Origin of the sequence: Halarcobacter ebronensis (genome assembly GCF_013201825.1) — a bacterium.
Taxonomy (GTDB): Bacteria; Campylobacterota; Campylobacteria; order Campylobacterales; family Arcobacteraceae; genus Halarcobacter; species Halarcobacter ebronensis.
The window spans coordinates 288,357-403,699 of the sequence record NZ_CP053836.1 but is presented as its reverse complement, the minus strand read 5'-3'; the positions used below and the strand labels follow the sequence as shown (position 1 = coordinate 403,699).

Below are 115,343 nucleotides of genomic sequence, written 5' to 3'. Positions count from 1 at the left end.
GTACTTCTATATTTATCAAACAGTTCTGCAACCTTTTTAGTGTTGTACTCTTTTTGTTTATAAAACTCTTCAAGTATACTATGAACTATACTTCCAAGTTCATACCCTTTTGGTTTTAAAGAGATATCATGCTCTTTTATTTTTAATATATGATTTAGATAATATTTTCTCTTGCACTCTAAGAACTCTTTTAATGAGCTTGCACTCCAAGTAATTTTTGACAAATCAATATCTAATATAATCTCTTTATCAAAGTGAGTTAGGCTTTTATTTTTATATAAAATATGTTTATAGTTATTGTCAAAAACTTTACTCTCAATACTATTTTTAAAAAGATCATTTGCAAATCTACTTATTTGTTCATTATCATTTTTTACATAGGAGATTATTATTGTTTTAGTACTGTCAACAACTCTTTTGTAATAATATTTTTGTAAATTTTCCCTATCAAAAGAGGTTGGTAATTTTGCACTGTTTTTTACCCTTGTTGATAAAAACTTATCTTTTTTACTTCTCTTTGGTATCAGACTCTCATTAAAATCACATATTATAATAGCATCAAACTCTAATCTTCTACTCTCTAAAAGACCCATTACTGTTATTTTTCCTGAGTTTATATCATCTAAAGTAAGTTGTGATACTTTCTGATAAAAAATTTTATATGCGTCTTTTAACCGTATTTTTTCACCAAAAGAAAAGATAATCTTATATAGTTTATAGACTAACTCTTTAAACTTTTCTAGAAGCTCTTTATTACTCTCCTTTGTAATAAAATAACCAATCATATCTTCAAAAAGATGTTCACTTATTGCATTGTTCCAATTTTTTTTAAATAAATTATCTATAAATGTTATATCACACTCAATAAACTCAAGATTCTTTATATTTTTTATTTCATCTTCATTCATATAGGCATATATTCCATCAATAATTCTAAAAAGATTACTAGTATAGATATCTAAGCCCATAGCGTAATTAAAATAGCCCTCATTGTCAAAAATCTTTATTGTTGATGCAAATGATTCATTTGGAAGTATTAAAGCTATTTTAGAAGGTTCTACGCCATTATTAACCAAATCAACAATTGATTTCTTTATAAATGCAATTTGGTTTATTTGTGAGCTAAAACCTTTAATATTAATAGTTTTGGTATTTTGTTCTATTTTCTCTTTTTCAATAACTTTTCTATTTGAAAAATCAATTTTGTATCTATAACCTACTTCTAACTCAATCCCTATATTTATAAACTTTTCAATTGATTTTTCATTATATTCATAATAATAAAACTCAATTATTAGTTTTGATAGTTTTGATATCTCTTTTATTAGTTCAAATTCAAAATTTGTAAAATAACCTTCAAAATATAATTCTATTGTTTCATATCTTTTTATAAAATCTATATTTATTGAGTAGAATTTAGAAAAGTTAACCCTATCAACAAAACTCTTTTCATCTAAGATTTTTAAGTAGTTAGCTTGTATCTCTTTTAATATATTTAAATGTTCACTATAAAAATCGTAAGTATCAACAGACTCAATAGAATTTATATCAACATTTTCACTTGCTAACTCAATAAAAAATCTATATATATAATCACTTTGTTTAATAAAATGGTTAAAAGATGAGTTTATTCCCAATGCAGCTAAATTAACATTTTTTACTGCCTCTTTTAAATAAAGAACTCTTTCATCCTCATCCAAATATTTTCTATTATTAAAAAGTAGTGATTTTTTAAAAAACTCATCAATTGTAATTATGGAAGGGAGAAGAGTATTAAACTCTTTTTTAGAGTTTACATACTCCCTTATAGATCTAGAAGTTGGAAAAACTAAAAGTTTTTTTCTAGATTGCATTTGATTTTATATAAAAATAACCTATATTTTGGTCAATTAAGAATTTACCTGTAATATTCCAATTTCCTTTGTATGGTAGTGGAAAATTAGCTATATACTCACCTTTATCAAAAGAGAACTCTTTTGAAGTCAAATTAATAATATGACTATCATTTGTAGGTACAGTTATTTGAAGTTGAATATCAAGGTTTTTTATAACTTCACCATTATTTTTATCTAATGCAACTACTTTTATAATATTTTGTGTTGTTCTAAATATATCTTTATGATTTGATTTCTCTTCAATAGCTCTTTGCGCTAAAAACATATCTTTAAAATCTAATCCAAACTCTTTATTATTTATATATATTTTAAAATCATATTTTTTTTCAAAATCAATATTTGATGAAACCATCTTATTATAGTCTCTGTCAACATCATGATAAGTACTTAAAAAACTTTCATCTTTATGTACAGGAACCTTTAATGCAGAGTGAATGGTCCATACAATCATTGAGAAAACAAATGAAAATATCCCAATGAAAAATAGAGGCCAATAATTTCTTTTCATAATTTAAACATCCTATTTTTTTCTTTTAAGTATTGCAAAAGTGTATAATAGAATTCCTACTATAACCAATGTATACATAAATACTTTCCAGATAGTTCCTGCAACTTTTCCAGAACTTCCAATACTGCTTTCTAGTTTAATATTTTTTGATTCAGCAATGATATCTGCAATTGCAGCATAACCATTTAGCATTGATGCACTAGCTTTTGCAAATAGTGAATTTTTATCTTTTGAAGCAAGTAATGGTACAACATAGTCGTTTAAAACTTCATTTTTATTTAGCACAGTTTCTAACTGTGAAGACATAATTAAATTTACATGAGTATCTTCTACATACATTGTTAGAAGAACATATGGTTTTGCTAAACCATTTGTAATATTTGATTCGTACTCTTTTATATATTTAATTTTATCTTTTGTTGATATATTTTCATCAAGACCTAAAGATTTTTTTGCATATATATAGATATTTACACCAAGTTTATTTTGAGATTCTAAACCAATTTGTTCAATTTTTTCAACTGCCCTTTGGTCAATTAATCCATCATCACTTAAAACGAATTTGCTTGCATAGATATTTGTAGATAAAAAAAGTAGCAGTGAAATCACTGCTACTTTGAAGGAATTAGAGTTTTTCATTAACCAACAAATACTCTTGTAGAATCAATAAAACCTAAATAAACAGAAACCACTGCCATAACTCCCATTAAAAGCCAAATAATTTTATCCATCATTTACTCCTTATTTACCAACGAGGTCGTAGTATTTATGGTTATCAGGACTATTAGCTTTTAAAGCATTAAGGTCTTGATTAATTTTATAGAAGTTTTGTGCTTCTTTTTGTTGTACAATAATTGCATTAAAACCTAAAACAACCAAAATTGTTAAAAGTAAAACAACTGCAATTAACATTCCTGTGATACCATGAACAAGAGAAAACAATCCTCTTTCATTATCATTCATTTGTGAATTATCAGCCATCTTACTCTCCTATACTTCTAATATAAGTAGCCAATGCTTTCTCTTGTGTAGGGTTTAATCTACCTTTGAAATTAGGCATTGTACCAATATGTCCTTTTTTACCATTTGTTAATACAGCCATTACTAAAGTATCATCATACTCAGCAATATTTGGACCAACAAATGCGATACCTTTACCGTCTGCTCCGTGACATCCAGCACAAACTCCAAATGCAGCAGGTTGTTCACCCTTGAAACCACCAGCAACATAAGAAGAAACTGCATCAATATCAGCTTGTTCAGTTAACATCATTGGAGGCATTCCACCTGGGAAAGCAGTTTGAAGGTTATTTGAACCATTTTTAATAGTATACTCTACAGATTCTTTAGAAATTCTGTGAGTTAAGTTTTGTGCTTTACCATTGATACCTTCAGCATCAACACCGTGACAAGGAGCACATTGTACTAAAAATACTGATTGACCCATTGATACTAAAGTATCTTCAGATGGGTTTTCCCATTTTGAAGCAAATTTTGCATTATAATCATTTACTTCTTCATTCCATTGACCAATTTGTGAGAATCCATTTGTTGGATAACCAACTGTCCAGTACCATAATAACCAAACCATTGTTCCAACGAATGCTAATCCCCAACCAGTAGGAATAGGGTTTTTATATTCACCTATACCATCCCATTTTTCATTAGCTAATTCACCACTAGCTGTATCATTTTTAATTTGATTTACATATTTAAGTGCAACAAATACTGTAATAGTAATAATTGCTACAGCACCTAACATAGTTAAACTATTAATATAATCATCGCTATCAAAAGCATCACCTGCTACGAAGTAAGTTCCTGCCATTAAAGCGATAATAAGAATAATTCCACCTATAACCATAGACTTCATCTTATTTCTCCTTCTCTTTATTCTCTTTTTTTTCTTTTCTATCTTCGAGAGGATCAATAGAAGCTCCATCATCAAGTACTAATTTTGAGTACTTTTCGAAATCTCTCTCACCCTTTTTATCTCTTTTATAGATAGAATATGCATAAGAGTAAAATATGATGAATACAGCCAAGACTAGAAAAAACTTCGCATAGCCTTGAAATGTAAGTATTGCTTCTTGATCCATTTTAACCTCTATTTTAAAGAATTTAAATATGCAATTAATGCAACAATTTGAGGAACTTGACCGTTAGCCACGGCATCTTTTACAGCTTGATTTTTCATATCAGCAGCAATCGCTTTTGCTTCTTCTTTAGCTTTTGCAATAGCTGTCTCATAATCACCTAACTCAACATCAACTTTACCATCACCATCTAAATCAATATCATATGGTGTATTAAATACTGTTTTAACAGTAAATGCTTCCGCATATGCAGTATCTAAATCTGCCATATTTGTAAACATATGTGGGTAAGCTGGCATAATTGAACCTGGAACAACTGATGCAGGCTCTAACATATGGTTTTCATGCCAGTCTGTAGTTCTGTAGTTACCAACTCTCATTAAGTCTGGACCAGTTCTTTTTGATCCCCATAAGAATGGTCTATCATAAGCATACTCACCAGATAAAGAATACATACCATATCTGTCAGTTTCAGACTTAAATGGTCTAATTAACTGAGAGTGGCAAGCATTACAAGAATCTTTAATATAAACATGTCTACCTGCTAACTCTAATAGAGAGTATGGTTTTGTACCAACAGTAGGTCTTGATTGTTTTGCAAAATCAGGAATTACTTCCACAATACCTGCAAATGCAACGAAAATAAATAACAGTACCGAAAAGAAAAACGGTCTTTGTTCAAACCAATGAAACATAATAAACCTCCTTCTTATGCTGCTACTGGCGAAGCATTTACTGGCTCTTTATCAAGCACTCTACCTGCAGTTGCAGTTTTGTACATATTGTATGCAAACATAAAGAATCCAATTAGGTATAATAACCCACCAACAGCTCTAATTGTATAATATGGATGTAATACAGTTACAGTATCAATGAAAGAGTAAACTAATGAACCATATTCATCATATGCTCTCCACATCATACCTTGTGTAATACCTGCAATCCACATTGATGTAAAATATAAAACAATACCAGTTGTTTGTAACCAGAATTGAGTGTCTAGTAATGATTTAGAGTAAATTTCTCTACCATACATTCTTGGTGCCATATGGAAAAGTGCAGCCATAATCATGAATACAACCCATCCTAATACACCATCATGTACGTGACCTGGAATCCAATCTGTAAAGTGCGCAATTGCATTAACAGATTTAATAGATTGAATTGGTCCTTCAATTGTTGATAACATATAGAAAGTTGAAGCTAATACCATAAATTTAATAAGTGTATTAGTTTGTAACTGTTGCCACTCACCTTTCATTGTTAAAAGCATATTAATTGCAGAACCCCAAGATGGAAGAATAAGTACAACTGACATTACAGAACCCATAGTTTGCATCCAGTCTGGAACAGTAGAGTAAACTAAGTGGTGTCCACCTGCCCATAGATATACAAACATTAATCCCCAGAATGCTAAGATTGATAACTTATAAGAGTATACATTTTGTCCAGACTCTTTTGGTAAGAAATAATAAATCATAGCAATAATTGGTGTAGTAAATACGAATGCAACTGCATTGTGCCCATACCACCATTGAACTAATGCATCATTTGACCCTGCATACATTGATACAGAGTGAATCCATGAACCATATCCAGATACTAACATTGTTGGAACTTCTAAACTATTGAATAGGTGTAACATTGCAACAGCTATGAAACATGCAATATAATACCAAATAGAGATATAAAGTGTTCTTTCTCTTCTAATCCCAATAAGTCCGAAAATTCCAATACCCCATAGTACCCAGAAAACAACAATAAGAATATCTAAAGGCCATTCTAATTCAGCATACTCTTTTGAAGTTGTAATCCCAGCAAATAGCGTTACAACAGCTAAAAGAATAGTAATAAAATAAACTATAAAATGTAGTTTACCTATTGCTAAAAGAAATGGAGACTCTTTTAGAGATACTTTTAATACCCTTTGACCTACATAATACCATGTAGCAAAAATACCACTTAGAGTAAAACCAAACGCAACACCATTAGTGTGTAATGGTCTTAGTCTACTGAAAGTACCATACTCCCCAGCTAAATGATTTAACTCAGGAAATGCTAGTTGAAACGCTAAGACTACACCTAACGTTAAACCAATGATACCAAACAGAATTGTTGCAAATGTGAATAGCTTTGCAATTGAGTAATCATACTCGATTCTAGCACCGTCTTGCATCAATCTCCTCCTACTAATTTTTTTACAAGTCACTTTACTGTCACTTATCGAACTAATCATATCGAAGGAAAACTTAAAATTAACAAAAAATTAACACTTTTTTTAATCAATCTAATAAATATTTTTTTTTAAGTTTAGATTAATTAATTGTGATTGTTTGAAGATATCTATAACTCTTAATATTATCTATTTTAGTGGTTTTTTAGTGCCTGCTGTGCATCCCTCTGCATAGTTTTTTGCTTCAAATCTTCCCTTTTGTCATGCAATTTCTTACCACGAGCTGTTGCAATTTGCATTTTTATCATATTTTTTGAATTAAAATATAATTTTAATGGCACTAATGTTATTCCATCTTTTGTTACCTTTGAATAAAGTTTGTCTATCTCTTTTCTATGTAATAAAAGTTTTCTAGCTCTTCTTTCATCTGGTCTATAAGTTGAATGAGTTGTGCTTAGATGAGTTATATGCATATTTAAGACAAATACTTCATTTTTAATAATTCTCACATGGGTATCTTTTAGATTTACCCTACCTTCTCTAGCAGCTTTTACTTCACTTCCTTCAAGTACAACACCCACTTCTAATGTATCTAAAATCTCATAATCATGAAATGCTTTTCTATTTTTAAAAACTAAGTTTTTTTTAATCTCTTTTTTACTCATCTATTACCTTAAAAAAAGAACTTCCACTTCCACTAAAAAACCAATCTTTTTTATTGTATTCATTCAATTCTGGATAAGAATCAAGTGAAGATTCAAAGAGGTCATTTGCTTCATATATATTGTAGTTTAACAAAATATCTTTTGATTTCATATTTAATAACTTCTCTTTTAATTTATTATCAAGCTCTTTATAATGATTTTTTCTAAAAGATGTAAATATTTTTCCAGTATTACACTCTATTTTAGGTGTAATTACTTCAAAGTCTAAAGGTTCTTCATCAAATTTTTCAACAATCTCTCCAATACCCGTTACATTTGCACTATTGTACTCATATATAAAAAAAGGTACATCTGCACCAATTTGAACACCTATTTTTGCCAGTTCATCTTTTGAAAGATTTAAAGAACAAACTTCATTTACCATTAACATAAATATTGCAGCATTTGAACTTCCACCTCCAAGTCCTGCAAACTCTGGAATAGTTTTATCTACAATTACACAATGTTTTTTAAAATATTCTTCAACTTCAGATGAAAGTTCTTTTAGTTTCAAATAAGCTTTATATATTGTATTTTTTTTAGTTTCACATCCAAAATTCCCAACAAGTGTAAAGTCACTGAAAATTCCTTCGTCAAAACTTATTATGTCATATAATGAAGGTACAATGGCAAACCTAGAGACTATCTCATGATAATCTCCTCTTTTGCCTGCAATTTTTAAAAAGATGTTAACTTTTGCAAAAGATCTTCTAACCACTTACTTGAACCTTATTTAATAGATATTTAACTTCATCATTTTGAATTTGGATTATACTAAAAAAATCATCAAATTTTATAAGATACTCCCCATTTTCTTGAAACTTAAAATATCCCTTTTGTATCTTTTTGCCATTTTCAAAATAGCTTTTGTCTCCCATATAGATATTCTCTTTTAAATCTAGATAATCTAAAGGATTTAGCTCTTTTTCATCTTCAAATTTAAATGCACCCTCATTTAATCTATTTAAAAAACTTAGTGTACCTTTTACCTCTAATTTTTCCAATAAAATCTGAGCTAAACTTCTTATATATGAGCCTTCACTTACAGTTGCTTCAAAGGTTACAAAAGGGTGTTTATATGAGATAAATTTAGTATCTATAACTTGCATTGTTGAGAGTTTCATATCAACTTCTTGACCACTTCTTGCCAAGTCATATGCTCTTTTCCCATCAATTTTTTTTGCTGAAAATTTTGGAGGATAGTATTTATGTTCTCCTACTAAGTTTTGAATCTCTTTATTTAAAATTTCAATATTTATTCTTTTTTCTTCTTTTATTTCAATAATATTCTCAATATCTAAAGATTCAGAAGTTGCACCTAACCAAACAACTGCTCTATAAGTTTTGGGTGTTTTTTTAAGATATTGGAAAAGCTTAGAATATTGTCCAAAAGCAACAATTAAACAGCCGCAAGCAAAGGGATCTAAAGTTCCACTAAACCCAGCTTTTTTATTTCTATATTTTCTTTTTATCTCATTTAAATATGAGTTTGAACTTTTAAATATTGGTTTATTTACTACAATTAATTTATTTAATTGAGTATTATCGTATAATCTTTTTTGCATAAATTATTTAGATTTTTTCAACAAATGATGAAAGAATATCCCTTCTTTGCCCACCAAAGTTTATGGTTAGTTTAAAATCTTTGCCAGCCTTTTCTGCTTTTTGAACTCGTCCCATACCAAAGATTTTGTGTTGAACTAAATCCCCTTTTTTATATGAAGATTGTTTTTCTATTGTAAGGCTTCCTTTTATAAGGCCTGATTCACTTAAAAATCTACTCTTTAATAAAGTAGCTCTTTTACCTTTGTAAAATCTAGAATGAACAAATGAGAGAGTTAAAGTATCCATAGCTCTTGTTAGGGCAACATATCCCAATCTTCTCTCCTCTTCTATGTCACTTCCATCACCAATTATAGGGAAAAATCCTTCTTCAAGTCCAATTACAAATAGATGTTTATACTCTAAACCTTTTGAAGAGTGAATACTCATCATTGATACAGCTTGATCTGTTAACTCGCTTTGTTCAGACTCTAAAGCAATTTCATTTAAAAAATCTTCTAAATTTAAGTGTGGATTTTGAATAAAAAAATCTCTAATATATCCATAAAACTCATCAATATTCCCTTGTCTATCAAAACCATCAGGAACATTATCAAAAGAGGCTCTATAATCAAAAGTCTCTTCAAATGAGTCAAGAAATCTCATCTTTGATTCCTCTAACATATCTCTTAAATCCATAATAGAAGCTATAAAAACTTTTAAAGTTCTTGAGTTTTTCTTTCCAACAATGGTTGATAACTCCTCAGGAGAATACTCTTCTAAAATATTAAAAATAGGTTTTTTTGTCTCATTTGATAAATCATCTAGTTTATCGAGTGTTGTTTTTCCTATCCCTCTTTTTGGTTTGTTAGCCACTCTTTTTAGTGAAAAATTATCAGTAGAATTTGTTAAAAGTCTAAAGTATGCAATTAAATCTTTAATCTCTGCTCTTTCATAGAACTTCATTCCACCAATAAGTCTATAGTTTATTCCAGCTCTATTAAACCCCTCTTCCAAAGATCTTGAAAGTGCATTTACCCTAAATAAAATTGCAATATTTCTTGCAGATTCACCCCTTGCTACAAGTTTAGTTATATCATCAATTATTTTTCTTGTCTCTTCATTTTCGTCACTTGATTCATAAACTTTTACACTCTCACCCTTTTCTCTGGTTCCAATAAGCTTTTTACCAAGTCTGTCTCTATTGTGTTCTATTAATTGATTAGCGTGTTCTAAGATTGTATCAGTAGATCTATAGTTCTCTTCTAACTTAACAATTTTTGTATCTTTAAAATTATCTGCAAAATTTAGAATATTTTTAATTGTTGCACCTCTCCAACCATAAATAGATTGGTCATCATCACCAACAACACAAAGGTTGTTGTGTGTAGTACAAAGTTTTCTTAGTAGTTTATATTGTAATTCATTTGTATCTTGATACTCATCTACCATTATAAACTGATATCTTTGGCTGGTTTGCTTGGCTAACTCCTCATTTTTTTCCAAAATAAGATAAGGAAGAAGTAATAAATCATCAAAGTCAACTAGATTGTTTTTTAAAAGGTAAGCTTCATATTTTTCATAAATATCAGCAATTTGTTGGTAAAGTTTAAGTTGTGCTGCTATTTTTGCTTCACTTGGAGTTAATAATGTATTCTTATATTTTGAGATCTCTGAAACCAATAATGATGTCGTTATTTCTTTATCAATTGTTTTTAAAATTCTTTTTTTATCGTCATTATCAATAATAATAAATGAGTTCTTTCTATTTAATTCACTCATATGAAATTTTAAAAAAAGTAATCCAAATTTGTGAAAAGTACAAAGAAGTGGTGGAGTGTTTACAGAAGAAGAATCTATCATAGCATAAGCTCTTTCTCTCATCTCAGTTGCCGCTTTATTAGTAAAAGTCAGCGTTAAAATAGAGCTTGGATCAATTCCAATAGAGATTAAATATGCAAGTCTAGTAGTAATTGTTTTAGTTTTACCAGACCCAGCTCCTGCTAAAATTAATAAAGAGCCATCGATATGTTGAGCAGCTATTTTCTGCGATTCATTAAGTGAATTTAAAAAATTTTCCGACATTTCTTCTCCATTTATATATAAATTATATCATATTTTCTATAAATTAACTCTTCTTTAATATTTTTATCTATAAACAAATGTTATTATTATCATTACAAATTATAAAAGGTATTCAAGAATGTTAACAGATTTTGCAAAATTAGAGACTTTCTTAACAGTAGTTAGAGAAAAATCTTTTTCTAAAGCTTCAGCTAAATTAGGTATTTCACAACCTGCTGTAACTCAACAGATGAAATTTATTGAAGACTATCTTGATGTACAAGTTGTTGATAGAAAGAAAAATGGTATTAGGTTAACCAAAGAAGGACAGATGCTTTATGCAATTGCACAAAAAATTGAACGATGTGTAAACAACGCAGAAAAAGAACTTCTTAAAATAATGAATAAGGATGTAACTTTTGTATTTGGTGCATCGTTTATTATTGGTAACTATATCCTTCCAAGATTTTTAAATAACTTGAAAGAGAACATCAACAATGATGTTTCAATTAATGTTTCAGTTTCACATAAAGCTATTGAAGACTTATTAGATAAGAAAATTGATATGGCGCTTGTTGAAAACTATATTCCTGATGATGAGATTATCTACAGAGAATGGATGGATGATGAGATTGTAATCTTCTCTAACCAAGAGTTACCTGCAAAAGCAAAAGCTGCTGATCTTGTATCTTATAAATGGGTATGTAGAAATCCTGATTCACATACAAGATTAATTTTTAAAGAATCACTTGAGAAAGCAAACTATCCAGATTGTGATACATTTGATGTAACAAGTGAAGTAACAAGTGCAACAACAATTGTGCAAACTGTTTTACACTCAGATAAAAATGATAGACCAACTGTTTCAATTGTATCAAGAAATGCAATTGAGTCTTTACTTAAAGCTGGTGCTTTATATGAGTCAAGAATTGGTAATCATAAAATGTCTAGAAAACTATATATTGCTTATAGAAAAGATAGAAAACACGACGCATTTATTGAAAATGTAGTTGATTATTTATTAAAAATTAAATAGTACTAAGAGAAAAACTCTTAGTATTTTAATCCCTCTTTTAATAAAGCTTCCCTAATATTTTTTATTTGTTGATGTTTATTTTTGCACCATGAAGGTGAAAGAAGTGTACTATTATCAATTCCAGCAGTCACTCTTTGAACTGATATATTATCGGGTAACATTTTTATAGACTTTACAACTGTATCTATATATAACTCTTCTGATATTGGAGTAAATAATCCTTTTTTAAACTCTTTTGTAAGAAGAGTATTTTTAACCACATACAGAGGGTGAAACTTTATTGAATCAACTTTTAATTCAATAGTTTTTTTCAAAGTCTCCAACATCATCTCTTGAGTCTCATCAGGAAGTCCATAAATTAAATGACCACACACTTTCAAATCTCTTTGTTTAGTCTTTTTAATCCACTTAAGCATATTTGCAGAGTCGTCACCTCTATTTATCTTTTCCAAAGTCTCATCATAAAAAGATTGTATTCCATACTCCACCCAAATCTCTTTATCTTTTGATAACTCTTCTAAAAAATCAAGTATCTCATCGGTCATACAATCAGTTCTTGTACCAATAGATAATCCAATAACATTCTCAAAACTTAGAGCTTTTGTGTATAAAGCTTTTAGCGTTTCCAAAGGAGCATAAGTGTTTGTAAAAGATTGAAAATATACAATAAATTTTTTTGTCCCAAACTTGTTTTCAAGTCTACTTTTTGTTGCATTAAACTGTAGTTCAAGTTGTGCTAATTGTCTTTCTAAAAATGGATTTTTTTCTACTCTTGGATTAAGTTTAAAAGCAGGTTTTCTCTCTTGTAAATTTGGAGAAAAAGAGTCATTTTCACAAAAACTACATCCTCCACGCGCTACTGTTCCATCAATATTTGGACAAGTAAAACCTGAGATAGAGATAGGTACTTTGTAAATCTTTTCTTTAAACTTTTTTTTGAAGTACCTACCAATAGTAAGTACTTCTTTTGCTCTGTTTTTTGTCGAAGTTTTTTTATTTTGTAACGAAATAGTCACCATCAAAACTTTCTAGGGCATAATGTCTGTCATTTCCTATAGAGTTAACCAAATCCTCTATTGATAGATACTCTAAAGTGTCCGCTTCAATATACTCACAAATTTCTTCTTTTGTCATTCTATGAGAGATTAACTCCTCTTTTGACGGAGTATCTATTCCATAAAAACAAGGATATTTTATCTCTGGACTTGCTACTCTAAAGTGAACCTCTTTTGCTCCTGCTTCTTTAAGCATTCTAACAATTCTTTTTGAAGTGGTACCCCTTACAATAGAGTCATCAATTACAAGAAGAGATTTCCCTTCGATAAGTGATCTCATAGGAGAGAGTTTCATTTTAACTTTCATATTTCTCATCTCTTGAGTTGGTTCAATAAAAGTTCGTCCCACATAATGATTTCTAATAATCCCATATTTAAAAGGTATTTTACTCTCAGAAGCATATCCAAGAGCTGCTGGAACACCAGAGTCTGGAACAGGAATCACCATATCAACATGAATTCCATTTCCTTTATCATTTTTTGCCAGTGTTTTCCCCATATTTTCTCTTGTATTATATACATTTTTACCATCTATTTCAGAGTCAGGTCTTGCAAAATATACATACTCAAATGCACAAGGTCTAAATTCAGGTTCAAATAGTTGAATTGATTCTGGTTCATCACTCTTTTTAGAGAATATTAACATCTCACCTGGTCTAATATCTCTAATAAACTTCGCATCTACAAGCTCAAATGCACAAGTTTCACTTGCAACTATGTATCCCCCAGATTTTAATTTACCTAAAGATAGTGGTCTAATTCCATATCTATCTCTAATAACAAATTGTTTATTTCTTGATTGAATAATAAAGCAGTAAGCACCTATAGTCTTTTGCAGTGCCTCTTCAATTCTATCTCTTAATCTATCTTTTGAATTCTTTGCTATTAGATGGATAAGATTCTCTGTGTCCATTCCTGTTTGGAAAATTGCACCGTTATCTATAAGCTCTCTTCTTACTTCATCTTTATTTATTAAGTTTCCGTTATGAACTATCGAAATTTCACCTAACTTATACTTTGCAAAAACTGGCTGGGCATCTAAAATAGAGTCTCCACCTGCTGTAGAGTATCTATTATGACCTATTGCCATATCACCTTTTAAATATTTTAATGCTTCATCGGTAAAAACCTCTGAAACCAATCCTCTATCTTTTTTTGTATAGATTTTTCCATCACATGAAGAAGATATACCTGTAGCTTCTTGTCCCCTATGTTGCATAGAGAAAAGAGCCAAAGAGGCTAATCTTGCTGCATTTTCATTACCATAAATACCAACTATTGCACACATTTATAAAACCTTTACCTTATTATTAAAGACCCAAACAGTCATTAATTGAGTATAATCCTGGCTCTTGGTTAACAAGCCATTTTGAAGCTTTTATAGCTCCTTTAGAGAATGTATTTCTTGATGTTGCTGTATGATTTAATTCAATAAATTCACCATCATTATAAAGACCAACTGTATGTCTTCCAACAATATCACCACCTCTTAAACTCATTACACCAATTTCATCTTTAGTTCTTGCACCAATTTCACCGTCTCTTCCAGAAACTCTCACTGCATCAAGATCTAAATCTCTTGCTTTTGCAGCATTTTCTGCTAAAGTTAGTGCTGTTCCAGATGGAGAGTCAACTTTATATCTATGGTGTTGTTCAACAATCTCACAATCAAACTCTCTTAAGGCTTTACTTGCAAGTGCAACTAATTTATTTAGTACTGCAACTCCCAAGCTCATATTTGTAGCATATAAAATAGGTACTATTTTAGAAGCTTCAATAAGCAAATTTTGTTGATGCTTATTAAATCCTGTTGTAGCAATTACCAATGGCTTTCCACCATTTTCAATTACCTCTTCTAGTAGGCTTTGTGTAGCAGTAGGGGCAGAAAAGTCAATTACAACATCACAAGAATTAAGTAACTCTTTCATACTATTTGTTACAACTGTACCCTCTGGCACACTTTTTGTAAGTTTATCAAATACATGACAAGCTGAAAGTTTAGCCTCTTGATCCAAAGCTAAATCATCAATTAAAAGTGTACCAACTCTACCTGTACTTCCTACAATACCTACATTTACCATCTAATTTTACCTTTTATCCTAAATATTCAATTATGTTTACTGCTGCTGTCGCACCATCACCTGCTGCACAAACAACTTGTTTTGCAGCTTCAATTCTAACATCACCTGCTGCATAAAGGCCAGGAACAGAAGTTCTCATTCTTAAGTCAACAATAACTTCACCTTGGTCATTTACATCACAAAGGAATGTACCATCATCTTGTTTTAATGGTTCATTTAATACATCTCTACCTACAAAAACAAAAACACCAGGTACTGCTAAATCTCTAATTTCCCCTCTGTCTCTATTTTTTACTTTTAATCCTGTAACACCTGATGCATCACCATAAACTTCTTCAACCATTACATTTGTTACTTCTTCAATATTTTCACAAGCTTTCATATGTTCAATTGTACTTGGAGCTGCTCTATATGTATCTCTTCTATGTACTAAATATACTTTTGAACAAATTTTTGAAAGATAAACAGCCTCTTCTAAAGCAGAGTCTCCACCACCAATTAGTGCTACTTCTTTACCTTTATAAAAAAATCCATCACAAGTTGCACAAGTAGAAATTCCTCTACCAAAAAACTCTTTCTCACCTTTAAATCCAGCACGTCTAGGAACTGAACCAGTTGCTAATAGAACCGATTTTGCTTCTTGAGTTTTCCCATCTGCAGTTGTTACAGTAAAAACATCACCACTTTTTGTAACTTTAGAAACTTGATTCATCTCATGTTTTAAACCAAATCTTTGGCACTGCTCTGGCCAACTTTGCATTAAATCCATACCTGATACAATTGCACCTTGTCCTGGATAGTTCTCTATCTCTGAACTACCTGTGATTTGTCCACCTGTCATACCCATCTCGAACATAGTTACGTTTTTTAAACCACCTCTTGTTGCATATAACCCAGCAGTAAGCCCAGCTGGACCTCCACCAATAATAGCTAAATCTAACATTGAATACATCCTTTTCTGTTTATACCAAATAAAAACATAATCCATAAAACCCTATTATGCACTTATTTAATATAAGGGCATAATAATACTAAAATAATATTAAGTATTTGGTTAATCAATTATGGAAAATATTTTTCCTTTAGTAATTTTTATCGTATTAAACTACATTTCTTCTAAAGATTAACTTTGATTAAATTTTATTGATATTTTATTAACTTACTTTAAGGTATTATATAGACTTTTAAATAAAGGCTTTATAATGGAACTACTAGATAATTTTATATCTTCAGCTTCTAGTTTTGTATGGGGTGTTCCTATGCTTATACTATTAGTTGGAACGGGATTATATTTAACAATAAGATTAAAAGGTATGCAGTTTTGGGCATTAGGTCATGCTGTAAAACTAATATTCAAAGATGAAAAAAGTGCAAAAGGTGATATATCACATTTTCAAGCTCTTATGACAGCACTTGCAGCAACAGTTGGAATAGGTAATATTGTTGGTGTAGCTACTGCTATCACATTTGGTGGACCTGGTGCAGTATTTTGGATGTGGGTTACAGGGCTTGTTGGTATGGCCACAAAATATTCTGAAGCAATTTTAGCTGTTAAATATAGAGAAAAAGGTAAACATGGGTATAAAGGTGGACCTATGTATTACTTGGCAAATGGATTAAAAATGCACAAATTAGCTTTTGCCTTTGCACTATTTACAGTTATTGCATCTTTTGGAATTGGTAATATGACTCAATCAAATGCAGTCGCAAATGCACTATATTCACAATTTGACATACCAACTTGGGTTACAGGTATAGTTTTACTTACAATTACATCTTTTGTTGTTATTGGTGGTATTAAATCAATTGGGAAAACAACATCTTTTTTAATCCCATTTATGATTATTATATATCTTCTTACTTCTTTTGCAATAATTGTTACTAACTTTGACAAAGTTGGTAATGCATTCTATTTGATTTTTTATCATGCTTTTAATCCAATTGCAGCGGGTGGTGGTTTTGCAGGAGCAGCAGTTGCAGCAGCAATTAGATATGGTATTGCAAGGGGTGTATTTTCAAATGAATCAGGTCTTGGTTCTGCTCCTATTGCAGCAGCAGCAGCCAAAACCGATGACCCTGTAAAACAAGCTTTAGTTTCTATGACTCAAACATTTATTGACACATTACTTGTATGTACAATGACAGCAGTTATTATTCTTATGGCTCCAATTTGGACTACTGGTGGTAATGCTGGAGAATTAACATTAAAAAGTTTTCACTTCTTTTTAGGTGATTTTGGTTCAATTATTATAGTAATAGCAACAATATTATTTGGATATTCAACAATTCTTGGTTGGTCTTATTATGGAGAGAGAGCCTTCGAATATATTTTCGGTTCAAAATCAATAAAACTTTACAGAATTATTTTTGTTAGTTTTATTGTTGTTGGAGCAATGACTGAACTTAAACTTGTATGGAATTTTTCAGACCTAGCTAATGGTTTAATGGCAATTCCTAACTTAATAGCTCTCCTTCTACTTTCTAAAGTTATAACTGAAGAAACTAACAGATACTTCAAAAAATAGTACAAGCTTCTGCTTGTACTAGAAATAAATTAAAATTTAAAAATTTTTTTTAATGCCATATTAAAGACATATTCTCCCTATATACTTCCCAAATAATAATTCTAACGAAGGAGAATAGATGGAAGAAATTATTGAAGCCTATACAGGGGTTACCTCTGAAGGGAAGAAGAGTAGAACACCAGCAACATTAGATAAAGCATTAACTGCTTCAGGTGTACTACTTGCGATTTTTATGATGGCACATATGTTTTTTGTATCAACAATATTATTTGGTGAAAAAACAATGTACACAGTAACAAAAATGTTTGAATTGGATTTCATTTTTGATGGAGGCTTACCTATTATAGTAAGCGTATTTGTTGCAATAGTAACTATAATCTTTATAGTTCATGCAATTTTAGGTGTTAGAAAGTTTCCAACTTCATATAAAGCTTATTTAAAAATAAGAGAACACTCTAAAATGATGAAACATTCAGATACATCAATGTGGATGTTTCAATGGATTAGTGGTTTTATAATGATGTTCATAGCTATGATTCACCTTTATATTATGTTTACTCAACCTGAAAATATTGGGCCATATGCAAGTTCACACAGAGTAGTAAGTGAGAATATGTGGCTTTTATATATGGTTCTTCTTATCTGTGTTGAATTACATGGGTCAATTGGGCTATACAGAGCTGCAATGAAATGGGGATGGTTTGATGGTAAGAATCCTAAAGAGACTAGACAAAAAATGATTAAAGCAAAAAAATTTGTAAGTATCTTCTTTTTAGCTTTAGGAGTTGCGACATTACTTACATACGTTAAAATTGGTGTTGAAAGAGCTGATCATCTTCCAATGAAATATAATCCAAATAATTCAATAGAAATAACAAAGTAAAGGTGTAACTATGAAAATTAAATATTGTGATGCATTAGTTATTGGTGGAGGATTAGCAGGATTAAGAGCTGCTGTTGCTGCTGCACAAAAAGGTTTAAGTACAACAGTTTTAAGCCTTGTTCCAGTTAAGAGATCTCATAGTGCTGCTGCACAAGGTGGGATGCAAGCTTCTTTAGGTAATGCAAAGATGAGTGAAGGTGACAACGAAGATGTACACTTTACAGATACAGTAAAAGGTTCAGACTGGGGATGTGACCAAGAGGTTGCAAGAATGTTTGTTACAACTGCACCAAAAGCGATTAGAGAGTTAGCGTCATGGGGTGTGCCTTGGACAAGAATTAAAAGAGGTAATCATGAAGCGGTTATCAATACAAAAAGAACAACAATCTTTGAAGATAATGATAAACATGGACTTATCAATTCAAGAGACTTTGGTGGTACAAAAAAATGGAGAACCTGTTATACCTCAGATGCAACAGGACATACAATGTTATTTGCAGTTGCAAATGAGTCATTAAGATTAAATGTAAATATAGAAGATAGAAAAGAGGCAATTGCATTAATTCACCATGAGAATAGATGTTATGGAGCTATTGTAAGAGATTTAATCACAGGAGAGATAGCTGCATATGTTTCAAAAGGGACATTAATTGCAACAGGTGGTTATGGAAGAATCTATGAAATCACTACAAATGCAGTAATTTGTGAAGGTATTGGTACAGCTATTGCTTTAGAGACAGGTATTGCAAAACTTGGAAATATGGAAGCTGTACAATTTCACCCTACTCCACTTTTCCCATCAGGAATCTTATTAACAGAAGGTTGTAGAGGAGATGGTGGAGTTCTAAGGGATAAAGATGGTCATAGATTTATGCCAGATTATGAACCAGAGAAAAAAGACCTTGCAAGTAGAGATGTTGTTTCAAGAAGAATGATGGAACATATGAGAAAAGGGAAAGGTGTAGAGTCACCATATGGAACTCACCTTTGGTTAGATATCTCTATTTTAGGTAGAGAACATATTGAGAAAAACCTAAGAGATGTACAAGAGATTTGTGAATACTTTGCAGGGATTGACCCAGCAGATGAAGGTAGAAAAGGTTGGGCACCAGTTCACCCAATGCAACACTACTCAATGGGTGGAATTAGAACAAAACCAACAGGGGAATCTCCAACATTAAAAGGTTTATTTAGTGCAGGTGAAGCAGCTTGTTGGGATATGCATGGATTCAATAGACTTGGTGGTAACTCAGTATCTGAGACAGTTGTTGCAGGTATGATTGTTGGTAACTACTTTGCAGATTTCTGTATCGAAAATCAAATTGATATTAAAACAGAAATTATAGAAAAATTTGTATTTGAGAAAGAGGCTTATATGAAAGAGCTTGTTTCAAAAGATACAGGTGAAGATGTATTTAGAATTAAAAACAGAATGAAAAGAATTATGCAAGAGTATGTTGGTATTTTTAGAGATGGTGAAGGTTTAGAAAAAGCTGTTTCTGAGTTAGAACAATTGTATGTTAAATCAAAAAATGTAGCAGTTAAAAATAAACAACTTAGTGCGAATCCTGAATTAGAAGAGGCATATAGAGTTCCAATGATGTTAAAAGTAGCACTTTGTGTTGCTAAAGGGGCATTAGATAGAACTGAATCAAGGGGAGCTCATACAAGGGAAGATTATCCAAAAAGAGATGATGCAAATTGGTTAAAAAGAACTCTTACTTCTTGGAAAGAGGGAGATTTAATGCCAACTGTTGAGTATGAACCATTAGATATTATGAAAATGGAGATCCCTCCAGGGTTTAGAGGTTATGGAGCAAAAGGTAACCTAATAGAGAATCCTCAAAGTGCGATAAGACAACAAGAGGTTGATGAGATTAGAGAAAAAATGGAATCAGAAGGTAAAGATAGATATGAGATTCAAGAAGCATTAATGCCGTTTGAATTACAAAGTGAATATAAAAGAGTAAATATAAGATTAGGGGATAAATGATGGCTAGAGAATTAACAATAAAAGTACTTAGATACGACCCACAACAAAAAAGTAATGGTTCAGTAAAGGCCTATTTCCAAGAGTATAAAATTAAAGAAGCAGATAGTATGACAATCTATCTTGCTCTTACACAAATTAGAGAAACGCTAGATGCAGGTCTTAGCTTTGACTTTGTTTGTAGAGCAGGAATTTGTGGTAGTTGTGCTATGATGATTAATGGTAGACCAAAGTTAGCTTGTAGAACACTAACAAAAGATTTGCCAAATGAGATTATTTTACTACCTCTTCCTACATTTAACCTTATTAAAGATTTATCTGTAAACACTGGTGTTTGGATGGATGCTATGAGTAAGAGAGTTGAATCTTGGATCCATTCATCAAAAGAGATTGATATTGCAAATATAGAGGAGCCTGTTGAGCCTGAAGTTGCGGATGCGGTATTTGAACTTGATAGATGTATTGAGTGTGGATGTTGTGTTGCTGGATGTGGTACTAAACTTATTAAAGAGGATTTCGTTGGTGCGGTTGGACTTAATAGAGTTGCTAGATTTGAGTGTGATCCACATGATGAAAGAACGATTGATGATTATTATGAGTTAGTTGGTGATGACAATGGTATATTTGGTTGTATGACACTATTAGGTTGTGAAGATACTTGTCCTAAACACTTACCTTTACAAAACAAAATAGCTTATATGAGAAGAAAACTTGCTACTGTGCAAGGTTCGTAAGGAGAAAAAAATGGGAAAAATTACACAAAACGATATAAAACAGAGTATAGCAGATGCAGTACAATATATTTCGTACTACCACCCAGAGGATTTTGTAAAAGGGATGGTAGAAGCATATGAGAAAGAGAAGAGTGAAGCTGCAAAAAATGCAATAGGACAAATATTAATAAACTCAAAAATGTGTGCAATGGGACATAGACCATTGTGTCAAGATACAGGGAGTGTAAATGTATTTGTAAAAATAGGAACAAAAGCCGAGCTTGATATAACAAATGAATTAGAAGATATTATAAATGCAGGTGTAGCTCAAGGATATACACATCCAGATAATACCTTAAGATACTCAATAGTAAGTGATCCAGCAGGTGAAAGAAAAAATACAAAAAATAATACACCAGCAGTAATTCACTATAGTATTGATAACTCAGATAAAATAGAGTTTACAGTAGCAGCAAAAGGTGGAGGAAGTGAAAATAAATCTAAATTTGCTGTGTTAAATCCATCTGACTCTATTTATGATTGGGTTATGGAAAATGTAAGAAATATGGGAGCAGGATGGTGTCCTCCAGGAATCTTAGGAATTGGTATTGGTGGTAATCCAGAAAAAGCAATGCTTATGGCAAAAGAGTCTTTGATGGGTCATGTTGATATTCATGAACTAAAAGAGAGAGGTGCACAAAATGCTTTAGAAGAGTTAAGACTTAAACTATATGAAGATATTAATAAAATAGGTATTGGAGCACAAGGACTTGGTGGTATTACAACTGTATTAGATGTTAAAATTTTAGATTACCCATGTCATGCAGCATCATTGCCAGTTGCAATGATTCCAAACTGTGCTGCAACAAGACATATCCACTTTGAATTAGATGGGAATGGAGCAGCTAAATTTAATAAACCAGATTTAGATTTGTGGCCAGATATTGAACTACCTATGGATACAATTAAAAGAGTAAATATAGAGGATTTAACAAAAGAGAAACTTCAAGAGTTTAAATCAGGTGATACTCTGTTATTAAGTGGAAAAATCTTAACTGCAAGAGATGCAGCCCATAAAAAAATAGTTGAATATAAAAATGCTAATAAACCATTGCCAAATGGGGTTGAACTAAAAGATAGATTTATCTATTATGTTGGACCAGTTGATCCAGTAAGAGATGAAAAAGTTGGACCAGCGGGACCAACAACATCTACAAGAATGGATAAATTTACAAAAGATATGATGGAGATTGGTATTATGGGTATGATTGGTAAGGCTGAGAGAAAGCAACCAACAATTGATTTAATCAAAGAGTATAAATCAATGTACCTAATTGCAACTGGTGGAGCAGCATATTTAATTTCACAATCAATCAAAGATGCAAAAGTATTAGCATTTGAAGAGCTTGGTATGGAAGCTATTTACGAGTTTGACGTAAAAGACATGCCTGTTACTGTTGCTGTTGACACTGAGGGTAATTCTATTCACACTACTGGTCCAGCTAAATGGAGAACTATCTAAAATAATTAGTCTTAAGGGGATTCCCCTTAGGATTAAAAACAGTCTCTATTCTAAATATATCTTTATATTTAAAAATTAATTAAAAAAATTCAAAAAAATCACATTAAAGTCATTTTCCTCATATATACTTCCCAAATAATAATTCTAACGAAGGAGAATAGATGGAAGAAATTATTGAAGCCTATACAGGGGTTACCTCTGAAGGGAAGAAGAGTAGAACACCAGCAACATTAGATAAAGCATTAACTGCTTCAGGTGTACTACTTGCGATTTTTATGATGGCACATATGTTTTTTGTATCAACAATATTATTTGGTGAAAAAACAATGTACACAGTAACAAAAATGTTTGAATTGGATTTCATTTTTGATGGAGGCTTACCTATTATAGTAAGCGTATTTGTTGCAATAGTAACTATAATCTTTATAGTTCATGCAATTTTAGGTGTTAGAAAGTTTCCAACTTCATATAAAGCTTATTTAAAAATAAGAGAACACTCTAAAATGATGAAACATTCAGATACATCAATGTGGATGTTTCAATGGATTAGTGGTTTTATAATGATGTTCATAGCTATGATTCACCTTTATATTATGTTTACTCAACCTGAAAATATTGGGCCATATGCAAGTTCACACAGAGTAGTAAGTGAGAATATGTGGCTTTTATATATGGTTCTTCTTATCTGTGTTGAATTACATGGGTCAATTGGGCTATACAGAGCTGCAATGAAATGGGGATGGTTTGATGGTAAGAATCCTAAAGAGACTAGACAAAAAATGATTAAAGCAAAAAAATTTGTAAGTATCTTCTTTTTAGCTTTAGGAGTTGCGACATTACTTACATACGTTAAAATTGGTGTTGAAAGAGCTGATCATCTTCCAATGAAATATAATCCAAATAATTCAATAGAAATAACAAAGTAAAGGTGTAACTATGAAAATTAAATATTGTGATGCATTAGTTATTGGTGGAGGATTAGCAGGATTAAGAGCTGCTGTTGCTGCTGCACAAAAAGGTTTAAGTACAACAGTTTTAAGCCTTGTTCCAGTTAAGAGATCTCATAGTGCTGCTGCACAAGGTGGGATGCAAGCTTCTTTAGGTAATGCAAAGATGAGTGAAGGTGACAACGAAGATGTACACTTTACAGATACAGTAAAAGGTTCAGACTGGGGATGTGACCAAGAGGTTGCAAGAATGTTTGTTACAACTGCACCAAAAGCGATTAGAGAGTTAGCGTCATGGGGTGTGCCTTGGACAAGAATTAAAAGAGGTAATCACGAAGCAGTTATCAATACAAAAAGAACAACAATCTTTGAAGATAATGATAAACATGGACTTATCAATTCAAGAGACTTTGGTGGTACAAAAAAATGGAGAACCTGTTATACCTCAGATGCGACAGGACATACAATGTTATTTGCAGTTGCAAATGAGTCATTAAGATTAAATGTAAATATTGAAGATAGAAAAGAGGCAATTGCATTAATTCACCATGAGAATAGATGTTATGGAGCTATTGTAAGAGATTTAATCACAGGAGAGATAGCTGCATATGTTTCAAAAGGGACATTAATTGCAACAGGTGGTTATGGAAGAATCTATGAAATCACTACAAATGCAGTTATTTGTGAAGGTATTGGTACAGCTATTGCTTTAGAGACAGGTATTGCAAAACTTGGAAATATGGAAGCTGTACAATTTCACCCTACTCCACTTTTCCCATCAGGAATCTTATTAACAGAAGGTTGTAGAGGAGATGGTGGAGTTCTAAGGGATAAAGATGGTCATAGATTTATGCCAGATTATGAACCAGAGAAAAAAGACCTTGCAAGTAGAGATGTTGTTTCAAGAAGAATGATGGAACATATGAGAAAAGGGAAAGGTGTAGAGTCACCATATGGAACTCACCTTTGGTTAGATATCTCTATTTTAGGTAGAGAACATATTGAGAAAAACCTTAGAGATGTACAAGAGATTTGTGAATACTTTGCAGGGATTGACCCAGCAGATGAAGGTAGAAAAGGTTGGGCACCAGTTCACCCAATGCAACACTACTCAATGGGTGGAATTAGAACAAAACCAACAGGGGAATCTCCAACTTTAAAAGGTTTATTTAGTGCAGGTGAAGCAGCTTGTTGGGATATGCATGGATTCAATAGACTTGGTGGTAACTCAGTATCTGAGACAGTTGTTGCAGGTATGATTGTTGGTAACTACTTTGCAGATTTCTGTATCGAAAATCAAATTGATATTAAAACAGAAATTATAGAAAAATTTGTATTTGAGAAAGAGGCTTATATGAAAGAGCTTGTTTCAAAAGATACAGGTGAAGATGTATTTAGAATTAAAAACAGAATGAAAAGAATTATGCAAGAGTATGTTGGTATCTTTAGAGATGGTGAAGGTTTAGAAAAAGCTGTTTCTGAGTTAGAACAATTGTATGTTAAATCAAAAAATGTAGCAGTTAAAAATAAACAACTTAGTGCGAATCCTGAATTAGAAGAGGCATATAGAGTTCCAATGATGTTAAAAGTAGCACTTTGTGTTGCTAAAGGGGCATTAGATAGAACCGAATCAAGGGGAGCTCATACAAGGGAAGATTATCCAAAAAGAGATGATGCAAATTGGTTAAAAAGAACTCTTACTTCTTGGAAAGAGGGAGATTTAATGCCAACTGTTGAGTATGAACCATTAGATATTATGAAAATGGAGATTCCTCCAGGGTTTAGAGGTTATGGAGCAAAAGGTAACCTAATAGAGAATCCTCAAAGTGCGATAAGACAACAAGAGGTTGATGAGATTAGAGAAAAAATGGAATCAGAAGGTAAAGATAGATATGAGATTCAAGAAGCATTAATGCCGTTTGAATTGCAAAGTGAATATAAAAGAGTAAATATAAGATTAGGGGATAAATGATGGCTAGAGAATTAACAATAAAAGTACTTAGATACGACCCACAACAAAAAAGTAATGGTTCAGTAAAGGCCTATTTCCAAGAGTATAAAATTAAAGAAGCAGATAGTATGACAATCTATCTTGCTCTTACACAAATTAGAGAAACGCTAGATGCAGGTCTTAGCTTTGACTTTGTTTGTAGAGCAGGAATTTGTGGTAGTTGTGCTATGATGATTAATGGTAGACCAAAGTTAGCTTGTAGAACACTAACAAAAGATTTGCCAAATGAGATTATTTTACTACCTCTTCCTACATTTAACCTTATTAAAGATTTATCTGTAAACACTGGTGTTTGGATGGATGCTATGAGTAAGAGAGTTGAATCTTGGATCCATTCATCAAAAGAGATTGATATTGCAAATATAGAGGAGCCTGTTGAGCCTGAAGTTGCGGATGCGGTATTTGAACTTGATAGATGTATTGAGTGTGGATGTTGTGTTGCTGGATGTGGTACTAAACTTATTAAAGAGGATTTCGTTGGTGCGGTTGGACTTAATAGAGTTGCTAGATTTGAGTGTGATCCACATGATGAAAGAACGATTGATGATTATTATGAGTTAGTTGGTGATGACAATGGTATATTTGGTTGTATGACACTATTAGGTTGTGAAGATACTTGTCCTAAACATTTACCTTTACAAAACAAAATAGCTTATATGAGAAGAAAACTTGCTACTGTTAAAGGTTCGTAAGAAAATATGTGAATGAAACTTAAATGAAAAAAGTTTTAATTTTATTCAAATCTAATTAGAAAAGGAGATTAAAAAAAGAAAAAAGAAAAACACAATTAGCTTCTTATAATAAATTTAACTATCCCCAAAAAAGCCTTAGAATTTTAATCTAAGGCTTTTTTTTATTCTAAAAATCAAAAATTTTTCAAAAAACTGAATATTTATTCATATAAAGTATTAATTTATAAAAAACATCACTTTTAGTTCATTTTAGAGGATTAAAATTCTTTTAATAAAAAATAAATCTTAGTTTAAATATTTAAGATTCATTTAAATAAACTAAAAAAGGATATAAAATGACTGTAAGAATGGAACACGACTTAATTGGAGACAGAGAGATTCCAAATGAAGTCTATTATGGTGTGCAAACATTAAGAGCGAAAGAAAACTTTAATATCACAGGAGTAACACTTTCTCAGTTTCCTACATTTATTACTTCAATTGCTAAAGTAAAAAAAGCTTGTGCATTGGCAAACAATGAATTAGGTTTATTAGAAGAAAACAAAAAAAATGCAATCTGCGAAGCTTGTGATGAGATTATTGCTGGAGCTTTACATGATCAATTTATTGTTGATATGATTCAAGGTGGAGCTGGAACTTCTATTAATATGAATGCAAATGAAGTTATTGCTAATAGAAGCTTAGAGATTTTAGGTCACAATAAAGGTGAGTATGCTTTCTTACATCCAAACAATGATGTAAATAAATCTCAATCAACAAATGATGCATATCCAACTGCATTTAGAGTTGCTTTATATGAAAAACTATACGAATTAGCTTCTTCAATGACAATTCTTAAAAACTCTTTCAGTAAAAAATCTGATGAGTTTAAAGATATTATCAAAATGGGAAGAACTCAACTTCAAGATGCAGTTCCAATGACATTAGGGCAAGAGTTTCACTCATTTGCAACAATGATTGAAGAAGATATTCAAAGATTATTTGAGTGTCAACAACTTGTAAGAGAGATGAACTTAGGGGCAACTGCAATTGGTACAGGTATTAACTCTCACCCAGAATATGCTCGTTTAGTTGAACAAAAATTACAAGATGTAACAGGAAGACCATTTAAAACTGCAAAAGATTTAGTTGAAGCTACACAAGATACTGGAGCTTATGTTCAAATTTCAGGAGTTTTAAAAAGAATCGCTACAAAAATCTCAAAAATTTGTAATGACTTAAGACTTTTAAGTAGTGGTCCTAGAGCAGGATTAAATGAGATTAATCTTCCTGCAATGCAACCAGGTTCATCAATTATGCCAGGTAAAGTTAATCCAGTTATTCCAGAAGTTGTAAATCAAGTTGCTTTCCAAGTAATTGGAACAGATGTAACTATTACTATTGCTAGTGAAGGTGGTCAACTACAACTTAATGTATTTGAACCAGTAATTGCTTACAACTTATTTAATTCAATCAATATGATGAAAAATGCATTTGAAACACTTGCAGAAAAATGTATTTGTGGAATTACTGCAAATGAAGAACATTGTAAAAATTTAGTTGTTAATTCAATTGGATTAGTAACTGCGCTTAACCCACATATTGGTTATGAAAATTCAACTTCTGTGGCAAAAGAGGCATTAGATAGTGGACAATCAGTTTATGACATTGTTCTAAAAAGAGGTCTTTTAACACAAGAAGAACTTGAAGACATTATTAAACCAGAGAATATGATTAAACCAAGATTAATCAAATAACTCTTAATAAAAAACCAAATAAAAGGAGAAGAAGATGTTAGGTTTAGAAATAATCGTTGTATTAGGCGCAATCTTTTTAGGTGCTCGTATGGGTGGTATTGGAATCGGTTATGCGGGAGGGCTAGGAGTATTAATCCTATGCCTCTTCTTCGGACTAACCCCAGGTAGTATTCCAATTGATGTTATTCTAATCATTATGTCAGTTATTGCTGCAATTGCTGCAATGCAAGTTGCTGGTGGTTTGGATTATATGGTTAAAATTGCAGAGAATATTTTAAGAAAAAACCCAAAACATATTACATATTTAGCTCCAACAGTTACATATTTTATGACAATTTTGGCAGGGACTGGACACACTGCTTACTCAACACTTCCTGTTATTGCAGAAGTTGCAAAAGAGCAAGGTATTAGACCTTCAAGACCTTTAGGTATTGCAGTTGTTGCATCACAAATCGCAATTACTGCTTCACCAATCTCTGCAGCTCTTGTTTTCTTAAGTGGTATTTTAGAACCTCTAGGTGTTGGTTATATTGATATCTTAGCAATTTGTATTCCAACTACTTATGCTGCTTGTATGATTACTGCTTTTGTTAGTAACTTTTTAGGTAAAGAGTTAAAAGATGATCCTGTTTATCAAGATAGACTTGAAAAAGGTCTTGTTAAATTAAGAGGTGAAAACAAAGTTGAAATCAAAAAAGGCGCTAAATTATCTGTTGCTATTTTTGTAGTTACTATTCTTTCAGTTGTTACTTATGCAACTTTAATTAGTAAAAAAGTAGGAATTATCGTTGATCCTTCTCTTCCTAGAAATGAAGCAATCATGGTATTTATGTTAGCTTGTGCAACTCTTATTGCTATTTTTTGTAAAGTTGATACAGGAAAAATCATTAGTGCTTCTACTTTTAAATCTGGTATGAGTGCTTGTATTTGTGTACTTGGTGTTGCTTGGTTAGGTACAACTTTTGTTAGTGCTCACTTAAATGAAATCAAAGATTTAGCAAGTACTTTATTAAATCAATATCCATGGATGTTAGCTGTTGCACTATTCTTTGCAAGTATGCTTTTATATTCTCAAGGAGCAACTACAAAAGCTCTTATGCCTGCAGCTCTTGCTTTAGGTGTAGATCCTGTAACAGCGATTGCTTCATTTGCAGCTGTAAGTGCACTATTTGTACTACCAACATACCCTACTTTATTGGCGGCTGTTGAGATGGATGATACAGGTTCAACAAGAATTGGTAAACTTGTATTTAATCACCCATTTATGATTCCAGGTGTTTTAGCTATTACATTAAGTGTAATTTTTGGATTTATTTTAGGTGGAATGATTTTATAAAACTTGAATCTGTAGGAAGAAGATATTTTAAAGGTATCTTCTTCTATTAACAAAATCTATAAAAAGGAAAAAACGATGAAAAATATTTTAGGCAAAATTACAATGTTAACATTAGTAGGTGCTTCATTTTTGATGGCAAAACCAAATATTACAATTCTTGCAACTGGAGGAACAATTGCAGGATCAGGTGAATCTTCTGTAAAAAGTGCATATTCAGCTGGTGCTGTAACTGTTGATAAATTATTAGCTGCCGTTCCTGATATTAATAAAATGGCAACAATCAAAGGTGAACAAATTTCAAATATTGGTTCACAAGAGATGACAAATGAAGTTTGGCTAAAACTTGCAAAAAGAGTAAATGAATTACTAAAAAAAGATTCTGTAGATGGTGTTGTTATTACTCATGGTACTGATACAATGGAAGCTACTGCGTACTTTTTAAACTTAACTGTAAAATCAAAAAAACCAATTGTTTTCGTTGGTGCAATGAGATCAGGTTCTTCTATGAGTGCTGATGGGCCTCTAAATCTATATAATGCTGTAAGTGTTGCTATTTCTGATGCAAGTAAAAACAAAGGTGTTGTAGTTGTAATGAATGATGAGATCCATGCAGCAAGAGAAGTTACTAAAACTAACACTTCTTCTGTAAACGCTTTTGCTTCTGTTAATACTGGAAAAATAGGAACTGTTTATTATGGAGATGTACATTACTATATGCAACCACTTAGAAAAAATACTATAGATAGTGAATTTGATATTGAAAAAATTGATAGTTTACCAAGAGTTGATATTCTTTATGGACATGCAAATGATAGTGCTGTATTAGTAGAAGCAGCAGTTAAAGCTGGTGCACAAGGTATAGTTCATGCTGGTATGGGAAATGGAAATCTGTTCCCTAGAACACAAGAAGCTCTTTCAATTGCTAGCAAAGATGGAATTATTGTAGCAAGAACTTCAAGAGTAGGAACAGGAAGAACAAATCTTCATGGTGAAGTTGATGATGAAGCAAATGGTTTCATTGTAACTGACAATTTAAATGCACAAAAAGCAAGAGTTCTATTGATGTTAGGATTAACAAAAACTCATAATAGAGCAAAACTTCAAGAGATGTTTTTTAAATATTAATTAATAAAAGGGAGATTTACTTCTCTCTTTTATATATTTAGATAAAATACAAAATTTTATCGAAGGGATATATAATGAAGAAAAAATTTTTCCTACTTTTTACCTTTTTACTATTAACAAATATCTCACTATTTGCTAAAAATCCAAATATTCTTATTATAAACTCCTACCACAGAGGTTTTGAATGGAGTGACAAAATCATAAATGGAATGGAAAAAGTCTTTTATGGTACAAAAATAAATGCTAATGTTTTATATATGGATTCAAAACGAATCGCCTCAACAAAATATTATAAAGAATTAAAAGAACTATATCTAGTTCAATTAGAAAAATCAAAATATGATTTAGTAGTTGCTATTGACAAATTTGCTTATGAATTTGTATTACAAAATTATAAAGAACTATTTACCACTGAACCTGTATATTTTATTGGAATTGAACAATATTCCAAACAAGAGGTTCAAAAATATAATTTAGAAGATAAAGTTTCAGGTCTGCTTGAAAGAAGAGCTATAGAAGAGATGACAACTTATATTTACAAAATGATACCTAAATTAGAAAAACTATATATAATAAATGATGGAAGTAAAAATGGGGATGACAGTGATCCTTTTATAACAAATGCCATAGAAAATTTGCATAAAGATATTAAAATAGAATATATAAGAGAATCAACGATAGATGATCTTACAAAAAAATTTTCAGTTTATAAAAAAAATGAAGCTATATTTTTTATCAGATTTTACAATGACAAATATGGTGAGCTATACAAAAATAGTGAGATTGCAACTATGATAGATAATTGTAAAATACCTGTTTTTTCAACAGATACTCTTTTTATAAACAAAGGTTCTGTGGGAGGAAAATTAGTAGATATTAATAGCTTAGGTAAAAGTGCAGGAGATGATATTTTAAATATCTTAAATAAAAAACTAAAAACTCCTTTTACAAGAATCCACGAAGATTATGATTTTATATTTGACTATAATAAATGTAAAGAGTTTGGAATCAAACCAGAACTATTAAAAGTAAAATTCACTTATATAAATGCTCCAAAATCATTTTTTGAAAAATATAGAAAATTTATTGATACTGTTTTTGTTGTATCTCCTTTTCTTGTTTTGTTGATTTTGGGACTAATACACAATCTTTTTTTAAGAATACAAAAATCAAAAATATCTCAACAAAGAATTCAATTGGATAAAATTCTATTAAATGCTATTGATAGTCCTATTGTATGGCAAGACAATTACGGAAATATTGTTGAATATAATACAAAATTTAAAGAGTTTATGGGCTTTCTATCAAAATGTAAAAAAACAACTTTTTCTGAATGTATGCAATATTACAAAAACATACCTATAAAACAAACTTTAGAGCCTTTTTTTGATGAAAGTTTGGGAGAGAATCAACTAGTTATAAAAGATAATAAAGGGAAAGAGAGAAGTTATTTAATAAACCAAGAAAACTATGTGGAAGATATTTATCAAACACGTGGAACAGTTACAGTATTAACAGATATTACAAAAGAGAAACAAGCAATTAAAGAGAGAGCTAAAAACCAAGAGTTTATAATTCAACAGAGTAAATTAGCCGAGATTGGTGAAATTTTCTCTTCAATTGCCCATCAATGGAAATCTCCTTTAGTAGAAATTGCAACAATTGCCCAAGAGCAGTTATACAATAAAGAGGGAGAAATAGATGAAGTTAATAGTAAATATGTAAATGATATTATGTTTCAAGTAAAATACATGACTGAAACAATTAACAGTTTTCAAAAATTTATTATGCCATCAACCAAAAAATCAATCTTTGATATTAGTGAATCTGTACATGAGATGCTCGAAATAATTAGACACAATATGAAATATAATTATATTACTGTAAAAGTAGAAGTAAAACCTAATACAAATCTGATGATTTTAGGTTATAAAAATGAATTAATGCAAACTCTACTTAACATAGTAAATAATGCGAAAGATGCTATTATAAAACTAAAAAGTAAAGAAGATTCAAGAAAAGGAGTAATCAATATAAATATAGAAAATATAGATAACTTAGTTCAAATTGAGATTCAAGATAATGGTGGAGGAATACCTCAAAAACATATAAATAAAGTTTTTAATCCATATTTTACTACTAAAAAAAATGGACATGGAATTGGACTTTATATGGCAAAAGTAATTATTGAAGATAAAATGGGTGGAAAAATAAAAGCCTCAAATGCAAATGATGGTGCAATACTTACTATACAATTGGAGACATACAATGAAAATACTAGTTTTAGAGGATAATGAAAGATTATGTAAACTAATAGAAAATGCTTTGGGAAAACATGGATATATAGTTGATTGTATCTATGATGGAGAAGAAGCATTAGATAAGATATCAAATGGCTATGGATGTTTTATTTTAGATATAAATGTTCCAAATTTAGATGGAATTTCGGTGTTAGAATCAATAAAAATGTTTCATAAAGATACTCCAACAATAATCATTAGTTCAAACCATGATTTAGAGAAAATCCAAAAATCTTATGAAACAGGTTGTGACGATTATCTCAAAAAACCTTTTTTTATGTATGAACTTATCCAAAAAGTTCAAAAACTTTGTAGTACAGAATCTTATCTTTTAGATTTAGGAAATGGGTTTATTTTTAATTATCAAAAAAGATATTTAATGAAAGATAATGAAGAGGTGACATTGGCAAAAAAAGAGATTTTACTCCTTGAATTATTGGCAAAAGATATTCAAAGAACTTTTAGTTTTGAAGAGATTGAAGAGTATGTTTGGGAGGGAGAACCCTCATCTTTGATAAATATTAGAGCACTAATTAAAAGAATAAGAAAAAAAATACCTGAAGAGGCAATTAAGATTGTTAAAGGGGTAGGATACTCAATGAATGCAAAAAATATTAAAAAAGAACTTTAAATAATTTTTGTACTTTTGTTTAAGGAATATCCCATTCCTTTGACAATTGTTATTCCATTTTTAGGAAGTTTCTTCCTTAAACGTTTTATCATTGTACGTATATTTATAAGGTTTGTCTCTTCGCCTTCCCAAACATACTCTTCAATCTCCTCATAAGTTGCCAAATGATGTAAATCTTTTACAAAAAGTTCTAAAAAAAGAATCTCTTTTTTAGTAAGTTCTATCTCTTTATCATCCTTATATAAAAAGTGATTTTGCAGATCATACTTATAAACTTCATCAAATTGTAAATATCTTCCTTGAATACTACATAATTTTTTTACTTTTTGGATAAGTTCAAAAATATAAAAAGGTTTTTTGAGATAATCGTCACAACCTGTTTCATAAGATTTTTGTATTTTCTCTAAATCATGATTAGAACTAACAATTATTACAGGTGTCTGGGAATGATTCATCCTAATATATTCTAAAATAGTAATACCATCCAAATTTGGAACATTTATATCTAAAATAAAACATCCATAACCATTCCCTAATGCTTCCAAAGCCTTATCACCATCATTAAAACACTCTACTTTATATCCCTCTGAAACTAAAGCTTGTTTCATCACATTTGATAATCTGTCGTTGTCTTCAAGAATTAAAATTTTCATATTCTTTGTCCTAATTTTATAGTAAATATTGCGCCATCTTCCACATTCCTAACAAATATCTGCCCATCCATTTTATCTTCGATAATTACTTTAGTCATATAAAGACCTATTCCATGCCCATCCTCTTTAGTTGTAAAATAAGGTTCAAAAATTTTATACGGATTCTCATTTTTTATTCCACCTGCATTATCTTTGATAGTTATAATTAACAAATTATTTTGATTAAAAATTTTAATCTCTATTCTTCTGTTTTTGTAGTCTTTACTAAGTAATGCATCTTTTGCATTATTAAGTATATTTAAAACTGATTGCATAAACTCATTTTTGTATCCATATACATTAAGATTTGTATTCTCTTTTATCTCAAGGTCTATTTTTATATTATTATACTTCATATTATGACGAACAATATGAAGCATCGATTTTATTGCATCTTCAATATTAAAACTGATTTTTTTATTTGAAGGCATTATAAATTTTTGAAAATCATTAATTGTATCAGTCATATATGTTACTTGATTCATAATATCTTTTACAAAGCTATCATCCTCTTTTATCTCTTTACAACTTTTTGTATAAAAAAGTTCTTGTGCAATTGCAGTTATCTCAACAAGTGGTGATTTCCATTGATGGGCAATTGAAGAGAAAATTTCTCCAATCTCTGCTAATTTACTCTGTTGAATAACAAACTGTCTATTTTTTTGTTGTTCTAAAATAATCTCTTTTTCTTTTGTTATATCAGTAAAAATTGTAACAAAACCTTCTGAATTACTCTTTTTATCTTTGAATTTTTCTTGTTTTAAAAGATATATTCTAGTTTTAGCATTATCATCCATATACTTAAACTCATAATTTTCATTTACATCTTTTCTATAATTTTCTAAAATTTCAATTATCTTTCTAACACTATCTAACTCTTTAAAATCTTCAAGTTTCTTTCCATATAAAGTTTTACCCTCCACTTTTAATAATTTACAAAAATTGTTATTTGCTTCTACAATTATACCTGTTGAATCTTCCCAAAAAATTGGACTATCTATTGCATTTAAAAGAGTCTCATCAAACTCTATTCTCTTTCTTAAATCTTTTTCAATTCTTTTTCTCATATATATATTATGAACAAGTCCCAAAATAAGAAAAACTAAAAAAGGTGAAATTGTAAAAACAAAGTTGATAAATCCTCTATGTTTATCATAAAAAGTTACCCTTTTATTAACTAAGGTATAAGGAACTTTTAAAGCATCTACAGGAAGGGTAAACTCGCTTAATTTTGTGGAATCAAAAACATACTGCAAATCATCTGAAACAACAATTTTATGTGGTTCTCCTTCTAAAATATCAAGGGCCATTTTTCCAGACTTTTCACCAAATTTAAAGAGATCTATAATTTTTCCTCCAGTTGCACCCTTTTTTATAAAAATTGAGTCTGTTACAAAAATTGGTATTTTTGCATTTTTAATAAAATTTGAAATTGCTTGATTTTTATTTAATTCTCCATTACTATTTTTATAAAATCTTATAAACAATGCTGCAGTTGTTTCATCCCTTTTGGAGAATCTTTTTATTAGGTTTTCTAAATTATCCTCTTTTAAATAACTTAATTCAAAACTCCCGTTAAAGCTCTGAATTAACTCATCTATTAAAGGTTCTGTATGAAGAGCATTTAAACTTTTGTCATTGATTATATAAAGTTTTTTCATGCTAGGAAAAATTGTACGAATAATATCTACATTTCCTTGTAAATCTCTTCTTTCAAGAAGTGCCGAAACTCTGTTTTCTACACCAAATCTTTTTGCTTTTTCATATGAAAAATTCTCTATTCCTACAGCCAAAATGGGTTTATTATTAAAAAAATCTTTATAGATATCCAACACAAAATCATAGGCAAATCTATCAATAGCCATTACCAAATCATATTTTCTATTTTTTAGCTGAACTCTATATAGTTTTTTCAAACTATCATAATACTCTTGGGAAGTAACTCTTTTAGAATCCATATATAAAGTGTTTATGTCTATATCTGTCTTAGGATAAAGAACTTTTTCTATCCCTGCTATTATTTTATCACTAAATTCATAACCTTTATGATATGAATTTATAATCAGTATAGAACTGTTTGCAAACAAAAAAGATTGAAAAATTAAAAATAAAAACAACTTCTTCATAAAAGTTATTATAATTGAGTTTATATTAAAAAAGTGGCATCTTCTAAAAGGTACCACTTTTTATATCTCTATAATTTATAGAAGGAAGAACCCAAGTACAACTAGTGCACCTAGGAAGATAGCTCCAAATACTGCACCTAACATCCACCAAGTTGCTTGTGAGATGTAGCCTGCACCATACCATATCGGAGATGGTCCTGTTGCATATGGAGTGATAATCCCCATAAGCCCTAAAGAACCTACTAATAATATTGCCATTGGTTGAATCATATCAGGTGGCAATAGATTTGCTGCAATTCCTAAGAACAGTGGAAGTAATGCAACAACATGTGCTGTAACACTTGCAAATAGATAGTGGAACAAGAAGAATAGTATCAATAACACTATACCAATTGTAACTGGATCTAATCCTGTAAGCCAGCTAGAAATTAATCCTGATGCCCATTTTAAATATCCAACTTTTTTAAGACCATCAGCCATAGCAACTAAAGTAGCAAACCAAATAAGTACATTAAATGCACCTTTATTTGTGATTACATCATCCCAAGAGATAACATTTGTAAGAACGAGCAAACATAATACAACAATCGCTGCAACCGTACTATCAATTCCTATTTGTTTACCAAAAATCCACATAACTAAAGCTAAGATTCCAAGAGATAACATCAAAATCTCTTTAGTTGTGATTTTACCCATTTTTTCTAGCTCTTCTGATGCCCAAATTGGAGCTTCTGGAGAGTATTTTTGTTCAGGTGGATAGATAATATATGCTAAATAAGGAACCAATAAGAATAGAGGAACCATAATAGCTGCTAATGAGGTAAACCAAGTACCCCATTCAATTGCAACTGAAACGTTTTTCTCAACCAAAGATACTGCAAGTAAATTTGGTGCAAGTGCAGTTAAGAACATTGAACTTGTAACACAAGTTGCTGCAACTGCTACCCAAGAGATATATGAACCTATTTTTCTTGGTTCATTATCTGGTAATGAATTAAACATTTGAGGAATGTTAATAGCAATTGGGAAAATTGTACCCGCACTTCTTGCTGTATTTGAAGGCATAAATGGAGCTAAAATACCATCTACAAATGCCACAGCATAACCAAGTCCAAGTGTTGTTTTACCTAGTTTTTTAACCAAAAGTAGCGCTATACGTTTACCAAGCCCAGATTTTTTATACCCAAGAGCAAACATAAATGCTGCAAAAATCAACCAGATAACTCCATTTGAAAAACCACTAAGAGCCCAACTTCTAGCTGCTTTTGCACTATCTCCTACAAGACCAAACGCAGCACAAAAAGCAACCCCAATCATACCTATTAATGCAGGTGGGATAGGCTCCAAAATTAAACCAACGATAACTCCTAAAAACACTGCAAAGAAGTAGTGTGCATTTACTGCTAATCCTTCAGGTGTTGGAAGAAGTGCTACAAAAACTGCAACCAGAATTGGAATTGCCATTTTTACATTATTGCTCATAACTTATCCTTTTAATTAAATTCTTATAGTGAAATCTTATTTCATCTATGTGGCATTAGTGTGGCATTTTAAAAAAACATTTTTTTTTCAAAAAAAAAGGAACAAAGTCTAAACTTCGTTCCTCTCAAAAATTATTCTCTATATTTAATATTACAACAAAGAGTTGATTTTATCGACAAATGCTTGCTTTGATGCAGCCCCAACCATTTGATCAACTATTTCACCATCTTTCATAAAAATAATAGTTGGAATAGATCTAATTCCATATTTTACAGCTAAATCTTGTTGTTCATCAGTATTTACTTTACAAACATTAGCTTTACCTTCAAACTCACCAGCTAATTCTTCAATTACGGGAGCAATCATCCTACAAGGTCCGCACCATGGAGCCCAGAAATCTACTAATGATACACCAGAACCAGTTACTTGATCAAAGTTTTCAGGAGTTAAATCTATATATTTACCCATCTTTATTTCCTTTTTTTTTAAATGTACGTACACAAAATTATACTGTTTAAACCTTAAATCAAGTTGTATCTTTATATACCCTAATCTAGCATAAATAAAATTTTAGTTAGAATATTGCCAAATTTAATATGGGTAGTTTATATGGATATTAGAAAAGAGTATTTAGAGTTTTTTAAGAGTAAAGGACATGAGGTAATCTCATCAATGCCACTTGTTCCTGATGATCCAACTTTAATGTTTACAAATGCAGGAATGGTTCAATTTAAAGATATTTTTACAGGAGCTGTTCCTAGACCAGTTAATCCAAGGGCAACATCTTGTCAATTGTGTGTTAGAGCAGGAGGGAAACATAACGATTTAGAAAATGTTGGGTACACTGCACGTCACCACACTCTATTTGAGATGTTAGGAAACTTCTCTTTTGGAGATTATTTCAAAGAGGATGCAATTGCATATGCTTGGGAGTTTGTAACAGTGAATCTTGCACTTCCAATTGAAAAACTTTGGGTTACAGTTCATGATAGCGATGATGAAGCCTTTGAGATTTGGTCTAAACATATTGATCCTTCAAGAATAATGAGATTTGGAGACAAAGACAATTTCTGGTCTATGGGAGATACAGGTGCATGTGGACCATGTTCAGAGATTTTCTACGACCAAGGAGAAGAACACTTCAATGGTCCTGAAGATAAAATGGGTGGAGATGGTGATAGATTTCTAGAGATTTGGAACTTAGTATTTATGCAGTATGAAAGAAGCAGTGATGGAACTTTAACTGCTCTTCCAAAACCTTCAATTGATACAGGTATGGGACTAGAAAGAGTTATGGCAATCAAAGAGGGAGTTTTTAATAACTTCGATTCATCTAATTTTCAACCTATAATCAAAAAACTTGAAGAGTTAGCAGAAAAAGAAGCAACTTCTGAAACTATAGGTTCATATAGAGTAATTGCAGACCACTTAAGAGCAAACTCATTTATGCTATCTCAAGGTATTCTTTTTGGAAATGAAGGAAGACCTTATGTAAATAGAAGAATTATGAGGAGAGCTGTAAGACATGGTTATTTACTTGGATTTAGAGAACCATTTATGGCAAAACTATATGATACACTTTGTGATATTATGGGGTCTCATTATAGTGAATTAGTTGAACAAAAAAGTTATGTAAAAGAGCAGTTGACTTTAGAAGAAGAGAGATTTTTCAAAACAATTGATTCGGGAATGACTCTATTTAATGAAGAGCTTAAAAATACTAAAGATCTATTCTCAGGAGAGATTGCATTTAAACTATATGATGAAAAAGGTTTCCCTTTAGACTTAACAGAAGATATGTTAAGAGACAGAGATATAAAAGTTGATGTTGAAAAATTTGAAGAGTTAATGTCTTTACAAAAAGCTAAAGCAAAAGCTGCTTGGAAAGGTAGTGGAGATAGTGCAACGGAAGGTGATTTTAAAACATTAATAGAGAAATATGGTATTAATGAATTTGTAGGTTACAATACTACAACATTTGAGAGTAAAATTGTTGCCCTTTTAGATGAGAGTTTTAATGAAGTTCAAGCTCTTGAAAAAGGACAAAGTGGTTGGGTAATGCTTGACAAAACTCCTTTTTATGCTACAAGTGGTGGACAAACAGGTGATATTGGTGCTTTAGAAGATGAAGGACATATTGCTATAGTTAAAGATACTCAAAAATTTCATGGATTAAACCTATCAAAAATTAAAGTTGAAAAATCTAATCTAAAAGTTGGTGAAGCTGTTTCTGCTGTTGTTGTAAATAGATGGGAAGTTGCAAAACACCATAGTGCAACACACCTACTTCAAAGTGCACTTAAAATGGTACTTGGGGATACAGTTTCACAAGCTGGTTCTTTAAATGATTCAAATAGATTAAGATTTGACTTTACATACCCAAAAGCTATGACAAATGAAGAGATTGAAGAGGTTGAAGACTTAGTAAACTCTATGATTATAAGAGGTCTACCTGGAAGTGTAGAAGAGTTACCTATTGAAGAGGCTAAGAAAAAAGGTGCCATAGCTATGTTTGGAGAGAAATATGGAGATATGGTAAGAGTTGTTGGCTTTGGAGGAATCTCTGTTGAATTTTGTGGAGGAACACACGTAAGAAATACTCAAGATATTGGTTCTTTTTATATAACAAAAGAGTCAGGAGTTAGTGCTGGAGTTAGAAGAATAGAGGCAGTTTGTGGACTTGCTGCTATTAAATATACAAAAGAGTATATTACAAAAGTAAATGAACTACAAAATGAGCTTAAAAACAGTGATATTATTCTTGGAGTTAAAAAACTAAAAGATCAAATAAAAGAGCTTAAAAGAGAGCTTGAAGAGGCACAAAACTCTATATCTGCACCAATTACTGAAGAGATGATTGGAGATATAAAAGTTGTAGTTGACATTGTGAACAATGGCGATATTAAAAAAATAGTTGATGACTATAAAAACGGAAATGACAAAGTTGCAATAATGCTTATTCAAGCAAAAGGTGACAAAGTTATGCTTGTAGCTGGTTCTAAAAATTGTAGTGTTAAAGCTGGTGATTGGATCAAAGCTATTGCTCCAATTGTTGGTGGAGGTGGTGGTGGAAGACCAGACTTCGCACAAGCGGGTGGTAAAGATGTTTCAAAAATTGAGGAAGCAAAAAAAGCTGCTTTAGAGTTTGCAAAGGAAAATCTATAAAATGGAAAACCTATTTCATAACTTTTCATCAATTATTGTTTTTCTTCATGTATTTAGTGCTGTAATTTGGGTAGGAGGAATGATTGCAATTAGATTTGCAGTACACTACTCAATGCAAGAGATTGAAGAACCTAAAGTAAAAATTGGAAGAACCTTAGAAAATCTTAGAAGATTTTTTAATATGGTAATTCCTTCTATAGTTCTTCTTCTTTTAACTGCAATTATAATGATAATAGCACTTGGATTTAAAGGAACACCTTTATACTCTTTTGTAATTGCAAAAGAGGCTATTTGGACAGTTATGACTTTGGTTTTTATTATAATATTTAGAAAAAGAAAAAATGCACAAGCTGCTTTTGATGAGGGAAATATAACTTTAGCAAAAGATAACCTTGTAATAATTGCAAAATATTTTATTCCTCTAAATATAGTTTTAGGTCTTGTGGCAATCTACTTTGGTATTACCCTAAGAGGAATGTAAACCTTGAAATAAGAGCTTTGTTTAAAACAAACTCTTATTTTATTTTCTTTATTAAAAATTTTTATCTTAAGAGATTTTAAGTTACAATAAATTTTCTTAAAACTTCAATTTATCGGGTATTTTAGTGAAAAATTACATTTCTAATTTTTTATTTTTTCTATTGTTATTATTGATTCAAGGTTGCTCTTTTAATAGTGGTAATATAACCACAGCACCAAAAACTACTCCAAGTGCAAATTTAGATTACAATAAAATATATGATAATTTAATTACCCAATACAAAGATTGGAAAGGTGTTAAGTATAAATATGGAGGCTACTCTAAAAAAGGAATAGACTGCTCTGCTTTTGTACAAAGAACCTTTAAAGAAAAACTTAATTTAAATCTTCCTAGAACAACAGCTTTACAGCTTGAAGTTGGAGAAGAGATAAATACAAATAGTTTAATAACTGGAGATTTAATTTTCTTTTCGACTGGATTTAAAACAAATCATGTGGGAATCTATTTAAAAGATGGAAAATTTATGCATGTCTCAACTAAAAAAGGGGTAATAATCTCGCGAATTAATAACCCATACTACTCAAAACATATAAAAGAGATACGAAGAGTTCTATACTAAAGGAAATATTTGAAATTAAAAAAATTTATACTACTAATATCTATTATTACTCTATTTTCAGGATGTATCTCAAATAAATCAAATGAGATTGCAGAAACATTAAGTAATCATAAGACAACACAGCAAACATTAACTGATACTGAGTATATTCAAGAGTCATTAATGTCATTTTACAATGAATGGAAAAATGTAAAATATAAGTTTGGTGGAGCAACAAAAAAAGGTATTGACTGCTCTGCTTTTGCCCAAAGATTATTTAAAGAGAAGTTTAATTTAGATATTCCAAGAACAACAACAAATCAAGTTAAAATTGGTGAAAAAATTGATAAATCAGAGCTTGAAGAGGGAGATTTAATCTTCTTTAAAACAAGTAAAATAGATAGACATGTTGGAATATATGTTGGAGATGGAAGATTTATGCACGCTTCAATAAAAGGTGTAAAACTTACAAGTCTTGATAAACCTTTTTATATAAAAACTTACTGGACTTCTAGAAGAGTAATCTTCTAAAATCCACCATATAATGCCAAAACAACAGGTATATATATAACTGAAATCAGTGTTGATAAAAGAACAGTAAAAGAGGCTTTTTCAGGTTTTGCTTTTAATAAAATTGCCAAAGTCACTGTATTTCCAGCTAGTGGAATAATAGAGAATAAAAATAGCACTTTATAAATATCTTCATTTAAAAAGTTTATAAAATTTTTATCTATAAAAATTATTGCCAAAACAACTCCAGGCCAAAAAATAAATTTGTAGAAGTATGCAATTTTTATATATTTTTTATCAAAATCCTCATGGATATTAAAACCCTTCATTCCCATTCCAAGCATCATCATTCCTAAAAGTCCATATGCCCACTTAAAATTCTCAAAATATGGAACAATAACTTCAGGTGTTCTAAATCCCAAAATATTAAATATAATTCCTGCAATAAAAGAGTAAAGTACTGGAAGTTTTATAACTTTCATAATTGATTGTCTTGCAGTAAAACTCCCTTTTGCTGTTACAAAAAAACCTGTACTATTTTCATATAAAATAGAAGCTAAAGTTCCAAAAATAAAGATATTTGCTACACTTGGTTCAAGCAAAATCATAGCCAAAGGGATACCAAAGTATCCGCTATTTCCTGTACCACAAGTAAAGGCTAAAGTATTTACACTTGCATCTTTCCATTGATTTTTGTATTTATACAAAATATAAAAAGCAATCAAACTTCCAAAAATATAAATAAACATTGGTAAAAAGACAAGTTGGAGATTTATTTCAATTGATAAAACAGCAAAAAATATTACCACTGGTCCTAAAATATAGATTAGTAAAAAGGCAATCTGCTCTCTTTTTACTTTGAAATATTTTGTTAAGATAAATCCCACAAAAATTGTAAGATACAAAGGGAAAATTTTTCCAAGTAAAATAAATAAAACATTCAAATTATATTCCTAAATATTTGGCTAAAAGAAAAAGGATTATAACACAAAAAATATACATCTTAAAGGCGTAAGGAAGGTTTGTTTTAAATATCTCTTTTGCATTTAAATCATATCTTGCTTGCATTGTAAGATTAACTCCACTAAAGGGAGAAGTTGATACTGAAGTTGACCAAGACATTAAAAATGTTGCAGCTAATAGGGTATGATTTAGATCCATTGTCCAGTTACCTACTATTGCAATTGAGATAATTGGATGTATTCCAATAAATGAAACTAAAATAAAAACTAATAGCATTATTGATGCAGCAAAAGCATCAAAATTTTTAAAAGGAAAATCAATATTATATCCCATTAATAAACTACTAACACTAACCCCAAACATCCCTGCAACTAGAAACAGTGCAATCTCATTTTTCATTTTAGGAAGTTCTGTAGTTACATGGGAATTTAGATTTTTTATAGCATTTTTTATTCCAACTTTAAAGGGTAAAATTAGACTTGTTAAAAGTATTGAAAACATAGAAATTAAAAGAATTACCTTTAGATTTGGATAGTAATGATTGGTAACTAAAACTAAAATAGCCAATAAAAATGGTAAAAGAAGCGTATCAAACTGCATTGGATAACCTCTAAACTCACTAAAATCACAATCTTTTAACTCTCTTAAGGTTATAAAAAAAGCAGTTACTGCTAAAACTATTCCTATTACTAGAATTTTAGAAGTCATTAGGTTTGGTGCATAGGTTATTGCTGCAGCAAAAGCAACAAAAAAAGGCGACCAATAGGCATCTGTTGAAAAGGCTCTAGTTAAAAGAATAATTTGTAGTTTTGATAAAGAAGCTCTTTTATATAGTTTATCTGCAACTAAAATAAGAGAAGAGAGATTAATAACAGAACCAAAAAGATGAACTCCCCAATAGGTTTTAATAAAAGAGTTTTTTCCTGTGGGAAGCTCTTTTATATTCTCATTTTTGGGTGTTGCAATAAGTCTTAAAAAACCTACACCTATTAAAAGAGTAAGAAGATATTGATTTACTAAAATTGCCCTCGCAAAATCTATTTGAAAATTTTTTATCATACAAAAAAGAAATATTGCAAATGAAAGACCAAGTAATAAAATCAAAAGTTTTATATTTGATACTTTTCTAAATAAAAGGATTAGTGCTAACCAAGCAAAAATACCTGAAAAGATAAAAAGCTCATTTAAAAAAAAGTAACTAAAAATAGTAATTAAAAAAGAGGCAAAAATCAAAATGCCAGATAATAGTGATAAATTCATTTGGTAATTATACATAAATTTAGTTCATTTTTTCTCTTGCTTTGATAAAATAATTTAAGATATAAAAAAAGGAAAAGCTTGATAAGACTTGGTTCTAATTCACAAACAAGAGCACTTATACTAAAAAATCATAAAATAGAGTTTATACAAAATGGTGGAGATTTTGATGAAGATTCTATAAGCACAAAAAATCCAAAATCTTTTGTATATTTGGCAACATTAGGTAAATATAATGAACTTTATAAGAAGTATGGAGTTGAAGATATGCCACTTCTTGTTGCAGATTCTGTTGTAACTTCAAAAGGGGAGCTTCTTAGAAAAGCTAAAAATGAGGCAGATGCAAGAAGAATGTTAAATCTTCAAAGTGGAAGTGAAACCTCGGTTATCACTTGTATGATATATAAAAGCAAGAAAAAAGAGTTAATAGATATCTCAATAACTACTTATAAATTCAAAGAGTTTGACAAAAAAGATATTGAAGATTATATAAGTTCTAAAAAATGTTATGGAAAAGCAGGTGCTATTATGGTTGAAGGTTTTTGTAAACCCTATATATTAGATGTAAAAGGGTATGAAAGTACAGCCATGGGACTTTGTGTAGAGAAATTAAAAGTATTTTTAAATTAATTTCAACTATTTAGAAAAGGTTTCAAACCTTTCCTAAACTATACTATTTTGTTTACAAGTTGAGAAGGAAGTAATCCTAAAGACTCTTCCACTAATTTTGTATCTCCATGTCCTATAAACTCATCTTCGTACTCAAAAGAGTTAACTTTTATACAGATTCTCTCTTTGTTTAAAAACTCTAAAATAGCACTTCCTACCCCACCTTGTTTTTGAGAATCACTAAAAATATACCATTGCTCATATTTAAGGCTTAACTCTTTTAAAAGTTGTTCATCAAGAGGTTTTACAAATCTTAAATCTAATACTGCAATATCTTCACTATGTAAACTCTCTGTTTGTAAAGCTCTACTAACCCCTGCTCCATATCCAATAAAGAGTTTTTTTGAACTTCCCTCTTTTAAAAGCTGAGCCTTACCTAATTCAAATTTTGTTGCTTCATAATTTAATTTAGCAAAGGCTCCTCTTGGATATCTAATTGCACAGGGAGATTTAGCCTCATAACCAAACTCTAATGCATACTCTAATGTTTTATCATCCCTTGGAGCACAAAGTATCATATTTGGTAAAACTCTTAAAAATGAGATATCAAAAACACCTTGATGAGTCTCTCCATCATTTCCTACAATTCCAGCTCTATCTATTGCAAAAACAACAGGTAAATTCATAATACAGACATCATGTATTATTTGGTCATATCCCCTTTGCAAAAAAGTTGAATAGATAGTAATAAAAGGTTTAAATCCCTCTTTTGCCATAGCTGCCATTGAAGTTACTGCATGTTGTTCTGCAATTGCAACATCCCAAAATCTAGTAGGAAACTCTTTCATTAGTTTATCAATACCTGTACCACTTGGCATAGCTGCTGTTACACCTACAATATTTTCATGTTTTTTAGCCAGTTCTAAAAGTGCATCTGCATATACTGCTGTTGCAGCTTTTGCTGAAGATTTTTTTGCAAACTCACCAGTTTGTACATCAAAAGGAGATACCCCATGCCATATTTCATGTTGTCCCTCTGCAAATTCATACCCTTTACCTTTTATGGTTCTTGCATGAACTATTACAGGTTTTTTTATCTCTTTTGCTATTTGTAGGGTTTCAATTATCTCTTCTAAGTTATGTCCATCAATTGGACCTATATAATCTATCCCCATCTCTTCAAAAATAATACCAGGAGTGATAAGTTTCATACTCTCTTCTATCTTTTTAGCTAGATAAGTTGCTCCCTCTGGTAGTTTCTGAATTATATTTCTATCTACTCTATCTTTAAAATTTTGGTAAAACTTACCAGCTAATATTTTTGATAGATATTTTGATATAGAACCAATAGGTTTTGCTATTGACATCTCATTATCATTTAAGATTATAACCACAGGATATTTTCTATCTCCTAATTCATTTAAAGCCTCATAAACCATCCCAGCTGTCATAGAGCCATCACCAATCATAACAACAGGGATCCTATCTTCTCCCTTTAGTTTTATAGCTTTTGCTGCACCAATTGCAAGGGATATTGATGTGGAACTATGTCCTGCTACAAAAAAATCTGCGTTGGATTCATTGGGTTTTGTAAATCCACTTATTCCGTTGTATTGTCTAAGGGTTTCAAAATCATCCCATCTTCCATTTATAAGTTTATGGGGATAACATTGATGGGAAACATCATATATAAAAGGGTCTTTTTTTATATCAAAAACCTTATGCATAGCCACAGTTAATTCAACTGCACCTAAAGGAGAGGAGAAATGTCCCCCCTTTTTTGATACAACATCAATTATCCTCTCTCTTATATCTTGACAAATTTTTTCTAATTCTTTGAGGTTTTTATCTTTTAGTTCCATAATAAGTTATAAGTTCTCTTCTTTTTTTAATTGTTCTAGTACTTCATCTAAAACTTTGAATACTTTTGTATTTTGATCTTCTCTTCCTATAGTTATTCTAATTGCATTTAGACCATAGCTTGTTAAATCTCTAATTATAACACCTCTTTCTAAAAGATTTTGTGCAACATGTGAAGAGATAAATTTATTATCAAATTTCATTGTAATAAAGTTTGTAAAACTTTCTATATATTCAAACCCTCTGCTTTTTGCATACTCTTCATATCTTTTCATCTCTACAAAATTTAATTCAATACATTTTTTTACAAACTCTTCATCTTTTAAAGCTTCAATTGCAGCAGCTAAAGATAGAGTTGTAATATTAAAAGGAGGTCTTACTTTATAAAGGGTTTTGATTATACCAACTTGCCCTATTCCATATCCAACCCTCATACCTCCAAGAGCATAAGCTTTTGAAAAAGTTCCAAGATAAACCGCATTTGGAAATCTCTCAATTAAATCTGAAGGATTAATTGCTTTTTTTGAATCTTTGTAAGCTGCGTACTCCATATATGCACAATCAACTATAACCAAAGTCTCTTTATTAACTTTTGCTAAGAAATTATAAACATCCTCTTTATCTAAACACTCTCCCAATGGATTGTTTGGAAGGCATAAAAAGATAATATCTGCTCCATGTTCTTTATACATAGCTTCAAATTCAGCTAAATTGTGTTCATTACTAGGAGTTCTAAGGATTGTAGCACCCTCTTGTTTTCCATAAATTTCATACATTGCAAAAGTTGTTTTTGCCATAAGTATTTTTGAACCAACATGACACTTTGCTTTAATTAGAAATTCAATTATTTGGTCACTTCCTGCTCCAATAATTACATTATCACTTAAGACACCATATTTTTTTGATAGAGAATCTTTTAATTCATACATAGAGTCATCAGGGTACATAAACATATTTTTTGATAACTCTTGAATTTTTTTTACTACCTTTGGTGAAGTTCCGTATGGGTTCTCATTTGATGCAAGTTTGATTATATCTTTCTCATTTACACCATACTCTCTTACAACCAACTCAATTGGTTTACCTGCTTCATAAATTTTACACTCATCTAAAAGTTCTTTAAATTTCATTTTTTCCTCTTTTTATATATCATCAATCTCTTTAACATAAGAGCCTAAAAACTTAATACTATTTTTATGTTTTTCAAAGATTTTTTTAACATTTTCATCATCTTTATGTCCATCAAAATCAATAAAAAATATTGATATTCCTTCCACAATATGTGATTTGATTTTTGTCAAGTTAATCCCTGCTTTATTAAAACTTGTAAGAAAATCCACAAGTGCCCCAGGAGTATTTGGAAGTTTTGCTAAAATTGATGTTTTATCATTTCCAGAACTTGCATTTTCAAAATCACTTATTATAAAGAATCTTGTTTTATTATTATCTTTATCTTCAATATTCTCAAACAAAATTGGTAGATTATACATCTTTGCACCAACATGAGAACAAATAGCCGCACTATTTGGTTCGTTTAAAGCAAATTTTGCAGCTTTTGTTGTTGACTCTACGGGAATATGTTCTACCTCATCTAAACCAAAGTTTTCCAAAAAGTTATGACATTGATCAAAAGCTATATCTTTTGAGTAGATTCTTTTAATATCACTTACTTTATCACAAGTAGTTGCCAAAGTGTGGTGAATATCTAGAATTACTTCTGCAATAATTTTTAAATTATAGTTACTTAAACAGCTAATTGTGTCACTTACAATTCCATTTGAAGAGTTCTCAATAGGAATAACTCCAAATCTAGCTTTTTTAGTACTAACTTCTCTAAAAACTCCTTTTATAGAACCAATTGAGATATATGAACTCATGGCTCCAAATCTAGTTTCTGCTGCTTGATGGGTAAAACTTCCCTCAGGTCCCAAATATGCTACATTTTCAGGTAATTCAAAAGTTCTTGATACTGCAAATATCTCTAGAAATAAAGCCTCAATTGCTTTTCTATTTAATTTTCCTTTATTTAAAGAGTCCAATCTATCTATAATAGCTTTTTCTCTATCTGGTCTATAAATAGCTCCTCCACTTTGAGCTTTTAAAACTCCAACTTGATGTACAAGTTCCATTCTCTCATTTAATAGTTTTAAAAGTTCATTATCTATGGAATCAAGCTTATTTCTTAACTCTTTTAATCCCTCTTCACTCATATTTCACCCTTTTTTAAACTTTCTAACGCTTCTTCTAAATCACTAAATACTCTATTTGGCATTTTCTCTTGTGGAAAACTATTTATTTCATCTTTTGATTTAACTTTTCCACTTAAAACTAAATTCGTTTTCATGCCCAAATCTTGGGCACCAATCAAGTCACCAATCATATCATCACTTATAACAGTAATATCTTTAAAATCCAAATTAATTAGTGCTCTAGCTTTGTCATAGAAGTTGAAACTTGGTTTTCCAACTATCTCATAACCTCTATTTGATGCAAACTTTATCATGCTCATAATTGCACCAACTCCAGGGTATCTTTTCCCCTCTTTACTATAAGTTGATGTTCCGTGCATTGCAATTAAATTTTTTGCTTTAAATGCACACTCAATCATTTTTACATAATCTTCATTTGTGTAGTCTTGTTTAATTGAAACAACCAAAGAGTCAAACTCTTCAAAATCTATCTCATATCCCATCTCTTGTAAAACATTTAAAAACTTATCTGTTCCAAATGCTGCAATTTTTTTACTCTTCAAAATCTCTTTTAAAGTATAAAAAGGGTCAATATAGTTTTTTATATCAAAACCCATATTTCTAAGTTCTTCTATAAAATCTTCACTTCTATTTTTACTATTGTTTGTTATAACAACATAAGGAATTGAGTTTTCATTTAAATATGAGATAAATTCACATGCACCTTTTATTGGTCTTTTATCAATATCATCAATTAATGTACCTTGTACATCTATAAAAAAACCTCTGTTCATTAATCTATTTTATAAACTCCTCTTCTAGGGCAATAATATCTTCAAAGCTTTCTCTTTTTCTAATAAGTCTATCTTTGCCATTTTCAACAGCTATCTCTGCTACTCTTCCTCTTGTATTGTAGTTACTAGACATTACAAAACCATACGCTCCAGCACTATGAATTGCAATTAAATCATTATGCTCTGTTTTTGGTAGAGTTATATCTTTTGCAAAAAAATCACCACTTTCACAAATAGGTCCTACAAGATTACATTTGCTAAGTTCATTATTATTATTTAGAACTTCAACTTTATGATATGCATTATATAAACTTGGTCTAATAAGGTCATTCATAGCTCCATCAACAATTACAAATCTTTTTTCACCATTTACTTTTTCATACAAAACTTTTGTCACAAAAGTTCCTGCATTTCCAACAATAAATCTACCTGGTTCACAAACAACTGTAATATCAAGTCCAAACATACTCTCTAAAACTGCTTGAGCATACTCATAAGTATCGATTAGTTTTTCATCATCATAAATAATTCCTAATCCACCACCAACATCCATAAAAGATAGTTCAATTTTAATTGCTTTTAGATTTCTTACTAAATCAGCAATAATCTGAACAGACTCTTTAATTGGTTGTAATTGAGTTAGTTGAGAACCAATATGACAATGGATACCAACTGGCTCTAAAAATTCAGAGTTATTACATTGAATATACATTCTTTTTGCTGTATCAATATCTACTCCAAATTTATTCTCATGCAATCCAGTTGAGATATATGGGTGTGTTTTAGGATCAATATTTGGATTAACTCTAATAGATATTCTTGCAACTTTTCCAAGCTCTTTTGCAATTTTTTCTACTCTGTTAAGCTCTGCTGCACTCTCAACATTTATCATTAAAATATCAAATTCTAAAGCCTCTTGAATCTCCCCATCAATTTTTCCAACTCCAGAAAAGATGATTTTATATGGAGGAATTCCAACTTTTAAAGCTCTTTTAACCTCTCCTATACTAACACAGTCAGCCCCAGCACCAAGTTGTGCCAAATGTTTTATCACAGATAGATTTGAGTTTGCTTTAAGTGCATAAGCAATTAAAGATTTTCTAGCTTTAAATGACTCTTTTAACTCATTGTATTGATTTGTTATATAATCAAAATCATATACATAATATGGTGTTTGATATTTCTGTGCTAACTCTTTATAATTAATACTCATAATATTTTTCCTGTACTTTTTAAAATCTTAATTTAAGATTTTTCTAAATCCTAAATAAAAACTTTTAAGAAGCTATATTTTTATTAGAGTTCAAGGCTTGAAAAAATCTTCGTTAGGAGTTTACATATAGTAAATGACTAACTAAGATTTTTTTGTAAACGAAGAACTCTTTAAAAAGAGAGTTTCTTACTTATCAGTGCCGTTCCAAGCAATAGTAGGTTTCCCATCTGTAAAATCAACAGCTGGCATACCCATAATATTGTACCCGCAATCAACATGATGAACTTCACCTGTTACAGCACTACTTAAATCTGATAATAGATACATACCTGAATTTCCAACTTCATCAGTTGTTACATTTTTCTTTAATGGAGAGTGTGCTTCATTCCATTTTAACATAAATCTAAAGTCACTAATTCCAGCAGCTGCCAAAGTTTTAATAGGACCTGCACTAATAGCATTTACTCTAATACCATCTTTTCCTAAATCTTCTGCTAAATATTTAGTTGTCATATCTAATGCTGCTTTTGCAACACCCATTAGATTATAATTTGGAATATATTTTTCCCCACCGTAATATGTTAATGTAAGAATAGATGAACTATTTGATAGTAGAGGTTTTAGCTCTCTTACAACTTCAATTAGTGAATATACTGAAATATCCATAGCTATATCAAATGCATTTTTAGTTATATCCATAAATCTTCCAGATAATCCCTCTTTTGGCGCAAATGCAATTGAGTGAACAATAAAATCAATTTGACCTAAGTCTTTTTCTAAAGACTCTTTTAAAGCTTTAATCTCTTCAGGGTTACTAACATCACAAGGGTATACTAAATCTTCACTTCCAAATTCAGCTGCAATTGGTTCAACTCTTTTTTTCAAACTATCATTTAAATATGTAAATGCAATTTTAGCTCCTTGAGCCGCACACTGTTTTGCAATACCATAAGCAATCGATTTATTGTTTGCTACACCTAAAATAACACCTTTTTTACCTGCCATTAACATTTTTATAGATCCTTTGTATTTTCTAAAATTTGTTTAAAATCATCTGCAACCCAAGATGCAGTACCAATTAATGCTCCATCAACACTCTCAATAGAACAAATCTCTCGAACATTATCAACTTTTACACTTCCACCATATAAAAGAGGTTTGTTAATTCTTTTTTTTATGGCACCATGTACAGCTTCAATATCGTCATTTGTTGCAGTTACTCCAGTTCCTATTGCCCAAACAGGCTCATAGGCTAAAATAAGATTTTCATAATTTATATCAATACCATCAAACTGCGAATACACATACTCCAAAGTCTTCTCCAAACCACTCTGTTTTACCTCTAAAGGCTCACCTACACAATAGATGATTTTATAACCCAAAGCTTTATAAAACTCATATTTTTTTGCAATTGTAGCCTGTGATTCATTTAAAATATGTCTTCTTTCACTATGCCCTATTAATATTGTTCTAATATTAAATTCATCAAGCTGTTGTGTTCCTATCTCCCCTGTAAACGAACCGTTTTCAATAGGGTATGCATTTTGTGCTCCAATCTTTAAATTTGATTGTGTTTTAATAAAATCAAAAGAGGTAGCAGTTGGAAATACTATAACCTCACTTTCAATTTTATTTGATACTATAAACTCATCTACCTCTTTTATGAAAGAGGCAGTTGATTTTCTTGTATGATTTGTTTTAAAATTTGAAGCAATAATTGCCATGTATATTATCCTTTAAGTTTTTTTCTATTCTTCTAAAACTAAAGCTTTAACACCTGGTAAAACTTTCCCTTCAATCAATTCAAGTGAAGCTCCTCCACCAGTTGAGATAAAAGTCATATCTTCTTCATCTCCAGTTACTCTAACCAAATCAGCTGTATCTCCACCACCAACAACTGTTGTTGCAAATGATTGAGCAACTGCATTAGAGATTCTAGTACTTCCTTTTGCAAATTTTTCCATCTCATAAACACCCATTGGTCCATTCCAAAGAATCGTATTTGCATCACCAAGAGCAAGTCTAAATAGTTGTGCTGTTGCAGGTCCTATATCTAATCCCATCCAGTTTTCTGGTATCTCTTGTGTTGTAACAAGTTTTGCAATAGCTTCTGCATCAAAAGCTTCTGCTGCAACAACATCAACAGGTAAGTATAGTTTTACACCTAACGCTTTTGCCTCTTCCATTATTTTAAGAGCCTCAGGAATTAAATCATCTTCAACTAAAGATTTACCAACTTCATACCCTTGAGCCTTTAAGAAGGTAAACGCCATACCTCCACCAATTAATATTTTGTCAACTTTTGTAATTAGATTATGTAAAACTTCAAGTTTTCCAGATACCTTAGACCCACCAACAATTGATACAAATGGTCTTTTTGGATTTTGAACAATATTGTGGAAAAATTTAATCTCTTTTGCCAATAAAAATCCAGCTGCTTTATGTTTTATATCAAAAAACTCTGTTATAGCCTCAACTGAAGCGTGAGCTCTGTGAGAAACTCCAAAAGCATCATTGATATAAATATCTGCCATTGAAGCAAGTTTTTTAGCAAACTCTTTATCATTTGCTTTTTCACCAGAGTTATATCTTAGGTTTTCTAAAAGCATTATTTCACCAGATTTCAGATTTTTTGCCATCTCTAAAGTATCTTCTTTAACAACATTTTTTGCCATTTTAATATCTTGTTTTAGAAGAGTGTGCAATCTTTTTGCAACAGGTTTTAAAGAGTATTTCTCTTCAGCAGCCTCAGTTGGTCTTCCAAAGTGAGAAGCTAGAATAATCGAACAATCTCTATCAATACAATATCTAATTGTATTTAGTGCACTTCTAATTCTTCTATCATCAGTGATATTATTGTACTCATCCATTGGAACATTAAAATCACATCTGATAAATACCCTTTTACCGTCAATATTAATATTTTTAATCTCTTGAAGTTTCATACTGAATCCCTTATTTATTTGCTACGAAAACTGCCATATCAACCAATCTACTTGAATATCCCCATTCATTATCATACCAAGTCATAACCTTAATCATATCTCCGCCAATAACTTGCGTAAGGTCAGAAGCAATGATTGTTGAATTTGTATTTCCAACTAAATCAGAAGATACCATCATCTCATTATCAACTGCAACTATTCCTGCTAACTCTTTTGCTTTTGCTTCAAAAAGTTCATTTAACTCCTCTTTTGTTGTCTTTTTCGAGATAACAAAGTTTACATCTACCATTGAGACATTTGGAGTTGGTACTCTTACACTTTGCCCATGAAGTTTCCCATCAAGTTGAGGCATAATTAGTTTCATAGCTTTTGCAGCACCTGTTGTAGTAGGAATCATATTTAATGCTCCTGCTCTTGCTCTTCTTTTATCTTTTTGATGTTTTACATCCAAAATATTTTGGTCATTTGTATAAGAGTGAATTGTAGTCATTAACCCTTTTTCGATGCCAAATGCGTCATCAATAATTTTTGCAACTGGTCCTAAACAGTTTGTTGTACAAGAAGCATTAGAGATTATATTCTCCCCTTTGTACTTATCATTGTTTACACCCATTACAAATGTTGGAGTATCATCTTTTGCAGGAGCACTCATAACAACTTTTTTAGCTCCATTATCTAAATGCACTTGACACTTTTCTTGTGTAAGATAAGCTCCTGTACACTCTAATACAATCTGCGCTCCACAATCTTTTGTAAATGTAAGCTCTTTTGCATCTCTTGTTGAGTATAGTTTTGCATTGATTTTTCCCATTTTTAGGAATCCATTTTCAACTTTTACTTCACCATCAAATGTACCATGTACAGTATCATATTTTGTAATATATTCTAACATTTCTATAGATGCAGTATCATTTATTGCAACAAGTTCTACATCGTCTCTTTTTTCAATTATTCTTGCTACACATCTTCCAATTCTACCAAATCCATTAATCGCAACTTTAACAGCCATATCTTCCCTTTTGTATTTATGAAATTGGTAGAGATTTTATCAAAATATTGCTATAATATTATTTAATCATATTTCAAAGGTTTATTTAGGTGCATATTGCTATTTTTGGTGGAAGTTTTGATCCTCCCCATATTGGTCATCAAACAATTGTAAAAAAGGCTTTAAAAAAACTTGATATTGACCTTTTGATTGTTGTACCAGCATATTTAAACCCATTAAAAGTAAAATCTTTTTTAGATGCAAAAGTAAGATATAAACTTCTTAAAAAACTTTTTGCAAAAAAAGAGAGAGTGGTTGTCTCTTCTTACGAGATAGATATGGGAAGACCTGTCTACTCGATTGAAACAATCAAACAAATAATTGAACAATATAAGCCAGAAAAATTGTATTTAATTATTGGTGCAGACAATTACAAATCTTTTCATCTTTGGGAAAGTTATGAAGAGATTGAGAAACTAGTTACTTTGGTAGTAGTTACAAGAGATGGGATTAAACATAGTAAAAATAGTGATGTAAAAAGACTAAAAGTTGATATAAAAATAAGTTCTACACAACTTAGAAATACTTTTAATCTTGATTATATTCCTAAAAAAATAAGAAGAAATGTAGAAAAAATTTGGCATAAAAAAGGTAAAGTTTGAATAAAAGATTAGAAAAAATAGAATCAATCTTAAGTGACAAGAAAGCTGAAAATATTCAGGTTATTGATTTAACTTCAAAAGAGTATATTGTTGATTATGTTGTAATTGCAACAACACTAAATCCAAAACATGCTTTTGCTCTTTTAAACCATTTAAAAACTGATTTGAAACCACTTGGTGAAGAGTTTTTAAGAGTTGATGAAGATGATAATTGGACAATTATTGACCTTGGAGATATTTTCATTCATCTAATTAGTGAAAAGTATAGAGAGAAATACTCATTAGAAGATTTCTTAAGTGAGTTAGAAATTAAAAAACACTAAAATAAGAGGGAGTTTCCCCTCTTATTGTCCAGCAGGTGCCTCTCTAAGAAGTTTGTTATAGTTACTTGCGGCATCTCGTGCCCCACCCATATAATCTGTGATTATAGCATAACCTAAAGCTATTATAAGTATAACTATAAACCATCTCATTTACATAACCTCTTTCTCTTTTATTCCTAAAATGTTAAGAGCAACTTTTATGCTTAAAGCACAAAGACTTAGTACTTTTAAGTACTCATCTTCAAGTTCATTTCCAATAATTTTATAGTTGTTATAAAATCTATGGATTGATGATGCCAAAGAATACAGATAATCTGTAATTTTTTGCATATCTCTTTTTATAAATGCTTCTTCTAAAACTGAAGGCAACAATAAAGATTCATAAATCAAATTCAAGGCATCTTCTTCTTTTAACTTGTCAAAAGTTACTTCAACTACATCATCAAAAGATTTTTCTGCTTTTTTAAATACTTGATTTATTCTAGCGTAGGCATAATTAATGTAAAAGATTGGATTTGAACTATCTTGATTTTTTAAGATATCAAGGTCAAACTCTAAGTGAGTATCACTTTTTTTCGTTAAAAAAACAAATCTTAGTGCATCTGAACCTATCTCCTGCGCAACATCACTCATAAGAATGACATTACCAGCTCTTTTACTCATTTTATATGGTTCACCACCTTTTAAAAGTTGAACCATTTGAGATAATAGAACTTCAAGTTTTTTAGAATCATTTCCTAAAAACTCAATTGCAGCTTCAACTCTTTTTATATATCCGTGGTGATCCGCACCCCAAATATTAATATAGTGATCAAAACCTCTGTCAAACTTGTTTTTATGATAGATTATATCTCCAGCTAGATAAGTTGGAATACCGTTCTCTCTTACAACAACTCTATCTGAATCATCTCCATATTGAGTTGATTTTAGATATAACTTATCACCTTTTTCATATAAAGAACCATTTTTAACTAAAACAGCTTTTGTATCAGGCCAAGAGTCATAAAGTGAAGCTTCAGATACAAAGTTATCAAACTCAATACCAATATCTTTTAAATCAGATTTTATAATTTCTAATACTATGTTTTTTGCAAACTCTGCCATCTCTCTAAATCTTGATTCATCATAGAAAATATCTTTTCCGAACTCATCATAAATTTTTTGAGCAATATCTATAAGGTATTCACCTCTATAATATTTTTCTGGATACTCAACACTCTCTTTTAAGATAAAATCTCTTCCTGCTAAAGCAACAGAGAGTCCTAACATTTCCATTTGTGCACCAGCATCATTTACATAATACTCAGTTGTAATATCAAAACCTAGATGTCTTCCAACTCTTGCCAATGAATCACCTAAAACTGCCCCTCTAGCGTGACCAATATGAAGTGGTCCAGTCGGGTTTGCACTAACATACTCAAGAAGTATTTTTTGTTTTTTTGGTTCATCTTTACCAAAATCACTCTTATTTAAAAGTACCTCTTTTGTAAGTTTCTCTAAAAATGCATTTGATAATTTAAAATTGATAAACCCTTTTATAGCTTCTACTTTTTCAAACAGTTCTTCATTACTCAATTTTGAAGCCAACTCCTCAGCAATTATCATTGGAGATTTCTTATACTCTTTTGCTAGTGAAAAGGCAATAGGTGTAGCAAAGTGTCCTAAAGATAAATCTTTTGGTTTCTCTAAAACTACCTCTTTTTCTAATACACTTTCAATAAATTTCTTTACTCTTTTTTGCAATATTAATCCCGACTTATACTGTTTTTTTCTCTTGTGGTTCTTCAGTTTTTGCTTCTGCTTTTTTTTCTATCTCTTCATTTTTATCAGTTGAAGCTACTTCATCATCCTCTTTTACTGCTTTTTTGAAGTTTTTAATACCACTTCCTAAACCTTTAGCTAATTCTGGAATTTTTTTCCCACCAAATAATAATAAAACTACTAGGGCAATTAAAACCCATTCCATACCACCAGGCATACCCATAATTAATCCTTAATTTCTAAATTTTGGGAACTATTATATCTTTTTGAAGCTTAAAAAAAATTGCTTATTGGTTCTAACGCTATTTAATAAATATAAGAAAAAGTCTATATCCGCTTGCTGCAGCTAGTATTGTGCCAAATAGATTTAATGCCATATTTGTAATACCAAGGAAGAGTGAAGTTTGAAGTAAAAAGAAACTTTCAATGGCAAAAGTAGAGTATGTGGTCAAAGCTCCTAGAAAACCTGTAGTTAAAAAAGCTTTAAGTGATTCATTTACACTATAGTGTGCAAATACTGAAAAAAGTGCTCCAATTATAAAACTACCTACAATATTAACAATTAGAATACCTAAAGGGAACTCCAAAGGTATATGTTTATTAACAAAATGAACTGTATAAGCTCTTGATATTGCTCCTAGAAATCCACCTATTCCAATTGCTAGTAGTGTTTGCCAAGAGATAGACATTATTTACCTATCTCTTCTTTAAATACTCGATTCATATCCTCTTCAAGCTTTTCAAACCAATCTACTTTTTTATCAGCTTGAACTGGTTCTAAATAGATAACTTTTACAATTCCTGGTTTTTGTTTTAAACTTTTTGAATCAAGAATAGTTCTTGTATTTAAGATAATTGCTGGTTGAACTTTAAGTCCAAACTTATTTGCAATCATTTTTGCACCTGGTTTAAACTCAAGCATATTTGTACCATCACTTCTAGTTCCTTCTGGGAACAATGCAATAGGTCTTCCCTTATCTAATCTATCTTTGCAATCTTTTAAAAGTGAAATAATTCCTGCTTTGTCTTCTCTATCGACAGATATCATTCTTGGTGCTTTTATTATATGTCCAAAAAATAAAAGGTTAGTTATCTCTTTTTTTGCAATCCACGCTAAGTTTCTAGGGTGAATATATTCCATTACAATAATATCTAAAATACTTTGATGGTTCATGACAACCATATCGCATGAAGTATCTAAAGTTCCAACTTGTTCTAGTTTTATTCCTAAAAGATACATTTGAACTTTCATCCAAATTTTAATTACTTTATGGGTATGGTTTCTAAAGGTATACATAAAAAATATTACAATACCTACAGTAATTGAAAACTGTATTAAAACTACAAAACCTCTAATTCTTGATAACATCTTCTTCTTTAACCCATCCTATAAAATTATTTCCATCTTTATTAAACATAATTTTTACAAAACCATTTTTTCTTTTCATATCTTCAACAATAATCTCGCCACTTAATTTTCTAAAAATTGTAGAATTTTTTGTTGGTAAAATATATATTACAGTATCAGCTTTTAGTTTTATTAACTTATTTGGTATTGCAAATATTGTAAAAGTAATCGCAACTATTAAAAATAGGATCAAAATATAAAATTTTCTTCGTATTGCAAAAACTATCAAAAGAACTAAAGCTAAAATCCCTGTTCCAACTTTTTTATAAAATTCAAAGCTTGAATTATTTGGATTCAAATCAGTTTGAGTACTAACTAACTCTTCCTCAAAAACAATGGGTACAGTAATTTTTTCTAGTTTATTTTTAACGCTATTGTAGTAGTTAAATACAATATCTTTTTTATGTATAGGTATAACAATATAATAGATTATATGTTGTTCTGGATAGTTGTCTTCAATTACAGTAAAACCTTGTTCTTCTATACCTTTTAGATTAAAATCTTCCAGATTTGACTCTTTTGCAACTATATCTAAAATAGTTAAAGCCTCTTTGTTTGTGTATTGTTTTGATTTAGAACCAATTAAAGTTAGTTCACTTGCAATTACACTAGAAAATTTATCATCATTTTTAGCAATCTCTGAAAAACTAACTTCTGGTGCAGTTAGAACTCTTGATTCAACTAAAACACCCTTATTAAAAAGTTGTACTTCAAAATCTGGTAATTTAAAATTCTCTTCATAGGCTTTAAAATAGTATCTATTTGTGTAGATATTATCATTATCTACAGATTTTATCCATTGATTATCTGCATTTAATGGGGTCATATTTATATCATTTAAAAAATTTGTTTTTATAGTATCATAATCACTTCTAGTAATAAGGGCTTTTATCTCTATCTCAAATCTTTGATTTTTATAAATATGTTTAGGTTGATATAAATATGAGAGATATAGGTTTTTTGTCTGATTATAATTTTCAGAAATAGCTACTTCTTTGTTTTGTTCAACTCCTGCAAAAACAGGACTCTCTTCATTTATAAATACATTTGCAAGAAGATTGATAGCTACAAATAAAAGAAGTGCTATTTTTTTCACTATTTTAAGAACCCTCTTAACATAGCTTCACCGTCACTACATCCTAAAATATCTTCCATTGCTCTTTCAGGGTGTGGCATAAGTCCAAATACATTTTTCTCTTTATTACAGATACCTGCAATATGAGAGACAGAACCATTTAGACTCTCAACATTTCCATTTTCATCGCAATATCTTAAAAGAATTTGATTATTCTCTTCTAACTCTTTTAATCCCTCTTCTTCAATGAAATAATTACCATCAAAGTGAGCCACAGGAATATTAACAACTTGATCTTTTTTTAGTTTTGATAAAAAGATATTATCATTGTTTACAACTTTTAAATGTTTAAATTTAGAGATAAAGTGTAAAGTGTTATTTCTTTTCATAGCACCAGGAAGAAGCCCAGCTTCTAAAAGAATTTGGAATCCATTACAAATACCAAGAACTTTACCACCTTTTGCAGCATATGTTTGAACAGATTCCATAACATTTGCAAATCTTGCGATTGCTCCACTTCTTAAATAATCCCCATATGAGAACCCTCCAGGGATTACTACAAGGTCAGTATCTTGTGGAATACTACTATCTTTATGCCAAACAATTGTTACTTTACATCCCAATTTCTCAAAAGCATATTTTGTGTCATATTCACAGTTTGTACCTGGAAATTGTAATACAGCTATGTTCATAATCTTAACCTATAATCTCAATTTGATAATCTTCAATTACTGTATTAGCAAGAAGTTTTTCACACATTTTTGTAACCTCTTGTTTAGCCTCTTGCTCATTTAACGCATTTAGTTCCATGATAATTTGTTTACCAATTCTAACATCTTTAACAATATCTTTGAATCCCAATGTATCTAAAGCGTGGTGTGTTGCTTTACCTTGATCATCTAAAACACCTTTTTTTAATGCTACATTTACTATTGCTTTCATTCATTACCTTCAGTTAATATTTTTGCGATTATATCCAAAAGCACCTTTTAGGTGCTTTTGTCCTTTTAAACTATTTACTTAATCTACTTTTGATAGTGCTATAACCATCTAATACTTTGTTTTTAATTGAGTCTGGAACATCAACAGGAAGTTTTTCTCCTGGTTTTAAATCTTTAGCTTTCTCTTTCCAGTTATTCTCTTTTGCAAAATTTCTAAGAATTTGTTTATCCATAGAGATAAATTCACCCTTATCAAAATCTTCACGTGCAATAAATCTAGAACTCTCTGGAGTTAAAACTTCATCACCTAAAACCCATTCACCTTTTGAGTTAATAAATATTTCAAATTTTGTATCTACAACAACAATGCCATTATCTTCAGCAAATTGTGTAAATTTTTTGAAAAGATTCTCCATACTTGAAATAATTTCTGGGAATTTTTCTCTAACTTTTGCAGAGTTCAAAGGGATATCTTTTACCCCTTTTGTAGTTGGAGTAAAGATTGGTGTTTCAAATTTATGCCACTGTTGTAATCCTGCTGGAAGATTTAATCCATAAGGATCATTTCCACTTTGACAAGCATCAAATAAAGAACCTGTTAAGTAATTTCTAAAAATAAATTCAAATTGAACTACATCTCCATCAATCTCAGCTTCAAGAGGTTTACAAAGTTCCATAAACTGGCATCTTGGATAGATACTTAATGATTCATCTACATTCTCAGATAAAATTGCAGTTCGAATACCTGCCTCTTTTGCAAATTTTGCCCCGCTATTTGAGATAGCAGTTTGTAAAATACCTTTACCTTCAATTTCAAGTTTTAAAGGAATATCAAATACAGAACATCTATCACTTCTAACTAATAATATCTTTGGCTCATCCCCTGGACAAGTATAAAGATCTGCATTTTTTCCAATATAAAATAGGTTATAACCCAACTCTTCTAACTCTGAAATACCTTTTTGTGATGTAGTTTTCTTTGACTCTGGCCAAAGACCAAGCTCTACAATATCACCTATTTTCATCTAATCTCCTAATTATTTGTTAACAATTATTAAACTTTTTAAAATAGCAAGACCAACTGTTACTTGATTATCTTCTTCAATCTGTTTTTTAGTTAGAACCTTGTTACTTTCATCATCTTCATCTGTATTTTTTGCTTTTTTAGTACCATTCTCTTTTTGAAGTTCAACCTCTAAATGTTTTTTTAGGTCTGCTTCTTTTATTTTGAACTCTGAACCATTCTCTTTTACAGCTGCTCCTGGATATGCAACAACATCAGGTGTTATTCCAGTTGCTTGAATAGTTCTTCCGCTTGGAAGGTAATATTTTGCAATAGTTAATTTAATATTCTCTTTTCCATCTGCTGTTATTGGTAAGATTGCTTGAACAGAACCTTTACCAAAAGTTTTCTCTCCAACTACGATTGCTCTTTTATGATCTTGAAGTGCACCACTTACAATTTCAGAAGCTGATGCAGAACCACCATTTACAAGAACAACAAGAGGTTTGTGTGTAATTGTATTTGCAGGGATTGCTTCAAATTTCTCTTCATCTGAAATATTTCTTCCCTTTTGAGAAACTATTACTCCACTATCTACAAATAGATCAACTACCCCAATAGCTTGAGTTAAAAGTCCACCTGGATTGTTTCTTAAATCCAAGATTACACCTTTTGCTTTTGGATTTGCTTTTATAGCTTCTTTCATTTTATCAGTTACGTTTTTATCGAAACTTGAAACTCTGATATAAAGGATATTTTCATCTTCAATTGTTTTTGCAAACACTGATTTGATTTTGATTATATCTCTAACAATATCGATCTTGATTGGTTTGTTTTCACCTTTTCTAACAACTGTTAAGGTAATTGAAGTTTTTGGTTTACCTCTCATTAAAGAAACCGCTTCATCAAGTGTCATATTAAGTGTTGATTTATCATCTATTTTAAGAATAATATCTCCTGATTCAACTCCTGCTTTGTATGCTGGGGTATCATCAATTGGAGCAATAACTGTTAAAGCTGCATCTCTCATTCCAACAGTAATTCCTAAACCTCCAAATTCACCTGAGGTTTGGATACTCATCTCTTTTGAAGCTTTTTTATCAAGATATGTAGAGTGAGCATCTAACTCTTGCATTAGACCTTTTAAGGCTTTATCTACTATCTCTTCTAGTTTTATATCATCAACATAATATTTTTCAACTGTACCTATTACTTGTGTTAATTTTGAAAGTGATTCAAATCTACTTTGATTGTTTTCTTGTTGCTCTTCTTTTGCAATTACTGATTGTGATAAAAGAGTAACTAATGATGCGATAAGAAAAAGTTTGCTTAATTTTTTCATCATAAACCTTTTATTTATTATTAAGAGGTAGTATTATATAAAAAATTAGATAAAAGTAAGGTTTTATGATTTTTTTTGTATGATATTGACTAATTTTTTTAGAGGGTTTTAAATGAGTCTTAAAGATAACGTAAACTATGTTAAAGATGAAATAAGTAGCGAAGAGAAATTTCTTGAAAGTTTTGTAAAAATTGAGAGATTTTATAAAAGAAACAAAAAGCTAATTGTTGCAGCTATTGTTGTTGTTCTGGCACTTGTAATTGGATTTTATATAACAAAATATATTCAAGAGACAAATAAAAACGAAGCAAATATTGCGTTCAATAAAGTTTTAGAAAACCCTAAAGATAGTGAAGCTTTAGAAGTTTTAAAAACTAAAAACGAAAAGTTGTATGAGATTGCACAATATCTTAATACAAAAGCAGAAGGGAAAACTCCTAATGTTGATGTTAAATTTTTAAAAGAGTTAGTTCAATACGAAAAAGCACTTAAAGATAAAAGTATTTCTGAGTTAAATTCAGTTTCTATGCAAAATGATTTTTTATTAAAAGAGTTTGCAATTTTCAACAAAGCATTACTTGAGGCAGAAAATGGTAAATTTGAAGATGCAAAAGCAACTTTAAAGTTAATTCCAACAGACTCTAAAGTTAACAACTTAGTAAATATATTAAAACATTACTTGGCAACTAAATAAGGAATTCAAATGAAGTATTTAATTTTTCTAATCACCACTATTTTTATTTTTGCAGGGTGCTCTCAAAAAGAGTATTTTGAACCAGAAAATACAGTGGGTAGTTATGACAACACTAAAGAGGATTTAAAAGGCGACATTATCTCAATGAATAGAGATGGTGCAACTTTAGATAATGGTGAGATTATCACAAGAAGAGGACTCTCAACATTTACTATTCCTGAAGATTATCACTTTTTAAATATTGGAGATAATAAAGTTATCACTTCAAACTATAAAGATAGTATTATGATAGATAAAAAAGTGATTAAAACTGGTGGTGTTGTAGTTGCTGCTTCATTAAAAGATAACAAGTTAGCAATGATTTTTTCAAATAACTCAATTCAGCTTTATGATATAAATAGTGAAAAAATTCTTTTAAAAGAGTATTATAATCACTCATTTGTAAATGATACAAGAATTGCAAATCCATATTTTATGACTAATATTATTTTATTCCCTACATTAGATGGGAAAATAATAGTTGTTGCTGAAGATAAAAATCAAATTATCAGAAATATTGTTGTTGATGCTGATGGACAATTTAACAATATAATTTTTCTTGATGTAATTGATGATACTCTTGTTGCTGCTACAAGAAATAAAATCATCTCTGTTGGAGATGGAGTTTTAAATGTTAAGGATTATACAATAAGAGATGTTATCTCTAAAGGAACTAACATCTATTTAGCTACAATTGATGGCCAAATTATCAAAACTGATATCTCTTTAAATGTTATGGATAGAAAAAAATACAAATATGCAAAAATCTATGCACTAGCTTATGGTAGTTCACTTTATGCATTGGAATCTCAAGGATATTTGATAAATATTTCAAATGATTTTAAATCTGAAAAAATTTATGATTTTGGATTTAATAATGAAGAGAAAGTAATAGCACTTGGAGATACAATCTATTACGATAACGAATATATCATTTTAAAATAATCCACTTTTTTAAAAGAGAAGTTAACTCTTCTCTTTTAATCTTCATATAAAAAATAATCATTAAATAACTACTATTAACTAATCTTTAGATAAAATAATATTATGAAAAATAGTTTTAGATATCTGCTTATCTTACTTATAATTGTTATTCCAATTTTTTTCACAATAAATTATTTTTTAAAAGTAAAACTTGATTCTATTATGGATAACAAACACCAAGCTTTAGCTTCTAGTATAAACTCTTTGATTGAACAATCAATTGAAGACAAATCTAAAGCAACTCTAAATATAGCCTTAGCCATCTCTGAGTTTGCCTCAAAAAATACTCTTTTTACACAAAGAGATAATAAAAAATTTGAAGTACTAAAAAATATATCTTCTGAAATAAAAAATAATAGTAATTTTAAACATCTTTGGATTCACATTGTGGATAAAAATGGTGTTAGTAGATATAGAACTTGGACAGAAAAAGTAGGAGATAATGTACTCTCTAAAAGAAAAGAGTTAATAGATTTAATAAAAAATCCAAAAATCACTAACATTATTAGTGTTGGAATTTTTGATATTACTTTTAAAAGTATTATTCCTGTTTATGAAGAAGGAGAGTTTCAAGGTTTTATTGAAACAATTACAAAATTCAATTCTATTGCAGATAAATTCCAAGACAAAGGTATAGATTTTCTACTTTTAGTTGATAAAAAGTATAAAGATCAAATAAAAAAACCTTTTACTAAAAAATTTGTCAAAGAGTATTATGTTGCAAATATAGATGCGAAAGATTCTGCACTTGAAATTATGGATAAAAATTTAGATAAACTACTTAACATTAAAAACTACACAATCAATAATGATAAGTTTATCACCCTTTTTAAGCTATACGATTTCAAAAAAGAGCATATGGCGTATATCTTTACTCTTCAAGATTATGATAAAGTTTTTTCAAAAGAGATAAACAACTTAGAAAACTTTATTAAAATTATTGGTTATCTTCTTATTTTGATTATTATTGCGATTTTTACAATTTTTTACTATTTTAACAAAGCAAAATATACAGAAAAACTAGAAGAGGAAGTTAATTTAAGAACAAAAGAGATAGAACAACTAAACAAAAGATATAAACAGATATTTGATGGTTCAAAGGTTATGAAAATCTTAGTTGACCCTATTACAAAAAAAATCTATGATGCAAATAAATCAACACTAAATTTTTATGGTTATACAAAAGAGCAGATAACTTCCTTTACCACCCTTGATTTTAATGCAAATAGAACAGATGGAGATGATTTTATCTTTGAAAAAATATTAAAAAATGAAGAGTATAGATTTGTAATTAAACATAAATTGTCAAACGAAGAGATAAAAGATATTGAGATACACGCCTCTTTAGTTAATATTGGTGATAAAGAGTATATTTACTGTATTTTAAGAGATGTTACAGAAGATTTGAAACTCCAAAATGAGTATGAAGAGAAACAAAAACTTTTTTACCAACAAGCAAAAATGGCTTCAATGGGAGAGATGTTAGAAAATATTGCCCACCAATGGAGACAACCTTTATCTACAATAACCACAGCTGCTTCTGGAATGAAAATACAAAAAGAGTTTGGCATCTTAGATGACAAATTTTTTAATGACTCGATTGACACTATTGTTAAATCTTCAAACTTTTTATCACAAACCATTGAAGATTTTAGAAACTTTTTTAAAAAAAGCAATACAAAAGAGACTTTCACATTGGAAGAAGCAGTAGAAGATTTGTTAAAAATTATTAGTATAAAACTAAAAACAAACAATATAGATTTTAACCTAATTAACGACAACTCGTATAAAATTAGAGGCTATAAAAATGAGTTTATACAAGTTTTTTTGAATTTTATTAATAACAGTATAGATGCATTTAATCTTTTAGATGCAGAGAAAAAAATCATTTTAGTTGAATCAACTATTACATCAAATGCCATTTTGATTACATTTCAAGATAGTGCAGGAGGGATTGGTAAAGATACAATAGAAAAAGTATTTGAGCCATATTTTACAACAAAATATAAATCTCAAGGAACAGGAATTGGTTTATATATGAGTGAAGAGATTATTACTAAACACTTTAAAGGTAAACTCAATGTTAAAAACTCAAATTTTACTTGGAACTCAAAAGAGTATTTTGGAGCAAAATTTATAATAGAGTTGCCACTAAATTAAACTTTTAACAACTCTATTTCTTCCTATATTTTTTGCTTTATAAAGGAGTTTATCTACTTTTTGTAGAATTAAATCAATTGACTCTTCATTGTTCTCTTTAAAAACAACTCCAATAGAGACAGTAAATTCAACTTCTATATTTTCACTTATTTTGATTTTTGTATTATCGCAAGTTTCTCTTATCTTTTCAGAGATTTTATAAACATCCTCTTCATTGTACTTGCTAATAGAGATTGCAAACTCCTCTCCACCTAATCTACCAAATATCATATCTTTATCTATTATCTTGTTCACTATATCACAAAACTCTAATAAAACTTTGTCCCCTATATCGTGTCCATAGGTATCATTAATCCTCTTAAAGTGATCAATATCTACCATTATTACGGAAAAAGTTGAATTTTCACTATTTGATTTTTTTAAGTTTTTAATGCTTTGTTCAAAAAAATTCCCCCTATTTCTTATTTGTGTCAAGAAGTCTGTATGTGCCAATTTATAAAGTTCTCTGTTTTTATTTTTCAAGTTTCTGTAAGCATTTGTTAATTGTCTAGTTCTCTTTTCAACCTTATTATTCAAAACTCTATTTTGGCTAAGAATTAGTTTCTGTTTTTGATAAATAACAATAAAAACAAAAAGAAGAATTATAGAGTTGATTGTATTAAATATGTTTATTGTTCTGTTACCTTGAACAATTATTTGACTTCTATTAGAAACAAGAACTGTAGATAGATACTCACCTTTATAATTATAGAGTTCAATATAGTTTATAACTCTTTTGTTATCCAAATCAGTAATTATTTGTATATTTTTAAGATCTCCTATTGAAATACTATTTTTGGTCACGTTAGTGGTAATCTTTTCCCTATCTAATTGCAACTTTTCAAAGAGTGATTTAACTTCATTTTTTAAAACTTGTTTATTTAAAAACTTAACCGATATTAAAAAACCTCTATCATTGCCACTAAAATCACTTCTTAATATTTTTTGTTTTGAGGCATAAAGAAGTCTATTTTCATATTTTAATAGGGTTGAAATTTCTTCCAAACCTGATAGTTTTGGAAGAATATTTTTTTGAAATGCTTCTTTATCTAGTTTTAAAGAGTAAAATTCTTTACTATAATTAGAATATATTACTTCGCCATTTTTATTTATAAAAATAAATCCATCCACTCCTAAATCATCCAAAGTTGAACTTTCTTCTCTAAAATTTTCATAAATATAAATATCATTTTTGTTTTCAATAAAATCATAGGTTTCATCCCATTTAGAGTAATCATTTGTTATTACAGCAAGATTTTTCAAATCTGTATCCATGAATTTTATAAGTGATGTTAAATTGTTTTGATTTTGAGTTTTTTCTAAATCTATAAAATCATTAATAAAAAATTTGTAGCTAATTGTTCCTAAGGTAATAACCAATACAATATAAATAAATATTAAATATAGTAGATTTTTGGGTATTCTTAAATTCAATTTTACTCCTTAAGAAAATATTATAACATTTGAATAAAGGAAAACTGACTTAAAAATTTTTATTAGCTAAATTCTCTATTAATACTGTTGCATATGAACTCTTTGGTAAACTAAATGAGAGATTTAACTTTTTATCTTTCCTATTATAATTGACTAAAATCTCTTTTGGATAGACTAAAGCATCTCTTCTAAAACCCTTTTCCTGAATATACAAATCATCATATTTTTCTTCTAGTTCTCTTGCTTTATTTACACTTCTAAAGACTTTTCTACCAGGAAGTAATCCTGTTGGCACTACTTTTTTTTGCTCAAAATCTTTTTGTATGGCTTGAGTAATTGTTTTTGCTGTAAATAGTTTATTATTTGAATACTCTTTAAAAATATCTCCATCAAAAAGTTTAAAAGAGTTTTCACTTAGTAAAACTCTATTTGCTAACCAAGAGTTAAAAAAACTACTTTGATAGATACTAATAAGCATCTTTGCCATTTTATTATCTCTTATTACTAAATCACCATAAATAAGAGCTTTTGCTTTCTCTATATTCTCTAATGCATCATTTCCAAATCTTTGATAACCAAAATAGTTTGGTACTCCAACTAAAGAGATCTCTTTTAGAAGTTTTTCAATAATTATCAAATCTTTTTCTTCAACTTTATGCAAATTTATACTAAATTTATTTCCCTCTAAATCACCAATATTTAATTTACTTGTATGCAAAACAGTATCTAATATTTCAATATTTTTTGCCTTAAATCTTTTAAGCTCTTTTGAGTATTTTTTAGGAATAGAGATATATTGGGTTGTTGTTGCATTTTTATCTTTCAGCCCTGCATAACCAATCTCATTTTCATAAATTTTTAACTGTTTTGATAGTTTCTCTATTAAATCCCAAGTTCCATAGTTCTCTTTTCTAATTTTTGCAACTATGAAATTCCCTCTTCCACTAAATTTTATTGGATTCTCTTCAACAATAAAATCATCTTTATTTTGAAAGAAATCAAAGGTTAAAGGCTTATGTTTTTGGATAAATACTCTATTATTCATTTTTATTCTTTTTTTAAATTTTGGTATTATACTCACAAACTAATTACAAGGCTTTAAAATGGATATGAAAAAGATTGAATCACTTATTAATAAGTTTTCTACGCAAAGAGACTGGGAAAAGTTTCACAACCCAAAAAATCTTGCAATGGCTCTTAGTGTTGAAGCTTCAGAACTTGTAGAGATTTTTCAATGGTTAGATTTTGAGCAAGCAGCAAATTTAGAAGGTGAAAAAAAAGAGCATGCAAAACAGGAGATTGCTGATATTGCAGTCTATCTTATTAGAATCTGTATGCACTATAATATAGATTTAGAAGAGGCAATTATTGAAAAAATGAAACTAAATGAAAAGAAATACCCACTCTTTGATGAGCAAGGTAATAAAATAGAATATGGAAAGAAAAAATGAAAAAAATCTATATAGCTGGACCTGATGTGTTTGAGAAAAATTCAATACAAATAGGGAAAGAGTATGTAAATCTTTGTAAAAAATATGGTTTTATTGGACTTTATCCTTTAGATAACAGAATAGATTTTAATCAAGATAAACAAAAAATAGCTCAAGATATTTTTATTGCAAATAAAAAACTTATTGAAGAGTGTGATATTGTAATTGCAAACTTAAACTCTTTTAGAGGTTATGAGTGTGATAGTGGCACAGTTTGGGAGTGTGGATATGCAGCAGGGTTAAAAAAAGAGGTATATGGTTATTTGCAAAGAGAGGGAGACTATATTGACCAATTTTCTACAGAAGAAAAAGTAGAAGAAGCAGGAAGTTATTATGATTTAAATAACAAAGCTATAGAAGATTTCAACTACCCTTTAAACCTAATGCTCTCTTGTTCCATAAAAAAAATAGTAGTTGGTGATTTTGAAAAAGTATTAGCTCATTTATGATAAAATATTTCTTTATCTTATACCTAAAATAAGGAAAAGTCATAAATACTAATAGAGATATTCTTTTTTTGAGATTGAAATATTTTATATTTTTTATTGTTCTCTCTTTTATTACCTACCTAGCTTTAAATTTTATAGTAAAAGATAGTAAAGATAAATTCCTTGAACAAACAACTTTAAACTATGAAAAAGCCTATAATAGTGTATTGTCACAGTATAAAGATCTATCAGAAGTAATTTTTACAGGACTCTTGCGATTTACAAGAGTTGATGAAAAGTTGTTAGATATCCAATCAAAAAACATTGAAGAGAGAAACAGTATAAGAAAAGAGTTATATTTACAAACTATTAGTAGATTTAACTCTTTAGAGAAAAAACATATTATAAGTATAAACTATATTCTTCCTGACAATACTATCTTTTTAAAAATGCTTGATCCTTTAGATTATGGAATGGAACTTAGTTCTAAAAGAGAGACTATAAACTTTGTTTTAAAAAATAAAATTCCAACATATAGTTATGAAATAGGAAGATATGGTTCTGGATACAGGTTTGCCTATCCAATTATTAAAAATGATACATTTTTAGGAATTATCTCATTAACTTTTAGCGAAAGAGCTATTACCTCATCTTTAATGAATCAATATGAAGTTTTTAGTAATTTTATAATCTATAATAAAGATTTTGACAAAGAGTTTTTAAACTATACAAACACTTATCAAAGAGCTCATTTTGATAATTTCTTGCATAGAAAAGAGGTTTTAGAAGATTTAAAAGAGTATTCACAAAAGAATATAAACCAAATAAAACCTTCAGAAGATATCTCTAAAGTACTCTATGAAAGAGGAGAAAAAAAAGAGGCTTCATCTATTTTTATAGATGAAAAAGATTCAATTGTGACAATAATTCCAATCCATCATCTTTTAACAAAAGAGTATTTAGGGTTTATCTCTTTAATTAGTAAAGGAAATACAATAAATCTTATAAATAGTAATCACTATACAATCTTAACTTTACTTATTATTTTGTATTTCTCTTTGACTCTTCTATTTCTTCAACAAAGAATAAAAATATTAAAAGATAAGAGTTTAAATGAGGAGATGCTAAAAAAAGACCAACAACTTTTAGAACAAGCAAAAATGGCACAAATGGGTGAAATGATTGGGAATATTGCCCACCAATGGAGACAACCTCTAAGTGCTATTAGTACTGTTGCAAGTGGTATTAAACTAAACTATGAATATGGCATTTTAAATCAAGATGATATCTCTAAAAATATGGATATTATTGTAGAAAATACAAAATATCTCTCAAAAACTATTGATACTTTTAGGGATTTTATAAAAGAGAAAAGAGTTGAAAAAGAGGTTCTTATCCAAGAAAAAATTGAAGAGAGCTTAAAAATTGTTCAATCCTCTTTAGAAAACAATCATATAAAACTTATAAAAGAGATCGATTATAACAATCCAGTTTTGATTCATATGATATCAGAAGAGTTGTCTCAAGTTATTATAAATATTATAAACAATGCTAAAGATGCCATAATAATAAACCAAATAAAAGAAGGCTGGATAAAAATCTCTCAATACTCAAATGAAAAAGAGTGTTACATCTATATAGAAGATAATGCAGGAGGAATTGAAGAGAGTCTTATCTCTAAGATATTTGACCCATACTTCACAACCAAACATCAGTCACAAGGAACAGGTCTTGGTCTATATATGAGTAAGATAATAATTGAAAAACATCTTCATGGTAAAATTGTTGTTTCAAATATAAAAGATGGAGCACTTTTTAAAATAATAATCCCTCTAAAAAAAGAGATTAAATAACCTTTGTAAACTCTTCAAAGAGTTCATCATTTAGCTCTTTTCTTAACTTTAATATTGTATTTATGGGTTTATTTCCATTATACTCAATACAATCAGCTAAACCTAAATAACTAAACTTTTGAACTTTTTTATCAACATGGGAAAATTTTCTAACAAATATATGAAGATTTACACCTTGCTTTTTATTATCTATTAATCTATAACCATCTCCTTTATCTTGAGACATAAGAGGTTTGCTAACAAAAGTAAAAGTATCTTTTGAAGAGAAAGTATTTACATAAGCTGAGGCTTTTGAGTATTTATCTTTTTCCAAAGTTATAAAAAGAAAAAAGTCATCTTTGTATTTTAAAAAACCACTTCCCCTAAAGGAGCTATGAATTTTGTCAAAATTTGATAAAAGAGCAATTTCAAGCATATTGTATTTTTCATATGGTTTTAAAAATGGAAGTTTAAAATCTTTTGAACCAAACTCCTCTTCATAAACTAACAAACCATAATTTATACTATTTAAAAGAAACTCACTTTTTATCTGATCTTTTAAAATAGCTTTGGCTTCATCTGTTAACTCTAGTTTATCTTTAGATAAAGTAACCACCTTTAAAAATCTCTCTTTTTGAGAAATATCAAAAAAGTTTTGATTTAAATAAGAAAAAGAGTGTTTTATGGTTTGCTCTTCAACATTATCTAGATATTTATTAACTACACTTCTTGCTTCAACAAAACTGCAACTTCCCTTTTGTATTACTCTTTTTAATATTGCAAACTCATATACTCTTCGTAAAGGCAACATGGAGTCTAAAAATCTACTAAATTTCAAGAAAGCCTCATCTTTGCAGATGGTTTTTATACTTTTATCCTCTTCAACTCTATTTACAAACTCCACATAAGATTTTGATTCACCAATAAAAGGAAGAGCAGAAATTAACTCTTTGTACTCAAAATAGTCTTCAAGCATTGGTATTTTATTATTTAGCTGCAATTTAAACTTCATATAGTTATCTTTTAGATATTTAAAACTACTTAGGTTCTCATTATCTAATTGCTCTAAAACCCTTGTTTTAGTTATCTCATCAATTACAATATGTGTATTTTGAAAATTTGCAAAATTATTCAAAAGAGAGAACTTTACACTCTCTTTATCTAAAACTCTATTTCCACAAAGCGCCAATGCAATTAAAAAACTTTTTTTGTGGTTACCTATAAAATCAATTACAGTTAAAAACTCTTTATCTTTATATTTTCTAAGTCCTCTTCCTAATTGTTGGATAAATACTATAGAAGAGTTTGTGGGTCTTAGCATCAAAATTGTATTAATTGAAGGGATATCAACCCCTTCATTAAAGATATCAACACTAAATACTACTTCTAAAGAATCCTTATCATCTTCTACTCTTTTTAAAACCTCTTCCCTTTTTGTTATACTATCTTCGCTTGTTAAACTTAAAGCTTCTATTCCTCTTTTAGAGAACTCTTCTGCCATATATAAAGCATGCTCTTTAGAGACACAAAAACCCAAAACTTTTCTCTTTTTTCCAGAGTTTCCATAAAAGTTCATCTTCTCAATAATAAACTCTACTCTTCTATTTACCATCAATAGTTTTGCAAGTTTTGAGATATCTTCAATATCTATACTTTGGTAATCTATTGCTTTAATATCTGCAATTCCGTAGTAGTGAAAAGAGCTTACTAAATCCTCTTTAAGTGCTTCATTCAGTCCAATATTTGCTGCAATATTATCATCAAAAAGTTCATATATGGAAGAGTTATCCATTCTATTTGGAGTAGCAGTAAGTCCTAATTGAAATTTTGGTTTAAAGTACTCTCTTACTTTTGTATAAGAAGGAGAGCTTATATGGTGGGCTTCATCATAAATAATATAATCAAACTCATCTTTTTTAAAACTTTCATAACAACTACTTAAAGATTGTATTGTTGCAAATAAGTAGTTACTATTTATCTGCTTATGGTTACCACTTAATAATCCACAACTAGCCTCTTCTAAAATAGTTTCAAAGGTACTTTTTGCCTTCTTTAGAATATTTTCTCTATGAACAATAAAAAGCATTTTTTTAGGTTTAAATGTTGCTACATCAAAAGCTGCAAGATAAGTTTTTCCTGTACCTGTTGCTGCTATAACTAAAGCTTTATCTTCACCCTTTTCTCTAAAAAAAGTTAATCTATCTAAAGCCTTTTTTTGCATCAAATTTATTTTTGGTTTAGAACTATAAAAAAACTCTCTTTTTATCTCTTTTTCTTTATGATTTTTATACTCTTCTAGAAACTCTTTATTTAGTCTAATAGCCTCTTCCCACAAAGATTGAAATTCAAAAAGAATCCTCTTTGTAAACTCCTTTTCTTTTTTAGAGAAGATTTTTATATTCCACTCAATATTAGTTTTAAATGCACTTGCAGTAATATTTGAAGAACCTAAAAGAACTCTATATTCATCTTCAAACTCAAAAATATATGCTTTTGGATGAAAACCACATTTTGAAGAATCAAAGATTTTTATCTCTATATTTTTAAATAAAGAGAGTTTTTCTAATGCCTTTGGATCAGTAAAATCCAAATATGTTGAGCTTAGAATTTTCCCTTTTACTCCTCTTTTTTCGCAATCTTCTAAAGAGTTTAAAAGTAGTTGAGTCCCTGAATAGTTTATAAATGCCACATTAAAAATAAAGGATTTGCACTCTAAAAGAAGTTTTGTCAAGTGATTAAAAAAATTGCTGTTTTCACTATTTGTAATTAGTTGGTTCAAAATACTCTCTTAACTTAGTTTATCAAAGGCAAATCTTACAGCACCAAGTAGTGCTGTTTCTTGATTTAAAGAGACTTTTAGAGGGATTGTTTTTAATAGACTTTCAAATCTTCCTTTACTAATAAATCTATTATAAAAATACTCTTCTTTTAGTATGGTTAATAATTTGGGAGCTATTCCTCCACCTATAAATACTCCACCCAAAGAGAAAGATTTTAGTGCAAGGTTACCAGCTTCAGAACCATAAACTTCCATAAAGAGTTTTAATGTCTCTTGACACAAAATATCTTTATCTTCCAAGGCACATTTGCTTATCATGGCACCTTTGTCCATTCCTTCACTCATATTCAAAATTTTTGAAGGCTCTTTTGCAAAACCACTGCTTACTAAAAAATCATAGATATTACTAATTCCCATACCTGAGGCTACCCTCTCAACACTTACATGTGAAGGATATTTTTTTCTAAGCCAAAGAAGAAGTTCATCCTCTTTTGTAGTTGTAGGAGCAAAATCACTATGTCCACCCTCTGTTCCAATTGGAGTATATGAGACTCCATCCCAATATAAGATTGCCTCGCCCAAGCCTGTTCCAGCAGCAATTACTGCAATATTACCCTTTTGTTTTTTTGCATTTGGATTTAACTCAACAAACTCTTCTTCTTTTAAATATAACATTCCATAAGCTGTTGCTTCCAAATCATTTAACAATCTTACTTTTTTTGTATTAAAAAAATCCATAATTTCACTTGCACTAATGTGCCAAGGAAGGTTTGTTGTTTTACATCTTTGTTCTATAATTGGACCTGCTATTCCTATGCAAACTGCTTCGATTAAAGGAGTACCATTTTTTATATGAAACTCTTTTATTATTTGCATTAAGCTATCATAATTTTTGCTTGAAAACTGCTCTTTTATGACTAATATTGGTTGGTTCTCTTTTATTTTATATAGAGCTAAATTTGTTTTGGTTCCACCTATATCGCCAGCTAATATCATTATTTCTCCTCTAAAGTTATCAAATACATAAAAGATTCTATAAAATACTCATTTGCCTCTTTGGGTGTAAGTTTATAAAAATACTCCCAAGCTTGTCCTTTTTGCTCATCATAATTCTCTTCACCATTTAGTTTTTGCCACGCAATTTTTACCGCATAACCTATTAAAACATCAAGTAGCAAATCTGTATTAACTCTAATATCAGGATTCTCTTCAAAGATTGTTATCAATGTTTGTAAAAGTTCTAAATTTAGCTGTCTATAATCAGGAGCTTCAATACTTTGAAGCAAAGAATCAACCCTTAATTCAAAGTTTCTCTCTCCTGCTGTGGTATCCAATGTTGATTCAGAACCTATTCTATTATTCGAGTCATATTTATCTCCAATAACCAAACCTTTACACTGCTGTAACAGATACCAAATTCCAATATAAAAACTATGTGATAATTTAGAAATCATTCCAATATCTTTTCTATATTGTGCCCAATCTTTAATATCTAAATTATCATCAATTTTCTGTTTTGTAAAAATTGTATCTAAATTAGTAATACCAGTAACAAGAAGATTTTCTTGCTCTTTTATCTGTTCAACTTTAGATGAAAATGAAAATAAAATCTTTTTTAAATCACTATAAATACTACTTGGTGGCATACTTATCAATCTTTCATAACCACTTGAAATAGGTATTTGCTCATCTTTGCAAATATTACTTACTAACAGCTGTACAAAATACCAGCTTCTTATTGTTAATATTCCCTCAAAAAGTTGAGATTCAACTCTTATTAAATGCCCTAAATGAAGAATAAGTTCTTGGGTTAATGCTCTTTCAGCCGAATTTTTTCCTGAGAAGTTTTTAATCATCTCCAAAATAGTATAATTATCAGCTGGTTTTGACAAAGTAGCACCTTCGCTATATGCTCTTCCTATACCTAATCTTTTTTGCCTTATAACTATCTCAAGGACAGCATCTTCTAATCTTTCATCATATGAGTTTAAAATATCACTTAGTTTTCTAATTACTGCCCAATTTTGACACACTGTGGCATACTCGTAATAGTGTTGAGCTAAAGAACCTAAAGATATCATTTTATCTTCAATTAGAACCTCGTACTCTAAGTTGTGTCTTCTATATAAAATCTCTAAAATATAGGTTTTCTCTTTTAAAGAGATAGTTTTTATAAGGCTATCAACTAAATTATTATCTTCTTCTTGCTCATACTTTTGCATATCTTCTAGTCTAATTGTTTTTGATATTTCACATTCTAAAAGACTTGAAGTATAAAAAGTTCTATTTGTAATATCAAAATTAAAATCCTCCACTTTGTAACCGTGAAGATTGTCAATTCTTTCTAATCCTGCAGTTGTTAAAAGCTGTTCTAGAAAGCCGACTTTGACTTCTATATTGCCAGAATAACCACTTTGTAACTCACTTAGAAGTTTCAAAATTTCATCTTTTTGATCAACTTCTAACATCTCCTCTTTAACAAGAAAAGGAAGAATAGGCTGCCCTGCTTGGTCCCAATAGCTTGACAAAAATTTTAATGAAGCTCTAAAATGCTCAACTAAAAGAATATTGTCTTTACTAAAATAGAAACCTTTTGGATTAAAAAAGTATGGAAGAAAGACTACATACTCACCTGCTAAAATATGAAGTCTTGAAGTAGTAATAGAACGTGGTACCCAAGATGGTTTACCAGTTAATCTCAATTTTTCATTTTTCCCTAATAATTTATGTACCGAAGATAATTCAGAAGCATGGGCAATTTTTAGAGGTTTTAACTCCTCAATTGTTTGTGTATTAAATCCATAATTTAGAAGTTGCTGTTTTACAAACTCATCTTCAGAAAGAATTGCAACCATTGGATAGGTTTTTCTCTTATGTCCTACTCTTTTTCTTCTGTTAACAGGATCAATATCATTTACATCTAAAATGCCATCTAAAATCATACTAGATAACAAATAAAGACTTTGTGCCCATACTAAAGGGATATTCTCATTTGGAACTCTTTTTTGACTTCCTGGATTTTTTTTCTCCTCTTCAATAAATTCTTTTGGCACATAATAGAGTTCTGGAAGAAGTCTTTTACCATCTTTTTCAACAAATAGAGGTTCAAGTTTCTCAAGCCAAACTACTGCCTCCTCTTTTTCCCCTTGAACAAGGGAGTCTAAAAGTAGATATGTAAAAAATAGAGGCCACTCTGATTCAATATTTTTGAACTCTCTTAGTTCGGACTTTTCATAATGTAATCTTGAACTATCTTCTAAAGAACTTTGGTGACCATCTAATAAAAATCTTTTGCACCCATAGTTCCCCATAAGTTTTTTTAGTATCTTGTTTTTTGTCTTTTTTATTAAATCAACATCTTCCACAGCATAAGCTGGATATCCTATAATACTTAAAAGTGCCCCATCGCTCTCTTTAGAGCTTGATTCCCGTGGTAAAAGCTCCCTTAAAGTGAATTTTGATCTTGCAATATCACTTGAGATAACATGAATTATTCCTTCACTTCCTGTATAATTTCCTAAAAGATTAAATCCGTTTATTGCCTCTAAAGCTGCTTTTGCCATTCCAACAGAACTACAGTTAATCTCTGTACTTCCTGTATTTATTTTGTGTCCTCTTTCCCATATTCCAAAATCTGGGATGCAGTAGGTTTTACTAATATAGTGAACAAGATTTTGAACAAAATTTACTTCATCAATTGTATAAACAATATTTAACCCTGAAGCAATCATTTGTGTTAACATCAGAACATATAAGGAGGTAGCATCTAGTTGAAGATGTCCCCATTTATCATCGCCTACAACAGGTAACCCTGTATTTGTTCCATACTTTGCATGAAGTGCATCTAAAGGATTTGATGTGTATTTAAACTTTTCAACTTTATCTCTTTGTCTCATCATAGCTAAAAGCAATCCACGCATAAGTTTAACTACACTTTGAGATAATAAGTAAGTTTTACAATCAGAAGGATTATATTTTTTATAGGCTAAACTTAAACCCCAAACACAAAGAATACTATAGACATTATCTCTAACCCAAGCATCAGTGTAGTCTCCATGTGCATTTACTGCTGTACTTGCAGGAAGTAGTCCAGTAATTGGATTTTGTTTTGATAATACATCTCTTTCAACATCAATAAAGTGCTTTTGTAGCTTATCGTAGAGTTCACTGTTCATATATTCTTCCTTTACTACAAGAGATTATAAAAATTTTTGATTAAAGTTTGGTAACTTTACACATCCTCTTTAAAAGAGTTGTAAATATTTTCAATTTTGTCTAAATTATTTATAAAAATATCTACCATTTTAGGATCAAAATGCCTACCTTTCTCCTCTTTTAAAAACTCAACAGCTTCATTAAAGCTCCAAGCTCTTTTATAGGGTCTTATAGAGGTTAGTGCATCAAAAACATCAGCAATTGCAACAATCCTCCCATAAATATGTATATCTTCACCTTTTAACCCTTTTGGATACCCTTTACCATTATATTTCTCATGGTGATTCAAAGCAATAATAGCTCCAGCTTTTAAATATTCACTTTGGGAATCTTTTAAAATTTCATACCCTATTTGGGCATGTGTTTTCATAATCTCAAACTCATCTTCATCTAACTTTGCAGGTTTTAAAAGTATTTTATCTTCTATTCCAACTTTACCTAAGTCATGAAAAGGTGCTGCATAAAAAATAATCTCTTGTTCCTCTTCTGAAAGTCCATACTCTTTTGCCAAAAGTTTACTATAGTTAGAGACTCTTGCCACATGAGATGCTGTTTCAGGATCTTTATATTCAGCTGTTTTCCCTAAGATTTGTAATGTTTCATGCTCTCTATTTATTAATCTTTCTGTTGCTTTTTGAACCTCATCTTCTAAAAATTTTGCCTTATTTTCAAGCAAAATTCTATTTCTATAATTACTCAAAAGATTTAATACTCTTGCTTGAAAAACTACGCTATTTATTGGTTTATTTAAAAAATCATTTGCTCCTAACTCAAAAGCCTCTTTATGAATTCTTTCATCATCCCCAGCTGCTGTTATCATAATAATAGGTACCACTTTATTACTGTTTCTATACTCTTTAATAAACTCAAGTCCATTTAAAGTTGGCATCATATAATCTGTAATTATCAAATCAACTTTATTTTTCAATACATACATTAAAGCTTCCAATGATTCTGAAAAACTTATTACAGATAGATTCATTTCTGAACATATTGCTTCTATAAGATAAAGATTATTTTCATTATCATCTATAGAAACTATCGTCATATCACCAAATTGCATCATTTTGCCTTTGTTATAGTTAGTTTACATTTTATAATTATTCTTCTTAAAGTGCTTAAACTAATTAGTATAAAAATTATAACTATTTAAGCTCAAAAATATCTATTTTATTAGTATAATTGCAGAAAAAAAGGATATTTATAAATGTATAGAAGCATTGAATCTCTTGTAAAATCATCACAGTTTCAAAGTTTTATCATTGGATTGATAATTTTAAATGGAATCTCTATGGGATTAGAGACTTCTAAAACAATAATGTCTTCTTATTCTAGTTTTATTCTAACTTTTGATAAATTTGTTATTGCAATATTTACTTTGGAGATTGCCCTTAGAATATTTGTATATAGAGTCTCTTTTTTTAAAGACCCTTGGTCACTGTTTGATTTCTTTATTGTTTTAATCTCACTTTTTCCCGCAAATGAGAGTTTTGCAATCTTTAGAATCTTAAGAGTTTTTAGGCTTTTTAGACTAATAACAGTAGTTCCTCAAATGAGAAAAATAGTCTCTGCACTTTTAAGTGTAATTCCTGGAATGCTTTCAATTATGGCTTTAATGTCCCTTATCTTTTACATCTTTGCAATTATGGCAACAAATCTTTATGGAGAAAACTTTCCTGAGTGGTTTGGAACGTTAGGAGACTCTTTTTATACTCTATTTCAAGTTATGACTTTGGAGTCTTGGTCAATGGGAATAGTAAGACCTGTAATGGAACAACACCCTTATGCTTGGCTCTTTTTTATCCCTTTTATTTTTTTGGCAACTTTTGTAATGATAAATTTAATTGTTGCAGTGATTGTAGATGCAATGGCCGTACTAAAAACTGAGGAAGAGAGTAATATTATAACTGAAGTAAAAGGGAGTGAAAACTCTATTCATGATGAAATTAAAGAGTTAAAAAGCGAGATTAAAGAGTTAAAAGAATTTCTTATAAACAAAAAAAGAGATTAGTTTTTCCAAATCTCTTTTCTCATCTCTTCAACTTTTCTAGTCAATTTTTTTATCTCATCTTCTTGCTTTTCATTTATTGCTTTTACTATCTCCATCTCTTCAATAAATTTTCTTTTTTCCTCTTCATTTTTTTGATTTTTTACTTTTTCAACTTGTATTAAATCTACATATTTATTTATCTCTAACTTTTTAGTTTCCAACATAGCTTTATATTTTTTTTCATCTTCATGAAGTCTATTTTCATAACTTTTTAGTTGGGCTTCACAATTTGCCATCTTCTGTTTTAGTGAGACTAATTTACTTTCATAACTTGTTATATTTATAGCAGCAAGTTCTTCCCTTAAAGCTCTAATCTCCTCTTTATATCTATGCTCTCTTAGGTTAAACTCTTTGATACTTAATAATACTTTTCTATGAAAATCTCTTTTTTCAAGATTCTCTTTTGTTGTTAAAAAAGCTACAGTAGTATATTCATCTTCCCCTTCTGAGTTTTTGAATATTGAACTATTTAAATAAAAAACTTCATTTTTTTTAGAGATAAATTTTGTATTACCTCTCCAAATATCGCCCTTTTCAATCTTTGACCAACTATCTTCTATATATATTTTTGGAATGTCTGGATGAATAATATCATTAAAATTAAGCTTTCCTATCTCCTCTTTGTTATATCCACTTATTTCACACATTGAGTCATTCATATATGTAATAGTTCCGTCTCTCTTCAATTTGAAAACAACAGCAACTTTATCAACAGATGAGATATAGTTATTAAGTTCCTCTTGTTTTCTCTCTAATCTAAATTCAAAATATTTCTTTTCACATAAAATATCAATTTTTTCTAAAAGAGTTTTTATATCAATCGGCTTTAATATATATGAACTAACATTTAAGTTTATTGCTTCTAATAATATATCATTATCAATTTTTGCAGATATTATTATAAAAGGAATATATAAATTTGTGAATCTAATAGATTTTAGAAGATCTATGCCATTCATTTTTTCCATTTGTATTTTTGAAATAATAATGTCAATATCTTGATTTTCTCTATAAATTTTTAATGCTTCCAAACCATTACTTGCAGTAAATATTTTATTAAAGTATTTTTTTAATGTTGAGACTAGTATCTGCAAATCATCTTCATTATCTTCAGCAATTAAAATAGTAATATTTTTTAAAAAAGATTCATTCATATATACCTCTTTTAAGCATTTTTTTGTTGTAGTTTATGTAAGTCTAGCCTATGATACTTAAAAAAGACTAAAAAAGTTATTTATGAAATAATTTAAAAATCTATTTTAAAAGCTTATCTGATTTTTACCATTTCTTTTTGATTTATATAAAAGAATATCTACTCTTTTATATATGCTCTCTTCTGTATCATCTTCTTTAACCTCTACCAAACCAACACTTACTGTAACATTTTTTTTCTCTTCAACCAACAAAGATTCTTGAGTACAAAGTAAAAGTTTTTTACAAACTTTATGACCATTTTCAATATCTGTATTTGGCAATAAAATCATAAACTCTTCTCCTCCAACTCTAAATATTGTATCATTGGCTCTTAGATGCATTTCAACTAATCTACAAAATTTTATTAAAACCTCATCACCTATATCATGTCCAAATTCATCATTTATCTTTTTAAAATCATCTATATCAATTGAGACTAAACAAAAAGGAGTGCTATGTCTCTTTTTTGTATTTAGAAGCTCTTTTATTTTTTCGTTGTAGGCTTTTCTATTTTTAACTTCAGTCAAAGAGTCCGTAATACTCTCCTCTTTTAACTGATTAGTTTTTGTCTCTATAACATCATCTAGTGTTGCAGTAGGAATAAGCCATCTTTTTCTTATTATATAATAAATGATTAGTAGAGTTAAGAGTCCAAAAATAATTAAAAAATAGAAGATATATAAATAGATTTGATTATTACTTAACTCCAACTCAATAACGTCATAATTATTATTTTTATATACAAAACTATCAATATCAACTTCAGAATCTAAAAGTCCAATTATTTTATAAACATCACAAATCTTTTCTAATCTTCTTTTATCTAAATGTCCTATTTTATTTATATCATTATCAATTGCATACTCTTTTAAAGAATATCCCTCTTCTATTAAACTCTTCAATGATTTTTTCTGTGTATTATATTTTTCATATATTACAGTTGCACTTTTTCTAATATTATCAAAAGCATATTTCCAACCTTTTATTGTGGCTTCATAAAAATCTTTTACTATTTGGGGATTATTTTCAAGATATAAAGAGGAAGTAAAAAGGATATCTTCATAAAAATCAAATCCATAATCTCTTGGATTAAATATTTTATAATTTATTCCTCTATTTTTTAGCACTATTGGTTCATTTGAAATATATGATGCCATTGCATCAGTTTTTTTATCTATTAAATCTTGTATATTAAAACTGTGTTCTTGTATTTTTATATCTTTTAGTTGTATATTATTTGAGATAAACATTGCTATTAAAGAGGCTGAAATTTTTGCATCATTTGTAATCATTACTTTTCTGTTTTTAAGATCAGTAATATCATTTATATCTACACTATCTCTTGTTAATAAAACCATTGGAGAGTGCTGAAAAATTGCTCCTAATGCAACAAGATCTTCTCCCTTACTTTTATCAATCATTAAAGATGGACGCCCAATTGCAAACTCTATATCACCACTTTTCAGAAGTTCTATTGCGTCACGCCCTCTTGAAAATTCTATTAGTCTAACATCAAGTTTTACATCATTATAATATCCCAACTCCTTTGCCATTATATATCCAGCAAATTGAAACTGATTTTTCCAATTTAATTGTAATGAAATTATTTTATTTCCCACATAAGAGTATAAAAGTGAAAAAGACAAAAGCAATGTAAATAATATTTTCATATATTTATTTTTCCATATAGTATATATTTTATAAATATTATACTCAATAAATTTTAAAATATATATACTTTTATTATTTTTTTCTTAATTTATTTTTTTAGTATTTATTATAAGAGATAAAAAAGATTATATGTTAATAGTTAAATTTATGAGAGAAGGTTTAGAAAAGAGATTAGTTTTTTATAAGAGGTGTAGTCTTAAAAAGACTACTTAAATATTTTATTTACCTCTTATAGAATCTATTTTTTGTTTTATTTTTACTACTCCGTAGAAGAATAATGGAATAAACAATACTCCAATTACAACTGCTGATATCATTCCACCAACAACCGTTGTTCCAATAATATGTCTACTTGAACTACCTGCCCCACTACTAATAGCAAGAGGTAAAGTACCAACAATAAATGCCAATGAAGTCATAACAATAGGTCTAAATCTAAGTCTTGCTGCCTCAATAGTTGCATCAAATAGTGAATATCCAGCTTTTAATTTATCCATTGCAAACTCAACAATCAAAATTGCATTTTTTGCTGCCAGACCAACTAAAGTTACAAGCCCTACTTGGAAATATATATCTGCTTCTAGTCCTCTTAAATATACTGCAAGAGCTGCCCCAAATATTGCAAATGGAATAGAGATAATAACTGCTAAAGGGATACTCCAGCTTTCATATAATGCTGCAAGAATTAAGAAAACAAAGACTGCTGCATATATTGATGTATTACTACCCTCTTTTTGAAGTTTTTTCTCTTGGAATGTTGTTCCCGACCAAGCTACAGTATAACCATCTGGTAATACTGATGCTGCTATCTCTTCAATTGCATTTGTTGCATCACTTGAAGCAAATCCAAAAGTTGGGTTACCTGTTATTTGTGCTGCATTAAACATATTAAATCTTTGAATAATACTTGCATTTACTTTTCTCTCTAAAGAGACTAATTCACTAACTGGTACTAAATTACCAGTTGATGATTTAACATAAATATTTTTAAAATTATCTCTAGTCTCTCTATATTGTGACTCTGATTGAATATTTACATGGAAAGTTCTACTATAAAGATTAAAATCATTAATATAACCCTTTCCATAAGTTTGTTGAATTACACTGTAAATTGATGCAATACTAATTCCCATTGATCTAGCTTTTTCTCTATCTACAGTTAATAAATACTGAGGCACATTTGTATTTAATGTTGTTCTAACAGATGTAAGTCTTGGATCTTGTTGTGCTTTTGAAACAATCTCTTGAATATATCCATTTAATGTACTTAAATCTCCACCTGTTCTATCTTGAATCCACATCTCAAATCCTCCAGTTGTACTCATCCCCATAATTGGAGGTGGATTAACTGGTATAACAAAAGCTTCTTTACTTGTCATAAAGAATTGCCCCATTAACTGTCCGGCAATTGCTTGAGCATTTTGACTTGCTAATGGTCTTTCATCCCATGGTTTTAACATAGCAAACATAAGTGCAGCATCTGTTTTATATGCAAATGCAGAGATATCTAATCCTGTAATTGCTCCTGTTGAGAAAACATTAGGATTTGCTAATAATTGTTCTTCTATATTTTCTGTAATTTTTTTAGACTCACCTAAAGAAGTTGCAGGCATCATATTTACAATAACCAACAATACCCCTTTATCTTCAGTTGGGACAAGTCCTGAAGGTGTAATCTTCATAATAGAGATTGTTGCCGTTAATAAAATAGCAAAAAGTGCTAATGAAAAAAACCACAATTTAATAGTTTTTTTAGTAATCCCTATGAATAAGATAGTTAACCAATCAAAGAAATCATTAAATTTTCTAATCAACCAAATTGGCTCAGGTTCGTGTTCTCTTAGGAAAAGGGCACAAAGTGCAGGAGTCAATGTAAGTGCAACAAGTCCAGAAATTACAACAGACATAACAATTGTAATAGCAAACTGTTTATACATAACTCCACTAAATCCACCTGTAAGTGCAGCAGGAATAAATACAGCTGAAAGAACTAAAATAATTGCAATAAGTGGAGTTGTTAACTCTTTCATTGCTTCTATGGTTGCATCTTTTACGCTAATTTTTTTGGTTCTTAAAACCCTCTCAACATTTTCAATAACAATAATAGCATCATCAACAACTAACCCAATAGCCAAAATCATACCAAACAAGGTCAAAAGGTTAATTGAGAATCCAGCTGCATATAATCCCGCAAAAGTACCAATAACAGATACAGGAATAGCTAAAACTGGAATAATTGTTGCTCTAATATTCCCTAAAAATAGATAGATTAAAATAACAACAAATACAATAGCTTCAAATAGAGTTTTTACAACCTCTTTAATTGACTCATCAACAAATAGTGTTGCATCATAAGGAATTTTATACTCTAAATCTTCAGGAAATTTTTGAGACAACTCTTGTAATTTATCTTCAAGAGCGGCTGACACTTCTAATGCGTTTGCACCTGGAGATAAAAAGATACCAACAGGAATCATTGGCTCTTTTTTATAGTTAGCTGATGTATAAACTGAATCTGTTCCCAACTCAATTCTTGCAATATCTTTTAACTTTAAAGTTGAACCATCGCCATTTGATCTTACAATAATATTTTCAAATTCTTCTACGCTTTTTAATCTACCCTCTGTTGAGATAGAGTATGTAAAAGGTTGAATATTTTTAATAGGTTCAGCACCAACAGAACCAGTAGAGTACTGATTATTTTGACTATTAATAACAGCTGTAACATCATCAGGGGTTAAATTGTAAAATGCAAGTTTTTCTGGATCAATCCAAACACTAATTGCATAATCTTTTGCTCCAAAAACATTAGCATCTCCAATACCTTTGATTCTCTTAATATCATCAATTACATTTACTTTTAAATAGTTTGAAATATAAGTTGTATCATGAACTTGCCCTTTAGATCTAAAAGCAAGTACTTTAAGCATATCAGGAGATCTCTCTTTTACAGAAATACCTTGTCTTTGTACCTCTTCAGGAAGCTTATTTAACGCTAACTGAACCCTGTTGTTTACATCAACTTTTGCTTGCGCAACATCAGTTCCAACATCAAATACAACACTAATAGATAATGTACCACTTGGTGAAGCTGTAGCTGTCATATAACTCAAATTGTCAACACCATTAATCTCATTTTCAAGAACAGTCGCAACTGTTGAGTTAAGTGTAACTGCATCTGCACCAGGATAAGTTGCACTAACATTGATTTGAGGAGGTGTTACCGCAGGATACTCTTTAACTGGTAATATATTAATTGATATTAATCCTGCTAGTATAATTAAAATAGATACAACTGTTGCAAAAATTGGTCTATTTATAAAAAACCGTGAAAACATCTATTTTCCTTATTTGTTAATTATTTTGTCAACAACAACAGGACTTCCAGCTTTAACTTTAAAGAAGTTATTAACAATCACTCTATCACCACTTTGTAGTGGACCACCAACTACTACATATTTATCCCCACTCTCATTTCCAATAATTACTGGTTTAACAGCTGCAATTCCATTGTTTTCAACAAAAACAACTGTTCCTAATGGGTTTTGTAATAGTGCTTTTTGAGGAATAGTGATAATATTTTTTTGAACAATGCCTTTTAAAGTAACTCTTACGAAACTACCTGGCATTAATGTATTATTTTTATTATCTACTAAGGCTCTCATTTTTACTGTTGAAGTATCTTTATCAATATTTACATCAATAAAATCTACATAACCTTTTGCACTTGTAGGTTTATCTTCAAAATTTATTCCAACTTCAATTTTTCCACTTTCTGGCATTACCCATAAACCATTTTTAATATTTTTATAATCACTTAATGGCATAGAAAAATCAACATACACTTCATCATTTTGTGTTATTGTTACAAGTTCCATTGGAGGGTTTGAAGTAACTAAATTCCCTAAATCAACTTTTTTTATTCCTGTAATTCCTGAAATTGGCGCATAAACTTTTGTATAATTTAAATCAATTTGAGCTTGTTTTAATTCAGCTTTTGCCATTGCAACACCTGCTAATGCACTCTCATATGTTGATAAAGCATTATCTCTTTGTTCTGTTGTTACAGCTTTGCTTTTATAAAGCTTTTTAATTCTATCCCAATTTCTTGTTGCATTATCTAATGTAGCTTCACTCATTTTTAGATTAGCTAATGATGCATCATATTTTGCTTGATACAACTCATCTTCAATTTTAAATAGAGAATCACCTTTTTTTACTCTTTGCCCCTCTTCAAAATTTTTCTCTTCAAGAACTCCTAAAACCCTTGAATAAACTTGTACATTTTCATAAGCTTTAATTTGTGCAGGATATTTTAAAGCAATCTTTAAATCCTGTGCTTTTGGTACAATATAAATATCAGCTTTGGGAGCTGGCATTTTGTTTGGTGCACCATCTGCTGCAAATAGATTCCCTGATACTACAACTAATGCAATACCAGATACAAATAAACTCTTTAATTTTTTCATTTTACAAACTCCTCTAAGTTTTCACCACTATAATATATAATATTTGCTTTATCAACTTCTAACTCATTTAGTGCTTTATCAAGTGTACTTTTTGCATCATATTTTTCACTTAATGCTTCTAGATATGATACATTATCCACTAAACCATTTTGAAATTTAGCTTTAATTGACTCATATGCACTATTCGCTGCTTTTAATCCAGCTTTTGCAGATTTAATTTTTAGTTTTCCAATTTCATAAGCTTTTAATGCAAGTTTTAAATCAACACTTGCTTTATTTTTTTCATACTCATATTGAGATTTCAATGCTAAATATTTTTTGTATTCTGATTCGTATGATTTATTTGCTGAACCAAAATCAAATATTTTCCAATTTAAGTTAACAGCTGCAATATTTTGCTCATAATCACTTGAATTACCGCTAAGTGCTGCTGTTTTATAGTTAAGATCATTTGATGAATAACTATCACTTATTGTTAACGTTGGTAAATAATCACTTCTTTGAGATTTTGCTGTTGCTAGTTGTGCTTCTAAATCATGTTCTAAAGCTCTTAAATCTGCTCTTAATTTCACCTCTTTTGACTCATAGTCTTTAATTTGTGAACCATCTTCTATTGTTACTGATTTTCCAACTACATACTCAAGATTATGAATAATTGTTTGTATGTTTAGTTCTAACTCATGTAGTTCAACTTGTGCACTCTCAATATTTGAGATGATTTTTTGTACTTCATCTTCTGTTGCACTTCCTACATCTAAGAATCTTTTTAATCTTTTATACTCAGCATTTAATTGTTCAATCTCTTTTTGTTTTGACTCTTTTTGTGCTTCATATGTCAAATAACTATAATAATAGTTGATAACTTGTAATACGATCTCATTTTTTTGATTTGTTAAGTTTTCACTACTACTTTTAATTTGTGCTTCATATGAATCAAAAAGGTCATATTTTTTACCACCATCATATAAAACATAACTTACTGTTCCTTGAACCGTACTTCTATTATCAGGGACACTACTTGTCTCTTTGTTTGTCTCTTGATAATCAGCAGAGATACTTACTTGAGGTAGATAACCAGCTTTTAAACTATCATAACCTTTTTCAACACTCTCTAAATTTCTTTGAGACGACTCTATCATTTTATTATTCTTAGACAACTCAACAAGTTGACTTAAACTCTCTGCGTACAAAGAAAAAGGTATAATAAAAATTAAGGCTAAACTCTTTTTCATTTGATATCCTTGTATGATTTTTTATTTTTTATTCTACTATAATTGAATTACAATAACTACACTTCAATAAAATTGAAAATTGCATCTATAAACTTATCTGCCTCTGTTTGGTTACTTTGTATACTATTACAAGTTAACCTTGACATAAAAACCCCATGTCCTAAAATATATAAACCATTGACTACCTCTCTTGATATAGGTTTTAATTCACCTTTTTTTATTCCATTTTCAAATATTGATTCAAACCATTTATAATATTCATCATTTCTTTTCAAATGATATTCCATCATCTCTTTTGATGGATTGGATAAAGTAATAGATAAAAACTCTCTATATAACTCTTTTAAATTATCATCATCCTCTTCATAAAATACTTGTAAAAAGACTTTTACTTTTTCTCTAGCAGAATTAACACTATTTAATTTATTCTGTTTAATTTCATTATGAAATGACAAATATATATTAATAACTTCAAATAATAAATCCTCTTTATTGGTAAAATAGTCATAAAAACTCCCTTTACTAATACCTGCAGCTTTTGTTAGAGAAGCTATAGAGACGTTATTAATACATTGTTTAATCAAAATATCTTTGCATGCAAGTGCAATATCTTGTCTCTTTTTTATTTTGTCAACTATAATTGCCATATTGTCCTCTAAAAAATAAATGAATGACCGTCGGTCATTTATGGTTTGAAACTATACTAAATTAATATTAATGTAATCTTAACAAAAAAGAGAAAATAATTTTTTTTACTTTGCATAAAATTGAAGTGAAGTAGAGTGGATGGGGTAGCAGGATTCGAACCTGCGAATAACGGTACCAAAAACCGTTGCCTTACCACTTGGCGATACCCCAACAAAAAAATGATTTTTAAAAAGTGGAGCGGGAGACGAGACTCGAACTCGCGACAATCTGCTTGGAAGGCAGAAGCTCTAGCCAACTGAGCTACTCCCGCAATATAATCATAATTGATTATCTTATGAGGAAAGAATTATAAACAATTTATTCTTATAAATTCCTAAAAAAATTTCAATTTGGTTGCGGAAGCTGGATTTGAACCAACGACCTTCGGGTTATGAGCCCGACGAGCTACCGAACTGCTCTATTCCGCGGTTTGTTTAAAATAAATCTAATTAAATCAAGTGATAAATTAAAGATAAGTTATATTTAAAAAGTGGTGCGGATGAGAGGACTCGAACCTCCACACCGTGAGGCACCAGATCCTAAGTCTGGCGTGTCTACCAATTTCACCACATCCGCACAAAAAGTTTAAAAGACTGAGTAAAACTCAAATCTAATTAAAGTGGTACGCCTGACAGGATTCGAACCTGTGACCGCACGCTTAGAAGGCGTGTGCTCTATCCAGCTGAGCTACAGACGCATCAATAAGAAAAATCTAAAATAGATAAATGGGGTAGATAATGGGGCTCGAACCCACGACCCTCGGAACCACAACCCGATGCTCTAACCAACTGAGCTATATCTACCATCCTGGGTTTTATCATATTTTATTAATTTCCAAATGGTCGGGGCGAGAGGATTCGAACCTCCGGCCCCCTGGTCCCAAACCAGGTGCGCTAACCAGACTGCGCTACGCCCCGACAAACACTAATCTTTCAAAAAGTGGACGGAATTATACAAAGTTTTAAAAAAAAAGTCAAGACTTTCTCTCAAAAAAGTTAGAAATTTTTATAATTTCTAACTTTTCTTAAAACTGAATCAAACCATCCACAGGAGAAGATGCTGTTGCATAAGGTTTTTTAGGGATCCTTCCTGCTTTATAACCCATTCTTCCTGCAATTACTGCATATTTCATAGCTTGTGCCATAGCTATTGGATCTTGTGCCCCAGCAATCGCTGTATTTGTTAAAACGGCTTCAGCCCCAAGTTCCATTGCAATTGAAGCATCACTTGCACATCCAACTCCTGCATCCACAATTACTGGAACCTTTACCGCATCTTTAATAAAAGCAATATTGTATCTATTCTGAATACCAAGACCTGAACCAATTGGTGCAGCTAATGGCATAATTGCATCAGCTCCTACCTCTTCTAGTCTTTTTGCAATAATTGGATCATCATTTGTGTATGCCATTATTGTAAAACCATCTTTTTTTAAGATTTCACAAGCTTTTATTGTTTCTATTACATCAGGATATAGAGTTTTTTGTGCATCTCCAATTACCTCTAATTTTATTAAATCAATTCCAGTTGCTTCTCTCATAAGTCTAAAAGTAGTTATTGCCTCTTGGGCTGTAAAACAACCTGCACTATTTGGAAGAAGTTTTACATTTGTATCTTTAAAATAATCTAGTAGATTCTCTTCATTTGGGTTTGTAATATTTACTCTTCTAATTGCAACAGTAATCAGTTCAGAACCTGAAGCTAATGTTGCTTCTTTTGTAGTTTGGAAATCTTTATATTTTCCAGAACCTACGATTAATCTACTATTAAATTCATATTTACCTATTCTTAAAATGTCACTCATTTTTTGCCTCCAATTTGTTTAACATAAAACTTTCGGTTTCAAGCTTGAAAAAAGGGAACAATTCACTTTTTATTTACAGCTCTCACCTATAAATTTTCTATAATCTTTACTAACATTTTTTATATTTATACTTATAATTTCAGGCACATCATAGCTATGTAATTCTTTAATTTTGCTTTCCACCTTTTTAAAAAGTTCTTTTTTCGTTTTGATGCTAAGTAACATCTCACTATCTTCACAGAACTCATTATTCCAAAGATAAAAGGAGTCAATTTTACTCATATGAACACAAGCTGCCAGTCTTTTTTGTATTAGAATTTTTGAGATTGCTTTCGCCTCATCTTTGTTTGCACAAGTTGTTTGTACTATTATAGTTTTCATAATTTTTTAACCTCTTCAATTAAATCTGATGGTATCAAAGAGTAGTTGTTTTTTTTGTAGTTACTTGCTGCTATTGTGTGCGCTAAAGATGCATGTATTGCGGCATCAATTGCACTATACCCTTGAGCTAAAAGTGCTCCCACAAGTCCACTTAAAACATCTCCACTTCCACCTTTACTTAAAACAGCACTTCCTAAAGGATTTACATATATTTTATCTTTTTGGGCTATTAAAACATTCGCACCTTTTAATAGAAGTACAACTTTTGGATACTTTTTACAGAACTCTTTCACATAAAAAAATCTATCTCTTTGAAGTTCTTCTACTTTAATATCTGCTAAATTACAAAGCTTTAAAAGAGAACAAAACTCTTTTGGATGGGGAGTTAAAACTACCTCTTTTTCTAAAATGTTTAGTGTGATATTTTCATGAAATAGGTCTGCATCAATAATCATAGGAAGATTTGTGTTTAGAATTTCTTTTATCTCTTTTTCGTCATAGAGTCCAAGTCCCATTCCAATTGCTATTGCTGTGCAATTTTGCGCTAATTTATGGGTTTGCATAATGTGATATGGCAAATCTATATTATCATGACATATTACACTAACAAGTCCCGCACCAAAACCAAATGCTGCTTTAGCTGCAATTACACCAGCACCTTTTTTACATCCAGCAATTACATTTAGATGTCCAAAACTACCTTTATGTGCATCTTTTTTATCTCTTAGTGGAAGTTTCAAATCCCCTTTATCAAGCAAAAATACATTTGTCTGTATTTCATATACTTCCCTTTGAACTCCAAGATTAGCTACTTTTACTTCACCAATATAATCTTTTGCCATATCTGAATACAAAGCTTGTTTTAAAGCTCCCATTGTTACAGTTAAATCAGCAAAAAAAGCAGTTGTTGTTATTTCGCCTTTAGGATTTATTCCACTTGGAATATCACAAGCAATTTTAAAAGAATCAAAACCATTAAGATTTTCAATAAGCTCTTGTGAAACCCTATCTAAATCTTTATTTAAGCCTGTTCCAAAAAGGCAATCTACAACTACATCGCAAGAGCTAAGCTCATCAACCGTTTTCAAACCTAGAAGTTCTGCCCTTTGAAGTTGTAATTTTGCCATTTTTGATTTAAGTTCAAAAGCAATATAGAGTTTTACCTCATATTTTTTATAAAGTAGTCTAGCTAATGCTATCCCATCAGCTCCATTGTTTCCAGAGCCACAAACTATTAAAACTGATGAACCTTTTTTAAATCTCTTTTCAATCTCTTCTTGTATATTTGAAGCTGCATGCTCCATTAATAAATCTTCAGTCAAAGAAAACTTCTCATAACATCTCTTGTCTAAACTTCCAACTTCATAATAGAGATTTTGCATTATAGATCCTTATTTTCTAAATTTCCAATTCTCTTTTTGCAACACTTCTTTTACTTTATCTTTTAGATCCCCTTGTAGTTCAAGCCACTCGTCTTTAATGGCTCCACCGCAAGCAAGTTTTTTCTTAAGAAGTTTTAGAACCTCTTTTTTTTCTTTCTCTTCTATATAAAATCTTCCAACTAAGGTAACTGGTTTACCATTTCTTTTTTCAAAAGTAAAGACTAATTGGTGTTCATTTTTTGGTTTTAGTTCACCCTCTATCTTTTTTTGTTTTTTATCATTTTTAGAGGTGTCAAAACTATCACCTTCTAATTTTGCTCCCATCTCAAATATCATCAAAACTCCTTTTAAAATGTCCCATTTTAAAAGGGACCTGCATTTTTACTACTTTTACTGTTATAGCAAAGCTATAACTAAAGTATCAAACCCTAAAGAGACATTGAAATGTCTTTAAAACTCTTTGATTCTTGTTTTAACATCTATATCATCAATAGTTGTAAAATCAGCTCTTTTATACTGTTCCACTGCAACTCTTCCAATCATTGCAGCATTATCTGAACAATATTTCAATTCACTTAAATATAGTTTCATTCCTTTTTGTTTGCAAAACTCTTCTATTGCTGTTCTTAATCTTATATTTGCACTAGCTCCACCAACTATCGCAAAATTTTTAGCATTTTTTGTTTTAAAAAGTTTTTTTATTTTTTGCATTATATGTGCTACTGCACTCTTTTCAAAAGAGGCTGCAATATCACAAATATCTTGTTCAGTTAACCCATTTTCTCCTAACTTTTCAATTTGCATTCTAACTGCATTTTTAAGTCCAGAGTAACTAAACTCAATATTTGGACTCTGTCTTAAAGGAACTGGAAAATCAAATCTGTTTTCATCCCCTTTTAATCCCTTTTCTTGAACAATAGGACCACCTGGATAACCTAAGCCCATCATTTTAGCAACTTTGTCAAAACTCTCTCCAAAACTATCATCTAATGTTGTTGCCAAAAGTCTCATATTCTCATGATTTTTTGCTTCAATAATTTGTGTATGTCCACCTGAAACTAAAAGAATTGTACAAGGGAAAATCTCCTCTTTTTCTATAAAGAGAGAATAGATGTGTCCTTTTAAATGATTTACAGCAATAAGAGGCAGATCTAAGGCAAGACTTAAAGCTTTTGCCATAGTTACCCCTTCCATTAAAGTAACAGAAAGTCCAGGAGCATTTGTAACTGCTATAGCTTTTAATTTTGGAAAATAATCTTTACACTCTTCAAGTATTTTTGGTAATGCTTCTGCATGTAATCTTGCAGCAAGTTCTGGAACAACACCTCCATACATTGAGTGTTGCAACTCTTGAGAGATTTTTTTATGATAAATTAGTTTTTTTGTTTCTATTTCAGTAATTGCTATTGAACTATCATCACAACTTGATTCAATACTTAAAATCAACGATTTTATCCTTTTTATTTGATTCATACATTTCAACAATCATTTTAATGATTGTTAGAAATTTATCCCGCAGGAGTGTTAACGACGAGGACAATCCTTAAAATCAATGATTTTCCTCTTCACACTCTTCTTCTTTGTTAATCCAATCTAATGCACAATCAAGTTTTCCATATCCTGAAGCTGCATTTATATGTCCTGCCTCTTCTAAAAGTTTCATTCCTACTTTTAATTTACTTTGTAGTCTAATTGCCTCTTCCACATTCATATAAGGATCATTTGTTGAAGCTGCCATAATCACCTCTTTTGATTTTAAATCTTGAGGGATAGGATAAGGGAAAAACTCTTTTATCTCTTTTATATCACAAGTTATTCTAACAGGAGCTACTAACATTAGTTTATCTAAGTTAATATCTAACTCTTCACAAAGATGAAACCATAAAATATTTGCCAAAGAGTGACAAACTACCACAGTTGGTTTAAAATTTTCAATCTCTTTTTTTACAGACTCTTTCCACTTTTGTAAACTTGGATTATCTCTATTTGGGAGAGAAGGGAAAGATACTGGTGTATTTTGTTTGATTAAATCAATTGCCAAATGAGCTTGCCAATGGGGATAATCACTCCCACCTAATCCATGCAGTATCAAAACTCTTTTTTCCATATAACCTCTTATTTTGTATCTCTTACACATCTTACATATTTTAGTTTATGTCTACTGTCATAATATGGTGTACCACTTACAAAGTACATATAATCTGCATAAAACCAAAATGTTCTCCAATGGGCTTTTCTTGCCCAATATCCATCTTTTTTATTATATCTAAAGGCTCTATTTATATAACTTTGAGGATTGCTCTTATCTACAATCAGCTCATACTCTTCAATTTTTGGAAGCCTCCAATTTTCATAACCTGCAAAATTCAAATCATCACAATAATCAATAGCATCTTCATGGGATTTATTAACTTTTAATACAGAAGGATCATCCATCCACATTAATTTGTTTACTGAATCAATTACAACTTTTAATGTTCTATCTCTTTTTAAATCCAAAGAGAAAGAGAAAGCAAAGAGGAGAAAAAATAGAAGTAAATATCTCATTACTTATCCTTTATTTTAAACTTTCCTTGTTGTATAGATGAAGATACACTTCCATCTAATAATTCTATATTTATATTATACCCATCTTTATAAATTAATCCAACCAACTCTTTACATGGCTTTTCAACTCTATTTGATGTACTATTAGTTTTCCACTCTTCAAATTTTTTATCGTACATATCTAAAATATTTTTTTCAAATTTATTTCGTGTATATATCAAATATACAACAAGTACAATTAGAATTATAAAAGGGATTAGTAAATCAATAGCCACAAAAAGCCCTCACTTCTTTATCAATCTCAAAAATATCCTCAATGGTTTTTGCTTTTAAACTACTAAATTTCTCTATTGCTTCTAAAGATATCTTAGGTATATCAAGGAAACCTATTTTTCCATTTAAAAACTTATTAACTGCAACCTCATTTGCAGCATTTAAAATTACTCCTAAATCTAAATTTTTTAGGAGTTCCTCTTTTATTTGCCAAATTGGATATCTTTTTGAGTCAATTTTTCTAAACTCTAAAGAGCCAACTTCAAGTAAATCAATTGGTTTTAAAATCTTTTCATCACACTTTCCAAGTATTGCATAAGCAATAGGAAGTTGCATTGATGCATTTGCAATATGAGCGGTTGTACTTCCATCTTCAAAATTTATAAGAGCATGAATTAGTGATTTTGTCTCTATTATTGCATCAACTTTTCTAGTGTCAAAAAGCCAAGCTGCTTCAACTAATTCAAATAGTTTATTGGTCATTGTTGCACTATCAATTGTAATTTTATTTCCCATTGACCAGTTTGGATGATTTAATGCCTCTTTAATTGAAACATTTGCTAATTTTTCAAGGGGATAATCTCTAAAAGATCCTCCACTAGCTGTAATTGTCATTGATGAGATTTTTTTCTCTTGTCTTAAATACCAAAGTCCAAAATGCTCTGAATCAATTGGACTTAATTGACTTTGGTCTATAAACTTTCCTGCAGCTACCAAAGACTCTTTATTTGCCAAAGCTATTTTTTTACCGCACTCTATTGCTTTTAAAGTTGGTCTTAAACCTAAAAAACCAACTAATGCATTAACAACTGTTTTAGATTCACTCTCTTCAATTGCTTTTAAGATATCACTCTCTGCAAAACCTACATTAAAGTGGTTTACTTTATGAACATTCTCTTTGTTTGCTACTACGACTCTTTTAGGTTTAAACTCTTCAATTTGCTTATTTAAAAGTTCTATATTATTGCCTGCAACTAATACTTCAATATTTAGATTAAATTTTCTAGCAATATTTAGAGTATTAACTCCAATTGAACCTGTGCTTCCTAATACAATCACATCACTGCTCTTAAAATTACTAACATTATTACTGAGCCAAATAGATATCCATCCATTCTATCTAATATTCCTCCATGTCCTGGAAGAATATCTCCACTATCTTTAACTCCAGCCTCTCTTTTTAAATAGCTTTCAAATAGATCTCCAAAAACTGAAGCTAAGGCAACTGCCACAGAGATTACTATTGCTCCAAAAACTGAAACATTATCAATAGCAAAGATTAACCCAAAAATTGTTGCAACAACTAAACCACCAGCAACACCTTCAATTGTCTTATTTGGGCTTGTTTCACAGAACTTTGTTTTACCAATAGATTTTCCAACATAATATGCTCCCACATCTGCTCCTGCAACTATCATAAGTAGCCAAAGAAGAGACATAACTCCATACTCCATGTATAAAGTTAAAAGGAAAAGGAAAGATACAGTAGGATAAAACAGTATCAAAAATATTTTTTTGTCTAAATTTTTAGTATATGCTAGAACTGAAGCTAAAACTATTGCAACTACAAAAATCAAATCTTCAGGGCTTGGATAAAAATATGCAACAAACCACATTGCACCAACATAGTAGTAGATAGAATCCATTTTAATATCATATAGTTTTTGTGACTCATTTATTGCAATAACAAGCAAACCACCAAAGAGTAACCACATTACAAAAAATGAATCTATATAGCCTATTATCAATGCAGCCACAAAAAGGGCTAAAGCTGTTTTAATTCTTGTTGAACTCGATTTTATAATATCTTTCATAAGTAACCTATCTTTATTTGTAATTGTAGATTATACAAAAGTTTAACTTTTTTTAATATTTTTCTATATCTTAACAACTATTGTTGTATATGGATTATATAGTACATTTGCACCATTTTGTATTTTCACATTTCTTCTTTGGGTATAATCAACCTCATAGGTTCCAGAGAAATCTGTAGAAAATTGTGCACAAATTGTTGCTGCTTTCTCTATTACAGCTTGGGGTATTGTTTTTTTGCTATTTTGCACAATTACATGGGAAGAGGGTCTATCTTTTAAATGAAACCAAAAATCACTTGCTTTGCTATTTTGTAACAAATAGATATTTTCTCTTTCGCTTGTTCCTAACATAATTTTATAACCATCAAAAAAGAAACTCTCATAATTTTGGCTCTTTTTGGTTTTTGTCTGATTTTTCTCTTTTTTAGGGTATAAAAACTCTATTTCATCAATACTATTAGCTTTTTGTAAAGAAACAATCATTCTTTTTAAAAAATCTATTTTCTCCTCAATATTTCCCTTTTCAATATCAATATTTATTGCTTTATGTTTAAGCTTTTTAGCCTTTTTAAAAAGTTCGTTTGAGTATTTAGATGCAGCAGTTTGCTCACTTAGTGCAATTTCAACCTCTTCCCCTAAATAATTGTATGTTTTTAAAGACTTTTGATATGGTTTTATATTATGCAAATTATTTAAAATTAAATTTGCATCTTCGTAAAGCTCTTTTGACTCTTTTTCTAAAGCCTCTTTTTTAGGTAAAGCTTTTAATATGTTCTCCAATTTTTTTAATTTTTTATTAACACTAGAGATTTTCTGATTTATATAGTTCTCTAAATTCTTTTTCTCCAACTCATCATAGGTTTCATAAAGGATCTTTTCAATGTCATCTATATCTTCAATTTTGAAATTAATATCTATCTTTGGAATTTCATCTAGTTTCACTCCAACCTTTACCACTCTACTTGAAGAGAACTCATCAATATGTCGTAAAGCCTCTAATATAACTCTATTTTCATCTAAAATAATTATATTTGTATGTTTTCCTGTAAACTCTAATTGAAGTATAGTAATTAACTTTTTATATGAAGAGGAAGAACTAACTTTTATATTAATTATCTTGTCATCATTATATAGTTCAACATTTTCAATATTCGCATTGATAAATCTTTTTTGTAAAAGAACATCAAAAGGAGCATTAAAATCTTTTTTTACTTTTGCCTCATCTCTCTTTTTATAAATAAGACTCTTTCCCTTCGTCATATCAAAATACAAAGAGTTCTTATTATTAAATTCAATTATAATTGTATTGTTTTCAATTCTCTTTATAAACTTTATTTTTTGGGCATTGTCGTTAATATAAGCCACAATCTCTTTTAATAGATAATATTTCACTTTAAATTCACTTTATCTTATCTTACATAAGAATTATTTTATATATATTTGTTATAATAATACCAAAATTAATATTAGGAGAAGAATAATGTCTAAATTATTGAAAATTGCACTTGCTAGCGCACTAGTTCTTGGTGTTGCTTCAACTACTGCTTCTGCAGATGCTGTAAAGGGTCAAAAGCTTTTTATAAAAAAGTTTAAAGATGCTTGCGGTTTTAATGGAGCTAAATTTGCTGCAAAACACTCTCAAGCTGAGTGGGAAGCAATTAATTCAAATGGAAAATTTAAAGAAGAGTTAATGAAAATTTGTCCAAAAGTTCAAGAGGGTGATATTAAAGATGCTTGGTTACCTCATATTTATGATTTCTCTCATGAATATGCAAATGATTCAGGTAATGTACCATCTTGTTAATTATTAAATAATAACAACTATATAGTTTAAGTTTTGGGGATAAGTTTTGCTTATCCCCTTTTTTATTATCTAAACTTATTTATATAGTAAAACAAAAAATTCGCAAATAAAAATTATAACTATAAGTTCTAATTATTATAATGAATGATTATTCATTATTAATATTAGCTTAAACTTATAGATTATATAATACTTTTAGACTTTAACACAAGGAAGAAAAATGAAAAAAACAATTATTGCACTAAGTGCGATAGCTACCATTGGCACCTCATCTTTTGCTGCAAATGTAAGTACAGCAGATATGATGAAACAAATCGAAGCTTTGAAAGCTCAGATTGAAGCGCTAGAAAATAAGTTAGGGGCAACTGAAACTACAACAAAAGCAAATAAAGAATCATTAGAAAAAATGATGAATAGTGATTCTATAACTGTTAATGATGCAAGATTCAAGAAACTTGAAAAAAAGGTTGACAACATAGGGAAAACTGCAACCGATGCAAAAATACAAAGTGGTGGAGACAATTTAAAATGGGATGTTGATTTTAGAACACAAGTTGATAATATTCAATATAAACATGTCTCTGGAAAAAAATCTAAAAACAATGCACTTATGACAAATAGATTATGGCTTGGAATGGCATATCAAGCTGATACAAACTCTATTTTCTATGGTACATTATCATATAACAAAGCATTTGGTGATACTGCAAACCATAGTCAATCTAATACAAATCCTGGATATGCAGATTTTGACTGGGTTACAAATGAAAATGCTACTGATAATAGTGTAAAAGTAAAAGAGGCTTACTGGTTATATACAAATGACTCATTTTTGGGAAATAAAGATGTTTCTTGGACAGCTTCTGTTGGTAGAAGACCTTCAACTGATGGTTTAGGAATTAACTTAAGAGCAGATCAAAAAAGAAAATCTCCACTTTCACATACAGTTAATGTAGAATTTGATGGGGCAAGTGCAAGATTTAATCTTGATAAAGTTACAGGAATTGAAGGTATGTGGTTTAAACTTTGTGCAGGTAGAGGTTTAACTAATGCTAAACAAAGATTTACAATGGATGGAACAGATTACTCTGATGATGATACATTAAATGATAATGTTGATATGTTAGGATTCATTTTTGTCCCTTGGGATAATGGACAATACTCTGTTCATACAAACTATGCAAGAGCTTGGAACTTAATAGGTTATACAGGATCTCAATTACAAACATACCAAAGTAATATGGCAGCTGCAACAAGTTATTCAGATATGATGAATGCAAGAGCTGGATTATCATTTAATGATGTTGGAGATATGGATTTAGCAACAATTATGTTTAAAGCTGAAGGTATAGGTGATGGAATCTCTGATTTCTTAGATGATACAACATTCTTTGCATCTTATGCTATGAGTGTTACTCACCCAACTGCACTTGGTATGTTAGGGACTACTGATTCTAAAGTTGGACAATCATTCTGGATTGGATTAAATATGCCTTGTCCATTGGATCCTGATAAAGCTAGAATTGGTATAGAGTGGAATCATGGTACAAAATACTGGAGATCTATGACTTATGGTGAAGATACTTATGCAGGAAGTAAAATTGCTGCAAGAGGGGATGCATGGGAAATCTATAGAAATCAAAAACTTACTGATGCTCTTGAGTTTGGGCTAAGTTATCTATATATAGATTATGACTATACAGGAAGTAACTCATTCTTTGGTGCAGAAGGTACTCCTTATGACATAGATAGTGCTCAAGCTGCTGCTTCAGATGCAGTAAAAAGTGCACAAGATATAAAAGCATATATTAGATATAGATTCTAAAATTAAGAAGAGGTTAGCCTCTTCTTAAGCTTTCAAAGATAGTTTATCTAACTTATAAACTACTTTTTCAGCTATCTCAAGCATCTTTATATTTAAAAGTTTAAATTTTTCATCTTTTATATTTATTAGAAGTTTGTCATATACATTAGTGTATGGATAGATTGTAAAATAGATATACTCTTTTGATTTGCTCTCTTTATCTAACTCTTTAAACCAAACAGCTAAAAAAGAGAAATATAACATTGATGGGTTAAAAGCTTTTCCTTTTTTTAACTCTATTGTTAGCTCTTTATTTATAAAATTGTATGCATTTAATACAGCTTTTATCCTGTAATGATTTCTATTTTCAATATAATATTTTGTAGGTAATGTAGCAATATTTATCTGTTTTAACATATCTTTAGATATCTTATTTATATAAGAATCAAGCTCTTCATCAATATTAAAAAGATGCTCTTCTTTATCAATATAAGAGTCAATTAAATCTTTGCAAAAAAGTAACAGAGCTTCTGTTTTTATTTTAGATAAATTTAAAATCATAAGTTATTCTAACAAAATAATATTAAAAAAAATAGTAGTATTCGAATAGTTTTAAGTGCAAATAAGATAAAATGTAAGAATTTTTAAAAAAATATATATAAAAAGGAAATTATTGGAACCAATTGGTGTATTAAGTGAGGGTCAAATTTATGATCTTCAAACGGCTGAAGCTTTAAGCATCTCTGGAAAAGAGATTAAAGCTGATAATTCTGCTGAGTCTCTAGAAATTCTAAGACACTCATGTGCTCACTTGATGGCACAAGCTATCAAAGAGTTGTATCCTGAAGCAAAATTTTTCGTAGGTCCTGTTGTAAAAGAGGGATTCTATTATGATTTCAAAGTTGATTCAAAAATCTCTGAAGAAGATTTACCAAAAATTGAAAAGAGAATGAAAGACCTTGCAAATAAAAAACTACCTATAGAAAGATACGAAGCTACAAGAGAAGAGATACTGACGAAATTTGCCCATGACGAATTAAAACAAGCTGTTTTAAAAAATATTACCGATAATACATTAACCCTTTATAAGCAAGGTGATTTTGAAGACTTATGTAGAGGTCCTCATGTACCAAATACAAGAATGATTAGAGCATTTAAACTAACAAGAGTAGCAGGAGCTTATCTTGGTGGTGATGAAAAAAATGAGATGATTACAAGAATCTATGGTATTGCTTTTTTTGACAAACAAGAGTTAAATGATTATATTACAATGTTAGAAGAAGCAAAAAAAAGAGACCATAGAAAACTTGGTACAGAATTAGAACTATTTGCATTTAATGATGACATTGGTGCAGGTCTTCCTTTATGGCTACCTAGCGGTTCTAGACTTAGAGGAAAACTAGAAAAACTTCTATATAAAGCTCATAGAGTAAGAGGTTATGAACCAGTACGTGGTCCAGAAATATTAAAAGCAGAGATGTGGAAAATTTCAGGTCACTATCAAAATTATAAAGAGAATATGTATTTTACTGTAATTGATGAACAAGAGTATGGGATAAAACCTATGAACTGTGTTGGTCATATTCAAATATTTAAAAACAGCTTAGTATCATATAAAGATTTACCAAAAAAACTTTTTGAGTATGGAGTTGTACATAGACATGAAATGAGTGGTGCTATGCACGGTCTATTTAGAGTAAGAGAATTTACTCAAGATGATTCACATATTTTTTGTACACAAGACCAAATCAAAGAGGTTATTTTTGAAGTACTAGAGTTTGTTGATTCATTATTAACATTATTTGATTTTAAATATGAAATTGAAGTTTCAACAAAACCAGAAAAAGCAATTGGTGATGATATTTTCTGGGAAAAGACTACAAAAGGTATAATGGATGCATTAGATGAAAAAGGTATCAATTATGGTATTGATGAAGGTGGTGGAGCTTTCTATGGACCAAAAATTGATATTAAGATTCTTGATGCTATTGGTAGAAAATGGCAATGTGGTACAGTTCAAGTGGATATGAATCTACCTAGTAGATTTGAAGCAGAATATATAAATGACAAAGGTGAAAAAGAACAACCTGTGATGATTCATAGAGCAATTCTTGGTTCTTTTGAGAGATTTATTGGTATTTTAACAGAACACTGTGCAGGAGAGTTTCCATTTATTATTGCTCCAACACAAGTTATTTTTGTGCCAATTGCTGAACCTCATGTTGAATATGCAAAACAACTTCAAAAAGAACTTATTGAAGAAGAGATTGATTCAGAAGTTTATAGTATGAATGAGAGCCTAAACAAAAGAATTAGAATGGCTGAGAAAAAAAGAGTACCTATGATTGTAGTTATTGGAGATGATGAAGTTCAACATCAAACAATTGCATTAAGAGACAGAAGAAAAAGAGAACAATCTAATTTAACAAAAGAAGAGTTCTTAACTATGATAAATCAACTAAAAATAGGGAGTAAAATTTGAGTAAAGATTCAAAAAAGTCAGATGTAATTATGAATGAAGAAATCACTGTAAAAGAGGTAAGATGCTTAGGTGATGATGGAACAAATTATGGAATAATTTCAACAAGTGAAGCGCAAGCTACAGCTGATGAATTAGGATTGGACCTAGTTCTAATTGCACCTGATGGAAAGCCTCCTGTTGCAAAAATCATGGACTATGGCAAATATAGATACCAACAAGAGAAAAAGAAAAAAGAGGCTAAAAAGAACCAAAAAGTTATAGTAATTAAAGAGGTTAAATTCTCTGTAAAAATTGCTGAAAATGATATTAACTATAAAGTTAAACATGCTATTGAGTTTCTTGAAAAAGGGTATCATGTTAAATGTAGAGTATTCTTAAAAGGAAGAGAGATGTCTCATCCTGAAGCAGGAGTTGAAGTACTTGAAAAAGTATGGCCAATGCTTGAAGAGTATGGAACAAGAGAATCAGAACCTAAACAAGAGGGAAGATTCGTTAATATGTATATCATTCCTAAATCTTAGGAAAATAGAATCAAAAAAAGAGAAGGACTTTGTCTTTCTCTCCTTCTTATATACTTAACCTTAATTTAAGATATTTTTAAGTAAAATCACAAACTTTTTCATAATAGAAAATGCAAATTTATAGGAAAGGAACTTATACGATGCCAAAGATGAAATCAGTTAGTAGTGCTTTAAAAAGATTTAAAGTGAAAAAAAATGGTTCTATCAAAAGAGGATCAGCTTTTAGAAGCCACATTCTAACTAAAAAAAGCCAAAAAAGAAAAAGAAATCTTAGAAATCCACAAGTTATTGCAAGCTCTGATTTATCAAGAGTTAAAGCAATGTTAAACGCGTAATTAAATTTTTTAATTACTTTGTCCCTCCACAGAAGATGTGGATAAGTTCGATTAAAAATCGACACCTATTATTAAATATACGGTAAAGAAAGGAAACAATATGCCTAGAGTTAAAACTGGTGTAGTAAGAAGAAGAAGACACAAAAAAGTCTTAAAACAAGCTAGAGGTTTTTATAGCGGTAGAAGAAAACATTTTAGAAAAGCTAAAGAGCAATTAGAACACTCATTAGTATACGCTTATAGAGACAGAAGACAGAAAAAAAGAGATATTAGAAAGCTTTGGATCGTAAGAATTAATGCTGGTTGCAGATTAAATGATATTAACTACTCTAGATTTATGAATGGTTTAAAATTAGCTAACATAGAACTAGATAGAAAAATCTTAGCTGATATGGCTATGAATGATGCTCAAGCATTCTCTTCATTAGTAGTAAAAGCTAAAAGTGCATTAACAGCATAATTTATATAAATTTGCAAATAAAAAAGGGATAGAGTTTAACTCTATCCCTTTTTTTATGCCTAAAAATCAACTTTCATCTAAACCATAATCTTTATAATATAAATTTAATACAACACCAGTTTAAATAAAATGGTATAAAAGAAAAACAATGTCCTTATCCTACTCCCTACATTTTTGAAGCCGAGTGTTTATTTATCTCTTTTGAAACAAGTGAGTAAACTGTTTGAAGCGTTAAGAAGAGTGCTTTAATGCACTCTTTAGCAAGTTTTTACTCACTAAAAAGAGATATATAATAAACGAGGAAAGCTTCGCCTTCAAAACCTTGTAGGGTGATTTCTTTACTACTTTCTTTTTCATAAAAGAAAGTCGGAAGAAGTCAAGACGTACAGTAAAAATATTCTCCTATTAGGTATTTTTATATATTATTTATATATACTATATTACTAATGAGTAGTTATCTTTCTACGGATAAAGGATCAAATTGGTTTCTTCGTTAAAAAATAAGAAAAACAGCTTTTTACCCAAAGAATTTGCTATAGCTCATGAATTAAGTTTTATTATTCATGATGTTATGGCACAAATAATCCAATCGGGAAAAGAAGGAAACTTTTTTACAACAACCATTGATATTGAAAACAATGATGACAATGAATCATTAGAAAAGTCTAATGATATATTTGCTTGGTTGAAAGTTCAAAATCGATTTAATGATCGAGCAAAAGTATTAAAAATTACTGTTTTACCCGCGATTTTATCTGACATGTTACATTGTATATATGAAGCTTTAGAAAGTTCAAGAAAAAGTAAGTTAAATATTTCATATATGCTCATAAGAAAACCTCTTCAAGAAAGTTTATATTTATTGGAGGCAATCGTTCTAGATGAATTAGACTTTTCAGAAAAACTTGCGGAAGACCCTTTAAAACTTCGTTCGCAAAATGCCGGAGGTGTTAATGCACATGGAATACGAATCCAAAAAGTATTAGATATATTGAATGAGTCTTCCCGTTTCGATGCTTCGTATATTGCACAACTCAGATATGATAAAGCTCATGATGATAGTTTTGATGGAATATGTAATCATGCGATGCATTTATTTACAGAGCATAAAGCAATACGTACAGAGCAGTTAAATATCAATTTTATTTTCTCGGGCTGGGAACAAAAGATTTCTCAATGGTCTTATTTATATAGTCGTATACCTTACTTACTTTTTTATACGCTTTGCATTGTCGAATATATTGTTTCAAGTTTCGCACTCACAACACCGGAATATTTAGATGATATACAAAGAAGGATATCTGCATCAATTCTTTTATGGTGGAGAAAAGTTGATGAACATTACAAATGTCAACAACTAAATAGATTTGTACAAGTAACAGAATCTTGGTTGAATGAACACTGTCAATCATCAGGATATTCACTGCCTACGGAAAAAGATTTATTACGAATGTCTGATACAGGAGCATACCCTAAAGAAAAAATATTGTCCGTTAAAAAACGGAATATGAAATATAAAATCCATGCTGCTCTAAATAAGATGCTAGTAAAACAATGAACAGTAGGCTCGTTTTAAACATCATACTTAAAAGCTAAAGTTAAATGAAATAAACAGCTTTTTCCTTTCTACACAAAAGAAAATCAAAAAAAATCAAGGAGTGCAAAAAATACACTCCTTTTAAATCTACTCTAAAGGCTCATTAACTTTTATTTTACAATCGTTTCCTTTGCAATCAATATTTGCATCAAAATAGAAAACCTCTGAAATATCATATCCAGCTTTTTTCAATTTATTCCAAGCATCAATAGATCTTCCACCTTGTGTACAATTAAATACAATAGTTTTATTCTTTGGAAGTTTTGATATAAACTCTTTTGCTGAATAGTTCTCTGCTGTTATATTGATTGCACCTTTAATATGTCCTTTATTAAACTCTTCAGGAGAAGTAACATCAACTATTTGAATAAATGAAGGAACTTTATCCTCTTTTATAAATGAGTATAACCATTCTCCATCAATACTTCCTTCATCAGAACCAAGTTTTGCACCATTTTTACTAAACTCTGGTTTATTCTCTTTTTTATCATTTTTAGCTGTCTCACTACTTTTTGTAGTTGATAAACCTGCTTCTTTCCAAGCTGGTAATCCAGCAGCATAAACAGTTACATTTTTGTATCCCATAGAAATAAGTTTTTTAGCTACTACATGAGATTTTGCACATTTATATCCACCACAAAATGTAATAATCTTTTCCATATGATTAACTGGAAATCTACCTTTTAATTGCTCTAACTCAGTATCGGGGATTGAGATACTTCCTGGAATAGTCTCTTGCATATATTTAGCATAAGGTCGCGCATCAATTATAACCGCTGCATTTTTACTTAATGCACTTTTTACAACTTCAGTACCAACTTCTAAATAACTTTTTTGCCCCCACTCTGGTTCACCTGCTTGATATAATTTTACCTTTGTAAAACCATCTTTTTTAAGAAGTCCTGCAACTTTTGGACTTTTCGCGCAAGCCCAGCCACCACAATAAACTAAAATCTCTTTGTTTTTTGGTGTATCTTTTAACTGTCCTACATATTTCTCATATTCTGTATCTGGAATATTTAATGAACTAGGAATAGTACCAGAGATATATTTTTTATCAGGTCTTGCATCAATTAAAACAACCTTTGCACTATCTCTTGTTCCTTTTCCTATTTTTCCCTTTACATAATTATAATCAACTACTTCCAATTTATACTTATCAATTAATGACTGTACCTTTTCTGTTGGTTTTGATAAGTTTGCTGGTTCATTTGCCAGCATCAATGTCGATAAAAGTGTTACTGCGAACAGACTCTTTGTAATTAGTGATAATTTCATGGCTAATCCTTTTCTATTTATCATAATCAAGATTAAAAAACTTTTCTGCAAAATAGTATACTAATAAGCAGACACCAATTCCACCAATTGAGATAGCAATTTCTGCAAATGATGGGAAATACTCAACTAGAGATGGTGGTAATTGATACTCCCTTATTTTAAGTAATTGTAGTGGCATTAGTTGTGTATCGTGAACTAAATCATATCTCATAAAGAAAATACCTACCATACCTAAAATTGAAGCCCAAACTAAACCTTTAATATTTTTACCTTTGCTTACTAAGATAATAATAAAAGGAATAAGCATCCCTAAAAGAACCTCTCCTACTAAAAAATTAGGACTCATTAAAATATGTTTTGCAATCTCTGCTCGTCCTGGTACACCTCCATAAATTGATGTTAACATTCTCCAAATTTCAAAAAACATTAATATTGCCAAAAGAAGACCTAAAATTTTTGCCAATTTTACAAGCATATCTTCGACCTCTTTGGGAAAATTCATTTTATATCTAAACCCGTACATTAAAAATAATAAATATGAACCTGTAATCATGGCTGAAAGAATAAAGTATATTGGGAAAAATACTCCATTTGCAATCGGTCTTGCTATTAAAAATCCAAATACTGCACCCAAATTACTATGTGCCGCAATACCTACTAATAATCCCCCAAGACCAAAGATTTTTGACCATTTATGATCATTTCTAATTAAGAATATAAATTCAAAGATAATAAAACATAAATATAGTCCATATAGTGTCCCCATCCACCAAATAGCAGAAGTAAATCCTGGAGTTAATATATTATAGATTACCATTCTAACTGGATGACCTATTTCAAGTGCAATAACTAAAAATCCTGTACAAATTGTAAGTATTGCTCCTAAGATTGCTCTTTTACCTATAATCTCAAACTCTTTTACACCAAATACATGACCAATTGAAGACATAATACAAAGTCCTGTACTTGATACAACAAAAAATACATACATACCAATAATCAATCCCCATGGATGTTCTCTTGTTACATTATAAGCGTGATGACCTTCAATAAAATATGTAATTGCCCCCGCAGTAAAAAGTGCAACCAATCCTAAAGTAATCATTGCCATAGTTACATTTGAAAAACTCATCTTGAAACTAAATAGCTCTTTTATAGAGACCTCTTTAATTGGAATAATAGATTTAAAATTCATAATAGTCTCCTTAAGTTAAATAGAATAGTTTAGGGTCAGTACCCAAATATGATTTTAAAGAGAAGTGCTCTCTTGTTCTTAAAACTTCTGATATCTCACTATTTGGATCATCTAAATCACCAAAGATTCTAACTTTTGTTGGACATGTTGCCTGACATGCAGTTGTTATCTCACCCCTTGCAATTCTTGTATCTGAACAGAAATTACATTTATCAACAGTATTTGTTCTATCATCAACATATCTCGCATCATAAGGACAAGCTGTCATACAATAACTGCATAAAATACATTTATCAGAATCTACTCTTACCACACCATGTTCATCATAATATGTAGCATTTGTTGGACAAACCTCTTGACAAGGTGCATTTGAACACTGTTGGCATTGGCTTGGTAAAAAATTACTAGATGAGATATTTAAAAGAGGAAACTCCCCTTCTATCTCTTTTGTACCAACCCAAATTCTATGGTTTTGTGCTCCTAAAAGGACACCATTTTCCTCTTTGCAGGCTGTCTCACAAGCTTTACAATTTATACAATTTTTATAATCTAGTGCCATTGCGTATCTAGCCATAATTAAACCTTTCTAATATCTACTATTGTTTCATGCATCGCTGCACTACCAAATACTGGTTCTATAACATCTTCAATAATAATATTATCACTTGCACCATTCCCTTTTGCAAGGCTTAAATTATCTGAAGAGGAACCAAATCCATGTACAAAAAATAGTGTGTTTTGCCCTATCTTTTCTGTTGGATATGCTTTTATTTGGATTTTTCCTGCACTACTTTCTACTTCAACTAAATCACCAAATTCAATACCTCTATTTTTTGCAACTCTTTTATTTACCCAAAGATAATTCTCAGGAAGTAAATCTAATAACATTGCATTATTACATGTTGAATTTTGTGTAAATTGAGCATGTCGTCCTGTAATAAATCTAAACTTATCTTTAGGAACTGCTGTGAACATCTCATCTCTCCATGTTGGCATTGCATCAACACCTTTTCTTGCTAGGTTTTCCAATACACACTCAACTTTTCCTGTTGGAGTTTTAAAATCTTTTTTCAAAACTGCTATCTCTTTTTCATCTACACAAGTATCATGGAAAACATCAGCTTTAAACTCACCCCTTACAACTGAGTAAAATCTTCTTTTTTTAGGATACCACTCATATCTATTTGCAGATAGTTTTTTGAAGTATTTGTCCATATTTAGATAATAAACACCTTTTTCTCTTAAAGTATCCCAAGCCTCTTTTCCATAAACTTCTTCAACCATATGTCTATTAATCTCTTTTTGTGAGTGTTCAAAGGCATCTGCTAAATCAAAACCACTTTTTTTATAAAACTCTTCAACCTCATCTTCAGACATCCCTTCAATCTCATCTTGAACATCTTCATCATATTTTTTTGTAATTTCCCATAAAGGTTTTGAAAGTTTTTTAGATAGACCCTGCACAATTTCAATTACTGGTTTTGTTTCCCAAAGAGGTTTTACAGCAGCTTGTCTAAGAGCAATAGAGGGTTGAGCCCCACCAAATGATTTTACGGGATCTTCTCTCTCTAAGTATGTACACTCTGGTAAAATTACATCAGCCATAATTGCAGAATCACTTGGCATTGTATCAATTGCAACAACTAAATCCATTTTTTCAAACATTTCTCTAGTTTTTGCAACATTTGGAACACTTAACATAGGATTTTGTTTATAGATAAACATTCCTCTAATTGGATATGGAGTTCTTCCTTCAACTATCATATTTCTCCAAGCTATCCAAGAACCTGCTCCACCTATTATTGCAGCTTCATTTTTTTCAATTCTACTTTGTGCATTTGCATACATTGGAGCATTTACTTTATGAGTTCCTAAAGGAAGAGTTTTACCAAAAACAATACCTCCTTCTTTATCAATTCCTCCACCAAGTGCTGTAAAGATTGCTTGTGCTCTTCTTAATTGGAAATCTTGTTTACTCCAAGCTGATCTTCTTCCTTGATAGTAGATTGATTTTGGTGCATAGTGCATAAAATCTCTTGCCATTTTTTTAATTTGAGCAACTTTCACACCAGTTATTTTTTCTGCCCATTGGGGAGTATAGTTATTACTTAGTATATGTTGTTTGTACTCTTCAAATCCATTGAAATTTAGTGAAACAAACTTTTTGTTATATAACTCTTCTGTTATTACCACATGAGTCATTGCAAGAACTAAAGCCAAATCAGTTCCCACTTCAATTGCAACCCATTCATCTGCATGGGCAGCTGTATTTGTAAATCTAGGATCAATTACAACAAGTTTTGCACCTCTTCCTTTAGTTCTTTTAAAAAGTTCCATAGTATCAGGAGTTACAATTGCTTCAGCTCTATTTGCCCCAGCCATTATCACATAATCAGCATTCTCTAAATCTGCTTGTCCATAACCACCTATTGTAAGTGCATAACCAGAAACTGTAGTTTGTAGACAAATTGATGAGTGATTTATAAAGTTTGTTGAACCAAATTTATCAAACATAAAAGTTTTAAAAGTGTGTTCAGCCATTCCTTCACCTGCACAATAACCAATACAAGATCTATTATCTTTCTCTTCATCTAATATTTTTGTTAATTTTTCAGATATATATGTATATGCTTCATCCCAAGTAACTCTTTTATACTTTCCATCCCCTCTTTTTCCTACTCTAATAAGTGGATATTTAATTCTATCTGGATCATATAATGCTTGGATTCCTGCATTTCCTCTTGCACATAACATATTTTGTGATTTAGGAAAATGTGGATTTGGGTCTAATTTGGTAACCACATTGTTTTCAACTCTTGCATATGCAGCACATTTATTTACACACATTTCACATAGTGTGGGAATAATCTTTATATCATTTGCATTTGATGAAGTTTTTGTTGTCCCATAAACTTTTTTACCCTCATCTGTTTTTGCATTTGACAGTGCTGAAGTTGATGCTGCAACTACAGATAGTGCAACAGTACCTTGAAGAAATTTTCTTCTTGAAATCTCAACTTGCATCTCTTCTCCTCTTAATTTTTACTTATTATTTAGTACTAATATTAACATATTTTTTGATAAAAAAATCTTATTATGAATGATTATTCATACATTTTTATAAGTTTTTTTTATTTTTACACAGTATTATAAGTAAAATTAATTAATTTTTGGTTACATTTTGAGGATATGTAATATTTATGTCATAAATTATTCCCTTTTCAAAATCTTTATGACATGCAACACAATTTGATTTTCTTTCAACTATATTATTTTCAAAAATATCTTTTTTAATATCTTTATGAATTATTTTCCAATAATTAGTTTTTGTTATAGTATACTCACTACTATTTTTTAACTCTTTATTTATTTCATAAGCAGATTCTTGTGTTGAAAACTCTGCTGATCTAGTAACCATAAAGTTCTCAATTTTTTTGACAAGGGATTCATCTAACTCTAAATCTTCTCCATAGTGTTCATGTTGATCTTTAAACATTTTTTTCCATGAGGCAGAAGGTAAAAGATATGGAGGGAATAGATTATGACAATCTGAACACTCAAAATGGAAATCTGCATCTAAAGCTTTATAATCGACTGGTTGGAATTTACTCTTAGTAAAAATATTTTCTGGAACTAAATAAGTATAATATGCCACTACAAGCGTTAGCAAGATATATAGACTTCCTAAAAGTTTCATTCTAAAGGTTGTAGTTATATCTTCACCCTTTGCTCTTTTGTAGCCGCTTATCATTGCCATTACCATATTTGTTTTATGGTAAAACTGTTCTATTAACACGCCTGTTATATGTGTAGCTATCATTATTAAGAGTAAATAAGCTAAAAAAATATGTATATTATCAAGACCATTTGCATAAGAGATATATTTATCATTAAGAAAAGAGAGTAATCCATTTCCCTCTTGAATTCCATATAATACAAACCCACTAATACAACATACTATCCCAAACCATGTAACTAAAAAAGCGAACCATGAAGAAGCAGGATTATGTCCTGGCTGTATTTGTCTATATCTATCTTTTATTTTTTGTATAAAATAAAATTTTAAATCCTTTAATGCAAAACGAAAATCGCTCCATCTTGCATATTTTGGACCAATTAAGCCCCATACAATTTTCATAAGAAGCATACCAAAAACAACTATACCTAAGCTAATATGTAGTGTTAACATATTTTCATAAAAAGAAGTTACAAAGCAGCTAAAGAAAGATACTACTAAAAGCCAGTGACTTATTCGTCCTAGAAAAGACCAGACGTAAGTTTTATTTTGAATTTGTTCCATAGCTAACCTATATGACT

At 30.0% G+C, this 115,343-nt stretch carries 105 protein-coding genes and 7 tRNA genes (1 of these 112 only partly in view); 35 read left to right on the top strand and 77 right to left on the bottom strand.

The window, feature by feature from the left end; genetic code table 11:
• From AEBR_RS02070 to AEBR_RS02015, 12 genes are all read right to left on the bottom strand, one after another.
• Nucleotides 1-1,853 carry the 5' portion of a PD-(D/E)XK nuclease family protein gene (locus tag AEBR_RS02070; RefSeq protein ID WP_129086849.1) on the bottom strand. 502 nt of this gene lie to the left of the window's left edge, so the window shows 1,853 of its 2,355 coding nt (coding positions 1-1,853); it begins with the start codon at nucleotides 1,851-1,853; the stop codon falls past the left edge of the window.
• On the bottom strand, nucleotides 1,843-2,403 hold the full coding sequence (locus AEBR_RS02065) for a hypothetical protein (protein WP_129086848.1): 561 nt from the start codon (nucleotides 2,401-2,403) through the stop codon (nucleotides 1,843-1,845). The genes AEBR_RS02070 and AEBR_RS02065 overlap by 11 nt, the downstream gene beginning before the upstream one ends.
• 12 nt (nucleotides 2,404-2,415) lie before the next feature.
• Nucleotides 2,416-3,042 carry a hypothetical protein gene (locus tag AEBR_RS02060; protein WP_129086847.1) on the bottom strand — a complete coding sequence of 209 codons (627 nt, stop codon included), beginning with the start codon at nucleotides 3,040-3,042 and terminating at the stop codon, nucleotides 2,416-2,418.
• Between the two features lie 102 nt (nucleotides 3,043-3,144).
• Nucleotides 3,145-3,384, bottom strand: coding sequence for a DUF4006 family protein (locus tag AEBR_RS02055; RefSeq protein WP_128979780.1), 240 nt, complete (start codon nucleotides 3,382-3,384; stop codon nucleotides 3,145-3,147).
• 1 nt (nucleotide 3,385) lies between these two features.
• A complete protein-coding gene (locus AEBR_RS02050) occupies nucleotides 3,386-4,276 on the bottom strand; it encodes a c-type cytochrome (protein WP_128979778.1) in 891 nt (296 codons plus the stop codon).
• A 1-nt stretch (nucleotide 4,277) separates the two neighbouring features.
• Nucleotides 4,278-4,502: a CcoQ/FixQ family Cbb3-type cytochrome c oxidase assembly chaperone gene (locus AEBR_RS02045; RefSeq protein WP_128979776.1), complete on the bottom strand. Its 225-nt coding sequence runs from the start codon at nucleotides 4,500-4,502 to the stop codon at nucleotides 4,278-4,280.
• An 8-nt stretch (nucleotides 4,503-4,510) separates the two neighbouring features.
• A complete protein-coding gene (ccoO, locus tag AEBR_RS02040) occupies nucleotides 4,511-5,194 on the bottom strand; it encodes a cytochrome-c oxidase, cbb3-type subunit II (protein WP_128979774.1) in 684 nt (227 codons plus the stop codon).
• A gap of 14 nt (nucleotides 5,195-5,208) precedes the next feature.
• Nucleotides 5,209-6,675 carry a cytochrome-c oxidase, cbb3-type subunit I gene (ccoN, locus tag AEBR_RS02035; RefSeq protein WP_128979772.1) on the bottom strand — a complete coding sequence of 489 codons (1,467 nt, stop codon included), beginning with the start codon at nucleotides 6,673-6,675 and terminating at the stop codon, nucleotides 5,209-5,211.
• A gap of 191 nt (nucleotides 6,676-6,866) precedes the next feature.
• The gene (gene smpB, locus AEBR_RS02030; protein WP_128979770.1) at nucleotides 6,867-7,337 is read right to left on the bottom strand and encodes an SsrA-binding protein SmpB; all 471 of its coding nucleotides are present in this window, start codon (nucleotides 7,335-7,337) and stop codon (nucleotides 6,867-6,869) included.
• Complete coding sequence (locus tag AEBR_RS02025) at nucleotides 7,330-8,094, bottom strand: 4-(cytidine 5'-diphospho)-2-C-methyl-D-erythritol kinase (RefSeq protein WP_129086846.1); 765 nt, start codon at nucleotides 8,092-8,094, stop codon at nucleotides 7,330-7,332. The genes smpB and AEBR_RS02025 overlap by 8 nt, the downstream gene beginning before the upstream one ends.
• Nucleotides 8,087-8,941 carry a tRNA pseudouridine(55) synthase TruB gene (truB, locus tag AEBR_RS02020; protein ID WP_129086845.1) on the bottom strand — a complete coding sequence of 285 codons (855 nt, stop codon included), beginning with the start codon at nucleotides 8,939-8,941 and terminating at the stop codon, nucleotides 8,087-8,089. Before truB ends, AEBR_RS02025 begins: the two co-directional genes overlap by 8 nt.
• Before the next feature lie 7 nt (nucleotides 8,942-8,948).
• Nucleotides 8,949-11,003: an ATP-dependent helicase gene (locus AEBR_RS02015; RefSeq protein ID WP_129086844.1), complete on the bottom strand. Its 2,055-nt coding sequence runs from the start codon at nucleotides 11,001-11,003 to the stop codon at nucleotides 8,949-8,951.
• A gap of 118 nt (nucleotides 11,004-11,121) precedes the next feature.
• Between AEBR_RS02015 and AEBR_RS02010 the strand changes: the two genes are divergently transcribed.
• Nucleotides 11,122-12,018 (top strand): LysR family transcriptional regulator, encoded by an 897-nt coding sequence (locus tag AEBR_RS02010; protein ID WP_129086843.1) that lies wholly within the window; start codon nucleotides 11,122-11,124, stop codon nucleotides 12,016-12,018.
• A gap of 17 nt (nucleotides 12,019-12,035) precedes the next feature.
• On the opposite strand, the gene mnmL is transcribed toward AEBR_RS02010, so the two are convergent.
• From mnmL to trxB, 4 genes are read right to left on the bottom strand one after another with little or no spacing between them, the layout of a single operon-like run.
• Nucleotides 12,036-13,037 carry a tRNA modification radical SAM protein MnmL/YtqA gene (gene mnmL / locus AEBR_RS02005; protein WP_129086842.1) on the bottom strand — a complete coding sequence of 334 codons (1,002 nt, stop codon included), beginning with the start codon at nucleotides 13,035-13,037 and terminating at the stop codon, nucleotides 12,036-12,038.
• A complete protein-coding gene (gene purF / locus AEBR_RS02000; protein WP_129086841.1) occupies nucleotides 13,012-14,361 on the bottom strand; it encodes an amidophosphoribosyltransferase in 1,350 nt (449 codons plus the stop codon). Before purF ends, mnmL begins: the two co-directional genes overlap by 26 nt.
• 22 nt (nucleotides 14,362-14,383) lie before the next feature.
• Nucleotides 14,384-15,154, bottom strand: a complete 771-nt coding sequence (gene dapB, locus AEBR_RS01995) for a 4-hydroxy-tetrahydrodipicolinate reductase (RefSeq protein ID WP_129086840.1) — start codon at nucleotides 15,152-15,154, stop codon at nucleotides 14,384-14,386.
• Nucleotides 15,155-15,167: 13 nt separating this feature from the next.
• Nucleotides 15,168-16,097, bottom strand: coding sequence for a thioredoxin-disulfide reductase (gene trxB / locus AEBR_RS01990; protein WP_129086839.1), 930 nt, complete (start codon nucleotides 16,095-16,097; stop codon nucleotides 15,168-15,170).
• A gap of 259 nt (nucleotides 16,098-16,356) precedes the next feature.
• Here trxB and AEBR_RS01985 point away from each other — a divergent pair, with 259 nt between their 5' ends.
• The 13 genes from AEBR_RS01985 to AEBR_RS01925 all read left to right on the top strand — a co-directional run bounded on the left by AEBR_RS01985 (nucleotide 16,357) and on the right by AEBR_RS01925 (nucleotide 33,565).
• Complete coding sequence (locus AEBR_RS01985) at nucleotides 16,357-17,679, top strand: alanine/glycine:cation symporter family protein (protein WP_128979752.1); 1,323 nt, start codon at nucleotides 16,357-16,359, stop codon at nucleotides 17,677-17,679.
• A 118-nt stretch (nucleotides 17,680-17,797) separates the two neighbouring features.
• The gene (locus AEBR_RS01980) at nucleotides 17,798-18,562 is read left to right on the top strand and encodes a fumarate reductase cytochrome b subunit (RefSeq protein ID WP_129088450.1); all 765 of its coding nucleotides are present in this window, start codon (nucleotides 17,798-17,800) and stop codon (nucleotides 18,560-18,562) included.
• Between the two features lie 10 nt (nucleotides 18,563-18,572).
• Nucleotides 18,573-20,555 carry a fumarate reductase flavoprotein subunit gene (locus AEBR_RS01975; RefSeq protein WP_129088449.1) on the top strand — a complete coding sequence of 661 codons (1,983 nt, stop codon included), beginning with the start codon at nucleotides 18,573-18,575 and terminating at the stop codon, nucleotides 20,553-20,555.
• Nucleotides 20,555-21,286, top strand: a complete 732-nt coding sequence (locus AEBR_RS01970) for a fumarate reductase iron-sulfur subunit (protein ID WP_172658836.1) — start codon at nucleotides 20,555-20,557, stop codon at nucleotides 21,284-21,286. The genes AEBR_RS01975 and AEBR_RS01970 overlap by 1 nt, the downstream gene beginning before the upstream one ends.
• A 10-nt stretch (nucleotides 21,287-21,296) precedes the next feature.
• Nucleotides 21,297-22,787: a fumarate hydratase gene (locus tag AEBR_RS01965; RefSeq protein WP_172658835.1), complete on the top strand. Its 1,491-nt coding sequence runs from the start codon at nucleotides 21,297-21,299 to the stop codon at nucleotides 22,785-22,787.
• A 161-nt stretch (nucleotides 22,788-22,948) separates the two neighbouring features.
• The gene (locus AEBR_RS01960; RefSeq protein WP_129088450.1) at nucleotides 22,949-23,713 is read left to right on the top strand and encodes a fumarate reductase cytochrome b subunit; all 765 of its coding nucleotides are present in this window, start codon (nucleotides 22,949-22,951) and stop codon (nucleotides 23,711-23,713) included.
• A gap of 10 nt (nucleotides 23,714-23,723) precedes the next feature.
• The gene (locus AEBR_RS01955; RefSeq protein ID WP_129088449.1) at nucleotides 23,724-25,706 is read left to right on the top strand and encodes a fumarate reductase flavoprotein subunit; all 1,983 of its coding nucleotides are present in this window, start codon (nucleotides 23,724-23,726) and stop codon (nucleotides 25,704-25,706) included.
• Nucleotides 25,706-26,437 carry a fumarate reductase iron-sulfur subunit gene (locus AEBR_RS01950; protein WP_172658834.1) on the top strand — a complete coding sequence of 244 codons (732 nt, stop codon included), beginning with the start codon at nucleotides 25,706-25,708 and terminating at the stop codon, nucleotides 26,435-26,437. The genes AEBR_RS01955 and AEBR_RS01950 overlap by 1 nt, the downstream gene beginning before the upstream one ends.
• A 335-nt stretch (nucleotides 26,438-26,772) precedes the next feature.
• A complete protein-coding gene (gene aspA / locus AEBR_RS01945) occupies nucleotides 26,773-28,173 on the top strand; it encodes an aspartate ammonia-lyase (RefSeq protein WP_129086223.1) in 1,401 nt (466 codons plus the stop codon).
• A gap of 34 nt (nucleotides 28,174-28,207) precedes the next feature.
• On the top strand, nucleotides 28,208-29,509 hold the full coding sequence (locus AEBR_RS01940; RefSeq protein WP_129086222.1) for an anaerobic C4-dicarboxylate transporter: 1,302 nt from the start codon (nucleotides 28,208-28,210) through the stop codon (nucleotides 29,507-29,509).
• 102 nt (nucleotides 29,510-29,611) lie between these two features.
• Nucleotides 29,612-30,634, top strand: a complete 1,023-nt coding sequence (locus AEBR_RS01935) for a type II asparaginase (RefSeq protein ID WP_420370941.1) — start codon at nucleotides 29,612-29,614, stop codon at nucleotides 30,632-30,634.
• A 74-nt stretch (nucleotides 30,635-30,708) separates the two neighbouring features.
• Complete coding sequence (locus tag AEBR_RS01930; RefSeq protein WP_129086220.1) at nucleotides 30,709-32,928, top strand: sensor histidine kinase; 2,220 nt, start codon at nucleotides 30,709-30,711, stop codon at nucleotides 32,926-32,928.
• Nucleotides 32,903-33,565 carry a response regulator transcription factor gene (locus AEBR_RS01925; protein WP_128981181.1) on the top strand — a complete coding sequence of 221 codons (663 nt, stop codon included), beginning with the start codon at nucleotides 32,903-32,905 and terminating at the stop codon, nucleotides 33,563-33,565. Before AEBR_RS01930 ends, AEBR_RS01925 begins: the two co-directional genes overlap by 26 nt.
• Here the strand turns inward: AEBR_RS01925 and AEBR_RS01920 are convergent.
• From AEBR_RS01920 to trxA, 4 genes are all read right to left on the bottom strand, one after another.
• On the bottom strand, nucleotides 33,562-34,218 hold the full coding sequence (locus AEBR_RS01920; protein WP_129086219.1) for a response regulator transcription factor: 657 nt from the start codon (nucleotides 34,216-34,218) through the stop codon (nucleotides 33,562-33,564). The genes AEBR_RS01925 and AEBR_RS01920 overlap by 4 nt on opposite strands.
• Nucleotides 34,215-36,383, bottom strand: coding sequence for a sensor histidine kinase (locus AEBR_RS01915; RefSeq protein ID WP_129086218.1), 2,169 nt, complete (start codon nucleotides 36,381-36,383; stop codon nucleotides 34,215-34,217). The genes AEBR_RS01920 and AEBR_RS01915 overlap by 4 nt, the downstream gene beginning before the upstream one ends.
• 75 nt (nucleotides 36,384-36,458) lie before the next feature.
• Nucleotides 36,459-37,865, bottom strand: a complete 1,407-nt coding sequence (locus tag AEBR_RS01910) for a DASS family sodium-coupled anion symporter (RefSeq protein ID WP_129086217.1) — start codon at nucleotides 37,863-37,865, stop codon at nucleotides 36,459-36,461.
• Between the two features lie 150 nt (nucleotides 37,866-38,015).
• Nucleotides 38,016-38,333, bottom strand: a complete 318-nt coding sequence (gene trxA, locus AEBR_RS01905) for a thioredoxin (RefSeq protein WP_128981189.1) — start codon at nucleotides 38,331-38,333, stop codon at nucleotides 38,016-38,018.
• 141 nt (nucleotides 38,334-38,474) lie between these two features.
• Between trxA and alaS the strand changes: the two genes are divergently transcribed.
• The 4 genes from alaS (at nucleotide 38,475) to AEBR_RS01885 (ending at nucleotide 42,640) form a co-directional block, all read left to right on the top strand.
• Complete coding sequence (gene alaS / locus AEBR_RS01900; protein ID WP_129086216.1) at nucleotides 38,475-41,030, top strand: alanine--tRNA ligase; 2,556 nt, start codon at nucleotides 38,475-38,477, stop codon at nucleotides 41,028-41,030.
• A gap of 1 nt (nucleotide 41,031) precedes the next feature.
• The gene (locus AEBR_RS01895; protein WP_129086215.1) at nucleotides 41,032-41,511 is read left to right on the top strand and encodes a hypothetical protein; all 480 of its coding nucleotides are present in this window, start codon (nucleotides 41,032-41,034) and stop codon (nucleotides 41,509-41,511) included.
• A gap of 160 nt (nucleotides 41,512-41,671) precedes the next feature.
• A complete protein-coding gene (locus tag AEBR_RS01890; RefSeq protein WP_228712128.1) occupies nucleotides 41,672-42,130 on the top strand; it encodes an NlpC/P60 family protein in 459 nt (152 codons plus the stop codon).
• Nucleotides 42,131-42,139: 9 nt separating this feature from the next.
• Nucleotides 42,140-42,640, top strand: a complete 501-nt coding sequence (locus AEBR_RS01885) for an NlpC/P60 family protein (RefSeq protein WP_206732652.1) — start codon at nucleotides 42,140-42,142, stop codon at nucleotides 42,638-42,640.
• Here AEBR_RS01885 and AEBR_RS01880 read toward each other — a convergent pair.
• Together AEBR_RS01880 and AEBR_RS01875 are read right to left on the bottom strand one after the other, a co-directional pair.
• Nucleotides 42,637-43,563, bottom strand: a complete 927-nt coding sequence (locus AEBR_RS01880; protein ID WP_129086213.1) for an AEC family transporter — start codon at nucleotides 43,561-43,563, stop codon at nucleotides 42,637-42,639. The two genes, AEBR_RS01885 and AEBR_RS01880, sit on opposite strands and share 4 nt — an antisense overlap.
• Nucleotide 43,564: 1 nt before the next feature.
• Complete coding sequence (locus AEBR_RS01875) at nucleotides 43,565-44,842, bottom strand: tellurium resistance protein TerC (protein WP_129086212.1); 1,278 nt, start codon at nucleotides 44,840-44,842, stop codon at nucleotides 43,565-43,567.
• Between the two features lie 78 nt (nucleotides 44,843-44,920).
• Here AEBR_RS01875 and maf point away from each other — a divergent pair, with 78 nt between their 5' ends.
• Nucleotides 44,921-45,469 (top strand): septum formation inhibitor Maf, encoded by a 549-nt coding sequence (gene maf / locus AEBR_RS01870; protein ID WP_129086211.1) that lies wholly within the window; start codon nucleotides 44,921-44,923, stop codon nucleotides 45,467-45,469.
• A 38-nt stretch (nucleotides 45,470-45,507) separates the two neighbouring features.
• Here the strand turns inward: maf and dxs are convergent, their stop codons facing one another.
• From dxs to gap, 9 genes are all read right to left on the bottom strand, one after another.
• A complete protein-coding gene (dxs, locus tag AEBR_RS01865; RefSeq protein ID WP_129086210.1) occupies nucleotides 45,508-47,310 on the bottom strand; it encodes a 1-deoxy-D-xylulose-5-phosphate synthase in 1,803 nt (600 codons plus the stop codon).
• A gap of 6 nt (nucleotides 47,311-47,316) precedes the next feature.
• Nucleotides 47,317-48,438 (bottom strand): histidinol-phosphate transaminase, encoded by a 1,122-nt coding sequence (gene hisC / locus AEBR_RS01860; RefSeq protein ID WP_129086209.1) that lies wholly within the window; start codon nucleotides 48,436-48,438, stop codon nucleotides 47,317-47,319.
• A gap of 12 nt (nucleotides 48,439-48,450) precedes the next feature.
• Entirely contained in the window at nucleotides 48,451-49,518 is a 1,068-nt protein-coding gene (pheA, locus tag AEBR_RS01855) for a chorismate mutase (RefSeq protein WP_129086208.1), read from the bottom strand.
• A complete protein-coding gene (locus AEBR_RS01850) occupies nucleotides 49,515-50,291 on the bottom strand; it encodes an HAD-IIA family hydrolase (protein ID WP_129086207.1) in 777 nt (258 codons plus the stop codon). The genes pheA and AEBR_RS01850 overlap by 4 nt, the downstream gene beginning before the upstream one ends.
• Before the next feature lie 4 nt (nucleotides 50,292-50,295).
• Complete coding sequence (lysA, locus tag AEBR_RS01845; RefSeq protein WP_129086206.1) at nucleotides 50,296-51,504, bottom strand: diaminopimelate decarboxylase; 1,209 nt, start codon at nucleotides 51,502-51,504, stop codon at nucleotides 50,296-50,298.
• A gap of 186 nt (nucleotides 51,505-51,690) precedes the next feature.
• Nucleotides 51,691-52,515, bottom strand: coding sequence for an enoyl-ACP reductase FabI (gene fabI, locus AEBR_RS01840; RefSeq protein WP_129086205.1), 825 nt, complete (start codon nucleotides 52,513-52,515; stop codon nucleotides 51,691-51,693).
• 2 nt (nucleotides 52,516-52,517) lie between these two features.
• Nucleotides 52,518-53,228, bottom strand: coding sequence for a triose-phosphate isomerase (locus tag AEBR_RS01835; protein ID WP_129086204.1), 711 nt, complete (start codon nucleotides 53,226-53,228; stop codon nucleotides 52,518-52,520).
• Nucleotides 53,229-53,252: 24 nt separating this feature from the next.
• Nucleotides 53,253-54,449 (bottom strand): phosphoglycerate kinase, encoded by a 1,197-nt coding sequence (locus AEBR_RS01830; protein ID WP_129086203.1) that lies wholly within the window; start codon nucleotides 54,447-54,449, stop codon nucleotides 53,253-53,255.
• A 10-nt stretch (nucleotides 54,450-54,459) separates the two neighbouring features.
• Nucleotides 54,460-55,458 (bottom strand): type I glyceraldehyde-3-phosphate dehydrogenase, encoded by a 999-nt coding sequence (gene gap, locus AEBR_RS01825; protein WP_129086202.1) that lies wholly within the window; start codon nucleotides 55,456-55,458, stop codon nucleotides 54,460-54,462.
• 89 nt (nucleotides 55,459-55,547) lie between these two features.
• On the opposite strand from gap, the gene nadD reads away from it, so the two are divergent.
• Together nadD and rsfS are read left to right on the top strand one after the other, a co-directional pair.
• Nucleotides 55,548-56,099, top strand: coding sequence for a nicotinate (nicotinamide) nucleotide adenylyltransferase (nadD, locus tag AEBR_RS01820; RefSeq protein WP_129086201.1), 552 nt, complete (start codon nucleotides 55,548-55,550; stop codon nucleotides 56,097-56,099).
• On the top strand, nucleotides 56,096-56,422 hold the full coding sequence (rsfS, locus tag AEBR_RS01815) for a ribosome silencing factor (protein WP_128981224.1): 327 nt from the start codon (nucleotides 56,096-56,098) through the stop codon (nucleotides 56,420-56,422). Before nadD ends, rsfS begins: the two co-directional genes overlap by 4 nt.
• 21 nt (nucleotides 56,423-56,443) lie before the next feature.
• Here the strand turns inward: rsfS and AEBR_RS15540 are convergent, their stop codons facing one another.
• From AEBR_RS15540 to AEBR_RS01770, 10 genes are all read right to left on the bottom strand, one after another.
• Nucleotides 56,444-56,572: a hypothetical protein gene (locus tag AEBR_RS15540; protein WP_267284944.1), complete on the bottom strand. Its 129-nt coding sequence runs from the start codon at nucleotides 56,570-56,572 to the stop codon at nucleotides 56,444-56,446.
• Entirely contained in the window at nucleotides 56,573-58,165 is a 1,593-nt protein-coding gene (argS, locus tag AEBR_RS01810) for an arginine--tRNA ligase (protein WP_129086200.1), read from the bottom strand.
• Nucleotides 58,166-58,178: 13 nt separating this feature from the next.
• A complete protein-coding gene (locus tag AEBR_RS01805) occupies nucleotides 58,179-58,406 on the bottom strand; it encodes a Sec-independent protein translocase subunit TatA/TatB (RefSeq protein ID WP_128981228.1) in 228 nt (75 codons plus the stop codon).
• 79 nt (nucleotides 58,407-58,485) lie between these two features.
• Nucleotides 58,486-58,872 (bottom strand): fluoride efflux transporter CrcB, encoded by a 387-nt coding sequence (crcB, locus tag AEBR_RS01800; RefSeq protein WP_129086199.1) that lies wholly within the window; start codon nucleotides 58,870-58,872, stop codon nucleotides 58,486-58,488.
• Nucleotides 58,872-59,552, bottom strand: coding sequence for a lysophospholipid acyltransferase family protein (locus AEBR_RS01795; RefSeq protein ID WP_129086198.1), 681 nt, complete (start codon nucleotides 59,550-59,552; stop codon nucleotides 58,872-58,874). The genes crcB and AEBR_RS01795 overlap by 1 nt, the downstream gene beginning before the upstream one ends.
• Nucleotides 59,536-60,687 carry a hypothetical protein gene (locus AEBR_RS01790; RefSeq protein WP_129086197.1) on the bottom strand — a complete coding sequence of 384 codons (1,152 nt, stop codon included), beginning with the start codon at nucleotides 60,685-60,687 and terminating at the stop codon, nucleotides 59,536-59,538. Before AEBR_RS01790 ends, AEBR_RS01795 begins: the two co-directional genes overlap by 17 nt.
• The gene (gene purQ / locus AEBR_RS01785; protein WP_128981237.1) at nucleotides 60,687-61,358 is read right to left on the bottom strand and encodes a phosphoribosylformylglycinamidine synthase I; all 672 of its coding nucleotides are present in this window, start codon (nucleotides 61,356-61,358) and stop codon (nucleotides 60,687-60,689) included. Before purQ ends, AEBR_RS01790 begins: the two co-directional genes overlap by 1 nt.
• Before the next feature lie 4 nt (nucleotides 61,359-61,362).
• Nucleotides 61,363-61,608, bottom strand: coding sequence for a phosphoribosylformylglycinamidine synthase subunit PurS (purS, locus tag AEBR_RS01780; RefSeq protein ID WP_128981239.1), 246 nt, complete (start codon nucleotides 61,606-61,608; stop codon nucleotides 61,363-61,365).
• A gap of 70 nt (nucleotides 61,609-61,678) precedes the next feature.
• A complete protein-coding gene (locus tag AEBR_RS01775; protein ID WP_129086196.1) occupies nucleotides 61,679-62,632 on the bottom strand; it encodes a phosphoribosylaminoimidazolesuccinocarboxamide synthase in 954 nt (317 codons plus the stop codon).
• Between the two features lie 12 nt (nucleotides 62,633-62,644).
• Nucleotides 62,645-63,952 carry a S41 family peptidase gene (locus AEBR_RS01770; RefSeq protein ID WP_420370930.1) on the bottom strand — a complete coding sequence of 436 codons (1,308 nt, stop codon included), beginning with the start codon at nucleotides 63,950-63,952 and terminating at the stop codon, nucleotides 62,645-62,647.
• Nucleotides 63,953-64,064: 112 nt separating this feature from the next.
• On the opposite strand from AEBR_RS01770, the gene AEBR_RS01765 reads away from it, so the two are divergent.
• The 3 genes from AEBR_RS01765 (at nucleotide 64,065) to AEBR_RS01755 (ending at nucleotide 67,829) form a co-directional block, all read left to right on the top strand.
• A complete protein-coding gene (locus AEBR_RS01765) occupies nucleotides 64,065-64,646 on the top strand; it encodes a tetratricopeptide repeat protein (protein ID WP_129086194.1) in 582 nt (193 codons plus the stop codon).
• 9 nt (nucleotides 64,647-64,655) lie between these two features.
• Nucleotides 64,656-65,630, top strand: coding sequence for a hypothetical protein (locus AEBR_RS01760; RefSeq protein WP_129086193.1), 975 nt, complete (start codon nucleotides 64,656-64,658; stop codon nucleotides 65,628-65,630).
• Nucleotides 65,631-65,732: 102 nt separating this feature from the next.
• Entirely contained in the window at nucleotides 65,733-67,829 is a 2,097-nt protein-coding gene (locus AEBR_RS01755) for an ATP-binding protein (protein ID WP_129086192.1), read from the top strand.
• Here AEBR_RS01755 and AEBR_RS01750 read toward each other — a convergent pair.
• Nucleotides 67,821-69,302, bottom strand: coding sequence for a sensor domain-containing diguanylate cyclase (locus AEBR_RS01750; RefSeq protein ID WP_129086191.1), 1,482 nt, complete (start codon nucleotides 69,300-69,302; stop codon nucleotides 67,821-67,823). The genes AEBR_RS01755 and AEBR_RS01750 overlap by 9 nt on opposite strands.
• A 49-nt stretch (nucleotides 69,303-69,351) precedes the next feature.
• Entirely contained in the window at nucleotides 69,352-70,347 is a 996-nt protein-coding gene (locus tag AEBR_RS01745; RefSeq protein ID WP_129086190.1) for a tRNA pseudouridine(13) synthase TruD, read from the bottom strand.
• 58 nt (nucleotides 70,348-70,405) lie between these two features.
• Between AEBR_RS01745 and AEBR_RS01740 the strand changes: the two genes are divergently transcribed.
• The 3 genes from AEBR_RS01740 to AEBR_RS01730 all read left to right on the top strand — a co-directional run bounded on the left by AEBR_RS01740 (nucleotide 70,406) and on the right by AEBR_RS01730 (nucleotide 73,073).
• Nucleotides 70,406-70,753 carry a nucleotide pyrophosphohydrolase gene (locus AEBR_RS01740; RefSeq protein WP_129086189.1) on the top strand — a complete coding sequence of 116 codons (348 nt, stop codon included), beginning with the start codon at nucleotides 70,406-70,408 and terminating at the stop codon, nucleotides 70,751-70,753.
• Nucleotides 70,750-71,241: a nucleoside 2-deoxyribosyltransferase gene (locus AEBR_RS01735; protein WP_129086188.1), complete on the top strand. Its 492-nt coding sequence runs from the start codon at nucleotides 70,750-70,752 to the stop codon at nucleotides 71,239-71,241. Before AEBR_RS01740 ends, AEBR_RS01735 begins: the two co-directional genes overlap by 4 nt.
• Before the next feature lie 68 nt (nucleotides 71,242-71,309).
• The gene (locus tag AEBR_RS01730; RefSeq protein ID WP_129086187.1) at nucleotides 71,310-73,073 is read left to right on the top strand and encodes a sensor histidine kinase; all 1,764 of its coding nucleotides are present in this window, start codon (nucleotides 71,310-71,312) and stop codon (nucleotides 73,071-73,073) included.
• On the opposite strand, the gene AEBR_RS01725 is transcribed toward AEBR_RS01730, so the two are convergent.
• From AEBR_RS01725 to AEBR_RS01710, 4 genes are read right to left on the bottom strand one after another with little or no spacing between them, the layout of a single operon-like run.
• Complete coding sequence (locus tag AEBR_RS01725) at nucleotides 73,066-75,831, bottom strand: DEAD/DEAH box helicase (protein ID WP_129086186.1); 2,766 nt, start codon at nucleotides 75,829-75,831, stop codon at nucleotides 73,066-73,068. The genes AEBR_RS01730 and AEBR_RS01725 overlap by 8 nt on opposite strands.
• A gap of 9 nt (nucleotides 75,832-75,840) precedes the next feature.
• Complete coding sequence (gene glk, locus AEBR_RS01720; protein ID WP_129086185.1) at nucleotides 75,841-76,827, bottom strand: glucokinase; 987 nt, start codon at nucleotides 76,825-76,827, stop codon at nucleotides 75,841-75,843.
• Nucleotides 76,827-80,006, bottom strand: coding sequence for a phosphorylase b kinase regulatory subunit alpha/beta (locus AEBR_RS01715; protein ID WP_129086184.1), 3,180 nt, complete (start codon nucleotides 80,004-80,006; stop codon nucleotides 76,827-76,829). The genes glk and AEBR_RS01715 overlap by 1 nt, the downstream gene beginning before the upstream one ends.
• A gap of 56 nt (nucleotides 80,007-80,062) precedes the next feature.
• On the bottom strand, nucleotides 80,063-81,109 hold the full coding sequence (locus tag AEBR_RS01710) for an HD domain-containing phosphohydrolase (RefSeq protein ID WP_129086183.1): 1,047 nt from the start codon (nucleotides 81,107-81,109) through the stop codon (nucleotides 80,063-80,065).
• Between the two features lie 144 nt (nucleotides 81,110-81,253).
• Here AEBR_RS01710 and AEBR_RS01705 point away from each other — a divergent pair, with 144 nt between their 5' ends.
• On the top strand, nucleotides 81,254-82,057 hold the full coding sequence (locus tag AEBR_RS01705) for an ion transporter (protein ID WP_129086182.1): 804 nt from the start codon (nucleotides 81,254-81,256) through the stop codon (nucleotides 82,055-82,057).
• Here AEBR_RS01705 and AEBR_RS01700 read toward each other — a convergent pair.
• From AEBR_RS01700 to AEBR_RS01585, 24 genes are all read right to left on the bottom strand, one after another.
• On the bottom strand, nucleotides 82,054-83,250 hold the full coding sequence (locus AEBR_RS01700; protein WP_129086181.1) for a response regulator: 1,197 nt from the start codon (nucleotides 83,248-83,250) through the stop codon (nucleotides 82,054-82,056). The two genes, AEBR_RS01705 and AEBR_RS01700, sit on opposite strands and share 4 nt — an antisense overlap.
• Before the next feature lie 105 nt (nucleotides 83,251-83,355).
• Complete coding sequence (locus tag AEBR_RS01695; RefSeq protein ID WP_129086180.1) at nucleotides 83,356-84,960, bottom strand: GGDEF domain-containing protein; 1,605 nt, start codon at nucleotides 84,958-84,960, stop codon at nucleotides 83,356-83,358.
• Between the two features lie 219 nt (nucleotides 84,961-85,179).
• On the bottom strand, nucleotides 85,180-88,299 hold the full coding sequence (locus AEBR_RS01690) for an efflux RND transporter permease subunit (RefSeq protein WP_129086179.1): 3,120 nt from the start codon (nucleotides 88,297-88,299) through the stop codon (nucleotides 85,180-85,182).
• Between the two features lie 9 nt (nucleotides 88,300-88,308).
• Nucleotides 88,309-89,430: an efflux RND transporter periplasmic adaptor subunit gene (locus AEBR_RS01685; protein ID WP_129086178.1), complete on the bottom strand. Its 1,122-nt coding sequence runs from the start codon at nucleotides 89,428-89,430 to the stop codon at nucleotides 88,309-88,311.
• Nucleotides 89,427-90,662, bottom strand: a complete 1,236-nt coding sequence (locus AEBR_RS01680; RefSeq protein WP_129086177.1) for a TolC family protein — start codon at nucleotides 90,660-90,662, stop codon at nucleotides 89,427-89,429. The genes AEBR_RS01685 and AEBR_RS01680 overlap by 4 nt, the downstream gene beginning before the upstream one ends.
• A 56-nt stretch (nucleotides 90,663-90,718) precedes the next feature.
• The gene (locus tag AEBR_RS01675; protein ID WP_129086176.1) at nucleotides 90,719-91,309 is read right to left on the bottom strand and encodes a TetR/AcrR family transcriptional regulator; all 591 of its coding nucleotides are present in this window, start codon (nucleotides 91,307-91,309) and stop codon (nucleotides 90,719-90,721) included.
• 136 nt (nucleotides 91,310-91,445) lie between these two features.
• Nucleotides 91,446-91,520, bottom strand: a tRNA-Gln gene (locus AEBR_RS01670).
• Between the two features lie 23 nt (nucleotides 91,521-91,543).
• A tRNA-Gly gene (locus AEBR_RS01665) sits at nucleotides 91,544-91,620 on the bottom strand.
• Nucleotides 91,621-91,700: 80 nt separating this feature from the next.
• Nucleotides 91,701-91,777 (bottom strand) — tRNA-Met (locus tag AEBR_RS01660).
• A gap of 63 nt (nucleotides 91,778-91,840) precedes the next feature.
• Nucleotides 91,841-91,925, bottom strand: a tRNA-Leu gene (locus AEBR_RS01655).
• 44 nt (nucleotides 91,926-91,969) lie between these two features.
• Nucleotides 91,970-92,046, bottom strand: a tRNA-Arg gene (locus AEBR_RS01650).
• A 29-nt stretch (nucleotides 92,047-92,075) separates the two neighbouring features.
• Nucleotides 92,076-92,152 (bottom strand) — tRNA-His (locus tag AEBR_RS01645).
• 36 nt (nucleotides 92,153-92,188) lie between these two features.
• A tRNA-Pro gene (locus AEBR_RS01640) sits at nucleotides 92,189-92,266 on the bottom strand.
• Between the two features lie 107 nt (nucleotides 92,267-92,373).
• A complete protein-coding gene (locus AEBR_RS01635; RefSeq protein ID WP_129086175.1) occupies nucleotides 92,374-93,153 on the bottom strand; it encodes a thiazole synthase in 780 nt (259 codons plus the stop codon).
• Between the two features lie 69 nt (nucleotides 93,154-93,222).
• Complete coding sequence (gene cutA / locus AEBR_RS01630) at nucleotides 93,223-93,534, bottom strand: divalent-cation tolerance protein CutA (protein WP_129086174.1); 312 nt, start codon at nucleotides 93,532-93,534, stop codon at nucleotides 93,223-93,225.
• Nucleotides 93,531-94,916 carry an NAD(P)H-hydrate dehydratase gene (locus AEBR_RS01625; protein ID WP_129086173.1) on the bottom strand — a complete coding sequence of 462 codons (1,386 nt, stop codon included), beginning with the start codon at nucleotides 94,914-94,916 and terminating at the stop codon, nucleotides 93,531-93,533. Before AEBR_RS01625 ends, cutA begins: the two co-directional genes overlap by 4 nt.
• Nucleotides 94,917-94,925: 9 nt before the next feature.
• Nucleotides 94,926-95,252, bottom strand: coding sequence for an SUI1 family translation initiation factor (locus tag AEBR_RS01620; protein WP_129086172.1), 327 nt, complete (start codon nucleotides 95,250-95,252; stop codon nucleotides 94,926-94,928).
• A gap of 114 nt (nucleotides 95,253-95,366) precedes the next feature.
• Nucleotides 95,367-96,362 (bottom strand): tRNA (adenosine(37)-N6)-threonylcarbamoyltransferase complex transferase subunit TsaD, encoded by a 996-nt coding sequence (tsaD, locus tag AEBR_RS01615; protein ID WP_129086171.1) that lies wholly within the window; start codon nucleotides 96,360-96,362, stop codon nucleotides 95,367-95,369.
• A gap of 103 nt (nucleotides 96,363-96,465) precedes the next feature.
• Nucleotides 96,466-97,023: an RBBP9/YdeN family alpha/beta hydrolase gene (locus AEBR_RS01610; RefSeq protein ID WP_129086170.1), complete on the bottom strand. Its 558-nt coding sequence runs from the start codon at nucleotides 97,021-97,023 to the stop codon at nucleotides 96,466-96,468.
• 8 nt (nucleotides 97,024-97,031) lie between these two features.
• Nucleotides 97,032-97,463 (bottom strand): Lcl C-terminal domain-containing protein, encoded by a 432-nt coding sequence (locus AEBR_RS01605; protein WP_129086169.1) that lies wholly within the window; start codon nucleotides 97,461-97,463, stop codon nucleotides 97,032-97,034.
• Nucleotides 97,463-97,738 (bottom strand): hypothetical protein, encoded by a 276-nt coding sequence (locus tag AEBR_RS01600; protein WP_128981297.1) that lies wholly within the window; start codon nucleotides 97,736-97,738, stop codon nucleotides 97,463-97,465. Before AEBR_RS01600 ends, AEBR_RS01605 begins: the two co-directional genes overlap by 1 nt.
• Nucleotides 97,728-98,795, bottom strand: coding sequence for a 1-deoxy-D-xylulose-5-phosphate reductoisomerase (dxr, locus tag AEBR_RS01595; protein WP_129086168.1), 1,068 nt, complete (start codon nucleotides 98,793-98,795; stop codon nucleotides 97,728-97,730). Before dxr ends, AEBR_RS01600 begins: the two co-directional genes overlap by 11 nt.
• A complete protein-coding gene (locus tag AEBR_RS01590; RefSeq protein ID WP_129086167.1) occupies nucleotides 98,792-99,550 on the bottom strand; it encodes a phosphatidate cytidylyltransferase in 759 nt (252 codons plus the stop codon). Before AEBR_RS01590 ends, dxr begins: the two co-directional genes overlap by 4 nt.
• A 63-nt stretch (nucleotides 99,551-99,613) precedes the next feature.
• Complete coding sequence (locus AEBR_RS01585) at nucleotides 99,614-100,942, bottom strand: NFACT RNA binding domain-containing protein (RefSeq protein WP_129086166.1); 1,329 nt, start codon at nucleotides 100,940-100,942, stop codon at nucleotides 99,614-99,616.
• Nucleotides 100,943-101,030: 88 nt separating this feature from the next.
• Here AEBR_RS01585 and AEBR_RS01580 point away from each other — a divergent pair, with 88 nt between their 5' ends.
• Together AEBR_RS01580 and AEBR_RS01575 are read left to right on the top strand one after the other, a co-directional pair.
• The gene (locus tag AEBR_RS01580) at nucleotides 101,031-101,354 is read left to right on the top strand and encodes a cytochrome C (RefSeq protein ID WP_129086165.1); all 324 of its coding nucleotides are present in this window, start codon (nucleotides 101,031-101,033) and stop codon (nucleotides 101,352-101,354) included.
• Between the two features lie 220 nt (nucleotides 101,355-101,574).
• Nucleotides 101,575-103,179, top strand: coding sequence for a DUF3373 family protein (locus AEBR_RS01575; RefSeq protein WP_129086164.1), 1,605 nt, complete (start codon nucleotides 101,575-101,577; stop codon nucleotides 103,177-103,179).
• A gap of 24 nt (nucleotides 103,180-103,203) precedes the next feature.
• On the opposite strand, the gene AEBR_RS01570 is transcribed toward AEBR_RS01575, so the two are convergent.
• Nucleotides 103,204-103,719, bottom strand: a complete 516-nt coding sequence (locus AEBR_RS01570; RefSeq protein ID WP_128981311.1) for a hypothetical protein — start codon at nucleotides 103,717-103,719, stop codon at nucleotides 103,204-103,206.
• 112 nt (nucleotides 103,720-103,831) lie between these two features.
• Between AEBR_RS01570 and thrS the strand changes: the two genes are divergently transcribed.
• The 5 genes from thrS (at nucleotide 103,832) to AEBR_RS01545 (ending at nucleotide 108,514) form a co-directional block, all read left to right on the top strand.
• Complete coding sequence (thrS, locus tag AEBR_RS01565; RefSeq protein WP_129086163.1) at nucleotides 103,832-105,640, top strand: threonine--tRNA ligase; 1,809 nt, start codon at nucleotides 103,832-103,834, stop codon at nucleotides 105,638-105,640.
• Between the two features lie 29 nt (nucleotides 105,641-105,669).
• Nucleotides 105,670-106,161, top strand: a complete 492-nt coding sequence (gene infC / locus AEBR_RS01560; RefSeq protein WP_129086246.1) for a translation initiation factor IF-3 — start codon at nucleotides 105,670-105,672, stop codon at nucleotides 106,159-106,161.
• 140 nt (nucleotides 106,162-106,301) lie between these two features.
• Nucleotides 106,302-106,496 (top strand): 50S ribosomal protein L35, encoded by a 195-nt coding sequence (gene rpmI, locus AEBR_RS01555; protein WP_128981315.1) that lies wholly within the window; start codon nucleotides 106,302-106,304, stop codon nucleotides 106,494-106,496.
• 100 nt (nucleotides 106,497-106,596) lie between these two features.
• Nucleotides 106,597-106,956, top strand: a complete 360-nt coding sequence (rplT, locus tag AEBR_RS01550; RefSeq protein WP_128981317.1) for a 50S ribosomal protein L20 — start codon at nucleotides 106,597-106,599, stop codon at nucleotides 106,954-106,956.
• Between the two features lie 481 nt (nucleotides 106,957-107,437).
• Nucleotides 107,438-108,514, top strand: a complete 1,077-nt coding sequence (locus tag AEBR_RS01545; RefSeq protein WP_129086162.1) for a hypothetical protein — start codon at nucleotides 107,438-107,440, stop codon at nucleotides 108,512-108,514.
• Nucleotides 108,515-108,640: 126 nt separating this feature from the next.
• Here AEBR_RS01545 and AEBR_RS01540 read toward each other — a convergent pair whose 3' ends face one another.
• The 5 genes from AEBR_RS01540 to AEBR_RS01520 form a co-directional block, all read right to left on the bottom strand.
• A complete protein-coding gene (locus tag AEBR_RS01540; protein ID WP_164969435.1) occupies nucleotides 108,641-109,831 on the bottom strand; it encodes a rhodanese-like domain-containing protein in 1,191 nt (396 codons plus the stop codon).
• A 13-nt stretch (nucleotides 109,832-109,844) separates the two neighbouring features.
• On the bottom strand, nucleotides 109,845-111,026 hold the full coding sequence (nrfD, locus tag AEBR_RS01535; RefSeq protein ID WP_129086160.1) for an NrfD/PsrC family molybdoenzyme membrane anchor subunit: 1,182 nt from the start codon (nucleotides 111,024-111,026) through the stop codon (nucleotides 109,845-109,847).
• Nucleotides 111,027-111,036: 10 nt separating this feature from the next.
• Nucleotides 111,037-111,600 carry a 4Fe-4S dicluster domain-containing protein gene (locus AEBR_RS01530; RefSeq protein WP_128981323.1) on the bottom strand — a complete coding sequence of 188 codons (564 nt, stop codon included), beginning with the start codon at nucleotides 111,598-111,600 and terminating at the stop codon, nucleotides 111,037-111,039.
• Between the two features lie 2 nt (nucleotides 111,601-111,602).
• Nucleotides 111,603-114,050: a molybdopterin-containing oxidoreductase family protein gene (locus AEBR_RS01525; protein WP_129086159.1), complete on the bottom strand. Its 2,448-nt coding sequence runs from the start codon at nucleotides 114,048-114,050 to the stop codon at nucleotides 111,603-111,605.
• A 139-nt stretch (nucleotides 114,051-114,189) separates the two neighbouring features.
• Nucleotides 114,190-115,326 carry a cytochrome b/b6 domain-containing protein gene (locus AEBR_RS01520; protein ID WP_129086158.1) on the bottom strand — a complete coding sequence of 379 codons (1,137 nt, stop codon included), beginning with the start codon at nucleotides 115,324-115,326 and terminating at the stop codon, nucleotides 114,190-114,192.
• Nucleotides 115,327-115,343 lie beyond the last annotated feature (17 nt).

Bases quoted from the DNA above. Each gene is read 5' to 3' on its own strand.
- fabI (WP_129086205.1), bottom strand. From the start codon at position 52,515: ATGTTAATGGCAGGTAAAAAAGGTGTTATTTTAGGTGTAGCAAACAAT.
- AEBR_RS01920 (WP_129086219.1), bottom strand. From the start codon at position 34,218: ATGAAAATTTTAATTCTTGAAGACAACGACAGATTATCAAATGTGATG.
- AEBR_RS01835 (WP_129086204.1), bottom strand. From the start codon at position 53,228: ATGGCAATTATTGCTTCAAATTTTAAAACAAATCATACAAGAAAATCA.
- AEBR_RS01970 (WP_172658836.1), top strand. From the start codon at position 20,555: ATGGCTAGAGAATTAACAATAAAAGTACTTAGATACGACCCACAACAA.
- AEBR_RS01745 (WP_129086190.1), bottom strand. From the start codon at position 70,347: ATGAATAATAGAGTATTTATCCAAAAACATAAGCCTTTAACCTTTGAT.
- AEBR_RS01605 (WP_129086169.1), bottom strand. From the start codon at position 97,463: ATGAGATATTTACTTCTATTTTTTCTCCTCTTTGCTTTCTCTTTCTCT.
- ccoN (WP_128979772.1), bottom strand. From the start codon at position 6,675: ATGCAAGACGGTGCTAGAATCGAGTATGATTACTCAATTGCAAAGCTA.
- pheA (WP_129086208.1), bottom strand. From the start codon at position 49,518: ATGAGTGAAGAGGGATTAAAAGAGTTAAGAAATAAGCTTGATTCCATA.
- truB (WP_129086845.1), bottom strand. From the start codon at position 8,941: ATGCAAAAAAGATTATACGATAATACTCAATTAAATAAATTAATTGTA.
- AEBR_RS01940 (WP_129086222.1), top strand. From the start codon at position 28,208: ATGTTAGGTTTAGAAATAATCGTTGTATTAGGCGCAATCTTTTTAGGT.
- AEBR_RS01925 (WP_128981181.1), top strand. From the start codon at position 32,903: ATGAAAATACTAGTTTTAGAGGATAATGAAAGATTATGTAAACTAATA.
- AEBR_RS01875 (WP_129086212.1), bottom strand. From the start codon at position 44,842: ATGAATTTATCACTATTATCTGGCATTTTGATTTTTGCCTCTTTTTTA.
- gap (WP_129086202.1), bottom strand. From the start codon at position 55,458: ATGGCTGTTAAAGTTGCGATTAATGGATTTGGTAGAATTGGAAGATGT.
- AEBR_RS02055 (WP_128979780.1), bottom strand. From the start codon at position 3,384: ATGGCTGATAATTCACAAATGAATGATAATGAAAGAGGATTGTTTTCT.
- AEBR_RS01965 (WP_172658835.1), top strand. From the start codon at position 21,297: ATGGGAAAAATTACACAAAACGATATAAAACAGAGTATAGCAGATGCA.
- AEBR_RS01830 (WP_129086203.1), bottom strand. From the start codon at position 54,449: ATGAAACTTCAAGAGATTAAAAATATTAATATTGACGGTAAAAGGGTA.
- AEBR_RS01520 (WP_129086158.1), bottom strand. From the start codon at position 115,326: ATGGAACAAATTCAAAATAAAACTTACGTCTGGTCTTTTCTAGGACGA.
- AEBR_RS01760 (WP_129086193.1), top strand. From the start codon at position 64,656: ATGAAGTATTTAATTTTTCTAATCACCACTATTTTTATTTTTGCAGGG.
- AEBR_RS01735 (WP_129086188.1), top strand. From the start codon at position 70,750: ATGAAAAAAATCTATATAGCTGGACCTGATGTGTTTGAGAAAAATTCA.
- rpmI (WP_128981315.1), top strand. From the start codon at position 106,302: ATGCCAAAGATGAAATCAGTTAGTAGTGCTTTAAAAAGATTTAAAGTG.
- AEBR_RS01960 (WP_129088450.1), top strand. From the start codon at position 22,949: ATGGAAGAAATTATTGAAGCCTATACAGGGGTTACCTCTGAAGGGAAG.
- ccoO (WP_128979774.1), bottom strand. From the start codon at position 5,194: ATGTTTCATTGGTTTGAACAAAGACCGTTTTTCTTTTCGGTACTGTTA.
- AEBR_RS01590 (WP_129086167.1), bottom strand. From the start codon at position 99,550: ATGAAAGATATTATAAAATCGAGTTCAACAAGAATTAAAACAGCTTTA.
- AEBR_RS01770 (WP_420370930.1), bottom strand. From the start codon at position 63,952: ATGAAAAAATTAAGCAAACTTTTTCTTATCGCATCATTAGTTACTCTT.
- AEBR_RS02065 (WP_129086848.1), bottom strand. From the start codon at position 2,403: ATGAAAAGAAATTATTGGCCTCTATTTTTCATTGGGATATTTTCATTT.
- AEBR_RS01740 (WP_129086189.1), top strand. From the start codon at position 70,406: ATGGATATGAAAAAGATTGAATCACTTATTAATAAGTTTTCTACGCAA.
- purS (WP_128981239.1), bottom strand. From the start codon at position 61,608: ATGAAAGCAATAGTAAATGTAGCATTAAAAAAAGGTGTTTTAGATGAT.
- AEBR_RS01715 (WP_129086184.1), bottom strand. From the start codon at position 80,006: ATGAACAGTGAACTCTACGATAAGCTACAAAAGCACTTTATTGATGTT.
- AEBR_RS01705 (WP_129086182.1), top strand. From the start codon at position 81,254: ATGTATAGAAGCATTGAATCTCTTGTAAAATCATCACAGTTTCAAAGT.
- AEBR_RS01755 (WP_129086192.1), top strand. From the start codon at position 65,733: ATGAAAAATAGTTTTAGATATCTGCTTATCTTACTTATAATTGTTATT.
- smpB (WP_128979770.1), bottom strand. From the start codon at position 7,337: ATGAGTAAAAAAGAGATTAAAAAAAACTTAGTTTTTAAAAATAGAAAA.
- AEBR_RS15540 (WP_267284944.1), bottom strand. From the start codon at position 56,572: ATGAGATGGTTTATAGTTATACTTATAATAGCTTTAGGTTATGCTATA.
- AEBR_RS01950 (WP_172658834.1), top strand. From the start codon at position 25,706: ATGGCTAGAGAATTAACAATAAAAGTACTTAGATACGACCCACAACAA.
- dapB (WP_129086840.1), bottom strand. From the start codon at position 15,154: ATGGTAAATGTAGGTATTGTAGGAAGTACAGGTAGAGTTGGTACACTT.
- AEBR_RS01580 (WP_129086165.1), top strand. From the start codon at position 101,031: ATGTCTAAATTATTGAAAATTGCACTTGCTAGCGCACTAGTTCTTGGT.
- AEBR_RS01805 (WP_128981228.1), bottom strand. From the start codon at position 58,406: ATGGGTATGCCTGGTGGTATGGAATGGGTTTTAATTGCCCTAGTAGTT.
- trxA (WP_128981189.1), bottom strand. From the start codon at position 38,333: ATGGGTAAATATATAGATTTAACTCCTGAAAACTTTGATCAAGTAACT.
- AEBR_RS01635 (WP_129086175.1), bottom strand. From the start codon at position 93,153: ATGAGTGACATTTTAAGAATAGGTAAATATGAATTTAATAGTAGATTA.
- AEBR_RS01675 (WP_129086176.1), bottom strand. From the start codon at position 91,309: ATGGCAATTATAGTTGACAAAATAAAAAAGAGACAAGATATTGCACTT.
- purQ (WP_128981237.1), bottom strand. From the start codon at position 61,358: ATGAACATAGCTGTATTACAATTTCCAGGTACAAACTGTGAATATGAC.
- trxB (WP_129086839.1), bottom strand. From the start codon at position 16,097: ATGTTAGATTTAGCTATTATTGGTGGAGGTCCAGCTGGGCTTACTGCT.
- infC (WP_129086246.1), top strand. From the start codon at position 105,670: ATGAATGAAGAAATCACTGTAAAAGAGGTAAGATGCTTAGGTGATGAT.
- AEBR_RS01795 (WP_129086198.1), bottom strand. From the start codon at position 59,552: ATGTTATCAAGAATTAGAGGTTTTGTAGTTTTAATACAGTTTTCAATT.
- AEBR_RS01575 (WP_129086164.1), top strand. From the start codon at position 101,575: ATGAAAAAAACAATTATTGCACTAAGTGCGATAGCTACCATTGGCACC.
- AEBR_RS01695 (WP_129086180.1), bottom strand. From the start codon at position 84,960: ATGAAAATATTATTTACATTGCTTTTGTCTTTTTCACTTTTATACTCT.
- AEBR_RS01765 (WP_129086194.1), top strand. From the start codon at position 64,065: ATGAGTCTTAAAGATAACGTAAACTATGTTAAAGATGAAATAAGTAGC.
- purF (WP_129086841.1), bottom strand. From the start codon at position 14,361: ATGTGTGCAATAGTTGGTATTTATGGTAATGAAAATGCAGCAAGATTA.
- AEBR_RS02015 (WP_129086844.1), bottom strand. From the start codon at position 11,003: ATGTCGGAAAATTTTTTAAATTCACTTAATGAATCGCAGAAAATAGCT.
- AEBR_RS01690 (WP_129086179.1), bottom strand. From the start codon at position 88,299: ATGTTTTCACGGTTTTTTATAAATAGACCAATTTTTGCAACAGTTGTA.
- aspA (WP_129086223.1), top strand. From the start codon at position 26,773: ATGACTGTAAGAATGGAACACGACTTAATTGGAGACAGAGAGATTCCA.
- AEBR_RS02010 (WP_129086843.1), top strand. From the start codon at position 11,122: ATGTTAACAGATTTTGCAAAATTAGAGACTTTCTTAACAGTAGTTAGA.
- AEBR_RS01680 (WP_129086177.1), bottom strand. From the start codon at position 90,662: ATGAAAAAGAGTTTAGCCTTAATTTTTATTATACCTTTTTCTTTGTAC.
- hisC (WP_129086209.1), bottom strand. From the start codon at position 48,438: ATGAAATTTAAAGAACTTTTAGATGAGTGTAAAATTTATGAAGCAGGT.
- AEBR_RS02045 (WP_128979776.1), bottom strand. From the start codon at position 4,502: ATGGATCAAGAAGCAATACTTACATTTCAAGGCTATGCGAAGTTTTTT.
- AEBR_RS01975 (WP_129088449.1), top strand. From the start codon at position 18,573: ATGAAAATTAAATATTGTGATGCATTAGTTATTGGTGGAGGATTAGCA.
- AEBR_RS01570 (WP_128981311.1), bottom strand. From the start codon at position 103,719: ATGATTTTAAATTTATCTAAAATAAAAACAGAAGCTCTGTTACTTTTT.
- AEBR_RS01985 (WP_128979752.1), top strand. From the start codon at position 16,357: ATGGAACTACTAGATAATTTTATATCTTCAGCTTCTAGTTTTGTATGG.
- crcB (WP_129086199.1), bottom strand. From the start codon at position 58,872: ATGTCTATCTCTTGGCAAACACTACTAGCAATTGGAATAGGTGGATTT.
- lysA (WP_129086206.1), bottom strand. From the start codon at position 51,504: ATGAGTATTAATTATAAAGAGTTAGCACAGAAATATCAAACACCATAT.
- AEBR_RS01935 (WP_420370941.1), top strand. From the start codon at position 29,612: ATGTTAACATTAGTAGGTGCTTCATTTTTGATGGCAAAACCAAATATT.
- AEBR_RS01850 (WP_129086207.1), bottom strand. From the start codon at position 50,291: ATGAACAGAGGTTTTTTTATAGATGTACAAGGTACATTAATTGATGAT.
- AEBR_RS01620 (WP_129086172.1), bottom strand. From the start codon at position 95,252: ATGATATTTGAGATGGGAGCAAAATTAGAAGGTGATAGTTTTGACACC.
- AEBR_RS01685 (WP_129086178.1), bottom strand. From the start codon at position 89,430: ATGAAAAAATTAAAGAGTTTATTTGTATCTGGTATTGCATTAGTTGTA.
- AEBR_RS02060 (WP_129086847.1), bottom strand. From the start codon at position 3,042: ATGAAAAACTCTAATTCCTTCAAAGTAGCAGTGATTTCACTGCTACTT.
- AEBR_RS01610 (WP_129086170.1), bottom strand. From the start codon at position 97,023: ATGGAAAAAAGAGTTTTGATACTGCATGGATTAGGTGGGAGTGATTAT.
- alaS (WP_129086216.1), top strand. From the start codon at position 38,475: ATGGATATTAGAAAAGAGTATTTAGAGTTTTTTAAGAGTAAAGGACAT.
- AEBR_RS01700 (WP_129086181.1), bottom strand. From the start codon at position 83,250: ATGAATGAATCTTTTTTAAAAAATATTACTATTTTAATTGCTGAAGAT.
- rplT (WP_128981317.1), top strand. From the start codon at position 106,597: ATGCCTAGAGTTAAAACTGGTGTAGTAAGAAGAAGAAGACACAAAAAA.
- AEBR_RS01915 (WP_129086218.1), bottom strand. From the start codon at position 36,383: ATGAAGAAGTTGTTTTTATTTTTAATTTTTCAATCTTTTTTGTTTGCA.
- dxs (WP_129086210.1), bottom strand. From the start codon at position 47,310: ATGGAACTAAAAGATAAAAACCTCAAAGAATTAGAAAAAATTTGTCAA.
- AEBR_RS01710 (WP_129086183.1), bottom strand. From the start codon at position 81,109: ATGCAATTTGGTGATATGACGATAGTTTCTATAGATGATAATGAAAAT.
- AEBR_RS01895 (WP_129086215.1), top strand. From the start codon at position 41,032: ATGGAAAACCTATTTCATAACTTTTCATCAATTATTGTTTTTCTTCAT.
- AEBR_RS01530 (WP_128981323.1), bottom strand. From the start codon at position 111,600: ATGGCTAGATACGCAATGGCACTAGATTATAAAAATTGTATAAATTGT.
- AEBR_RS01525 (WP_129086159.1), bottom strand. From the start codon at position 114,050: ATGCAAGTTGAGATTTCAAGAAGAAAATTTCTTCAAGGTACTGTTGCA.
- AEBR_RS01625 (WP_129086173.1), bottom strand. From the start codon at position 94,916: ATGCAAAATCTCTATTATGAAGTTGGAAGTTTAGACAAGAGATGTTAT.
- AEBR_RS02050 (WP_128979778.1), bottom strand. From the start codon at position 4,276: ATGAAGTCTATGGTTATAGGTGGAATTATTCTTATTATCGCTTTAATG.
- AEBR_RS01955 (WP_129088449.1), top strand. From the start codon at position 23,724: ATGAAAATTAAATATTGTGATGCATTAGTTATTGGTGGAGGATTAGCA.
- AEBR_RS01980 (WP_129088450.1), top strand. From the start codon at position 17,798: ATGGAAGAAATTATTGAAGCCTATACAGGGGTTACCTCTGAAGGGAAG.
- cutA (WP_129086174.1), bottom strand. From the start codon at position 93,534: ATGAAAACTATAATAGTACAAACAACTTGTGCAAACAAAGATGAGGCG.
- nrfD (WP_129086160.1), bottom strand. From the start codon at position 111,026: ATGAATTTTAAATCTATTATTCCAATTAAAGAGGTCTCTATAAAAGAG.
- AEBR_RS01930 (WP_129086220.1), top strand. From the start codon at position 30,709: ATGAAGAAAAAATTTTTCCTACTTTTTACCTTTTTACTATTAACAAAT.
- AEBR_RS01910 (WP_129086217.1), bottom strand. From the start codon at position 37,865: ATGAGCAATAATGTAAAAATGGCAATTCCAATTCTGGTTGCAGTTTTT.
- AEBR_RS01775 (WP_129086196.1), bottom strand. From the start codon at position 62,632: ATGAAAATAGGTGATATTGTAGAGCTTGGTCTTTGGCCAGAGTCAAAG.
- mnmL (WP_129086842.1), bottom strand. From the start codon at position 13,037: ATGGTGACTATTTCGTTACAAAATAAAAAAACTTCGACAAAAAACAGA.
- AEBR_RS01540 (WP_164969435.1), bottom strand. From the start codon at position 109,831: ATGAAATTATCACTAATTACAAAGAGTCTGTTCGCAGTAACACTTTTA.
- glk (WP_129086185.1), bottom strand. From the start codon at position 76,827: ATGATATTAGCTGGCGATATAGGTGGAACCAAAACAAATTTAGCTCTA.